We start from the raw sequence: 115343 nt of genomic DNA on the forward strand, positions 1-115343 counted from the left end.
CAGCGTAGCAGCGTAGTGGCCCAGCGGGGTGGTTTGGCGTGTGGCTTCATCAGCGGCGAGGGTATCAGGCGATTTGAAATTGGGGGGGCAGGGCGTCCCAAAGCTGGGTACGTACCTGCTTCACGTCGATCAGAGCTTTGCGGCCAGCGGCCGTGACGGTAAAAAACCGCTTTCGCCGCCCGCCCCGTTCGGCAGTAGCCCCGCCCATCTGGGAGCTGAGAAACCCTTTCTCTTCCAGCCGTTGCAGCGTAGTGTGCACGGTGCTGAAGCCGACGTTCCGGCCGGTTTGCGCCTCAATTTCCTGCGTGATGGTTACGCCGTAGGCAGCTTCACCTAGAATGGCAACCATTAGCAGCACGACCTCTTCAAACTCGCCCAAGAATGCTCGTTTCATAGCCTGTCTATTTATTCCGATTATGTCGATCAAATCAGATGCCAGTTAATGCAAAAGGCCCAGACATTGCTGTCCGGGCCTTTTTGATGGGAATTAGCGTACTACGCATTGTCCAGAAACGGACAGCGGTTGGGACAAGCCGGACAGCGGTCGCGCCTACTCGCTGCGGAGCGATTTGACCGGGTTGACCAGCGCGGCCCGGATGCTTTGAAACGAGACGGTCAGCAACGTAATGGCTACTGTACCCAGCACAGCCCCCGCGAAAATCCACCACGACAGGTCAGTGCGGTACTTGTAATCAGTCAGCCATTCACGGAGGTAATAGTACGCGATGGGTACGGCAATTAGGCTGGCGGCACAAACCAGCAGAATAAAATCTTTTGAGAGAAGCACCCACAGATCAATTAAACTGGCCCCCAGCACCTTACGCACGCCAATTTCCTTCGTGCGTTGCTCAGCCGTGAATGAGGACAACCCAAGTAACCCCAGGCAGGAGATAAAAATGGCCAGCACCGCGAACCCACCTGCCAGCGTTCCGATTCGCTCTTCCGACGCAAACTTTTTGCCGAATTCCTGATCAGCAAACTGATAGACAAACGGAGCCGATGGGACGTATCGTTTGAACGTAGCTTCGATAATAGCCATCGACTCGCGAGCGCTCCGGTTAGGACTCAGTTTGAGCACGATCCAGTTGGCGTTCTCGTAATCCATGAAGTACATCGCCTGCTTCACCGGCTCGTAAGGTGATTCGGCCAGCACATCTTTGATAACCCCCACAACAGTGAAGTCCTTCACCTGTGGATCGAATCGACCTCCCCGCCGGATAACCGTGCCGATCGGATGTTTTAGCCCCATGAACTTAACGGCGGCTTCGTTGATGATGACAGCCGACGAATCGGTGGTGAACGTGCGCGAGAAATCGCGGCCTTCCCTGAACTGCCATCCGACCGTTTTGCCGAAATCATGCGTCACGAAGATATTCGAGAAATCAGGGTCAATGGATGGGTCTTTGCCGGGCCACCTAAAGTCACTGCTGTTTGACCACACCCCCGTAAGCGGGCTGGACGATTCAGCCATGTTCTGAATGACGCCCGCGTTGGTCAGCTCGGTTTTTAGCAGGTCGTATTTGCCGTAGAAGGCAGGCGACAGCATTTCCATCATAACCAGGCCGTTGCTGTCATAGCCAAGGGGCCGGTTCTTGGTGTGCTGAATCTGCCGGTACACGATGACAGTACCGATAATCAGCGTCAGGGAGACCGTAAACTGGAGTACAACCAGTACTTTGCGGGGAACCGCCACCAGCCCGCCCACGCGAAACTGTAGCCCCTGTCCCTTCAGCACTTTGATGGGCTGGAACGACGAGAGATAGAAAGCGGGATAACTACCCGCCAGCAACCCAGTGATGCCGATGAAGCCCAGACTAATCAGCCAGAACAAGGCTTCGGTCCAGGGAAACATAAGGCGTTTGTCTGCTACCGTATTGAACCAGGGCAGCAGGGCCAGAATCAGCAAAACGGCCCCGATGAATGCCAGCACGACGACCAGAAACGACTCGCTAAAAAATTGACTGACCAGTTGGCCTCGTACCGACCCGACGGCTTTGCGAATACCCACTTCTTTGGCGCGTTTTTCAGACCGAGCCGTACTGAGGTTCATGAAATTGATACAGGCCAGCAGCAGCACGAAAATACCTACCAGCCCGAACAATCGGACGTACTGAACGTAACCGCCGACCTGTACGCCTTCTGTCCAGTTCGAGTACAGCCGCCAGTCGGTCATCGGGTGTAGAAACAGCGTCGGGTTATATTTTCGGTCTTCAGCGGGTATTCTGTTCAGCTTGGCGTTTTTGATGCGTGCACTCACCGTCTGCATATCGGCGTTGTCGGCGATCTGAACAAAAAGCTGAAACGAGTTATTGCCCCATTCCTGGCTGTCCAGCGTCCGTTTCACCCACGGGCTAATGGACACGAACAGGCTCCACGGGGCAATGAACGTGAGGTTCCGAAACTCCGTACTGAACGGCAGGTCCTCGTATACGCCCGTCACCTTCACATTGGCCCGCCCCTCGATGTTAATGAGTTTACCCATCGGGTTGGCGTCGCCAAAAAGTGCCCGCGCTGTCGACGCCGAGAGCAAAATGGAATTCATTTCGGCTAGTCCCTGCCGACTCCCTTTCAGCATATGTAACGACAGGATTTCGGGCATAGCGGCACCCATATAGTTGCCCGACCGCAGGAGTTTTTTATCACCAACCGACAACACCCGGTCACCCTCCCAGGTAGCCATAGCTATGTGTTTGAAATTGCTGCCGTAGTTGGTCTGCAACTCCGCATCGAGCGGGGTTGGGATAGACGCCTGCGTACCGATGTGGCCGTTAAATAATTGGTGCTGCATGACCCGGGCAATGCGGTCATAGTTGGCAAACGATCGGTTGAACGATAGTTCGTCCCAGACCCACAGACCAATCAGCATGGCGACGGCCATACCTACGGCCAGCCCGCCGATGTTGATGGCCGAGTATCCTTTGTTACGGATCAGATTCCGCCAGGCAATTTTGAGGTAATTTGAGAGCATGATGTCGCTATTTTGTTCTTTCCCGTTCGTTGAGCGGGCGGTTTAACCGCTCGGGAAATAACAGTTTACTCGCTGCGGAGCGATTTGACCGGATTCATCAGGGCGGCTTTGATACTCTGAAAGCTCACCGTCAGCAAAGCGATGCCAATCGCCAGCAGACCCGCCAGCGCAAATACCCACCACGACACGTCGATGCGGTAGGCGAAGTCGGCCAGCCACTGATTCATAGCCCACCAGGCGAGCGGCGTAGCGATGACAATGCCAATGACAACCAGTTTCAGAAAGTCTTTACTCAGCAGGGCTACGATATTAGGCACACTGGCTCCCAACACTTTACGGACGCCGATTTCCTTGGTCCGAGCCTGAATGCTGATGAGCGCAATGGCAAACAGGCCCACGCACGAAAGCAGAATAGCCAGCCAGGCTGCCGTCACAAACACGGTGGCCAGCCGCTGCTCCCGTTTGTATTGGTTGTTGACATTCTCATTCAGAAACGACCCCTGAAACTGTGAGTTGGGGGCCATCGTTCGGTAGGTACGTTCGAGCAGGGCCATCGTGGACGCGGGATTGGTCGCGGCGACCCGCACGAAGATGTACGACAGTCCGAATGGCTTGTTGAAGAAGAGGGTTATTGGTTCAATCTGATCGTGGAGCGACGCGAAATGGTAATCGTTGACCACCCCGACGACCGTTTTACCGCCCTCGATCGGGATGATCATGCCGATGGGATCCTTCACGCCCATATGCCGGACCATCGACTCGTTGATCAGACACGATTTGGCCGAATCGCTCGGAAACTGCCGCGACAGCGTCCGACCGGCCACTAGTTTCAGTCCCAGCGTTTCCACGTAGTCATAGTCGATGTTCAGCGCGTTGGTCTGGTATTTCTTCTCGTCGAGGGTGAAGCTGTATTTCGATTTAGAGCTTGCCCCATCCTTACCTCGGCCCAGGTTTATATCGCTCCCTGTGATGTCCAGAATCTGCGGCTGATCGGCCAGTTGGTTGCGCAGGTACGTCAGCAGCCGGTAGCCGTTGGTTTCGTAGCCTACGGGGATGCTGATAACCTGGGTCTGATCGTAGCCCAGCGGTTTGTCGCGGAGGTAGTTCATCTGCCGCCAGACCACCAACGTGCAGCCGATGAGCAGTACAGACACAGCAAACTGCAAGACAATCAGCGTGTTACGTACCCCGCCCACGCGCCCGCCCCGGCCCACTTTGCCTTTGAGCACTTCCACGGCGTTGAACCGCGATGCCAGCCAGGCCGGGTATACGCCCGTTAGCAGACTGATGAGCGTAAAACTCACCAATAACCCCAGCCATATACCAGGCTGCTGGAGTTGGGCAAAAGACAAATGCCCATTGAAGATCGCGTTGTACCGAGGGAGCAGGACTACCACCAGCAGCAGCCCGGTGATCAGCGCGATGGAACAGATCAGCAACGCCTCACCGCTAAACTGACCGATGATCTGTTGCCGCAGGGCGCCGAGTGCCTTCCGCATTCCCACTTCCTTGGCCCGGTTGAGCGAACGGGCAATCGACAGGTTCACGAAGTTGATGCCCGCAATCAGCATGATCAGTAAGCTCACGCCGAGCAACACACGTGGGTACGTCCGGTCGACGGCCCGGTGATCGTTGACCCGATCAAAATGAACGTCGGACAGATTGGTTAGGCGCAGGCTGACGAATTCGCCCCGTTCGTCGGGCTGAGCACCCTGGCGACGGGCTTGAGCAATATCTTCCGCATACTGTTTTTTGACGAACGGGACCATCTGTTTTTCAAACGTTTCAGCTCGCACGCCGTTGGCCAATTGCACGTACACGTCGTGGGTACGCCAGTTCCACTGGTCACGACTGCTCTGATATTCCGGAAAGTTCTCAAACCGGATCAGCACCTCGTTTTCCAGCGTCGAGCTGGCCGGTGCATTCCTCATTACGCCCCGCACCACGAAGGCTTTCTTCACCCCGTTGAGGTTCAGCGACAGCAACTGTCCTACCGGTTCATTTTCTCCAAAAACCGCCTGGGCAACCTGCTCATTCAGGACCAGATCGTTCAGGTTGTTCAGCGCTGTGCGGGCGTCTCCTTTCGCCATTGGAAACGAGAACATCCGCAGGAAATCGGCGTCTACGTAATCGACATCGCCGTTCCAGATGCGCCCGTTTCGCACAATCTGCCCGTCGCTTTCCTCAAAGCGGGTGGCGTACTGAATCTGGCCCGGGTAATTGGCCCGCAACATCGGCATCATCGGTATGGGCATGTTCGTGCCGTACTCTACCCGATCGGTATGTACTTCCTTCAGCGATAGCCGGTGAATCCGTTCCCGGTTCTGGTGAAACTGATCGTAAGACAACTCGAACTGAGCCGCCAGAAACAGCAGAATAGCACTGGCAAAGGCCACCGACAATCCAATTACGTTGATGGATGAGTGTGCCTTTTGCTTCCAGATCGTCCGCAGGGCAATTTTAAGGTAGTTCGTGAACATCAGACGGGAATTTATGCGCTTTCAGAGGCGATGTAAACCGCCTACTGAAAGAAAGACGTTTACTCGGAACGTAACGATTGGATCGGGTTCATCAGGGCGGCTTTGATGCTTTGGAAGCTCACCGTCAGCAGGGCGATGAAGACGACCAACGCGCCGGCCCCGGCAAACACCCACCATTCGATATCGATGCGATAGGCAAAATCGGCCAGCCAGCTTGATATGGCCCACCACGCCAGCGGTATCGCCAGCACGATGGCAATCAGTACCAGTTTGAGGAAATCTTTGCTCAGCAGGGCGACGATGCTGCCCACGCTGGCCCCGAGCACTTTGCGCACACCAATCTCCTTCGTGCGTTGCTCAGCAGTGAAGGTCGCCAGCCCGAACAGGCCCAGACAGGCGATCAGAATGGCCAACCCGGCGAAGATCAACACCACCTGCGCCATGCGCTGCTCGCTGCGGTAGAGCGTGTTCAGGTACGTGTCGAGGAAGGTGAATTCAAAGGCGGAGTTTGGCAGGTTTTTGCGGTAGGTAGCTTCCAGTTGCCGCATGGTTTCGGGCAGGTTCTGGGTACGTACCTTCGCCAGCATATACGAGCGCCGCTCGGTGTTGGCATTGTGAAACGCGTACGCGCCGATGGGCTTGTGCAGCGATTCGAAGTGAAAATCGTCGACCACACCCACAATCTCGGCGCGATTTTCAAACAAACCCGGCGCAATCTTGCCAATGGCCTGCTCGGGCGTGTAGCCCAGAAAATCGACGGCCGTTTTGTTCAGCACCACCTGTATGGTTGTGTCGGTTTCGTTGTCGGTATCGGGCTGGTCTGACTTGGCGGCTGGCAGCGTTTTGCCCGCCAGCAGTTTCAGCCCCAACACCTTGATAAACGTCGAGTTGGCCCGGTTGGAAGTGATTTGCAGTTGGCTGCCATCATCGAGTGGTTTCGACAGGCTGCGGCCGCTGCCACCACCACCCGGATACACCTGCACCCGACTGATGTCGTCGACGCTGCTCAGCGCCCGGAGGTCATTGCTCAACGCCTGCACCTGATCGGGGTTCTGGGCGGCGGCCGTCGTGATCGCCACCACCTGCGTAGGATTATAGCCTAGTTTTCGATGCTGGATAAACTGCAACTGCCGGTAGAACAGCAGCGTACTGATGATCAGCACCAGCGACGCCACAAACTGCGTCACCACCAGTGACCGGCGCAGGAAGCCGCCGCCCGACCCCGCCCGGAACGACGATTGCAACAGCCCACGAACCGAAAAGCCCGAGAGCACAAACGCCGGGTACAAGCCCGCCAACAGCGAGATGCCAACGCCCAGCCCCAGCAGGCTCAGCAGCATGCGGGGCGTTAGTAACGTCCAGACGGACAAGGATTTGTCGGCGATATTGTTAAACAGCGGCAGGCAGGCAATCACCACGCCGATACCCAGCAGCAGCGACACCAGCACGACCAGCACCGTTTCGGCGTAGAACCGTCCGATCAGTTGGGAGCGTGTGGCCCCTACCACTTTGTTGATACCTACCTCTTTGGCCCGAACCTGCGCCTGTGCCGTGGTCAGGTTCATGTAATTGATGCAGGCAATCAACAGCACCACCACGGCCAGCAATAGCAATATCGTTACCTGTCGGGCGTCGCCGATGCGGGTACTGCTCACGTTGTTAAGGTTGGCTGAGTGGAGATGAATGTCGGCCAGGGGTTGCAGGTACAGGCTATAGAACCGGTTGTCTTTGGGCACGTTCTTCGCCACGATCGCTTCCATCTGCCGCTCCAGTTGGGCCACGTTTGCGTTGGGGCGAAGCAGCAGGTACGTCTCAAAACTGGCATTGCTCCAGCTCTGGCTGCTGGGCTCACTCGCCCATTTGACACTCGCAAACGAGCCAATCAGGTCGGCATCGAGCGACGAGGTAGCGGGCAGATCGGGATACACGCCGGTTATTTCAAGCGGATGCTTATGGTCGACGTCGAGGATTTTGCCCAGCGGATTCTGCGTACCGAAATAGCGGTGGGCGGTGTTTTGGCTCACCACCACCCGGTTGGGGCCAGCCAGCGCCGTAGCGGGGTTTCCCAACAACAACGGTACATCGAACACGCTGAACAGCGTGCTATCGGCCCAGTACAGTTTGGTTTCGGCAAACTCCCGATTTGCCGAATTGACGAACGCCGTCTGGCCGAAGTTATGCCGCAGCAACCGCACCTGATTCTCAACCCCCGGCAGTTGCGCCTTCATCGTCGGGCCAACCATATTGGGCGCGTTGCCCCATTGCTGGGTTTGTCCGTCGAACGATACGTTGAGGTTCACGCGCGCGATCCGGTCGGCGTTACGGTGGTGTTTGTCGAACGCCAGCTCATCGGTCGCGTAGAGCAGCAGCATGAGCGCCACGGCCAGACCGATGGCCAAACCGAGACTATTGAGCAGCGTAAACAGGCGGTTTTTGAGCAAACTCCGCCAGGCGATTTTCAGATAGTTGCTGAACATAGAGAAACCGATAAGATCTCGTTTGGGACCTTACCGGTTTCGATCGCCCAAGAGCCGTGCCAGCCTGGCTAACTCCTTAATTAGTAGGGCAAAACGCAGTTTATCAAGTAGTACCCTGTCCACTTTCGGACAGTCGCTCGTCCGAATCAGTACGAGCCTTATAGGGCTACCACTTGGTTACTTTGACGAAAACGAGTGGGTTCGCTTCCTGTCTCTTTTTGTAGACTTCGAAGCCGGCTCGCGTATAGAGAAAAACCGCCGTTTTCTCGTTCGCCCCCTCCCCATATGGTGAAAGCTGGTAGAAGGCAATATCATCAGCGGTCAATTTGTTGGCAGCAAAGTCTTTAACTTCCTGTCCATCCACATGGATGGGATCATATTTGGCTTTGTTTTTATAGTCGTTGAGGTAAACGGGCGAGATGGCTTTGGGCCGCTCGGGCAGCGGACAGACAACGTACCGTTTCTCGTTTTGCGTGAGATCGGCGTATTTCCGGCGAACCCACTTGTCGGGCGCGGATGAATCAGGAACAGCCACCATAACCTGACTAAACCAGCGCTCTACTTCCGCAATCTGCCGGTTGGTAGCGGGTGGAAATTGCGGCAACCGGCTGAGGTCCAGCCCTTCGTCGGTCGTTTTAGCGGGCAAATCGCCCCGTTGACCCACAGGGTCCGTAGACGAGGCTGGCGTAGATGCCGTTGTGGTTACCAGCAGCGTGGCAATTCCGAAAACAAGGGCGATGGTCCCCCCGGCAAACCAGGTGCGGGCGGGCGATGCGTGTTTGGTCATCATGAGCAGGCGTTGTTTTGTGGTTTGAAAAGTCAGCGTACTCACCAGCGCAGGCAGGGTGGTGGCGCGGGTTAGTTTGGTAAGCAGCAGATGCTGGTAGCCAGGTACGTTACCGAAAGCGGCATTGACGGCTTCGTCGGCCAGAAATTCGTGGTTGCGCTGCATGGCCCGCTTCAGCCAGATCAGTAGCGGGTTGAACCAGCCGAAACACAGGACCAGCTCAATCAGCAGGACGTCGAGCGAGTGGCGCTGCCGGATGTGCGCCAGTTCGTGGGTGAGCAGTTCGGGTTCAAGCGTACCTTGTTCCAGCGCTGCTTTCGAGACAAACAGGTAGCGCAGAAACGTATGGGGGAGCACGTCAGTGGGTAACGGCACCAGCCAAACACCTCGAAACGGTTGAGGAGCATACCGACGTACCTGCGCGGCGATCTGGTACAGGTTCCGGGCAAACCGAACGAGCATCAGTAATGTACCGGCTGCATAGAGCCAGAGCCAGTAGGTCACGGGTGCAGCGGTAACTTCGGTAACAACGGTAGTTTGGCCGGGTACGTTTTCAGCAGGCAGAAACAGCGCCACGGCTGATGGCGGCGTGATTGGTTGAGGCACGGGAACCTCGATCGTCAGCAGGGGCGCCACAAACGCAACCCCCAACGTACCCAGCAGATAGACCCGCTTGAGCCGGTGTATTGGCTGATTTTCCAGAAACAACTGGTAGAAGCCCAGCAGCAGCAACAAACTCAGAGCCGATTCGAGCAGGTAGGTCGTCATGGCTTTTTCCGGTCGATTTGTTCGTCAATCAGGCGGCGCAGTTCGGTTAGCTCGTCGGCAGAGAGATTGGTCTCTTTGGTGAAGAACGAAGCAAACTGAGCCGCCGAATTATTGAAGAAATTCTTGATCAGGCCGTTGACATGGTTGGCGAAATACGCCTCGCGACTGATGAGCGCGTAATACTCGCGGGTGCTGCCCCGTTCGCGGTACGCCACCGCTCCCTTGTCGATCAGGCGCTTCAGCAGGGTGGCAACCGTCGTGGTGGCGGGTTTGGGATCATCGTAGGCGTCGAGCAGGTCTTTCATGTACGCCGTTTCCAGCGTCCAGAGGTGTTGCATCAACGTTTCTTCAGTGGCGGCCAGCTTCATATTCTATCTTCGTAGTATTTACTCTACAAATGTAGAAACAAAAACCATGATGTCAAGCGGTCCACCCACTTTACTTAAAAAAATCAGGATTGAAGCACTTCCAGCCGGTAACCGACGCCATGGATCGTGCCAATGCGCAGGGTGGCATCGGTGCTGAGCAGCTTCCGAAGGCGCGAGATAAACACGTCGACGCTCCGGCCCACGATAATGCCTTCGTCTTCCCAGACCAGTTTGAGTATCTGGTTTCGTTCCAGCACCTGATTGGGGTGGCTGGCCAGCAGGCGCAGCAGTTTGGTTTCCCGGTACGTGAGGGTGTGGGTCGTCTCGCCAGCCAGTAGCGTCTGCCCGTTGATGTCAAGCACAGAGCGGCCAAAATGAAGTTTCGGGGTGGCAGTCTCGGCTTCGGCCGGGGCCGCTACGAGTGTGGCTGCGGGGCGTCGCCAGGTCACCACCATCAGCCCTGCCAGCAGGCTGATCACGGCCAGAACGGGCCAGTAGCTGACCTGCGACGTGATTGGCGCGGCAAACGTAAGCTGTAGCACATAACATCCGGCGGCCATCGACCGACCGCTACAGGCCACGGTGTTTGAATCGATCAGGTCGCTGACCGAATACCCCAGTTGCAGCTGTTGGGTGCCGCAGTCCAGCACGGCCACGTCGTAGGGTGTGGCAATGTGGTGCTGTTGCAGGGATTGTTGCAGCAGGGCAGGTAGCGTATCGTAGTTGAACGCGTGATTGAGTTGAAGGCGGTAGGTATTGGCGTTGAGTTGCTGCACCGCCGGAATGCGCGATGTCGAGTCGCCTGAGGCCCGCAGCAGGTGGTGGGCCGTGCGGCGGAGGGCCAGATTGATCTTGTCGGCCTGCCGCCGGGGCTCTTCGCCGGCGGCAGGCGTCACCGACCGCACGAAGAGCCCCCCCAACGCCAGCAACAGACTAATGACCGTGCCCAACACCACCCATGATTGTGAACGTACTTGCATAACACGCTATTAATTAACAGCCATCGCCTGACCGCAGCAAAGGTAACCAATTGATGGTCTGTACCTTGATCAAGCGAATCAGTTGCTTGTTGGCCTGCCCCACCGGTTCAATCAGCAGTTGGTCGCCCGGTTGGGCAACGGGCCAAACGTCGTCGAGTTGCATCGAATAGTTCGTTTGCTCGCTGGTTTCAGGCCAGCGCTGAATAACCATTGCCTGCCGTTTCAGCAACAACCGAAACGGCACGGCCTTGCGGTTCGCCGAACGCGGATCGCCCTCCACAACGGCCAGCCTGCCCCGGCTGTTGATCATCACGGCGTCGCCAACCACAGCGTAGCCATTTACGGTAACGGCGCTGCCAGGCGCTTCGGCCGTGGTGCTTACCCAGTTGGTCGACCGGAATGACATGGCCAGACAGCCAATCAGCAACAGGCCCAAGGTGTAGTGTATCGTTTTCATTAGTGTATTGATTAATGGGGTTTATGAATCAACGGACCTGAATTTCATTGTGCGGTAAAGCATGCTGCCGGTCGAGGGTCAGCAGTACGATCCGGTCGCCTTTTTTGCAGGTGGCCAGCACGCGTTCGACGGGTAGCTGCCGGTAGGTTTCCTCCGAAAACAGGTGTACCGTGCCCGTTGCGCCATCCCGAACGGCGACTTTAAACGCCAGCTGATCGACGCCCTCAGCACCCGTCGGCGACAGATTCACCGTCTTCACCGTCAGTTGGCCTTTGGCATCGTTGGCAAGCTGGCATTTCCCGGCAGGCGAATAGTGATCGACTAGCATTTTATCGCCGACAAAAGCGGCCGAGCAGGTCGCAAACGAGGTCTGCGCGACCGCAGACGTACCCAGTCCGACAAACAGGCACAGGCCTGTGACAATGGCGTATTTCATAACTAGTCCTGATTAGTACGAACCAAAACTAACCGGCTGCTCAACAACGCTCGTAAATCGGCTGCAAAAGAATGTAAAGGAAATGTAAAAGTAGCTTTCGAGCTACTAATCAACCAATTAACCCGATAAGCAGCGACAAGAAACAGGCTCCTTTTCCTGGCTGCGTTGTCCGCTTTTCGCGCGCCGGGATGGCACTCGACCTTACCGTTCACGTAAAATAACCGAACCGTAACACGGGAATCCGAGCCACTATATGATGAATGATGATTTTTGCATAAGTTGATAACCGTTCATCTAATCAATTCTCCAATGCTTAAAACTGCCTCGTTTAAAACGCTTTGCCTAACGGGCCTGACCGCCGCCTCGCTGTTCATTGCCTGCCAGCCCGACGCGCTCGCTCCCACCACGACTACGGCTGCTACGCTTCGCGCTGCCCGGGCCGCTGTCACGCTCTCAGAAGGGTTCGAAGTGGGCTCTACCAGCCCCAAAACGGCCTATGATGTGTCGCCAACGGGCTCGGCAAGCGGCGATAACGTTACGCTGCAAGCCAAATCATGGAATCTCTACGACGCGCTGATCGGCAACACGAGCAGTGATCGCAAAGCCGGTACCTGGTCGGCGCGGGTTCGGAATACGGGCAAGATCACGATGCTGTTCGACCTGACGACGGGCATCAGCACCGTGACCGTCAAACACGCCACCTACGGCACCGATGGGGCCAGTCAGTGGGGGCTGTGGTATTCGACCAACGGCGGCAGCACCTGGACTCAGACCGGCAGCGCCGTAACGACGACCACGACGCTTCAGACGCAGACCTTCACGCTGAACGTGACGGGCACCGTCCGGCTCGAAGTCCGCAAGACATCGGGCGGCACCAACCGCATCAACATCGACGACATTGCCGTAACCGACAACGACGGCGGCGGCACCACGCCTACCCCAACCGGCAAGAAGTTTTTGTTCGACGCCAGCCACTACGAAAACGCGGGTAGCGCCGACTGGCAAATCGACGCCGACGGCACCGAAAGCGTACCGACCTACACGGGTGGCACTACGGTAGAAACCAAAGCGCAACGTACCCCGACGCCTTCGTACACCGGCATCACGTCCACTACCCCCGAAACCTATTGGAAGGGCGGCATGTCGGCCTGGGCGGTCGAGTTGGTCAAGCGCGGCAACTTCGTCGAAACGCTGCCCGTGGGTACGGCCATCACCTATGGCAACAGCGCAAACGTGCAGGATTTGAGCAACTACAATGTCTTTGTCGTGGTTGAGCCGAACCGACTGTTTACGGCGGCGGAAAAAACCGCGATCATGAATTTCGTAGCCAACGGCGGTGGCCTGATGATGATTGCCGACCACACGGCTCCTTCCCTGACCGGCACCGACCCGAACGGCTACCTACCTTCGGACCGGGACGGCGATGGTGCCGATTCGCCCCGCGTGTGGAATGACCTGATGACCAACAACGGCATTAACAACAGCAACCCATTCGGTTTCCGGGTCGATTATATCGACATCGACGAGCAACCCACGACGAATGTCTACACCGGCACCAACACCAACGCCCAGAAAGTGCTGAACGGCGTGGCTGGTACGGCCTCAAAGCTGGCATTTTACGCAGGTGCCACGGCAACGCTCTACCCCGCCAATAACGCCAACGTGCAGGGGCTTTTCTGGCGCATGAGCAGCCCCTTGAACGGCACAACGGGCGTCATGGCCCTGCTGTCGACCTACGGCACAGGCCGCATCGTGTTCATCGGCGACAGCTCCCCCTCAGACGATGGTACGGGCGATACCAACGACAACCTGTTCAACGGCTGGTCGGGCGATGCCCCCACGGGCTACACCTCGCACCCTGCCCTGCACCTCAACGCTTCGCTCTGGCTGGCGAAGTTGCAGTAAGGGAAAGTCATCTGCTGCGCGTCATTCGTTGTCATTGATGGTCATTGGTCGTAAAAACAATTAATGACCATCAATTACCATCAATGACCACCAATGACAGCGAAGCCAAATGACGCCGAAGGCAGATGACAGCGCAGCCAAATGACCCTCTTCATCGACACATTCGGGTTGTTTGTCGGGGAATAGAGGGGTATGGTCGCTGCGGGCGGATGAGGGGTTAAACGGCGAGGTGGGTTTCGTCTCTAACTGACAAACCAACAGAAAAACACAGACCATCATGAAGAAGTCAATGTTTGCCCTCGCTGCCATCGTGGCTTTACTCACTACCGGAACGACAATGGCTCAACGTGGTCCCGGTTATGGCAACGCCTACCCGACCCCTAACCAACAACGCTACGACGATATTCAGGACGAGATCCGCGTCGACAGGCTCGATGCCATCGTCAATCTGTCGCGGAAGCAGGAACGGCAGTTGCGCCGGATTGAAGAGCAGTACGACCGGCAGGGCCTGACGGCCGGTAGCCGCCTGTCGCCCCGCGATTTTCAACGCCTCAGCTACCAGAAAAATCAGGAGTTTCTGAGCGTGCTGACGCCCGTTCAGCGGGATCGGCTGTATGCTTTCCAGACCAACAACCGCCGGGGTGGTTACAACCGCGGAAGCTATGGCAGCTACGGTCGCCGCGGCTGAAAACGGCTAGTTTGTGACAAGACGGGTGATGGGTATGAGGCGGTTAAGCGTCAGCCCATCACCCGTCTTGGTTTATGCCGCAGACTGGGCGCGGCAAACATTTGGTTTCCATGCCTCGTTAGACGGATCAGTTCACTATCAAATCACTCAACGAATGAATATCAAACGTGTGTTCGGCATTATCCTGACCCTGCTGGGTCTTGTGGGACTGCTGATGGGCGGCAAAGACATGCTGTCGGGCGGCATTGCGCAGGCCTCATGGGTTTACCTCCTTTTCGGCGCGATCTTTTTCTTCACGGGCATCAGCCTCATCCGCACCGTTAGCGATACATCTCGGTAGTCATTTAGCTTCGCTGTCATTGATGGTCATTGGTCGTAAAAACAATTAATGACCATCAATGACAGCGAAGCTAAATGACGCCGAAGGCAGATGACAGCGAAGCTCCCTACACCAACACGTTGTCAACCGTGATGGGTATGGCGCGGTGGCGCTTGCCGGTAGCGTGGTAAATCGCATTGGCAATGGCTGATACCGTGCCGACGATTCCGATTTCGCCGATGCCCTTCACCCCTGCCGGGTTCACGACGTCGTCATCTTCCTCAATAAAATACCCTTCGATCGACCGGATATCGGCGTTGACCGGTACGTGGTACTCGGCCAGATTGGGGTTCATGATGCGGTTGGTGCGCGGGTCGAATTTGGCTTCCTCGTGCAGCGCCATACTGAGCCCCCACACCATTCCGCCCAGCACTTGACTGGTGGCCGTTTTTAGGTTGATGATTTTACCCGCCGCATACGTACCCAGCAGGCGCGTGACCTGAATTTCGCCCAGCGCTTCGTCGACACGTACTTCGGCAAAGACAGAACCGAACGCGAAAAACGAATACTTCTCCTTCTCGTCGCCCTGCTTCGATTGCACCTTGGCTTCGATTGGTTTCGAGCCGTTCCGTTTCAGCAGGCTCGCGAATGTCTCGCCTTTTTTAGGGTCGGTGCGTAGTTGGAGCCGACCATTCTCAGCCACAATCTCAGCCTCGGCTACGTTGTACAAGGGTGATTTTTTATCCTTGAACGCCATTTCGCGCGCCTTATTCAGCACCTCTTTGGCAGCCTGCGTTACGGCGGAGCCCGTGCTCGACGTGCTGCGCGATCCACCCGACCCAACGGCCTCGGGGTAACGGCTGTCGCCCGCGCTGAGGGTCACTTTATCGGGTGTGAGGCCCAGCACCTCTGCGGCGATCTGGTTGACGATGGTGAACGTACCGGTACCGATGTCCTGCGTGCCGGTTTCGACCTGCACACGCCCATCGGGCATCAATCGGACCAGCGCGTTCGACTCGCCCCGGTTCATGGGGTACGTGGTGGTGCCCATCCCCATTCCGACGAGGTAGTTCCCGTCGCGCATGCTGCGGGGTTGGGGCGAGCGTTTCGACCAGCCGAAGCGTTCGGCTCCCTGTTGGTAGCAAGCGCGCAGGCTTTTACTCGAAAACGGCAGGTTTTTGTTAGGGTCGACCTCGGCGTAGTTTTTCAGGCGGAATTCGAGTGGGTCCATCTTCACCTGCTCGGCCATTTCGTCGATGGCGCATTCCAGGGCAAACACACCGGGCGCTTCGCCGGGGGCCCGCATGGGCGAAGGCGTCCCGATGTTGGCGCGGATAAACCGGTGCGTCGTTTCCTGATTGGGGCAGGCGTAGAGCATGCGCGTGATGGTGCCCGACGGCTCGGCAAACTCATCGAAATCCGACGTCTGCGTAATCGAGAAATGCCCCGATGCCGTCAGCTTGCCTTCTTTGTCGGCGCCGAATGTCAGTTGCTGTACCGTCGCCGACCGCGACCCGACCATCCCGAACATCTGCTCACGTTTCAGCACTAGTTTGACCGGACGGCTCACGAGTTTGGCGGCCATCGGTGCCAGCATCACGTGTGACCAGGTGGTGCCTTTGCTACCAAACCCGCCCCCGAGGTACTGCGTCACCACGCGCACGTCGGCTTTGGGCATGCCGAACAGCTCGGCGATACGTTTCTGGCAACCCGAGATGCCCTGTGTGGCATTATAGAGCGTCAGTTTGCCGTCGGGCTCCCAGACCGCCACGAGCGCATGGGGTTCAAGGGCGTTGTGTACCTGCGTGGGCGTCAGGTACGTTTGCTCGAAGCGCGTAGCGGCCGCAGCCATGCCCGCTTTGTAATCACCCCGTTTGGTATCGACCTGGTCATCCACGCGGGGCAGGCGTTCGGGGCGCTCGGCCTTGTTCTGGTTAGCTGGTAGTAAGGGTTTTACAGCATCGGTATTGTAGGTTACCTGCACGCGCTCGGCCCCTTCCGTAGCGGCTTCCAGCGTTTCGGCCAGCACCATCGCAATCGGCTGATTATTGTAATGCACCAGGTTATCCTGAAAGAGATGCATGACCCGGTCGGTCGCCGTTTCGGAGGGTTTGTTTTTATCCAGCCCACCCGGTTTCGGCGCGTTTTCGTGCGACATCACCGCCACCACGCCAGGTACGTTCATCGTCGCGCTGATGTCGATTTTCTGAATGCGGCCGTTCGCTACGGTGCTCATGACCAGCACACCATGCACCAGTCGGGGTGGTTTGATATCGGCGGAATACCGGGCCGATCCGGTTATTTTCTGCTTCCCGTCAATCCGATCGATCGGGTCGCCAATGAGTTTCTTAGCCATAGGGTAGGAAGATTGATGGTCATTGATGGCCATTAGTTGTCATTCATTGCTCTTTCTATCAATGACGGCGAAGCCAAATGACCACTAGCTACTAACCATCGTTAAAGCCCGAACGATGCTGTTTTCGGCCAGCCTGATTTTGAACGCGTTGTGCTCGTGCGGTTTGGCGCCGGCCAGCAGTTGCTGGGCAGCCGCGCGGAACGTGGCTTCGTCAGCCCGTTTGCCGATCAGCTGTTGCTCTACTTCGGGCATGCGCCAGGGTTTGTGGGCCACGCCCCCCAGGGCAATGCGCACGTCGCGGATGATGCCGTTTTCCACCGCCATGCGCGTCGCGACCGACACCAGCGCGAAGGCATACGACGCCCGGTCGCGGACTTTCAGGTAATGCGATTTCCCGGTCAGTTTGGGCGTAGGCAGGTCGATGGCCGTAATCAGTTCATTGGGTTCGAGCACGGTGTCGCGCTGAGGGGCGTCGCCGGGCAGCCGGTGAAAGTCAATCAGCGGCACCGAGCGCGTTCCGGCTGGCCCCGATAGCTGCACCACGGCCCCCAGCGCGCTCAAGGCCACGTTCATGTCGCTGGGGTTAGTGGCGATGCACTGCTTGTCGCGCCCCGCCCCTTCGTTAGCGCCCAGAATGGCGTGGATGCGGTTTTGACCGCCAATGGCTCCACATCCCGAGCCGGGTGCCCGCTTGTTGCAGGGCTGGCTGGGGTCGTAGAAATAGTAGCAGCGGGTACGTTGCAACAGGTTGCCGCCCATAGTCGCCTGGTTGCGCAGTTGCGGCGAGGCCCCCGCCAGCAGCGCCTCTGACAGCAGCGGAAACTGCTTTTGCACCAGCGCATTGGCGGCGACGTCGCTGTTTCGGGCCAGCGCGCCGATGCGCAAACCTGTTTGGTTGGCCTGAATCTGCGCCAGCGGCAGACGGCTAATGTCGACCAGCGTATCCGGGCTTTCGATCCCGTATTTCATCAGGTCGACCAGGTTGGTGCCGCCCGCAATGAAACGGGTAGCGGGCGCGGCGCTGATGAGCCGGAGCGCGTCGGCAGGCTGATTGGCCTGTACGTAGTCGAAGGCCTTCATGCTGTTTTCCCGTTTTTCTGAACCGACTCAATCGCTTCGACAATACCCCGATAGGCGCCACAGCGACAAATGTTGCCACTCATCCACTCCCGAATTTCGGCGGGTGAATCGGCGTGCCCTTCGCGGATGATGGCTACCCCCGACATCAGCTGGCCGGGCGTGCAGAAACCGCATTGGAAACCGTCATGTTTCACAAAGGCCTCCTGCAACGGATGAAGCTGGTCTTTGCCCGGCGCCAGCCCTTCGATGGTCGTGATCTCGCGGCCCTGCTGCATGATGGCCAGCAACAGGCAGGCGTTGGCCGTGCGGCCGTCGATATGCACGGTGCAGGCACCACATTGCCCATGATCGCAGCCTTTTTTGGAGCCGGTCAGGTCGAGGCGTTCGCGCAGTACGTCGAGCAGCGTTTCGCGGGGCTCGATGTCGAGTTTATAATTCTTTTTGTTGACCCGCAGCGTGACAGACCGTTTGCTACCCGCCGGAGGGGCCTGGGCAAGCGGCGCGTTAGGCGCAGCGGCGGCCTGTCCTACCAGCGGCGGCATCAGCGCCAGCCCAGCCAGTGCCGACGACTGCTTGAGAAACCAACGCCGGTTGGCCCCGTCGATCAGGTACGTGTGATTGTCTGCCATAACGAAAAAGTCGATATATGCAGACAACCCAGTCGATCGGACTGCTGTTTTAAAAAGATAAGGCAGCGGCCTACGCTTTGGCGCGCATCCACTGCCAGCCCAGTTGGTCGATTAATACGTCAGCCCTTCGTCGTACTTGAAGAGGGCATAGCCAGCGCCTTCCATGTACCCAGGTACGTCTTCCATCTGCGCCTTGACGGCCTCGGCTGAGCGTGGGGTGGTAAACGGCATTTTCCCGGTTGGCTTGACCTTCCCGGTTACGATATCCAGCAGGGCGTCGATGGTGGTGCCGAAGGTGGCCACAACGCCCTTTATCGTGGCAGCCGAGCCCTCTTTATAAATCTCGTCGATCACCCAGGGGTTGGTGTAGTTGATGGCCAGGATCGTCGGTTTTTTCGCGGTAAGCGTATTCACGTAGTTCACATCGACCGCGTTCTTCGACAGCGACAGTTCAAGCGGCGAGCCATCGGAAGCAAAAAGTGACCGTGAACCGGGCCAGATCCAGAGCAGAATCACGTCAGCCTCCTCGGGTGTTTTCACGAACTGAACGGGGTAATTGCCCGCGGGCGTCAGCACGTCGCCGGGGCCGGGCGTTGGACGGCCGAATTGCTTCTGATATGATTCGACGTACACTTTCGTACCAGACCGAAGCGGCAACGTTTTCGCTTCGTTTCGCAACAGCACAATGGATTTCCGTAGCGCTACGTCGGCCCGTTTCCGAAACTCGGCGTTACCCACGATCCGCTCGGCGGCGTCTTCATCGACATACGGATTCTCAAACAGGCCCAGCTCAAATTTTTCGGTCAGTAGCCGTAGCACCGAGTCGTCGACCAGCTTCATGTCGACCATACCACTTTTCACCGTTTCGAGCAGGTTGGCTGGGTCGGCGGTGCCCGAGTAGAGATTCACCCCGGCTTCCAGCGTGCGCTTGTATCGCTCCTTGATGCTCAGGTTTTCGGCACCCCAGGGCATCATCTCGATGGGGCCGGTGTCGGAGTTAATGATCCCCTGAAAGCCGAGTTTGGTGCGGAGCAGATCGTGAATGACGCCCCGGTTGTAGGCGTAGGCGATGGGTTCATATTGTGTACCGACGGGCAGCGAGTAATAGGGCATGATGGCCGACGTACCGGCTTTGATGGCGGCTTTGAACGGAATGAGGTTGTTCTCGAACATCCCGCCCGGAAAAACTTCGGTCTTACCCCAGTCGAAGTGCGGGTCCTGCCCTTCCTTACCAGCGCCACCACCCGGAAAATGCTTGGTGGTCATGGCGACCGACGCGGGGCCGAGTTTCGTCTGCTGGAAGCCCAGCACCACCTCGGTGATCATCTTGGCGGCCCATTGCGCGTTTTCGCCAAAGGTGCCATCGACCCGTTGCCAGCGCGGCTCGGTTGCCAGATCGGCCATGTACATGTAGCCTTTGCGCAGGCCTACCGCCGCCCACTCCTGCCGGGCAATGTCGGCAAATTCACGAGTCAGTTTGAGGTCACGCATCGCCGCGAGGCCCAACTCGCCCGGCCAGGCCGAGAAGGCGGTGCGGCCAACGCTGGTGCCGATGGCGGCGCTGCTGGTGATGTGGTTACGCGGGTTGGAGGCCACGATCGCCGGGATACCCAGCGGCTGGCTTTCGCACAGCGCCTGCAATTTATTGGCCCATTCGGCCGTGATGCGGGCGCTGACGTTGGCCCGCAGAATGAAGTGCCGCAGTTGAAACTGAGTCACCGCTTTGGTGGTTCCGGCGGCGTTCATCAGGGGCGTGGGCAGCGGCTTCCGCGTGAACATGTTGGTGCTGGCGGTCAGGTCTTCCTCGTTGAAGTCGCTGCTGATGGGCTCCTTGTTTTTGGGTCCTTCAAACGACCAGTCGTTTTTGAGCCGCGTGGTGCTGATGAGCATGAAGCCCACTTTCTGCTCCACCGACATCTGGCTCAGCAGATCGCGGCTCCGCTGGGCGGCGGGCAGGCGCCAGTCTTCGTAGGGGTCGAGCCGCCCGTTGCGGTTCAGGTCTTTAAACTGCGCGTTGCCGACGGTCAGCAGCGGAGCCGATCGCACGCCCAGAACGGGCTGTTTTTGAACCTGGGCAACACTGCTGATCGCGGTGGTCAGGAGTATGGTCGTTAAGCCAGCCAGCACCGTGCGGCGCTGGCAATTAGCGCGTAAAGAATAAGGCATGATCGGTGAGTTTAGTAGTTGGTTAAAGCGAAGCAACCCAGCTACTTACCCACCTATCAGCCGTTTAGTCTTATACGTTCATCAACATAGTCAGCAGTTTACGGTCGAGTTTGTAGCCATGCCAGTCTTCGTAGGCCACGTCGTCGCGGCGGGAGTTGATGATACCGAAGTCACCAATGAACTCCCAGAGCGCAAAGCCGATGTCGTGTTCGGACAGCAGCCCCAGCACGTCCGAAAACCAGGCCAGGAAGACATTGTGTGGGGTTTTGTTCCAGGCACCGCATTCGCCACAATGTACACCCACACCCTGCGCCACTAGGTCGAACCAGGGTTTGTAGAACGTTTCGAGCAGCTCGCGGCCCAGGTATTGACTCCCCACCTGCCCCGGCCATTTGGGTTTGGGCAGGTTGTTGACGTCTTTCATGGCCCAAGGCGCCTTGTAGTGCGAAATGATGCCTGGATGGTAGCCCCGACAGCTTTGCCCTACGTCGAGATCGGCGATTTCGGGAATGACCGACTGCCCCGTGTTGTTGCCGTCAGCGATGATCAGGTGTTTGCGGTTTTCGCGCCGGATGGCTTCCTGAGCCGCCACCACCAGCTTCCGGTAGCGGTCGCCGGGGACGGCACTGCGGGCGCTGTGCTGATCGTTCATGTCGGCCCGCAGGCTGGGTTCGTTGAGCAGATCGAAGCTGATGCGCTTGTCGGAGGTCTGTTTGTAGCGGTTAGCCCAGAAATTCCAGTGGTACAGAAACGCCTCCTGCGCGGCGGGGTCGGTCCAGAGGTTATACGGCTCCTGAAAACCGGCGTTGACGCAGTAGCCCGGCGCGCGGTGTAGGTTCAGGCTCACGTGCATTTTGTGCTTGTGGGCGAGCGACACCAGCTGATCGATCTCGTCGACAGCTTTTTGGTTGATCTGGTACACCTCGTCGGGCCGGATGGGGCGGCTCCGGTCGAAGGAGAGGTAATAGGGGTAGGCCATCGGTAACCGCACGAAGTCGAAGCCCCAGTCGTGCAGCCAGGTCAGGTGTTCTTCAGTGGTTTTGGTGCGCCCTTTCGCCGTGGGGTCGGGCGAGAAAAAGTCGAGCAGGTTTACGCCTTTCCAGCGCGGGAGTTTGTTGCGCGGCCGGGTGGCTGTGGCGAGCGCTTCCGAGCCCGCGAGGCCAACGCCGGCGGCGACTACGCTCGTTGTTCGGACGAAGGTACGTCTGTGCATACGTTGAGTTTAGTTGGCGCAGTTGGGTACGTTGCGCGTTACCCGTAAAAGCATGGGCGTGGGTTGATTACTCGTGTGAAGTGGCTGTCTCGGCCCCTTACCGGCCCGTTCGTTTGGGCGCCCAGATGGTTAGCTGGGTACGTTGTCTGCCTTTACGTTGCAGTCTTATCAACGTTTTCACTATGCGCTTCATGCTGCTTCTGCTGCTCGGCAGTGTACTGAGCCTGCCTTCACAGGCTCAGAAAAAAAATACGCCCATCCGGGTTGCCACCTACAACGTTCGCTACAATACGCCCAACGATGGCGTGAATGCCTGGCCCAACCGGAAAGAACGGGTGAAGGCGCTGGTTCGCTATCACCGGTTCGATCTGTTTGGGGTGCAGGAAGCCCTGCGCGGCCAACTGACGGATCTGGCCGAGATGACGGAATTTGCCTTTGTGGGGCACGGCCGCGACGATGGGAAGGAAGCCGGTGAACACTCGGCAATTTTCTACCGGAAAGACCGGTTCAAACTGCTTAAAACCGGCGATTTCTGGCTCAGCGAAACGCCCGACAAGCCCGTAAAAGGCTGGGACGCCACCTGTTGCAACCGCATCTGTTCCTGGGCGCAGTTGCAGGATCAGACCACGAAACAGACGTTCTACTTCTTCTGCGTCCATTTCGATCATCAGGGCGTGGTCGCCCGGCGCGAATCGGGAAAATTGATGGTGCAGAAGATGCGCGAGATTGCCGGCAACACGCCCATTATCTGCGTGGGTGACCTCAACTCAACACCGGATACCGAACAGGTCAAAACGATGCAGACGCTGCTCAACGATGCGTATCAGGTGACGGCCATGCCGCCCTACGGCCCCGTAGGTACGTTCAACGGCTTTCAATTCGATGCGCCGCTCAAAGACCGTATCGACTACATTTTCGTCGATAAACAGGCCAACGTTCTCGACTACGCCGTACTCACCGACGCCCAGGACCAGCGCTACCCGTCCGACCATCAGCCCGTCGTTAGCCAGGTAGTGTTGAAGTAACCTCCCGGCAGCGGCCGACCGTCCCCGGCCCGGACGCGGGACCGCCCTCTCCTTAGATGATATAGCCGACCATCTCGTCTCCCCTCTCCTTATTTCAAGGAGAGGGGCTGGGGGTGAGGTCTACACGTTACCTGCCAGTACCGGCTGTGATTCGGCGAGGTCTTCTTGTGGGGGGCGGCGGTGCCACCACGACGCCAGGATAGAGCCGGTGATGTTCATGAGCGGGCCAAATACCGCCGGGGCCAGGCCTACCGTGGCGACTTTGCCCATCTGATTGGCCAGCCCCGAAGCGAGGCCGCCGTTTTGCATGCCCACTTCAATGGCGATGGTGCGGCAGTCGCGCTCACTCATGCGGAACAGGCGACCCGACCAGTAGCCCAGAAAGTAACCCGACAGGTTGTGCAACAGCACCAGCCCGATCAGCGCGGGGCCGATGGTCAGCAGTTTGTCGCGCCCGGCGGCGGTGATGATGGTAATGATGAAGCCAATCCCGAACATGGACACCAGCGGCATGGCCTCGTCGAGCCATTTGGCTTTCCCACTTAGGAATTTGTTGAACAGCAGCCCGGCCCCGATAGGGATGATGACCATTTTAAAGATGTCCCACATCATGTCCAGCACGTTGATATCGACCAGCGCGCCGGCGTAGAGCTTCATCAGCATCGGCGTTACAAACGGCGCCAGCATGGTCGAAATGGCGGTAATGGTAATCGACAGGGCCAGGTTGGCTTTCGCCAGATACGAAATCACGTTCGATGCCATGCCGTTGGGCGAGCAGCCGATCAGGATGATCCCCGCCGCAATCTCGGGCGGAAACCCGCTGATGCTGGCAATCAGGAAGCCAATCAGCGGCATAATAATGAAGTGGCTGACAACGCCAATGAGCACACCTTTGGGCATTTTGACCACCCCCACGAAGTCTTCGACGCCCATCGACGTACCCATCCCGAACATGATGAGCTGAATAAGCGGCGTGATGAGCTTGCTGAACTTGAACCCGTTCACTTCGGTGAAGTAGGTCGGGTAGTAGAGCGCGGTTGTCACGGCCGCGAAAATCATGATGGTGTAGGTAAAGCCTTTAAGGGCTTCGTTGGTGCGAAACGCCAGCGCGATACTCAGGAAAAACAGGATAAACAGCGGCCCGGCCTGCGCCAGATGCCCGGTTGCGGCCATGCCCAGAGCGATGAGCAGGCAGAGGGCAGCCGCGCCCCAGAAAAGTTTAGCAGTCATACAGAATCAGAGGGGGTTTAGGAACGCCGCGGTTTACCACGTACGGTTTTTCATATAAGCATCCAGTTCGGCCCGCTTCATCGGGATCTCGTTCGGATTTTTATCCAGCCACTTCAAAAAGTCTTCCTTGATGGCATCGGTCCACTGGCTGTCGATCTGGCCGGGCGTGTATTTTCCCGCCTTCAGCATCGAGATGCCGAACTTGTCGCGCAGGGCAATGAACTCCGCCGTCTGAATCACTTTTTCGGCCAGGTGCGCCGGAATAAACACCACGCCTTCGCTGCGGCCCAGCACCAGATCGCCCGGCATCACGATGGCTTTCCCGATCCGGATGGGCGTGTTGAGTCCCATCAGCACCGACTCTTTCAGATACGACGGGTCCCAGTCGCGCACGAAAGCGTTGAACCCCTCGATCCGACGCAGGCCTTCGAGGTCACGGGCCGACGCATCGAACACCACGCCCGTGCCGGTTTTGGCGTAAATCGAGTTGCCCAGGTTATCACCAATCAGGGTGCCGTCGGTGATTTTGCCCATGCCGTCGGCTACGTAGACATCACCCTTACCCAACTGATCGATGGGCCACGCGTTGGTGTTGCCGATGCGTCCCTGTTTGGCCCCGCGGTCTTTCACCAGTTTTTCCAGATCGGGCCGACTGGGCAGGTACATGGCCGTCAGCGCCCGGCCCACAAGTGGCTGATCGGGGTGAATGATTTTCCAGCCGCGCTCAAACTGGCAGGTGTAGCCTTCGTTGCGCAGGATCGTCCAGGCTTCTTCGGTGTTCACCTCGCGGGCACGGCGCAGCAGGTCGTCGGAGATTTTGGGGCGGCCGTCGGGGAAGCGTTCGCCTTTCCACTCCGAGGTCAGGTACGTTAGTTCATCTTTCGACAGGGTTTGCGCCCGCGCCGACAACGTACCCAGCGTGATGAGGGCAAAAAAGAGGATGGTTTTGGGTAAACAGATCATGAGTCGCAAGGCTGCGGGTAATTTCGTTGTACGGTATGCATGCAAAGGCAATCCGTTACCGAATCTGCTCATCTGCTGAGCCTTGCAGTAACGGATTGTTTGGGAAATCGGGTGAATACAGAATGGCTGATGCCCGGCCACGCCTCAGGAGCGGGGTTGTTGTGTGACCACGACCGGGTTGGCAATGCCGTTGAGGTCGTAAACGATGCGGCCGTTGCGGATGGTCATTTCGCAGCCCAGTTTCTGCCTGCCTTCGATTTTGTAGCCGGTGTAGTCGAAGAAGCCGAACACGCCCGTATCGCGCACCTCAAACTTGCCTTCGTGCAGGTTCAGGATGGCGACGTCGGCCTCAGATCCAACCGATAGACTTCCCAGTTCGGGTCGACGGATGGCCTGCGCCGGCTGCCAGGTACTGGCTCGGATCACCTGGTTGAGGCTCATGCCCATCGCCATGAATTTCGACATCACGTTGAGCATGTCTTTCATGGCGTTGTTCATACTGCCGGTGTGAATGTCGGTGCTGATGGAGGTGGGCACAAACCCGTTTTTAAGGGCCGGAATGGCCTGTGAGAAGGCGAAGCTGATGCCGCCATAGCCCACATCGAAGCGGATGCCGCGTTTATGCGCTTCCAGAACAAACGGCTTTACCTGCCCGCTGGGTACGTCGACGATGGCCTCGCGGGTTTTCAGTTGCCCAAAGCAGTGCGTGTAGATGTCGCCGGGGCGGAGCTTTTTCAGAAACAGTTCTTCCAGCGGTAAGACGGGTTCGCTCCCGCCGAAGTCGATCATCACAGGTACGTTGGCAAGCTTGCCTGCTTCCACGGCGCGCTCGGTAGGCGTCCAGTTATAGCCGTTGAAATGCGCCAGCTTCACGCCCACCACCTGCGCGGGGTATTTCCGGGCCATGTCGGCTGTTTGTTGGGCGTCCATGTCGGCCACGTTCTGCTCGATGTCGCCGCCCCGCATGCCTTTCCCGACGATGTTGAGCAGGGCCAGCACGCGCGTTTGCGACCGGTCGATGGTTTGTTTTTTGAACGTCTCGAAGTCGCGCCAGCCCGAGCAGCCCGCGTCGACGATCGTGGTGACGCCATTTCGGAACGTGAAGCCATCGGGCGGCAGGGCGTTGGGGCCGTTGCTGTAGGTCTGGTCGAGGTTGGTACCGAAAAAGACGTGCGTGTGGATGTCGATCAGGCCGGGCGTGACGTAGAGGCCTTTCGCGTCAACCACCTGCAAGGCGCCTTTGGTATCGATGCTTTTGGCGACCTGCGCAATCTTGCCGTCGCTGATGGCGACGTCCATGATGGCGTCGATGTTGTTTTTGGGGTCGATCACGTGACCGCCCTTGATCACGATGCTGAACGGCTGAGCCAATAGCGAGCCGTTCAGACCGATGACGGTCAGAAAGAGGAAGAGCTTTTGCATACAGTGAGTGGGTAACGCAGCGTTCCCCGAAGCGGGAACGCTGCACTGATTTTTGGGGGCGACCGGCCGGCGGTTTAGATGTAGGCGATACAATCCATTTCCACCAGCGAGGCGCCCGGCACCCCGCCATAGACGGCCACCGTCGTGCGCACGGGCGGTTTGCTGCCAAACCGGCCTTTGTAGACCTCGTTCATGGCTTTGTAGTCGTTCAGATCGTGCAGGAAAACGCTCACCTTCAGCACCTTCTCCATCGATGACCCAGCCTTGATCAGTTCCCGCTCCAACTCTTTAAGCACCTCGTCGGTATGGACTTTGATATCGCCTTCCTTGTGGTAGCCTTTGCCAGCGACAAACACCAGGTTGCCGAGTTTGGTCGATCCCGAGAACAGGGGTACGTCCTGCTGGTACTCGACGTTGAAGACTTCTTTCTGAACCGCGGCTTCTTCGGCGGCAGGTACGTTGGCGGCTTTGGCGGCGGCACTTAGGCCAACGACACCGGCAGCCGAGGCAAACAGACGTTTGAGAATAGAGCGACGTTGTGGTTTCATAGACAATTGGGGACTTGGTTTATTTTCGTTTTGATCGATTAACCCGGGTGTCGGCGGGTTTATTCAGGCTGAGCAGCGAGGTGCGCACGGTACTCACTTCCGCGGCCGTGACACCATCGCCCGTGTTGCCAAAATTGGTCCGAATATGGGTTAGCACTTCGGCAAGATCGGTATCCGACAGAAAGTTGTGCGCGGGCATCACGTTGTTGTACGATTGGCCTTTGACTTCGATAGGGCCTTCAAGGCCTTTCAGCAGCACGCCGATGAGTTTGGCTTTGTCGCCCAGTACCCACTCCGAGCCAGCCAGGGGCGGGAACCGTTGCGAGTCGCCCATGCCGTTGCGCTGGTGGCAGGCTGAGCAATAGATGCCATAGATTTTGCCGCCCGCAATGGGCTTGCCGCGGTCCAGGTTATCGGCAATTTCGTCGGGATCACGGATGTTCGATTGTTGCTTGCGGGCTTCCATCCGGGCGAGTTGCTCAGCCCCGAACGCCTGCCGATTGCCCTTGTAGGTCACCTTCCAAATTTTGCCTTTCTCGGTTTCAGCGATGTACAGCGAACCATCGGGGCCCATCGTGAGGCCCATCGGGCGGTACACGGCATCACTCACGTTCACGATCGGGTCGATACCCGCGAAGCCATCGGCAAACACTTCCCAGCCACTCGACAGGCCATTGTTCTTGGCCGGTACAAAGCCGATAAAGTAGCCTGCCTGCGGGTAGGGGGCCCGGTTGGTCGACCCGTGGAAGGCAATGAACGCCCCGTTTTTGTAGTGATCCGGAAAACCGTTGGTGGCCGTTACGCCCTGGTAGAACAGCAGGTCGTTGGGGGCCAGGTGCGCCGCAAAGCCGATCAGGGGTTTTTCGTACTGCCCGCAACGACCTACGTTTTTGCCGTTACCGCCATACTCCGGGTTCAGCAGTTTCTTGCCCTGAAGCTGATCGTAGTAGCAATAGGGCCAGCCGCCGTTCATGCCGCTTTTGACCTTGAATAGCTCTTCGGCGGGCAATACGGCGCTCTGCCAGGGCGAAAACCGGTCGGCCCAGAGCATCAGCAGATCGTCGCGGCCGTGTTGCAGGGCGTAGAGGCTGTTGTCGGCGGGGTTCCAGTCGAGGCCAACTACGCTCCGGAGGCCGGTGGCGTAGCGGACGCCATCTTTCTGGGTCAGGCCGGTTTTGTTGGCCGGGAAGCGCCAGATACCACCGTGGTCTTTCAGCATGGGGCAGGGATCGATGCCGCGCATACCCGGAATCCGGTTCACTTCCTGACAGGCGTTGGACGCCGCACCGAAGGGCACATACAGATTACCCTGCTGATCAAAGGTGATGGGCTTGGCGATGTGCTCGTGCATGCCGTGCTTATGATCGTCGGTCAGCACGATCTCCATCGGACTGCTGGGCACAAGTTCACCGGGCGTCAGCTTGTAGCGGTAGACATACAGCTCGGAGCTGAAATACAGATAGCCGTCGTGAATACGCATGGCCGTGCCGTAGGCCCGCTCCCGCGCCAGCCCGCCGAACTGTTTGATAACATCGGCCCGACCATCGCCATTCGTATCCCGCAGCGCAATCACCGATTCATCTTTGTCGCGGGCAAAACGCGCTTTCACGTAGATATCGCCGTTGTCGTTGACGGCCAGGTGACGAGCCCGGCCGGGTAGGCTGTCGACGACCACCGTGGCCTCGAAGCCGTCGGGCAGAAACAGACCGCCGTTTTCGGCCTTTCGGGCTGGTAGAACATGCCCCGATTCGCGCTGCACAAAGCCGACCGTCGCGATCAGCGATAGCAACAATCCTTTTCGGTATAGGTGAGTTCGCATAAACTGGTGCGTGAGTAGTAAACGGTAGATCAGTGGCTGTAATCGGGTGATGAAGCCACTCCTTCACGGGCTGTCTCTAGGGCGTGCTGATGGGTTTGGCCAGACCGTTGAGGTCATAGACGACCTTGCCGCCTTTGACCGTCACTTCGCATTCGAGTTTCTGTTTGCCCGTCAGTTTATAGCCGGTTTTGTCGTAGAAGCCGAAGTTGCCCGGCCGCAGAGCGAGTACCGTTACGTCGGCAATGGCGCCTTCCGAGAGGTGGCCTAAATTTTCGCGTTTGATCACCTGCGCGGGCGTCCAGGTGGCGGCTTTCACCACATCGGGCAGTTTCATACCCATCAGCATGAACTTTGACATGATCGACAGGATGTCTTTCATCGACCCGTTCATGCTGCCCGTATGCAGATCGGTGCTGATGGTGGTGGGGTAAAAGCCACTGCTGACCGCCGGAATGGCCTGCGAAAAGTTGAAGCTCGCCCCGCCGTAACCCACGTCGAACACGATGCCTTTTTTGCGCGCTTCCCACACAAACGGCTTCACCTTTTTGGTGGCTTCGTCGACGATTGTCTCACGCACATTGCCTTCCAGATTGGTGTAGGCGTGGGTGTAGATGTCGCCGGGCCGCAGGTGGTTCAGAAACAGATCGCTCAGCGGGAGCGGGGGTGTACTGCCACCAAAGTCGATCATCACGGGCATATTGGCCAGTTTACCGGCGGCAACGGCCCGGTCGACCGGCGCCCAGCTTGGCCCCTGAAAATGCGCGACTTTGAAACCAACGACGTCGTTTTTATTGTCGAGGGCCACCTTGGCCGCCTGTTTCGGGTCCATGTCGGCGGTGTCCTGTTCGTAGCGGCCACCGCGCATGCCTTCGCCCACAATGTTGAGGAAGGACAGCACCCTCGTTTTCGACGACAGAATGATGTTCTGTTTAAACGTCTCAAACGACTTCCAGCCCGCGCCGCCCGCGTCCACGATGGTGGTTACGCCCACCCGAAACGTGAAGCCATCGGGCGATACGGCCGTCAGCCCGTTGCTGAGGTAGTGGTTGGGCTCAGTGCCGTAGAACACATGCCCGTGCATATCGATCAGGCCCGGCATCACGTACAACCCGTTGGCATCGACTACCTGTTTGGCCTCCTTCGGATCAATGGACTTCGCCACGCGCGCTACTTTCCCGTCGATGATCGCCACGTCCATCGGGGCGTCGATGTTGTTCTTCGGGTCGATGAGCCGCCCGCCTTTAATAAGCAGCGTATAGGTCTGTGCCTGGGCAACGTACCCAGCCAGCAGCAGGAATAGGAAACAGAAACGGTTGAGCATACGGCAGTATGGTATCGGGTCGACGGAGGTAGCTGGTGTAGTTGCTGACGCATAGCCTTTCGACTACGCGTCAGCAACTACACCAGTTACACAGCGGCTTTAGTCAGTTCTTCTTTCAGGCGGGTGGCTACGATTTTGTCTTCGCCAGGTTTGAGCATCCAGGCCGTCATGCCCACGCCCTTGTCGTCGCCTACCGTTTCGATCGACGGCGTACCGGTGCGCAGGGCTTCCCGCAGGGCATTGGGCGTTACCTTTACTTTGGCCGGATCCCACGTAATGCGTAGCGTCGGCGTGTGGTTGCCCAGCGGTGGGGCCGTGATGGCCACGTCGACGCCTTTTACGCTACGAGCGGCGCTGGCGATGGTGTTGGCGCGCTCTTCCAGCATCTTCCAGTCTTTGTCGTGATCGCGGGCGACAAACTTCTCCAGCGCGACGTACATCCCCAGAATCTCCTCCTTGTTGACCTTCATGCCCCGGCCGATGGTCGACCCGCGCGGCGGCATACTGAGCCGGGCCGCGTCGATGTACTTTTTCTTGCCCATCAGCAGACCGGCGCTTTGGGGGCCGCGCATGGCTTTTCCGCCCGATACACACACCAGATCGAAGCCCATATCATGGAATTTCCACAGGTTTTCGACCGGGGGTACGTCGGCGGCGATGTCGATCATCGTGGGGATGTTGTGCTTCTTGCCCAGCGCCACCCACTGTTCGTGGTTGATCTTGCCTTTGTCTGACTGTACGTTCAGGAACCAGAGCATGGCGGTCTTGTCGCTAATAGCCTTCTCGACATCCTCGATGGTTTCGACCTGCACGATTTTGCAGCCCGTGTTGGTGAGGGCGTGCGAGTAGCCGATGTCGTGCCCTTTCTGGGCAATCACTTCCGACTTCATACCCGTGCCGCCCAAATGCGGCAACTGCTCGACCTTTTTCTGATCCATGCCCGTCAGCACGCCCGCTAGTCCCAGCGTCATGGCCGAAAAGCAGCCCGACGTGACCACCGCCGATTCGGCATGCGTGATGGCGGCGATTTTCTCGCCCACTTTCGTCTGCACGTCATCGAGCATCATAAACTCTTTCGACGACGCCAGAATCGTGCTCACCACGTCGTCGTCCATGAGCGAGCCGGTCATGGCGGTGTAGGTACCGGCGGCGTTGATGAACGTGCGGATGCCCAATTCCTTCACCAGGTTACGCGAGGCAATGGCCGGGGCCGCCAGAGCACCGGTGAGCGGAGTAGCCGCGCCAAACAGGCCGCCAACGAGTGGCATGGCCGAGAGCTGTTTGATTAATTTTCGTCTGCTGAGCATGATTGGTTTTGATTTAAATGAGGGGTTAATCAATCAAAGCGAATGGGGCCGTATTTGGCGAATTCATGAAAGCTACCGCTCGTTTTTCGCCACGACCAAGTCTGGTAACCACGGTCGTAATCAATGCGGTAGAGGTTGCCCCGCCAGACCGTACCGGGTTTGGGCGGCGTGGTCACGATCGGGTTCATCAGCTTGTACGGAATGAAGAATTCGGCCGTCCAGCCCTTAATCGGGGCGTTGCTTTTCTTTTTTCCGCCCTGCACCGATGTGGCGTGCTGGGTACGTTGGCTACCGGCATAGTGCCAGGGTTTCCAGCCTAAAAACTTGCCGTTAACATTGGGCACCAGAATCGGCAGTTCGTAATTCAGGGGCGACAGTTCGTACTCAAAATAGATCGGCACCGAGGGGTCGGGCCAGAGAAAAACCTCGACGACATCTTCGTTATACAGCGCGCCAAAATCTTCGAGAATCGTAGCCGTTAACTGCTCGTCGTCGGCCTGAAACAGGAAATAGAGCCCAGCTTCCGAATACAGCAGCTTGACCCTTGTGCCCAGCGCCCGACCGGCCGATTCCTGTACCGTAATAGGCACCCAATCGGTCTTTGTCCAGTTGGCATGATCACCCAGGCCGTTGACGGTAAAATCGGTGGTCTGGCGAATGCGCAGTTCCGTGGTGTCACGTCCCGACAGCTCGGTCTGAGCCATCAGCCCGGCGCCGGTAAGCAACCAACCCAGCAGGACAAGCGCAACGCGGATCATGGTTCTGGTTAACTAGCATGTGGGTGAATGCGTATTCGTGGCCACGTAGCCCTTCGGCCAAGCACTCCCGACAGCCACTTACAAATGGGCAATGCAATCAATCTCCACGAGAGAGTCGTTCGGAATACCGCTGCGCACGGCCACCGTGGTCCTGACAGGCGGGTTGGGCCCGAAACGACCGCGATAGACCTCGTTCATCGCCTGATAGTCGTTGGGGTCGTGTAGCAACACCGACACTTTCAGCACCTTATCCATCGACGAGCCGGCTTTGATCAGTTCTTTTTCCAGCTCGTTCAGCACATGGTCGGTGTGTGATTTGATATCGCCGTCGAAGTGCGCCCCGATGCCGAACAGGAACAGCAGGTTACCGAGCCGGGTCGCGCTGGAATAGAGCGGTACATCATCGTGCGTCACCACACCGGTTGCGGTGGAAGCGGGTGTCACCAGCGGTTGGGGCGGGCTCTCCAATCCGGTAACGTACCCAGCCATGCTGAACAGGCCTTTGAGCAGGGAGCGGCGTTTTTGTTTCATCGTTCGTTTTATGCTTTATCACCTTGCTTTATCAGCAGTTTTTTTGTCATCCCGACAACGGAGGGATCTTGACGTTTCCTAGCTCTCAGTTGAGGACGCTCTAAGATCCCTCCGTTGTCGGGATGACAAAAAACTGTTGTAACAGTGGCCACCTATCGGGCTTATCTACTCAGTATAAGCGAGTTAAATACCCTCAACCGACAAACCGCAAATCATAACCCATTTACTTATCCCACCACACGACACTCGACAGGGTATTGGACCCGCCCTGCCGCGCCCGCGCTTCGAGGAAGTTGGTTCGGTTGTAGGTCTCTTCCGAATCGGGCACCACGAAGCGGGTCGGGATTTTGCCGCCGGTGAGGTTACCCGGGTAGTTGGTCGGCGTCAGTTTGGGGTAACCCGTCCGGCGCCAGTTGGCGAAGATTTCGTACTCGTCTTCCAGGAAGAGCGACACCCATTTCTGCGTACCGATCTGCTCCAGCTGCTCAGCTACCGTGCCGCTCGCCTTGTAGGGGTTGCCCGCCAGATAGCCGTTTATTTTGGCGTCGGCAATTACCCCACCCGTGCCAAACAGCGACCACTGCCGCATGCCAGCCCGTACGGCGTTGGCGTAGGTCGTAGCAGCCGGGCTACCTGCATACCAGCCCCGCACGGCGGCTTCGGCCAGCAGCAGGTTCGTCTCAGCGTTACCCAGCACCACCAGCGGAGCGCTGTATTTCAGCAGCGTGTTGGGGTTAGGTTCCGAAAACGAGTTGAAATTGGCGGGCAGGTTGTTGTAGGCCGCGTTGGGCATCCCGCTTTGCAGCGCCGAAGTAGTATCAGCCGTGAACGTCTTGTTATCGCTCGTTGTCCAGACAATCGACCAGACGTTCAAGCGCGGATCTTTGGTCGTTTTCAGGTAGTCGATCAGCGTTTTGGCCAGTTTGCCGCCTTCTACATTGTCGCCACCGGGCGTGATGTAATCGGTGCTGAGCAGACCGTTGGCGATGAAGTTCCGGCTAGCGAGCTGCGAGCCATCGACGTACCCAATCACGGCGCGGTCGGCATCGTCGAGGATGATACCCCCGGCAATGGCTTTCTGCACCCAGGTTTTGGCCGTGTTGGGGTCCACCTCCGTCAGGCGCATACCCAGCCGCAGCATGAGCGAGTAACCAAATTTTTTCCACTTCGTCACGTCGCCGCTAAATAGCAGATCGGCGTTGCCGAAGGTCGGTTTGGTGGCGTCGAAGGCCGCAACCGATTCGTCCAGCTCTTTCAGCAGATCGGCGTAGATGGCCTGCTGCGTGTCGTATTTGGGGGCATAATTTTTATCTGACAGCGCCTTGCCTGCATCCGAATACGGAATGTCGCCGTAGAGGTCGGTGAGGCGGTGGAACAGGTACGCCTTCCAGATCCGCGCCGCCGACAGCTTGTTGACGTCCGCCGGGCTCGTAGCTACCTTGTCGATCACCTGCCGGATGGAGATGACCGCCCCCTGCCCCGCCAACGTACCTGAGTAGGCATCCCAGCTGGCCGTCGAGTAGGTGTAGTTGAAGTACTTATCGCCCGCGGCCGGCACTTCCTTATAAGTCGAGAAATGCTGCATCGACTGCCCGATGGTCAGATAAGCCGCCCCGGTGAAGTTGGTGCTGACGCCGTCGAGCTGGGCGCGGGTGAAGAGGTATTCGGGGATGACCTCCGCGTATTTGTTGGGGTCGACGTTCATCTGCTCGAAGCCCTTGTCGCAGGACGACACCAACAGCAGGAACGAAGCCGCCACGCCTATTTTTTGAAGAAAATGAGTCATTGTGATGTTGTTAGCGGGTTAGAATTTCACCATCAGGTTCACACCCAGGCTGCGGGTACGGGGCACGCCGAAGGCTTCCAAACCCTGGGCATTCGTGCTTGTGTAGCCCGACTCGGGGTCGAAATACTGGTTTTTCTTATCCTTGTAGAGAATGGCCAGGTTGCGCGCCACGAACGAGATCGACGCAGCCTGTAACTTCACGAACTTCACCTTCGTGACGGGGAGATTGTAGCTCAGAATCACCTGCCGCAGCTTCACGAAATCGTTGTTGAACATAAACATGGCCGTGTAGTTCTTGTCGTTGTCGTAGTACGTATCCACGTCTTCTTTCTTCCAGAACTTGGTGAACGGAGCGCCTTCGGGCGTTACGCCCTCCACGGTGACACCCGTTTCGCGGCCGGGCAAGGTCTCCTGCGGCAGCCCGAAGCGGTAGGCATACTGGTACAGGTTCGAGTAGACAATGCTGCCAAACTTGCCGTCGACCAGGATGTTGAGCGAGAAGTTTTTGTACCGGAAATTGTTGGTGATGCCCATCGTCAGCGGCGGCGTGCCCTGCCCGATTTCTTCCAGATCACCGCGCACCGCGTAGCCGCTGGCCGTGTTGAAAATCACGTTGCCATTGGCGTCGGTTTTCTTGCGATAGCCCCAAACGGTGCCGTAGGGCCGGCCCAGGGCGTTGCGCACCACGCCGCCACCCACACCCGTACCGATGTCGATGCTGGTGAGGCCTTCAGCCAGCCGCTCGATCTTGCTTTTGTTGTAGGCCATGTTGTAGCTCACGTCCCAGGTCAGGCCGCCGCGGTTGATGGGCGTGCCGGTCAGCAGCAGTTCGATACCCTTGTTGCTCAACTCACCCACGTTCAGCAGCGCCGAGCGGTACCCCGACGACACGGCGATGTTGGTCGTCACGATGTCGTTGGTGGTTTTTCGGTTGTAGAGCGTCAGGTCGAGGCCGAGGCGGTTGTTAAAGAACTTGGCTTCGATGCCACCTTCATAGGTCGTTGAGGTGAGCGGCTTCAGGTCGGGATTGGGCACCTGCGACGACGACAGCACCTCTACCGGCCGGCCATTATGCCCACCCTGCTGCATGGTGTAGTACTGGTAAATCTGATAGGCATTGACGGTCGCGCCGCCCACCTGCGCCCACGACGCCCGCAGCTTGGCAAAGCTGATGGCCTTGGGCAGCTGGAAGGCGTCGGACAGAATCAGCGAGCCACCCACCGACGGGTAAAAGATGTTGTTGCTCTTCGGATTCAGTACCGAGAACCAGTCCTGCCGACCCGAGAGCGTCAGGTACGCTACGTTTTTGTAGCCAAAGTCAGCCGAACCGAAGACTGAGTTGATAGCGCTCTTCAGGTACGTTGGCGTGGTGGTCGAGGCGGCCAGGTTGGTGTAGCTGTAGAAGTACGGGATCGTGAATTCGCTTCCGGCAATCGCCGTCTGATCGTAGATCGACTGTTGGGCGTTGGCACCCAACAGCGCCGAGAACGTCAGGTCCTTAACCAGGCTGGTGTTGTTGTAATTCATCGTCACCATGCCGTTGGTTTCCGAGGCCGTCACCTTGCGGGCATCATACGTACCCAGCGGCTGGTAGGCGTTGCCCGTTGGCTGCACGTATTCCGACTGGAAGCTGTAGAAATCCTGGCTCACGCTGCCTTTGATGTACAGGTTGTCGAGGATGTCGTAGCGCAGGCTTCCCTGGCTGATGAACCGGTTCTTAACGTCGTCGTTCTTGAACTTGTTGACCACGAAATACGGGTTCGGAGCGGCCGGCACGGGGTTCCACTCCATCTCTTTGCCCGTGGCGGGGTCATAGCCCGGCGCGAGGCTGCGGATGTCGACGACGTTGGCGATCAGGTACGTTGCCCAGTGCGGGTTCATGTCGGCGTAGCCTACCTTCGGCCGGTTGGTGCCGATTTCGCGGTTATACTGAAACACTGTCTCGACGCTCAGGCGCTTGCCCAGAAACGCATTCAGGTTGAGATTGGCAATCTGCCGCGAAAACGACGAATTCGGCACGATGCTGTTGGCCTGCGTGTTGTTAAGCCCCAACCGGAAGTTGACCGTTTCGCTGCCGCCCGTCAGCGCTACCGAGTTGATGTAATTGCTACCCGTCTGATAAAAGTTTTTCAGATTGTCTTTCTGGGGCGAATAGGGGTGCAACTGCCCATCGACCTGAATCGTCGGCAGGCCATCCATCTTGGCACCGTACGAGAGGCGGCCCGTGCTTTTGGCCTCGGTCAGCGTGGTCGGTTTTTTGCCATCGACGCCCTGTCCGTATTCATACTGCCAGTTCGGAATCACGGCAATGTCTTCGAAGGTGGTGGTGCTATTCACCTCAATGCCCAGCCCTTTCTGGCCGCGCCCTTTCTTCGTCGTGATCAGAATCACGCCGTTGGCCGCACGGGCACCGTAGAGGGCCGCCGCCGGGCCACCTTTCAATACGTTGATACTCTCGATGTCGTCGGGGTTGATACCGCCGATACCGTCGCCCCGGTCCACGTTCATGCCGTTGCCGTCGGCCAGCGTACCACCGCCGGGGGTGCTGTTTTCCATCGGCATCCCGTTGATCACGTATAATGGCTGGTTGTTGCCGTTGAGCGAGCCGTTGCCCCGGATGATGATCCGGCTCGACCCACCGGGGCCGGTGGCCATCCCGGTGGCGTTTACCCCGGCGATTTTACCCGTCAGGGCGTTGGCTACGTTGTTTTCCCGCGCCTGCGTAAACTCGCTGCCTTTCACCTCCGAGACGGCGTAGGCCAGCGCTTTCTTTTCCTTCGAGATACCAAGGGCCGTTACGACCACCTCGTTAAGCGTGCTGGCTTCGGGCACGAGCTTCACCGACAGGTTATCCTGATTGCCGACGGTCACTTCCTGCTTCTGGTAACCGACGAAGCTGAAAATCAGGATCGCGCCTGCATCGGGCGTTTCGAGCGAAAAACGACCGTCGACGCCGGTGGTGGTCCCGCGCATGGTCTCTTTCAACACCACACTCACGCCGGGCAGGCCGTCGCCTTTTTCGTCGAGCACGGTGCCACTCACCCGGCGCTTGGGCGCCTCCGACTGGCTCGTGGGTTTCAGCGGCGCTATGGCCCCCGGTTGTCGCCGCAGAATGATCTGCTGTTGCACCACCTCGTAGGCCACCCGGTGGGGCGTGAGCACCTTATCGAGTACGCTCGATAGCGGCTCATTCTGAAAGCGGTAGTTGAATTTCTGTGTCCCGTCGAAAATTTGCGGGTTATACATGAATTTCACCTTGGTGGCCGCTTCGAGTTTATCCAGCAGCTTCTCGACATCAGCGTTGGAAAGCTGAATGGTTACCTTTTGCTCGAGTACCTGCTGACCGCTCACCGTGTGGGCGCGGGCCAGGGAGAAAAGGGCAACAGACAGAATGGCCTGGTAGAATCCAATGCGCATAAGTTTCTGTATGTTTTTTTGAAAAAGTAGTCCTCTTGGCATAATTTTGAGGGTTGTCAGTTAAAAATTGGCACAATAAAGTCCTGATCCGCTGGGGCGGACGTTGTAGTTAGCGTTACACGAGGGCGATTGAGAAGTCGGAGATGTTGGCGCATCTTCGACTTTGCTTTTTAGGGGCGATACGGTCGTTTGTTCATAGGCATACGGGTGTCAAAAGAGGGGCATTGCTCCGGGCGTCAGTCGCATCCATTGGCGTGGATTACGATGTCGCCATTCACCTGTTCATAGCTGGCATTGACCGTCCGGCAGATCAGGTCCAGCTTCTGAAAGAGGGGTTCATCCGACAGCGAGGCCGTCAGGTAACAGGTACGCATCAGGTCGGCATCGTAGTTGATGTTGATGCCGTATGCCTGCTCAAGGGTCGCGAACACCTCGGCCATGGGTGTGCGCTGGAAACGAAAGGCCTGCTGCTGAACGGCGGGTTTCAGCACCACCGGGTTGGCGACTACACTCTTCACCAGGCGGCTATCCACCGGCGAGAAGACAATCTGCTGATTGGGCGTCAGCACCACGCCCGTCAGCTTCGTTTCGTCTTTGGGGTTGCTGGCTGGTTTCTGGCTGGCGGCGTATACCGATACCCGACCCGTATTGACCACCACCTTTACCTGCCGGTTTGTCTCGTATGTCTGTACCGTAAAGCTCGTCCCTAACACTTTCGTGACGAGGCTATTGGCGTAGACGTAGAATGGTTTCGCCGGGTTTTTCGTGACCGAGAAAAAAGCCTGCCCCTGCAGGTACACTTCGCGTTTGTTGCCCGTAAATGCTTTTGGGTAACTCACCCGGCTTTTCGGATACACCACGATCGTACTCTGGTCGGGCAGGGCTACCGTTAGGGGTTTTGTTTCGTTGTTTTCGACTTCAATCAGTGAGTTAGTTTCCTGCGCAACGGCGATCAGATCGGTATACGTGACCGTCTGCGGATCGGGCGTGGTCGTTGGGCGCAGGCGATACCAGCCAAACAGGCCGAGCAGGAGCAACACGCTCGCCGCTACGCCATACCGAAGGGGTGTAAACCAGCTGTTGCCCTGTCCACTGCCCCGCAACGGTTTTACCCGCGGCTCGTCGAGCGATTGGCGGAGCCGGCCGATTTCATGCCGGACTTCCTCGTCTGAAACGGGCGGATGCTGCCGAGCCAGCTGCGCATATTGTTGGTGAATGGCCGTCAGCAGCAGCGTGGCTTTTTCGATCAATTCGTGCCGGTCCGGGTTGTGGATCAGCCACTCGTTCCAGAACGCACTGGCGTCGGGATCAGCCGTCAGTTTCCAGCGCTGAAACGATGGATCTGCCGCTAATTCGTCTGGTTCGAGGTCTCGGTATGCCTGCATGCGCTGAGTACTATCTATGCCGTTTTGAAGGAAAGATGCAAGATCGTACCGCCAATACTCACTCGGATAAAACTTTATTTTTACGCAATGCCGAATCGCAGATGATTGTAAATTAGTCGAACGGAATGGCCGAATTGGGCGCAGGGCCGCCTGTTTTAGGTCCGCTTAGCCAGAATTTTACTTATTAGTTTACACCAATAGCAGGAACGGGGCACTTGTGGAGCTAAACCAGCGACTTCTCGACGAAAACGAATTTCTTCTGACGCTCTGGCATAAGACACAGGCCGGCGATAAGGATGCGTTTTGTCAGCTGGCCGACGCCCAATACCGGTCGCTGTTCACCTACGCCACCAATTTCACCGACGACCGGGAGTTTATTAAAGATGCCATTCAGGAGGTGTTTATTCGCATCTGGGAGCGCCGCACCACGCTGACGATTCAGGTGGTGGCGATGTACCTGTTCAAATCACTGCGGAATCAGTTGCTGGCCGAACACCGGCGGCCCGTGCGGATGCTGTCGTCGCTGGCGACGCCCGAAGTGACCGAGTTGACCGACTGGCAAACCGCCGAAACCCACATTGAACAGCACGAAGCCGACTCTGAAAGTGAGCAGCGCGTGCGGCAGGCGATTCATAGGCTACCCAAACGGCAGCAGGAAGTGATTTTCCTGAAGTTTTACAAAGGGCTGGAAAACGAACAGATTGCCGACTTGATGGAGATCAACCGGCAATCTGTCGCGAATCTGTTATTTCGGGCGCTTGGTTCGCTTAAGAGCCAGATGGCGATCTGCACCACCTGGCTGGTCCTGTTGCTAATCCATGGCGATGTGTAGTTATTTCAAACTCAACGCCGTGCGTTTGTAGCGCGCAGTACGGGCATCGTTGATGACGCCTTTCCAGTTCAGACCAAAGCCAAAATCGTAGGTATGGCCTTCGCTGTCGACGTAGGGAGTCATGTCGCGGGGTACGTCCTCGGCCTGCGCTTCTACCGTCTTCATGTCGGCGGGCATCTGGAAGGGCAGCAGGGCCGAGGGTTCGGCGGTGCCCGTCAGCAGGTCCATCAGCACCTGATCCTGCACGCCGAAACTCACGAGCAGCGCGTTGGCCTGTTTCTCAAACTCGCTCACCACCGCCGGGTTCGAGGCGTTCATGGCCACGATCACCGGCTTGCCTTTCATCTTGGCGTAGGCCTCCGTGATCATGGTCAGATCGGTCGCGTTGATCGTTTTGGTCGATTTGCCGTTGTAGGTTCGGTTCGTGAATTTTTCCAGTGGGTCGCCCCCGGCGATGCTTGGGTCGCGGGTGCCCTGCGCCGTGTAGGGACCATATTGCAGGCTGATAGGTACGTAGCCCGTGCCGCCCGCTTTGGCCTCGTCGCTGTCGTAGCCGCCTCCTGAGTTCGGGCTACGAACAAACACTAGCGCGTAATCGGCCTCGTCGGGGTTGTCGGTTACGGCAAAGTACCGCTTCACGATGTTGATGTTGACGGGGTAATCCAGCTTTTCGGGGGTGGCCATGCCCAGAAAGTTGCGCCCCGCCGGGGTGAACTGCTTAGGTACGTATACCGTCTTCTGCTTCGTCAGCGGCAGCACATTGCCTTTGTTCTTCAGCATTACCACCGACTGCAACTGCGCCTGATAGCCCGCCTGCATAAACTCGGCCTTCCCAACGACGGCTTTGGTCTGCGCGGGATCGAGGTAGGGATTTTCGAACAGCCCCGTCCGGAAGATGTTCGTCAGCAACCGCACCGCTGATTGCTCGAACCGGGCACGCATGGCTTTTTCGCCCAGTTCCTTCACACCCATCTGGTAGGCTTCGAGCACCGGCGCGGCGTCGTTGTTCCCCCCAAACTGATCGACGCCCGCTTTCAGGATTTTATAGTGCCGTTCGGCCACCGTTAGCTTTTCGACACCCCACGATTTCCCCGTCAGAAACACATCGACGGCGGTTTCGTTGGCGGTGATGTTCCAGTCGGTGCAGACCACGCCATCATACTTGTACTTCCCCCGCAGCAGATCGCCGATGATGTAGCGGTTATAGCTGTTGCCGACGTTCTCGCCGTTCTTCTTGTCCTGATTCGTCGAAATCGTGTAATACGGCATGACCGACGCCACCGTACCAGTCTTGCCTTTCAGTTTGAACGCCCCGTTGATGAACGGCAGAAAGTGCGACTCGAAATTGTTGCCGGGGTAAACGGCGTATTTGCCGTAGCCATAGTGGGCATCGCGCCCGCCCTCGCCCGAGCCGCCGCCCGGCCAGTGTTTTACCATCGCGTTCACGCTGCCGTAACCCCAGCCGCCGTTGATCTCGGCCTTCCCCGTCGAGGTCTGAAAGCCATCAATGTAAGCGCGGGTCAGGTCGGTGACCAGCAGCGGGTCTTCGCCGAAAGTGCCGCTAAATCGGTACCAGCGCGGGTCGGTGCTCAGATCGACCTGCGGCGACAGGGCCGTGGCGATGCCCAACGCCCGGTATTCAGCGGCGGCAATCCGGCCAAACTGCTCCGCCAGATCGGGGTTGAACGAGGCGGCCATGCCCAGCGAGCCGGGCCACATCGAGATGGTGCCGCCCGCCCCGGCGTTGTACTCGGCATCGGCCCGGGTGCCGTGGCGCGGATCGGAGCTGTTGTTGGCCGGAATGCCGAGCCCCAGGCTTTCGCACAGCGCCTGCACGTTGTTGTTCCAGCGGGCGGCAATTTCCGGGCTCTGCACCGAGGTAACCAGCACGTGCCGCACATTGTCTTTCGTCAAGAACTCTTTCTGCTGATCCGACAGGTCGGCGGCATCAGCCCCGCTCTGGGCAAACACCTTCCCGCCATACGTACCGGCAAATGGCCCACCCGGTGCTGCCGGAATAGGCTGGTGACGGCTGTAGAGCATCAGGCCGGCAATCTGCGCGACCGACAGTTGGCTCGCCAGGTTTTTGGCCCGCGTGGCTACGGGCAGTCGCCAGTCTTCGTAGGGATCGAGTCGTCCATTGCGGTTCAGGTCTTTAAAGGCAAAGCCTTTGTTGGTGAGTAATTTCACGCCCGACGTAGTCGAGTATCCCAGCGTCTGGCCGCCTTTATTGACGACCGTTACGCGCGTGTCGGCTTTGGTTTCGGTCCAGTTTTGCGCCAATACGCTTGTGGTGGTGGCAAATCCACACAGCCAAGCGGTTAATAGCTTCTGTTTCATAGACCAAAAAGTGCGGGTAATGATGGGTTTTACTCAAGCAGCGATTTCGTGTCGTATCGATTCGTTTGTTGCCCGTCAATAAAGTATAAATTAGGGCCGTGAGGAGGTAACTGAATGCCGCCCGCGCTGTCTTTCTAGTTTATTACTAACCCATACGCACTATGTACGCTCGCATTGTTCAGGTACCCCTTCAGCCGGGGGCTGCCGAGAAAGCCACTACTTATTTTCGGGATACGGTGGGTCCCGCGCTGAAGCAGCAGACCGGTTTTTTAAACAGTCGGTTTCTGGTCAACACCGACACGAACCGTTGCCTGATGGTGACACTCTGGGAATCGGCGGAAACCCGAACCGCCGCAGAAACCAGTGGTTTCCTGCAAAATGTACTGCAGCACATGAAGCCCTTCTTCGCCGGGCTGCCAACGGTCGACTACTATGACGTAGCCGTGCAGGTCGCCTGATTAGCGCCGGCCCGGCGTTGGTGCGGTGCAACCGATTTCTTCGACGCACGCCCAAACGCCGGGCCTGAACAGTAAAAGCCGGGGCAGGCGGGATTTGCCTATAAACACAAGCATCATGTCCCGTCGGCCAGCCAGTTTTCAATTCCTTCTCTTTTTTGTTCTGATTGCCGCCTCCGTTTCGGCGCAGGTACGTTCGGGTGGTAAAACCTACACGTACCTGATCTACCACAAACTGGCACCGGGTATGACCATCCAGAACGCGATGCCGGTGGAGCGGGAGTGGAAGGCCATCAACCAGGCGGCGGTGGATGAGGGCAAGCTCATCGGCTGGCACATGATGGTGAAGCAGTTCAGTTCGAACCCCAACCCCGCCGAATACGACTACGTCACCTGCATTGTCTCGCCCACGATGGGCATGGGCGGCGCCTCACCAGCCGCCATGGCCAAACTGTACGGCGACAGTGTGCAGGTACGTATGGCCGACCTGAACCGCCGTGACCGGCTCACGGCCCCGGTGGTCCGGATCGACATCTGGGAAAACCTCGACGCCCTCTACGGCCCCGATTTCAGCCCCGGCAAAACCCAGACGGTGGTGGTCGATTTTCTGAAGCTGCGCGACCCGCTAGCCGATTGGCCCGGTACGTTGGCCAGCCTGAAACAAACGGGCAGCACGCTCATTGACCAGAAACAGGCGGGTGGCTGGAGTTTCTCGGCCCTGAAAGTACCGGCAGGCAGCGAGAAAGGCTACGGGTTTGCCCTGACCCGGCCCGTTACCAGTTTAAACGTGCTGGCCGACCCCACCGACCCCAAACTCGCCGCCGCCCAAAAGCAGCTGAATCGCCTGTTTGAGGTGGTGCGGCAGGAAGTGTACCGCTTCGAGTTGTTTACGACCCGGCCCGCCGCCAAATAAGTCGCCCTCTTTTCAACGCCACGCCCCTTACCGAACCGATGACGCACTACGACCAACTCCGCCAGCGGTTCACCGAACTGATTCCCCTCACCGACGCCCAATGGCTCCGGTTTCTGACCATGGTGGAGCCGGTTATCTGCGCCAAAAACGCCTTCCTGACCGAAGCGGGGCAGGTGGAACAGTACATTTATTACCTCGCCGAGGGCATGGCGCGAGTATCGCTCAACAACGACGGGAAGGACGTGTCGGTCGATTTTGTCTTCAGCAACGATTTTACGTCGGCGTATTCGTCGTTTCTGACGGGGCAGCCTAGTCAGTTCAACATTCAGGCGCTGACCGACCTGCACGCGCTACGCTTTAGCCGGGCCAATCTGCTGCGCTTTTACGACGAATCGCACGCGGCCGAGCGCATTGGCCGGTTGATTGCCGAGCAGGCTTTTTTACGGAAAACCAGCCGCGAAGTCGCCTTCCTGACCAGCACGGCCAAGCAGCGGTACAACCAACTGCTGGCGCAAAACCCCCGGCTGGTTCAGCAGATTTCCGTAAAGCATCTGTCGTCATACCTCGGCATCGAGCCCGAAAGCCTGAGCCGTATCCGGCGCACCATCTGATTTGCTAACAAATGTTAGCCGTGCGGCACCCGGCGACGCAGACCTTTGCAGCCTGGCAAAACAGATCAGGTTATGGCTTTTTTTGGTGGATTGGTGGCTATCGCCGCACTGTTGTACGGCATCGGATGGATGCTTTCACTCGATTACCTGCGGCTCGTTCGGCACGATATGCTGCTGGGGGCGGCGGTGATGTTTTCGCTGATTGGGGTCAGCCATTTTCGTAAACCCGACCTGATGCAGTACATGATTCCTAAAGGGCTGCCCGCCCCGCGGCGGCTGGTGTATTTGTCGGGCCTGGCGGAAATAGTGTTGGGGCTGGGGCTGCTGATTCCGGCCACGCGCACGGCGTCGGCCTGGGGGTTGATTGGGCTGCTGATCGCAATTTTTCCGGCCAACATCAACGTGGCGGTCAACAACCTGCCGCCACCGGGAGGCCTGCCCGCTAAACCGTGGTACATCTGGTCGCGGCTGCTGTTTCAACCCCTCTATATCGCCTGGATCTGGTACGCCGCCCTGGCCCCGTAACTGGCCCAGATCCGCCCCTTACGGGTTGCCTGCGTTGCCGAATGCCGTACCTTGTTGGCATGAAGCAGCTTCTTCTCGGCCTCACACTCGCCCTTGGCCAACCGGCCTTTTCCCAACCCGACGCCGAAACGTCTTCTCCGGGCGTCGCTACGCCGGGCGGCGCTTTGCCCCGCATCGCCATTGCGGGGCTGGGCATCGAATCCAGCACGTTTTCGCCCGCCGTCACGCTCGAACCGGCTTTTCATGCCCGCTACAGTGGCGAAGTCTTCAGCGCCTACCCGTTTATGATGGGCGCGGCTCCGCTGCGGAAACAGGCGCGGTGGTTCCCGACGGTGGTGGGCAAGTCGCTGCCGGGGGGTATCGTGGCGCGGGACGCCTACGAGTCGCTGGTCGGGAAGATGCTTGATTCGCTCAAAAAATACGCGCCTTACGACGGCCTGTATTTCGATATTCACGGGGCCATGAGCGTGCAGGGGCTCGACGACCCCGAAGGTGATCTGATCACGCGCATCCGGCAGGTGGTGGGCACCAAAACCCTCATCTCCACCTCGATGGACCTGCACGGCAACGTCTCGGAGCGGCTCGCGCACCATACCGATCTGATGACCTGCTACCGGATGGCCCCGCACGAAGACGCCATGCAGACCAAAGAGCGGGCCGTAACGAACCTGATGAACCGGCTCAAAAGCGGCAAAGGCAAACCCGCCTACAAAGCGCTCATCAACGTACCCATTCTGCTGCCGGGCGAAAAAACGAGTACGCGCATCGAGCCGGGCAAGAGCCTGTATCAGCAGGTGACGCCCCTCGCCGATCAGCAGCCGGGCGTGGTCGACGCGAGCATCTGGATTGGCTACGCCTGGGCCGACGAACCCCGCAACCACGCGGCCGTGATGGTCGTGGGCGACGATCGGGCGAAGGTGACGCAAACCGCCGAGAAACTGGCCCGTGACTTCTGGGCGGTACGCAATCAGTTCGATTTTGTAGCGCCCACCGGTACGTTAGACGACGTGCTGACCAAGGCCATTGCCAGCCCCAAGCACCCGTTTTACATCAGCGACACGGGCGACAACCCCACGGCGGGCGGCGCGGGCGACGTTACCTGGACGATTACGGAGATTCTGAAACGGCCCGAGTTCAAAAAGGCCGATGGCCCCACGCTCCTCTACGCCTCGATCCCCGACCCTGAATTTGTGAAAAAAGCTATCGCGGCGGGCGTTGGCGGGCAGGTGGACGGGACGGCCGGTGCCATTGTCGACCACCGGTTTGCGCCGCCCGTACCCCTGAAAGGCACCGTAACGGCCATTGTCCGCGGCGATAAGGATGCCGAGGTGGAAGTGGTGGTGAACGTGGGCAGCGCCCACGTGATCGTGACACAGAAGCGCAAGCCCTACCACGAAGAAAAAGACTTTGTGCGGCTGGGCCTCAATCCGCGCACCGCCGACATCGTGGTGGTGAAGATCGGCTACCTGCAACCCGAACTCTACGACATGCAGAAAGACTGGATCATGGCCCTCACGCCCGGCGGTGTGGATCAGGATTTGTTCCGGTTACCCTACAAGCGCATCCAACGCCCGATGTTTCCGTTCGACAAAGGGATGAAAACGCCCGATCTGTCGGCGAAGTTGATCCCGCTGGCTGATGCGACGAAATAGCCCTGTCGACCATCAGGTACGTACATAAACCGGGCTGGGTACGTTGCCTGCGCCGCTGATCGCTCACCCGGCCCCGTGCTAACTGACAAAACCCTTTGCAGGTCGAGTCGTTTACAGGATGGAGCGTTACTTAACCCGGCTCCACGTCAACGGCATGAAGGCAGCAATCATCAACCAGTATGGCAGCAGCCAGGAATTACAGATTCAGGACGTACCCAAGCCTGAGGTCGACACCCACGACGTACTCATCCGGGTACAGGCCGCCGCCATCAACCCGGTCGATACCAAGGTGCGCGACGGGTCGATGAAACTGCTGCTCTTTGGCTCGTTTCCGAAAATACTGGGGGCCGACTGCGCCGGTGTGGTGGAAGCCGTCGGGCTGATGGTGACCGACCTGCAACCCGGCGACCGCGTGGTGGCGTCGGTTGGCCCGACGGGTGGGGCCTACGCCGAGTACGTGTCGGCAAACGAGAAGTTTGTGGCCAAACTGCCCGACAGCATCGAGTTTGCGCAGGCGGCGGCCATGCCCGTAGCGGCTGGCACAGCGTTGCAGGGCATGCGTGACAAAGGGCATCTGCGCCCTAATGATCGCGTGCTCATTAACGGAGCGTCGGGCGGGGTAGGTACGTATGCCGTGCAACTGGCTAAAGGGATGGGCGCATATGTCACGGCGGTTTGTAGCGCCGACAACGCCGCGCTGGTCAGGCAACTGGGTGCCGACGTAGTGATCGACTACAAAACGACCGATTTCACCAAATTGCCCGAGCAGTACGAACTCGTATTTGATGCGGTGGGGAAAAGTTCGTTCGATGCCTGCCGCGCCATCCTTACCGACGAAGGTACCTACGTAACCACCATTCCGTCGCCGAAGCAGTTGGTGGAGCAGGTCGTGACGATCTTCACGAAGCAGAAAGCCGAGTCGATCCTGTTTTCGTTTACGCGGGAAGACATGAACTGGTTGCTGAAACAGGCTGCCGAAGGCAAACTCCGGTCCGTGATCGACAAGACCTATCCCCTGTCGCAAGTGGCACAGGCCCACGACTACAGCGAAACCGGCCGGGCTAAAGGCAAGCTGGTGCTACTGATGGATTAGCCAGCAAAACAATCAGGTACGGCCCCGCTTGCCCAAGCGCCATCGCCATACTCACCGCCCCTCGGCCTTTTTTTGTCATCCCGACGACAGGAGGGATCCTAAAGCATCTTTGTTTGTGAGTTGAGGTGCCTCAAGATCCCTCCTATCGTCGGGATGACAGAAATGCATACTAACCGAGCTTAACCAAGCAGTACCGACAGCCAACGTCTACCTGATTCACCAATCTTATCCAAAACATTGATTTTTGCACAAAAAACTTTTCGATTAATCTATTGGTTGATATAGCAACCATCTTTACATTTGCCGCATGATTGACTCGACTACGCTTCAGGCAAAGTTTACAGAACGCATGGGTTCTCAATCGATATTCATGATCAGCCATGTTGGGCACCTTATGGCGAAAAAGGCCAATCGGGAACTGACACGGCTGGGCTTTACCATTCAGATCGAGCAGTTTCCGGTGTTGTTTGTCACTTACTTTGCTGGCGACGAACTGCTCTCGCAGCAGGACATTGCCAACATGTTACAGAAAGACAAATCGGGCATACAACGCTCCATTCGCACACTGGAACGCGATGGCTACCTACGAGTCGTTTCCGACAGCATCGACCGGCGCAAGAACCTGATCCGGCTGACGCCCGCGGGTAAGATGATTATCGAGCAGGCGATCCAGACGACCGAGATGCTGGATCAGCAGATTATGAGCCAGTTGTCGGAGGCCGAACGGGACGCGTTTCTGGCTACTACCCGCAAGATTATAGCCCTGATTGATAGCTAACTTTTTTTACCTCATTAGTTGATATATCTACTGTAGACACATCAACGTTTGGATTTATGAAACGATTAATTGCACTTAGTTTAGGTCTGGCGCTGTGGCTTCCGGTTGATGGGCAAGCGCAGACCACGCAGCCCGCTTCGCCGCAGTCAGTGCCCACAGGTGGCTTCCGGCTGAAGGACTGCATCGATTACGGATTGAAGAATTTTGGTCGGGTGCGCATTGCGCAGTATCAGGTCGAGACGGCCGATCAGCAGGCGCGGCAGGCGCTGGGGCAGTATCTGCCACAAGTCAGCGCGACCGGGTCGACGATCGACAACCTGAAGCTCCAGCAGAGCGTGGTGCCGGCGGGTGTATTCGGGCCTGAGCCGCGGGTGTTCATCATTGGCCAGAAATACCAGACCAACCTCACTGCCCAGCTGTCGCAGACCATCTTCGACCGCTCGCTGCTGATCGGCATCAAAGCCAACAAGCCCAATCAGGAGTTGGCCGCGCTGAACACGCGTCAGACGCAGGAAGACGTGATTTACAACATCGCCAGCAATTACTACCAGGTGTTTGTGGCCCAGCAGCAGATTGCCCTCCTGCGCGACAACCTGCAACGTACCCAGCAGGTGCTGAACATCCTGAAACTCCAGCGCGACAACGGTGTGATTCAGCCAGTCGACTACACGCGGACGGAGGTCAGCTACAACAGCACGCAGTCGCAACTGACACTGGCCGAAAACGACCTAAACCTGGCCCTGAACCGGCTCAAATACCAGATGGGCATGTCGCAGGAGCAGAACCTGACGCTATCCGATTCGACGCTGCTCACGCAACTGCCCTCGATCGAGCAGGAACCCTTCGACCCCAAACGGCTGGTTTCTTTTCAGCAGGCCGAAACCAATCTCACCCTGCAACAGCTTCAGTACCAACGCATCAAGGCGGGCTACTTGCCCACGCTGAGCTTCACGGGCAACTACGGTACGCTGAACCTCGGCGCGCAGACCATCGACAAGCTGTTCACCAATTTCGTTGGGTTCGGCAGCATCGGCCTGCGCCTGAACATCCCCATTTTCGACGGGTTTCAGCGCGACTCGCAGCTGAAGCAGCAGCGCCTAACCGTGTTGACACAGCAGGAACAGCAAAAACTGAACACAGCCGGTTATCAGCTTCAGTTCAGCAGCGCGCAGTCGCAGATTCAGCGCGCGCAGACCAGCCTGCAAAACGACGAACGCAACGTGAAACTGGCGCAGGAGGTCTACAACATCACGACGCTGCAATACAAGCAGGGCACCAAACTGCTCACCGACCTGATCAACGCCGATAACTCGTATCGGGAGGCCCGCACCAACTACATCAATTCACTCATCAATCTCTATCAGGCCCGCCTTGACCTCGAGCAATCGAAGGGCAGTCTGCTGGGTTTTTATAATCAACTTTAAAAAGGGTCATTCCTGGTCGTTTATGGTCATTGGTTGTCGTTCATTGTTTCCTACAAATGACAACCAATGACCAGGAATGACGGCGAAGCCAAATGACTAGTTACTATGAAAAAGACCACAATAACGATTCTGGTTGCTACGCTGGCTATCATCTCCCTGATTGGTTTTCGGCTGGCTTCCAACAAAAAGAAGATCGACGAGCAGAAGAAGCCCGTCGTGGCGACTAACGTGGCGATCCCCGTCACGGTGGCACCAGCCGTGGAAGGCACCGTCAGTCAGCAGCTGGTGAAAACGGGTAACCTCATCCCGTTCAAGGAAGCCGATCTGATCGCGACAACGGCAGGTAAGGTGGCGAAGGTCAATTTCAACCTCGGTTCGAGCGTCCGGGCGGGGGCCACGCTGGTGCAGCTCGACAACCGGCTGAAAGAACTGTCGCTGGAAGCCACGCAGCTCTCCATCGACCGGCTGAAGAAAGACGTGACGCGCTACAATACGCTGCTGGCCGGTAACGCCACCACAGAATTGCAGGTGAACGATACGAAGTACAATTACGAGAACGCGCTGAACCAGGCCGAGCAGATCAAAAAGCAGATTGCCGACGCCAACGTGAAAGCGCCCATCAGCGGGCAGATCGTGCAGAAAGACATCGAACCCGGCGAATACATCACCGTGGGGAAAGTGCTGGGCCGGGTGCTCGACGTGAACCGCCTGAAAGTGCAGGTGCCCGTCAACGAAAGCGACGTGTATCGGCTCCGGAACGGGCAGCCGGTGAAAGTAACCACTGACGTGTTCGCCGGACGGACTTTCAGCGGCCGGATTTCGTACATCGCGCCGCAGGGCTCCGACGAGCACAACTACCCGGTTGAGATCACCATCGACAACGCCAATGGCCTGAAAGCAGGTACGTTCGTCAACGTCGATTTCTCGCAGAAATCCAACCAGAAGGCGCTTCAGATTCCGCGCGCGGCCCTAGTCGAAAGCATCAAGAACCCCTACGTGTATGTCGTTACGGGCAACACCGTGGCGCGCCGCACCATCACGGTCGGCCGCGACTTCGGCGATACCATCGAGGTATTGAGCGGTTTGAACACAGGCGATCAGGTGGTCACGACCGGCCAGTTGAACCTCAGCGACGGCAAACCCGTGCAGATCACGAAATAAAAAAACGTCATTTGCTTCGCGTCATTAAGTGGTCATTCATAGTCATTTGTTGTAAAAAACGACCAATGACGCCGTAGGCAAATGACTACGACTGACAGCGAAGCGTAATGACCATTTCCTTCTTCTCCCCATGTCTATATCCGAAATAGCCGTCAAACGGCCGCTGCTGGTGACGACCATCTTCACCGTGCTGATTCTGTTCGGTGTGCTGAGTTACCAGCAGTTGTCCTACAACCTGCTGCCCAAGTTCGAGGCCAACGTCATCAGCGTGGCGACCGTGTACCGGGGTGCCTCGGCCGACGAAGTAGAGACCAACGTGACCAAGCGGATCGAAGATGCGCTATCGGCACTGGAAGGCCTCGACCGCATGACCTCGACCTCGCAGGAAGGCGTATCGAGCGTGATTATCCAGCTGAAAAACGGCGTGAACACCACGCTGGCGCAGCAGGATGCCCAACGCAAGATTGAGCAGATTCTGAACCTGCTCCCCGACGGTGCCGACCGGCCCATCCTGAACAAATTCTCGACCGACGAAATCCCGGTGTTGCGGATGGGCGTTACGGCCAACGTGTCGCCCACGGCCCTGTATGACCTGATCAACAACAACATCAAGCCGCAACTCTCCAACGTATCGGGGGTGGGGCAGGTAAACATCATCGGCGGCAACGAGCGGCAGATTCAGGTAAACGTCAACACTGAGAAACTGCGCGGCTACGGCGTGTCGATCGGGCAGGTGTCGCAGGCCATCAACGCGGCCAACGCCAGCTACCCCGCCGGACAACTGGAAACGCGGCAGTCGCAGTACTCGATCCGGTTCGATGCGTCGGTGCAGACCGTCAACCGCCTGCGCGATCTGATTATCGCTAACCGGACCGACGGCTCACAGGTATTGCTGAAAGACGTGGCCGAAGTGGTCGACGCCAGCACGAAGCCGACGGCCATCAACCACATCAACGCCCGCCCGTCGATCGGTTTGCAGATCCAGAAACAGTCCGATGCCAACGCCGTGGCGGTGAGTCAGCAGGCGCAGGTGAAGATTACGCAGCTGGAAAAACAATACAGCAACATCGGCCTGAAGTTCAACATCGCTTCCGACCAGTCGATCTACACGCTGGCGTCGGCCGATGCGGTGGTGTTCGATATGGGCCTCGCCATCCTGATCGTATCGGTGGTAATGCTGCTCTTCCTGCACAGCTTCCGGTCGGCCATGTTCGTGCTTGTGGCGCTGCCGTCGTCGATGATCCCGACGTTTGCTCTGATGTACCTGATGGGTTTCTCGCTGAACCTGATGACGCTCATGGCCCTGTCGCTGGTCGTAGGTATTCTGGTCGATGACTCGATTGTGGTGTTGGAAAACATCAACCGCCACCTCGAAATGGGGAAAGACAAGCGCACGGCGGCCCTCGACGGTCGGAGTGAGATCGGCTTCACGGCCCTCGCGATTACGCTGGTCGACGTAGTGGTGTTTGTGCCGCTGGCCATGACGGGCGGTTTGATCGGGAATATCCTGCGCGAGTTTGCCCTCGTGGTTGTGTTCTCGACACTGATGAGCTTACTCGTGTCGTTCACGCTGACGCCCCTGCTGGCGTCGCGCTTTGGCAAGGTCGAAGTGCTGAATCCCAACACGCTCTGGGGCAAGCTGAACCTCGGTTTCGAGAATATGCTGAACCGCCTGACCGAGGCTTATGGCCGAATTCTGGTCTGGGTGCTGGGGCACAAGCGGTACATCTTCCTGGCCGTGCTGGCCCTGCTCATCGGGTCGATTTACCTGGTGCCGGCGGGCTTCATTGGTGCGGCCTTCATGCCGCAGAGCGATCAGGGCGAAATGAACGTGCAGATTGAACTCTCGCCAACGGCCTCGATCTACCAGACCAATGCCGTAGCGCAACGGGCGGAGGGGATCATCATGAAACACCCCGAAGTGACCAACGTCTTCAGCAATATTGGCTACAGCAGCACCGGGCTGGGTACGTCGGCAAACAGTAACCTGGCCGACATCAACGTGAAGCTGGTCGATAAGAAACAGCGGAAACTGTCGACGGAAGCCTTTGGCCAGATGCTGAAAAACGAAGTGAGCCAGATTCCGGGCGTCCGGGTGACGGTGGCACCGGTGGGTATCGTGGGGGCGTCGCAGGCACCGATCATGATTGCCGTGAAAGGAACCAACCTCGCCGACATTCGGAAGGCGGCCGCGCTGGTGAAACAGGTAACGGCGTCGGTGCCCGGCACGCAGGACGTGAAGTATTCGGTGAAAGACCCGAAACCGGAAGTAACGGTTAACCTCGACCGCGATAAGATGGCCCAATTGGGCATCAGTGCAGCGGAGGTCGGGCAGGCGCTGCAAAACGCCTTCCGGGGTAACGATCTGTCGAAGTTCAAGCAGAACGGCAACGAATACGACATTCTGGTGAGCCTCGATCAGTTCGACCGCACGCAGGCCTCCGACGTGTCGCGCCTGACGTTTGTGAACAATCAGGGCAAAACGTTCGAGCTGTCGCAATTTGCTACCGTGCAGGAGCAGGTGGGCGAAAGTGTCCTCGAGCGCATCGACCGGCTGTCGTCGATCACGATCAACGCGCAGGTAGTCGGTCGCCCGGTGGGTACGGTCGGGGCCGATATTCAGGCCAAAATGGCGAAAGAAAATCTGCCCGAAGGCGTGTCGATCCAATACCTGGGTCAGTTGCAACAACAGTCTGATGCCTTTGGTAGCCTTGGGCTGGCGCTGGGCATCGCCATTCTGCTGGTGTATTTCATCATGGTGGCGCTCTACGAAAGCGTGGTCTATCCGTTCGTCGTGCTCTTCTCCATCCCGGTGGCGCTGATCGGAGCCCTGCTGGCACTGGCCCTGACGATGGAAAGCCTGACGGTGTTCGCCATCGTGGGGATGATCATGCTGCTGGGTCTGGTGGCGAAAAACGCCATCCTGATTGTCGACTTTGCCAACCAGTTAAAGGCCGAAGGGCACGAGGTAGTCGACGCGCTTATCGAGGCGGGGAAGGAACGCCTGCGCCCCATCCTGATGACCACGCTGGCCATGATTCTGGGGATGTTGCCCATCGCCCTGGCCAGCGGGGCCAGCGCCGAAACTAAGAACGGCATGGCGTGGGTCATCATTGGCGGCCTGAGTTCGTCGTTGTTGCTGACGCTGCTGGTGGTTCCGTCGATGTACCTGGTTGTCGACCGACTGATTGCCCGCTTCACGAAGAAAAAAGTGATTCCGCAAAAGCCGCAGGATCTGGAAGTCGCCAAGGCGATCAGCTAGGTACGTTGGTTACGCGTGTTCTGTAGGGCGGTTGCGGTTGCCTGGCGTTGGCCGGGTAACCGCAACCGCCCTCTTTTTTATAAAGGCTTATTGGGCACAAGCGCGCCCTAAATGGGGTTCTTTGCGTATGACTTATTTTGATGAGCAGCTCGCCCTACTGAAGCGCGAACGGCAGGAAGACCAGGATCAGTACCAGCAACTGACCCAGACGACCTCCGTAGCCGAGCGGCGGGCCAATGGCCTCACCTGGTACCCCATCGCTATCCGGGGCTCTGAGCTGGGCCGCGGCGACTACCTGACCGTCGAGGTCGAACGCCCTTCCCACCAGGATATTCCGCATCGGTTTCGGTTTGGTATGCCCGCCGTGCTGTTCAGTAATTACAACCCCAAAACCGACCGCGTCGAAGGCACCGTGTCGCACCAGAGCGGCAACCGGCTCAAGCTCACCCTGCGGGTCGATGAGCTACCCGACTGGTCGCGCGATGGCAAGCTGGGCGTCGAAGTCCTGTTCGATGACAACAGCTACGACGAGATGGAAGCCGCCCTTAAAACGGCGAATACGCTGAGCCAAAAGCCCGGTCATCCTCTCATCCCGATTCTGACGGGCGAGCAGGTGCCCACGTTCAACGCACAGACGCCCGCGCCGGTGTTGCCCCAACTGAACCCCAGTCAGGTAGCGGCGGTGCACAAAATTTTGTCGGCCAACGAGCTGGCGATCGTCCACGGCCCGCCGGGTACGGGCAAGACCACCACGCTGATTCAGGCCATCAAGGCGCTGATCAAACAGGACAGGCAGAAACTGCTGGTGGTAGCACCCAGCAACACGGCGGTTGACCTCCTGAGTGAAAAGCTACACGACGAAGGGCTGAACGTGCTCCGGATCGGCAATCCGGCGCGCGTGTCGGAACGGCTGATGGCGCTCACGCTGGACCACAAGGTGAGTACGCACCCGCACATGAACGCGGCCAAAAAGCTGAAGAAGCAGGCCAACGAATTCCGGACGATGGCGCACAAGTACAAGCGCAATTTTGGTAAAGCTGAACGCGAGCAGCGCAAAGCCCTGTTCGACGAGGCCCACCGGCTGCTGAAAGACGTGGGGCAGGCCGAACAATACGTAATCGACGACCTGATTGCCAACGCGCAGGTAGTCACGGCCACGCTCGTTGGGGCCAACAACTACACCGTTCGCGACCTGACCTACCACACCGTCGTGATCGACGAAGCCGGGCAGGCGCTCGAACCCGCCTGCTGGATTCCCATCCTGAAAGCGCAGAAAGTGGTGCTGGCCGGTGACCACTGCCAGTTGCCGCCTACCATCAAATCGGCCGAAGCAGCCCGCAATGGCCTCGGCACGACCTTGCTGGAGAAATGCGTGGCCCTCCACCCCGAGGCGGTGACGCTCCTCAACGAGCAGTACCGCATGCATGAGCACATCATGGGGTATTCGTCGCAGGTCTTCTACGACAACCAGGTGAAGGCTCACCCGTCGGTAGCCCGCCACGCGCTGTTCGCCGACGATACGGCGCTGGCGTTTGTCGATACGGCGGGTTGTGGTTTCGACGAAAAACTGGACGGCACCAGCTCGACCAATCCCGACGAAGCCGCCCTGCTTATCCGTCACCTGACCCAGTTGGTCGGCGACCTGAGCCAACGCTATAGCCTGGGTACGTTCCCGACGATCGCCGTGATCTCGCCCTACAAGCAGCAGATCAATGTACTGACCGAACAGCTCAAAAACAGCCCGGAACTACAGCCATACAGCGGCCACATTTCGGTAAACACGATCGACAGTTTTCAGGGGCAGGAGCGCGACATCGTGTATATATCGCTGGTCCGCAGCAACACCGAAGGCGACATCGGCTTTTTGTCGGATATCCGGCGCATGAACGTGGCCATGACCCGCGCCCGCAAAAAACTGGTGATCTTCGGCGACAGCGCCACGCTGGCGAGCCTGCCGTTCTACTCCGATTTCATCACCTACGCCGAAGCGCTGGGTACGTATCAGAGCGCTTGGGAATGGATGTAAAAATCTACCCCACCCCCAACCCCTCCCCTTAAACAAGGGGAGGGGCTTATGCTGTCGCTGATATCAGCAACTAATACAAACTCGACAGGAGTAAGCGCCTCTTCTAAAAAAGTAGGGGCTTTGGCTATAACCAAGACTGACGCTAATACAAACCTGATGCAAGCAAAAGCCCCTCCCCTTGTTTAAGGGGAGGGGTTGGGGTGGGGTGCCGGGGGTACATAGCCTTCATACACACGCAATCCCTCCTGGGTAAGCAGGCCGCGGATGAACAGGTGTTTAATCACCTGCTCGTCGCCCTTGCTGGGTACGTCGCACTGGCTTTGTTCGGCCCAGAGCCAGGCCAATACGGTCAGGTTCAGGTCTGGGCGGTACAGGCCCTGCTCGATGCCAGCCTGCAGATTCGCCACCAGAATGGTATTGATGTACGCCCGTTTGCCTTCCTGAAAGAGCGCCCAGGCCGCCGGGTAATGGCGTTCGATGTCGAGAAACAGGCTGGGGTTTACCGTCTGCTTGTAGTGAATCAGCCGGTCCCAGATTTGCAGCGCCCCGACAATGGCGTTGGCCGCCTGCTGCTGAATCGCACTGGCTTCGTGCAGACTTTCGCCCAGTTGGGCGTCCAGCATCTGCCGCACCAGTTCTTCTTTGTTTTCGAAGTACTGATACAGCGTCTTTTTGGAAATACCCAATTGGTGGGTGACGTCTTCCAGCCGGACGGTCTTCACGCCGTAATGGTTGAACAACTGCCGGGCTCCTGCGATAATCTGCTCTTTCATTAGGGGGTAAACCGCCAGAACGACCAGATGGCTACGCAACTTTGCGAACGTACCTGGGGCAACGGCTGTCATTGGGAAAATCCAGCCGTTGCCCCAGCCCACTTTACAGGTTCATGCCGCCCGATACCTCGATGCGCTGGGCGTTGATCCAGCGGGCATCGTCGGTGCAGAGGAACGCCACCACGCCGCCAATGTCGTCGGGCAGGCCCACGCGGCCCAACGCCGTAATACTCGCGATGTGGCGGTTGACGTCGGGGTTGTCGCGCACTACGCCACCACTAAAGTCGGTTTCGATGGCCCCCGGCGCTACTACGTTCACCGTAATGCCACGCGGCCCCAGCTCCTTCGCCATGTATAACGTGAGGGTTTCGACAGCGCCCTTCAGCGACCCGTATACCGCCCGGCCGGGTGAGGTAAACCGGGCCAGCCCCGACGAAATGTTGATGATGCGCCCGCCGTCGTTGAGCAGCGGCAGTAGTTGCTCGGTCAGAAACAGCACGCCCTTGAAATGAATGTTCACCAGTTGGTCGAACTCCGCTTCGTTGGTCTGGCCGATGGGCGAGTTGCCGCCAATGCCGGCGTTATTGACCAGGAAATCGAACCGGTCGGCGGCAAACGTGTTGCCCAGAACGGCCGTCAGTTGCTGGCTGAAGGGCTCAAAGCTGCTCACAGCACCCGTATCCAGTTGCAGGGCCGCGGCTTTCTGGCCGAGCTGCTCAATCTGCGCAACCACCGCTTCGGCTTCACCTTGCTGGCTGTGGTAGGTCAGCACCACGTCGAATCCTTTTTTGGCGATGGCAAGCGCCATGTTTTTGCCCAAACCCCGGCTTCCGCCCGTTATCAGGGCAATCTTCTTTTTCGCGTCCATGTCTGTGTTGATTAGGTCAGTGTGACAAACTAAAACTGACCCCACAAAGGTCGGGCGACCGATCAACGGGGACGTTGCGAAGAACAATCGATTCGTTGCAAAAATCAAATCAGTTGCGAAACGCGACGGGCGACAGCGCCGTTTGCTTGCGGAAGAAATTGGAAAAATGGGCCACTTCTTCAAACCCCAGGCTGTAGCTGATTTCGGAGATGGTCCAGTCGGTTTGGCGCAGCAGGATTTTGGCCTCCTGCACGAGCCGCCCGCTGATGAGGTCGGTGGTCGTTTTGCCCGTGTGCTCCTTCAGGACTTTGTTGAGGTGGTTGACGTGCACGGCGAGTTGCCGGGCGTAGTCGTTGGCCGTACGCAAGCGAATGCGCTGCCCCGGCGATTCGATCGGGAATTGCCGCTCGAGCAGTTCGATAAAGAGCGACGAAATCCGGGCCGAGGCCGTATGCGTGGGGTAGAGCGAGGTGGCCGGTTGCAACTTCTGCCCGAAGTGAATGAGTTCAAGCACGTAATTCCGCAGCAGATCGTATTTATAGGCATAGTCCGACGCCAACTCTTTGTGCATCTTGTTGAAAATGTAGCGCAGGTCGTCGGCTTCGTCGTCGGTTAGCTGGAAAATCGGCACGGTCCCGGGCTGGAACAGCGGCAGGTCGTCGAGCACGACGCCGCTTTTGGTCGACACCAGAAAGTCGTCGGTAAAGACGCAGAATGACCCGGCCTGCTGTTCGTCGAGCGGGACGTAGTGATACGGGATTTTGGGCGTGGCAAAGAGCAGCGCGTTTCGCTCAATCTCGATCACCTTGTCGGCGTATTCGGCCTTGTTGCGCCCGCTGATCAGGCTGATTTTGTAGTAGGCCCGCCGGTCGTAGGGCATCACGCCTTTCTTGGACCGGATCGCCATCAGATCGGCAATGCGGAACACGTTGAAATGCCCGATTTCTCGGTTGATCTCCACTGGCACAACTGCCGATATGTCCTGATAAAAGTCGGCCAATGATTTACCCGTCATCGCTTTTCGTTGTAAAATTCAAAGATACGACCGAACTGATCGGATTGGGCAACGCGCTCACCGATTGACACCTACCGTTTACTCACCTCACGGCCATACACAGAAGATTAGTAGTCAGCGTATCCGGTTTTTACTATCGTTACGTCTGCTTAACCATACTGATCGTCTTACCGCCAGCTTTCCATCTTGTTTAACCCGATATACGCCATGAAAACCCTGAAATGCAGCGATGTGGGCTTCGATTGTCCCGCCCAGATTCATGCTGAAACCGACGAAGAGGTGCTCACTCAGGCTGCCGAGCACGCCAGTTCCGTACACGGTGTCACCGTGACGCCCGAGATGGCCGAAGGCATCAAAACCCTGATTCGGGAAGAGCCCGCCTAACGCTGGGTACGTTCCCACGCAAAAGGCCCGCTGTGACGCGGGCCTTTTGCATTCGTGGCTGATGCCAGGTACGTTACCGCTTCTGCGCCGCCGTCGGTTTGCGGGTGGGGCGTTGGGCCTGGTAGCTAATCTTGAAGATGGTGCCGTTCAGGTCGTCGGTCACGTAGAGCGAACCGTCGGGGCCTTGCGCGAGGCCACAGGGCCGGTGTTGCACGGGGCCGGTGGGCTTGACCAGGTCCGTACCGGCGAAATTGTCGGCAAAGATTTCCCAGGGGCCCGAGGGCTTCCCGTTTTTAAACGGCACAAACCCGACCAGATACCCTTTGTGCATCGCCTGCGACTGCCCGTGGAAGGCAATAAATGCGCCGTTGCGGTACCGCTCTGGGAAGGCCGTCCCGGTGTAAAACAACAGACCGTTGGGCCCCATGTGCGCCGGAAACGCCGCCACCGGGTCGATGATTTTCCCCGTAGCCGCCTTCTTGCCGTCACCACCGTATTCCGGGGCCATTATTTTCTTCTTCTGGATATGGTCGTAATAGCTGTAGGGCCAGCCGGCATCATCGCCCTGGTGCAATTCGTACATAGTTTCGGCGGGGAGTTCGGCGCTTTGCTGCGGCGTGTAGTACTGCGGGTAGAAATCGTCGAAGGCGCCCCGGCCGTGTTGCATCACAAACAGGCTGTTGGTTTTGGGGTTCCAGTCGAGGCCGACCACGTTTTTGAGGCCGGTCGCAAACCGCACGCCACTGGCAAACGTCTGATTGGGCACGTTGGCGTTGAAGCGCCAGATGCCCGCCGCTGAGTCGAGCAGGGCGCAGGGCATCTGCCCCTTGCCGCTGTTGGGTTCCCGGCAGCGGTCGTTGTCCGACGCGATGTTGACGTAGATATTGCCCGCATTGTCGAGCGCGATGGACTTCGACTTGTCGCGCTCTTTCTCGCGCAGGCCCGACACCAGTTTCTCCGGGCTGTCGGGGTTCGTCACCTCGTCGCGCTCGTTTAGTTTGTACCGGAAAATGCTGTTGTTCGAAGACGTGTAGAGGTAGCCGTCTTTCAGGAAAATGCCCGTACCGGGGTAATCGCCGAAGCCCGTTTTCTCGTCGGTAACACCATCGTTGTTGGTGTCGCGCAGGCGGTAGATGCCTTTGCCCTCCTGTAGTTTACCCAGCTTCACGTAGATGTCGCCGGTTTTGCTCACGACCAGATGGCGCGGGGCGCTCAGCCCGTCGGCCACGATCGACGCCGCAAAGCCCGTTGGCATTTTGAGGTCGGTGGGCAAAATGGCCCGTTTGATCACGCGGGGTGGTTTGGCGGGCGGAGTGGCCAGCGCAACCGGTGCGGTGCAGTAGCTCGCCAGCGCAAAGAGCGATAGGGTGAGGCTAGAGGAGCGTAGGGTTTTGTTCATGAGGAGGCGGCGAGCGGTGAAAACAACGGCTCAATCCCCCAGACAAAGGCAGCACCGGGCACCGACTTACCCACAAACGGCGTAAGTCGCTGCGGGAAGGGTAAGCCAGTTGCCACACAAGCAACATACGCATGCGCCAGCCTCGGGCTATTTCCTCTTCACAGCGGGCCACCCAAACAGATTTTGACGTCAGGTTCGCGCCAATTGGTTGTATCGGCAGACTAACCATACATGCTATGTCTCCGCTCAACGTACCTGGCGACGGGCAGCCACAACCGACTGGCCCCCAAGCGCCTTTGATGAACCGAAAAGGATTTTTGCAGGTAGCCAGTGGTGCCGTGGCCGTGGGGGCTGTGGGTAGCCTGATGGCGTCCTGCCAGACGCAGGGGCAAACGCCCTCTTACCCCGTTCCGACCTCCGGCACTTACAAAACCCCGACGGGGCAACAGGTGCCTACCTCGCCGCCCTATTCGCCACCGGCCACAGTACCGGGCGAAGCCGACAAACCCATCGAGCTGGAAGCCTGGAAATCGGACGCCGACCGGAAATCGGCCCCGGTGCCCACGCCCCTCCCGGCCGACCAACGGGTGGGCTACGCCCTGGTGGGGCTGGGCCACCTGACGCTGGAAGAGATTCTGCCCGCCTTTGGGCAATGCAAGAAGTCGAAGCCGGTTGCGCTGGTGAGCGGTAGCCCCGAGAAGCTACAGAAAGTGGCGAAGCAGTACGGCATCAAACCGACCAGTTGCTACAGCTACGCCGACTACGACAAGCTGAAAGACAACTCCGAGGTGCAGGTGATCTACATTGTGCTGCCCAACTCCATGCATGCTGAGTTTACGATCCGGGGCGCGCAGGCGGGCAAGCACATCCTCTGCGAAAAGCCGATGGCCAATTCGTCGGCCGAGTGCCAGGCGATGATCGACGCCTGCAAAAAAGCCAACCGCAAACTGATGGTGGCCTACCGCATACACTACGAGCCCTACAACCGCTACGTGCGCGAGCAGCTTCAGAAAAACGAGTATGGCAAGCCTAAGTTCGTGGATGCGTTCAACTGCCAGTCGTCGGCCAATCCGCAGCACTGGCGGCACATCAAGGCGCTGGCGGGCGGTGGTGCCTTGCCCGACATTGGCTTGTATTGCCTCAATACGACCCGCTTTATTCTGGGCGAGGAGCCGACCGAAGTGTTTGCCTACACGCAGAGCGACCCCAACAATCCGCTGTTTAAGGAGGTAGAAGAGGTGTGCTCGTGGCAGATGAAATTTCCGAGTGGCGTCATCGCCAACTGCGCCACCCACTACAACGTGCACGACTCACGCCAGTACCGGGTCATGACCGAGCGCGGCTGGTATGAGCTGACCAACGCCTACGCCTACGAAGGTCAGAAACTGACGACGTCGCGGGCCGACGGCGCCATTGTGCGGCAGGAAAACGTCAGCATTACGCCCAAAAACCAGTTTGCCACCGAGATCGACTACTTCTCGGAATGCGTCAGCGACGATAAAGCGCCGTACTCGACGGGTGAAGAGGGCTTGCAGGATCAGCGCATCATGGAAGCCATCTACCAGTCGGCGCGGGAAGGGCGGCCGGTTAAGCTGCCAGCCATTGACAAAAAAGATGCGTTTCGGGGGCCGGAACCCAACTTACAGTGACAACTTGCGGTGAGTGTTCATCATGGATAGGTGGGTTGCCGGTTGAACCCACCTATCCATGATGAACACTCACCGCAACCGATCGTATGAACCCTTTTCAGATTAGTATTCCGCAGGCGGTGCTCGACGACCTGCAAATGCGGCTGGCCCAAACGCGCTGGTCGAGCGAAGTGGCCGGTATGGACTGGCAGCTGGGCACGCCGCGCTCGTACCTGCAACCGCTGATTCAGTACTGGCAGTACGACTTCGACTGGCGCAAGCAGGAGGCTTTCCTCAACCAGTTTGCCCAGTTCAAAACCGAGCTGAACGGCTATGGACTCCATTACATCCATGAACGCGGCAAGGGCGATAATCCCATGCCGCTGCTGCTCAGCCACGGCTGGCCCGATTCGTTTTATCGGTTCCACAAACTGATTCCGCTGCTGACCGACCCTGCGGCCCACGGTGGCCGGGCCGAAGATGCTTTCGACGTGATTATTCCCAGCCTGCCGGGCTTTGGCTTTTCGGATAGACTGACGCAGCAAACCGGGGGTTACAACGCGTGGACGGCCAACCAACTGCACACGCTCATGACCAACACGCTGGGTTACACGCGCTACGGTGCCCACGGCGGCGATGTGGGTAGCGGCCTGACGGAGGCGCTGGCGATGCAGCACGCCGATTCGCTGACCGGCATTCACCTCTGTGACGTGCCCTACTGGCGGCTGTTTGCAACCAGCCCCAATGGGCTATCGGAAGCCGAGCAACAGTACCTTCAGGAAGGGCAGCAGTGGCAGCTGACGGAAGGGGCTTATGCTGTAATGCAGGGCACCAAACCGCAAACGCTTGCCTATGGCCTAAACGACTCCCCGGTGGGCCTGGCGGCCTGGATCACGGAGAAATTCTATGCCTGGAGCGACTGCAATGGCGCGCTGAAAAGCCGGTTCACAACCGACGAGCTGCTGACGAACATCACGATGTACTGGGCGACCCAAACGATTCGGTCGTCGTTTGCCCCGTTCTGGGATGAACCCGATCAGCCCTGGGGCGATGACGTCCCTCGTATCGACGTACCCACGGGCATCGCCCTTTTTCCGAAAGACATTCTACCGGCGCCGCGCGCACTGGCCGAGCGGTTCTATACCCTGCACCGCTGGACCGAGCTACCCAGGGGCGGTCATTTTGCGGCGCTCGAAGAACCCGACCTGCTCGCTCAGGAGCTGCGCGACTTCTTCCGGCCGCTCCGCTAAGTAGGCCGTTGGCTTACTTGATCACCACCACGTTGGGCTCGTCGGGTTTGACGGTGAAGGTGGACTGAACCTGAAGAACGCGGTTCTGCCTGTAGACCAGCCGGTAGGTGCCGGGCTGAAGCGTCAGCGCCATCGGGAACGTAGCTGCGCGTTCCTTGCGGCTGTCGGCTTCATGCAACAGCGTGTAGCCGGTGCCGTAAATCTCCAGCCGCATCTGCTCGTTACAGCGTTCGCAACGGATCGTCACCGATTCGCCCTCGGGGCGCGGCGGTGTAGCGGCCCCACGAACGCCCAGCGAATCGAGGACGCGGTCTTTCAGGGCTTCGCGCTGCCGCTCATTAAGCCCCGCTACCCCAAACCGCTGATTATAGCTGATCAGGCGCCCGTCCTGCGTGCCTTCCACGTCGATCGACATGTACTTCGTATCATCGTCGATCTGGATGCTCAGGTTATTTTTTTGGGCCTGCGCCAGCGTACACAGGCTGAGTAGCAGGCAGGTCAGTATCGTTTTCATAGACGGGATCAGCCGGTTCATGAAGGCAGTTTTGCCTACCCACCCAAACAGCATGCTACGCGAACAACTCACTGACTGTCAACTATATTCTCAGAGATAATTGTCCGAATCTGGACAGCGTTTGAACGGAGCCGGACAGGTACGTACCTATGAATAACCCCCACAAACGTCGCCGCTGTGGGGGTTATTCATAGGTACGTCAGGCGATCAGTTACCGACGGCCGCCCCGGCCACCGCCGAAGCCACCACCGCCATACGAGCGCCCGCCACCGAAGCTGCCGCCATTGCTAAAACCGCCACCGAATGAACGACCGGCGCCGAAATTACCGCGACCGCTGCTGTAGTTGCCGCCGCCGTAATTTGGTGTACGGCTTGGGGGGGCGTAGGTACGTCCGCCGGGAGCACTCACGCCGGGTACGTTGCCCGGTGAATACGACCGGCCGTAGGTACGTCCCGCATAGCCATAGCCGTTGGCATAGCGGCCACCAGCCACGCCGCCCACCGGCCCGAATGTGCGCCGGGCCGCGCCGAGGAAGCTCGGATTATAGGGCGACCAGATGCGATTGGGCCGGTACACGCGGGCGTAGAAGCCATTGAAGCGGTTGTAGAGATGCGGGTAATAGCCGCGGTAGCCGTAGTTGAAGAACCAGTTGGAGAAGCCAAATGAGGGCAGTCCAAACACGACCATACCGCCGCCGGGACCATAGTAGAAGCCCGTATTGAGCCACCAGGCCGACGGATACCACATGGCCGCCCCGTACCAGCGTGGATAGCCGAACCAGTAGGGATAAGGGTTCTGGTAATAGTACGGTGAGTTGACGGGCCAGGCCGGGTTCGGGTTGATCTGCCCGTTGTAGCCATTGGCCTGGGCGTAGGCCTGTCCGGCCTGTTGCAGCTCCTGCCGGGCCTGCGGGTCCTGGTTCAACTCCTGCTGATACGAGGCCAGATCCTGATCGCTCTGCGCCGTGAGGCTGTCGTGCAGGGTAGCCAGCCGCTGCGTCATCCCCGCCGGGTCGGCCTGATAATCATGGCCCAGTTGAGCGGTTTGGTCGGGCTGCTGGGTCAGGGTCGTCAGCACGTCGGGCAGGGCAATCAGCTTACGGAAGGCAGCCTGCGTGGGGCTATCGAGCGGGTCAATGAGGTTGTCGAACGCCTGGTCGGCTTGCTGGTTGAGGTAATCGACCTGCACCAGATCGTCGTGGTGATGGCGATACAAGCGCCAAGCCGTCTCCTGCAAATCGGTCGGCAGCGCTTTCGTCAGCCCATCGACCGTTGGACGGTCAGTGCCTCGGGGCAGCATCGCCAGGCTGTGGAGCACGTCGGGGAAGCGGGCTATGTCGTAAAACCAACCCTGTTTCGTCTGTCCGTAGGAGCTGATGAGGTCAGTAAAAGCCCGCTCACTGTTGGCCTGTTGTTGGGCCAGTTGGTCCAGCACCTGTGGCTGCTGGCTCGCCAGCAACACCGCCTGCCGCACGTCGTCGCGGTAGCCCGCCACCGCCGAGAGCAGCGGCTTGTCGGCAGTAGCCGTAGCGGCCGGGCGGTTGTCGTCAACGATTTGGGCGAACGTTGGTTGCCAGTGCGCTACCAGGAGCCCCAGTCCCAGCCACAACGCGTTGGCCGGGAGGAAATGTTTAAGCGCGTTCATGATGAATAGCCTGATTTAACGTGATCGTGGGTTGGCCCGATTTAGCTCGGCACGGCACCCTGATCGGGCGTTTGTACCGGTGGGACGGGCGACCAATTAGATAACAAAAACAGGCGTCCTCTTCGTATATAAACCGGTTAATCGTCCGTTAAAAATGCGGCGTTTATGGGGCATACTTAATCCCGTAAGTCACTTAGGCTAAGCACGTAAGTCATCCTACAACAAGTTGAGGCGTCAGCGTACGCAGCGGTTGATGCGCAGGCCGCTGTTGTTGACGGCGGTGATCAGGTACGTTGCCTGCCCGCGGCCCTTGAGCAACGCCGACGATCGGGCATCACCGCGAATGACCAGCCCGCTCGCCAGCGGATTAACGGGGGTAAACCGGCCTCGCCCATCGCCCAGCAGCACCAGCCCGACCGAGGCATCTTCGCGACCCATATTCACTTCGTTCGGGTAAAAATTACCCGTCAGCACGGCATCCAGCTTGCCGTCGTGGTTGACATCGTGGGCGACAATGCCGAACACGGGCGACAGTTGCGCGGGGCGGGGCAGCGCATGCACCACAAACTGACCGTTGCCCCGATTTTCGACGTAAGCGCTTTGCAGGTACGTTGCCTGCGCTTCGTAGGCGTCCTTGCGCTCATCAGCGGTCAGCAGATCATCGAAGGTAACGGCGGCGTAATCGGCAAACCGCTGGTACTTGCGCCGAAACTGAATCACCTGCTGATTGAGCGCCTCGCGCGGCGGGGCCGGGTAACACGTTCCGTTGATGAAATAGCCCATCAGCGGGTCGACGGTGCCGTCGTTGTTTATGTCTTTAGCCACGATTTTGACGGGTTCGGTCGGGGTGGCCTGGTAAAGAGTGTTTAGGCCTTCGTTGCCCGCGATGTAATCCAGATCGCCATCGTTGTCGAAATCACCCTGCGCCAGGCTATTCCACCAGCCCGACGAGTTGGCCAACCGCTGCGGGGGCGATCGGAACGCGCCTTTGTCATTTCGGATAAATGTCAGCGGCATCCATTCGCCCGCCAACATCAGATCGGGCCAGCCGTCGCGGTCGTAGTCAGACCAGAGCGCGGCGCAAACCATGCCCGCCGACATGAGTGCCGGTGCCAGTTGTGGCGTCACGTCGGTAAAGCGACCGGCGTCGTTTCGAAGCAGGTAACTCCGGGCGGGTAACGGGTATTGGCCGGGTACCTGCCGCCCACCCACCAGCAGATCCAGATCGCCGTCGCGGTCAAAGTCAGCCGCGACTACGCACCCGCCACTCCCCGACACGTCGGGTAATGTACCGGCCGGAGCCGCGCTGAATGTGCCCTTGCCGTTGTTCAGGAACAGATCATCCTGGTAAAACGCCTTGTCGGTGGCCGGACGTTCGCTCCCGCCATGTACGACGTACAAATCCTGGTCGCCATCGGCATCGGCATCGAAGAAGAGCGCGCCCGTGGCTTCGCCGTTGGGTTGGTCTGGAAACGGTTGTTTCAGCAGCGCGCCGTTGGGTTGTTGCACCAGCAATTGGGCCGGGCTGCCCCGGTAGGCGTTCCCCACGAAACAATCGGATAGCCCATCGCCGTTGACGTCGCCCACGGCCAGTGCAAAGCCCGACCGCGACAGCATTTTATGCATGGCGGCGGTTTGTTTGAAATCGACAAAGTCGGATTCCTGATGCCGGAAGGCCGGGCCCTGCGCCGTGGTTATGTCGGCGAATAAGAGACCTGGGCTGGGTACGTTGGTGGCCTGCGCTGACGGGTTAGCCTGCGCATAGTTTAGCGTCAGTACCTGATCACCAGGTACTTTCCGGCGCGTTTCAGTGCGGCCGCCCGGCCACTCAATGCGCAACGAATCGACACGCTGCTGCTTACCCAGCCCCACATGCAGCGTGGGTTCAACCGACGACAGATAGCCCCGCACGGTCGTCAGTTCGCTGTATTGCAGCTGCCCACCCGCCCAGAGCGTGAGCTTCGCGCCGATACCCTGCCGGTTGGTGGAATCGCCCCGGAGCCGGACGGTCAGGTAGTGGGTATCGGGCGCTTGTTCGCGGGTTCGGTTCCGGTAGATGAGCGCTTCGGCATCGACGTTGTTGACGACCAGATCCAGATCGCCGTCGTTATCGAAATCGGCGTAGGCCGCGCCGTTGGCAAACGATTCGGTGTTGAGCCCCCACGCCTTCGACACATCGGCAAACGACCCGCCGCCGGTGTTGCGGAAGGCGTAGTGCGCCAGCGGAATTTCGGGGACTTTTTCCAGGAGCGCGAGCCGTTTCTGGGTGTTGTATTCGGTGGTACCGAAGCCCGAAAAGTCCTCGCTGAAATTGATAAAATCGCGGTCGGTGACGTTTTTGCGGTAGCCGTTGGTGATGTACATATCCCGCCAGCCGTCGTTGTCGAAGTCGGCCAGCAGCGTGGCCCAGCTCCAGTCGGTCTGGGCGACACCGGCCATCAGCCCCACTTCACTAAACAGCGGTACGTTGCCCTGGTTGCCCAGATTCAGTTGCAGCGAGTTGCGCATGTACTGCATCTGATGCCCGTATTGAGCCGACACGCTCATTTCCTTGCGGTCGTAATCCTGCCCGGCGAGCATCATCTTAAGGCGGGCGTTCTCTTTCGGCAGCATGTCGAGCTGCATCAGATCAGGCCGGGCGTCGTTGTTCAGATCGGCAGCATCCACGCCCATGCCGTAGAGGCTGGTGTGCGCCGTGGCCTCCTTGATGACGTTAATAAACTGGCCGTTGCCCTTGTTGAGGTACAGGATATCGCTGCTGGTGAAGTCGTTGGAGCAATAGATGTCCGGGTAGCCATCTTTGTTCAGGTCACTCACAATGACCCCCAGGCCCAGCCCGTCGTAGGTAATGTCCGCCTCGCGGGATACGTCGACGAACACGGGGTGCCCGGCGGGACCGGGGCCATTGTTGCGGTAGAGTTTGCCCGTGCTGGGGTGCGAGCCGTTGGGCACAACCGGGCGAAGGTACGCCGGATTTTGCCCGTCGGGGGCGGTGTTGAGCAGAAAGGCGTCGAGGTCGCCGTCGAGATCGTAGTCGAAAAAAGTGGATTGGGTCGTAAAAGCCGGATCGGCGAGGCCGTAGTCGCGGGCCATTTCGCGGAAAAACGGGGTACCATTGCGGAGGCCCTGATTCACAAACAGCAGGTTCTCGCTCTGTTTTAGCGCCCCATGCGCCGCCACCGATACGTAGATATCGAGCCAGCCATCCTGGTTGATGTCGGTTAGAGTGACGCCCGAACACCAACGGTTGGTGGTCAGGCCCGCCGACTCGGTGATGTCGTCGAACGAGAAGCCGTCGTCGGTCTTACCCTTATTCAGGTACAGCCGGCAGCTGACCTGGTTGCCGGTGAAGAAGACATCGGTGAAGCCGTCGTTGTCCAGATCACCGACGCCCACACCGCCGCCATTGTAAAAATTGGTGAACGTAAAGCCGTTGAGCTGCTCGCTGGGCGTCAGGCGGTTGGCGAAGGTTACGTGCGTTTGGGCACTCGTCAGCTGCTCAAACCGGGTAGGCGCGGTTCGCTGGCAGGTCATTAGCAGCAGACTCAGTAAGCCAATCCAGCCTGTTTGTACCCGGTTCATGTACTCAATTGGTTACTGCTGCGCGTCATTAGGCTGCGCCGTCATTGGTTGTCTTCTCTACAGCAAATAACGCCGAAAGCGAATGACAACCAATGACGACGCAGCCTAATGACGCGCAGCAAATGACCACCCTATTAATACCCCGGATTCTGCCCTTTCGAACCTACGTTGGGGTTGTTGTCGATCTCCTGCTGCGGAATCGGGAGCAGCTCCGTTTTGCCTTTCTGGAAGTACGACAGCGGCTCAGTGGTGAGCTTGCCCAGTTTCCGCCAGCGCAGGATGTCGCGGTTCCGAATTTCTTCGCCGCTCAGCTCGACCCGGCGCTCGTGCACGATGGCTTTGAAGACCTGATCTTTGTTCGAGACGGGGTAATTGGCCGTGGGGTAAGCCGGCATGGCTACCGACGGACGGGCGCGCACCTGGTTCAGGTACGTTACCGCGCTGGCCAGGTTACCCAGTTCGTTTTCACACTCAGCCATGGCCAGCAACGTTTCGGCGTACCGCATCATCCGCTGGTTGATACCGCCCGTCAGGAACGAGTTGTTGGTTTTGTACATGAGGCTGAACTTGCGCCAGCTCACTTTCTGCGTCACGCCATCAACGACCGAGCTGTTGCCGTTCTGGGCGGCGTCGGTCAGCACGTCTTTGTCGCCGTTGAATTTATCGCCCGTGGTGTAGAACGACTTGGCATAGCGGGGATCGATTTTCGCGTCGCCTTTGCTGGGGCGCTCAAACTCGTTAAGCAGGCTGTTCGACGGAATGATGTTGCGCCAGCCAACGGCCGAGTACTCCTGCGTCCGTACGGTTTCTTCGCCAGCCGTGGCGCCATCAGCGTCGCCATTCCAGTTGAACGACCCACCCGATGGCAGGAAGTTCACCTCCCAGATCGACTCTTTGTTGAACTCCGTTTCTTCAATGAAATTATCGGAGTACTCGCTCACCAGGCTGTACTGACCCGAGCTGATCACTTTCTGCAACTCGGTTTTCGCGTTGGTGTAATCGCCCTGTTGCATGTACACGCGGGCTAGCAGCATCTGCGCAGCACCTTTAGTCACCCGGCCCAGGTTGGCCGCATCGTAGGTGGCGGGCAGGGCATCCTGCGCCGCTTTCAGATCGGCAATGATAAAGGCATACACGTCGGCCTCAGAGGCGCGCGGCTGTGAACCGGCGATCGTGGTCACGTAGTTTTTGTAGAGCGGCACGCCACCCCACATGCTCACCAGGTCGAAATACGCCCACGACCGCAGGAATTGCGCTTCCCCGACGGCCTGTTTAGACACCGCTGGCGTAAGGGTAGTCGCCACCGCCGCTTTGTCGATGACCACGTTGGCCCGGTGAATGACGCGGTAATCCCCCGTCCATACAGAACTCATCACCGAGTTGCCGGTATCGTAGGCACCCGTCAGCAGCTGGTTGCGGGGCGTTTCAAGCTGCCCCCCCCCGGCGGCTACATCGTCGGAGCGCAGGTCGTGTATAAAAAACCACTCGCGGGCCACCAGGTTGGTCGATTGCAGCGCGGCGTAGATGCCATTTACAGCGCTCCGAATCTGCCCGTCTGTTTTGAAATAGCTATCGGTCGTTACGGCATTCGGGTTCAGCTGATCCAGCGATTTCTCGTTGCAGCCAACGGCGAGGCTCAGCAGCAACGCGCCGGTAAGAATAGGATATCGTTTCATGAGATGTTCGGTTTGGACGTGATCCGTTAGAAAGTGATCTGAAGACCCGCCAGGATGGTACGTGCCTGCGGGTAGTTCGAGTAATCGATGCCGTTGCGCAGCAGCGTGCCGTTACGCGACGCGATTTCGGGGTCGTAACCCGTGTATTTGGTGATGGTCAGCAGGTTCTGGCTCGACACATACACCCGCACCCGGTTCACGACGTTGTTGGTGAGCCCGCCGAGGGTCTTACCCGGAATCGAGTAGCCGATCGTCAGGTTTTTCACCCGCATGTAGGAGCCGTCTTCGATGAAGCGGTCCGACGTCCGGCTGTTGTTATTGGGGTCACCACTGATGGCGCGGGGTACGTCGGTGTTGGTGTTCGTGGGGGTCCAGGCGTTCAGCACGGCCGGGCCGGCGTTGAACAGCCGCAACATCCCCTGCGTCACGACCTTCGTGCCGTTGTAGATTTTGTTACCCTGAACACCCTGCAGATACAGCGTGAAATCGAAGTTCTTGAACGTACCTGAGAAATTGGCGCCGTAGTTGAAATTGGGCAGGTAGCTCCCCAGGTACGTCCGGTCGGCGTCGGTGATTTTACCATCGCCGTTGAGGTCTTTAAACCGGATGTCGCCCGGAGCGGCTTTGTCCTGATACAGCGTTTTGTCGTCGCCATCCTTGGCATTAGCGGCGTTGATTTCGGCCTGGCTCTGGAAGATGCCGTCGACCTGCCAGCCGTAGAACGACTGAACGGGCTGACCTACTTCGGTTTTGGTGATCTCGAAGCCACCGTAGTCGGCATTAAGCCCGGCAAAGATCGACGCCGTTGGCGTAGCGAGGCTCAGCACCCGGTTACGCGTAATACCGATGTTGGCCGAGGCGTTCAACCGGAAATCACCCCGGGCGTAGTTGTAACCCGCCTGGAACTCGTACCCCCAGTTTTTCATGCTGCCGATGTTGGCCACGGGGGGGTTGCTGTAGCCGATCGAGTTCGGGATGGGGACGCCCAGAATGAGGCCGTCGGTAAACCGGTTATAGACTTCGCCCGAGAAGGTGATCTTGTTGTTGAACAAGCCCACATCTACCCCTACGTTGACCATGTCGGTAGTTTCCCACTGCAATTCGGTGTTACCCAGCGCGTTGAAATACGAACCCAGGCTGTTAGCAGCACCAAACGGATAGGCCGTGGCGTCGGCCTGCACCAGCGACTGCCAGGCGTAGTTGCCAATGCCGTTGAAGCCGGTTTTACCGTAGCTGGCGCGTAGTTTCAGTTCCGAGAACTGCGGCATGGCTTTCATGAACGCCTCCTGGTTGATGCGCCAGCCCACCGACGCCGAGGGGAAGTTACCCCACTTCTTACCCGGCGCAAACAGCGAAGAACCATCGCGGCGAATCGACGCGCTGACCAGGTACTTGCCATCAAACTCGTAGTTAACCCGACCAACGTACGAAATCAGGTTGGTTTCGCTCCGGTTGCTGGTTACCGACGGGTTGCTCACGCCCTGAATCACGTCCAGGTCATTGTTTGGCCGGATACCCGAGCCGTTCAGGCCGCTGAACTTGATGTTCTGCTGTTCAGCAACGGCCAGCACGTTGATGGCGTGTTTACCGAAGGTTTTGTCGAAGGTCAGCTGGTTGGTCAGCACCTGCGAGATGTTCGTCGTGCGGTTATCCTGCACGGTGGCCGAGGTACGTCCGCCGTAGCCATCATTATAGATAGGCAGGAACGTGCTGTTTACGCCGTAGCCCAGGTCAGCCCCGTAGTTGAAGCGGTAGCGGAGGTAGTTCGTAAACCGAACGTCGGCATAGAACGTCGCAAACAGTTTCAGGAAGCGGTTGCGGGTAATGTCGAGGGCGGGGTAGCGCAGCGGGTTCTCGGGGTCAGAGCCATCCAGGGCCGTCGGGGCGCTATAGCCACCCACTTTGGTCGGGTCCATGGTAGGCCAGTAGGGCATCATCCGCAGGGCATGCATCATCTGCGAGCGGTCGCCGCCCTGCTCGGGGCGCTGGCTGCTGTAGGCGCCCGTCAGCGTCTGGCCTATGCTCAGGAACTTGGCGATCTGGTGGTCTGAGTTCAGGCGCAGCGAACCCCGCTCGTAGCTCGTTCCCTGCATGATCCCCTGCTGGTTGAAGTAGTTACCCGACGCAAAGAAGCGCGATACCGCGTTGCCACCCGACAGCGAAATCTGCTGCTGCTGAATGGGGGCGTTGCGGAATAGCTCATCCTGCCAGTTGGTTTCCGTCTGGGCGAAGGTCTGCGTAGCGCCGGCGTAGATCGGCGTGTTCAGGTTGCTCAGGCGACCGGGCAGCGGGATACCGGCGTTCGAGGTCAGCGCCGTCGCGTAGCGGACGTACTCGTCGCGGTTCAGGACGGGGATTTTACGCCAGGCGCTCTGCGTGCCCACGTACGAGTCGATCGAGATACGGACCCGGTTGTCGCGGTTGCCTTTTTTAGTCGTAATCAGCACGACCCCGTTGGCGGCCCGTGACCCATAAATGGCCGCTGAGCTGGCATCTTTCAGGACCTCCAGCGATTCAATGTCGTTGTTGTTGAAGCTCGTCAGGTCGCCCGTTGGTACGCCATCGATTACGTAGAGCGGCCCCGACGCGTAGTTGATCGAGCCAATACCCCGAATCTGCACGGTAGGTGCCGAACCGGGGCCGCCGTTGTTGACGACCGATACGCCCGGTACCCGTCCCTGGAGAGCCTGCGCCACGCTGGGCACGGGCAGCGCCGTCAGCTCTTTGGGGGTTACCGTTGATACGGCTCCCGTCAGCGACGAGCGTTTCTGGGTGCCGTAGCCCACCACGACGACTTCATCAAGCGCGCTGGCATCGGCTTCCAGCGACAGGTTGATGACGGCCCGGGGTCCTACGGTAACTTCCTGCCGCTTGTAACCAATATAACTGAAAATCAGCACCGAATTGGCGTTGGGCACCTCGATCCGATACGCACCGTTGGCATCGCTGGTTGTGCCCCGCGCCGTGCCTTTAATCTGAATGTTCACACCGACCAGAGGGCTCCCCTTTTCATCGAGGACAGTACCTGATACCGGTTGGTCTTTGGGGGCCTTGGCCCATGCCGACGTGACCAACACGCTGAGCAACAGAGAACAGTAAAGTCCCAATCGCAGCCATTTCGCGACCGAACCATGAGTTGGTAATTGATTTAACATAGTATTCTGGATTTATTGGTTAAAGGGAGTACTGATAGGCAAACGACTTGTATAGGTATTGATTAGGCAAGGGCGGAATAGCCGGGTACTGCACTGACTTGAGCTATAGGATAGGTTGGTTTCTTTGTCAATTCACGTCTATGCAAGGGGGCTGGTTAAGCCCTACTCAGCCTGGTCCGGAAAGTACGGTAGCCGCCTGAGCAGTTCTACGAATCAGGCTTACAAACCCGCCCAACTACCCCTCTACTTAGGATACAAACTTTACTTTACTGAGTGCAAAACTACAGGTTGTTTACAAAATTGCAATCGGTTGCACAATTTATATTAAAAGACAGATTATTTTAGCTTAAATAAAGAGTTTTTTTACCAGATGGCAGGGGGATTGGCCGCGGTCGTCCGTGGCCATATTGGCAAATCTGTCGGCGCTATTCCGCCAGCACGTTGATATTGTGTCCTTTATAGCGTCCTGTACGGCCTCCCACCCACGGCTTGGTAAATCGGTTACACAAGCCGCCGACCAACCCGCCTTTAGCCATTACCCCTAAATTACCGGTCTGGCGGCCTTCCCAGCATCGCTGAACAGCCTGTTAGGGAAAACGTATAAGTAGGTTTTCTCGTCCATTCGGCGGGTCAACGGATTACCACGAACGCAAAAAGAGCCATTACCAGCCCACCGAAGCGGTTTTGGTAATGGCTCTTTTCGTCGAAGACGGGCAGCGGCTGTTGCCGTCGACCTACTCGATCAAGCGGCACCGGTCGCGGTCAGGATTGATCTCTACTGTTTACCCGTCAGGGATTTGATCAGGTTGACCTCGTCGTCGCTGAACGGCTTGCCGTCTTTGCGGAAGATATCGTGAAACCAGAGTTCGGGCTCCCGGCCATTGGCGATGGGGGTATCCCAGGCAAAAATGGTGTTGGTCTTGCCCGACACGAAGCCCCAGTTGATGGCACCAATGTTTTCGGCCTTCAGCGTCGGCATCACCGTCTGAAACAGGCTACCGTTGCGGCGGGCCATGTATTCGGTGCAGATCAGAGGCCGGTTCTGCTTCCGAAGCTCCTTGATGCGGTCCCGGTGGTAGTTGATGTATTGGTACTGGTGGTAGGTCACCACGTCGGAGTTGTCGAGTTGAAACTTGTTCAGCTCATCGAATTGGGGACCCCAGTTCCAAAGCCCCGCGCTGACCGGCTGCGAGGGGTTTACCTGCCGCGCCCAACTGAACACGGCTTTCAGCAGGGGCAGGCTTTTGTTGGTATAGCCGCTGTTGCCCGGCTCATTGTAGAGATCCCATAGCAGAATGCGGTCGTCGTTTTTGAACGTCGTCATTACGTCTTTCACGTAGCGCTCCAGGACGGGCAGGCTATCGGGCCGGTTCAGGATCATGGTGCCGGGGTCACGTACCCAGCCGCTGTTGTGCACGCCGGGTTTGGGATCGGGCTGCTTGCCGGGGTGGTACTCGTCGTTCCAGCAGTCGTCGAAAAACACCAGGATCGTTTTAATGCCGTGTTTATTGGCGATCTGGAGGTACTGGTCGAGCCGTTTTTTGAACCCGTCGCGGTCCGACGTCCACAGAATGTGGTGCAGGTAGACGCGCATGGCGTTCATGCCCAGCCCTTCGGCCCAACCCAATTCGCGGTCGATGGTTTGCGGGTCGAACGTGGCCGCCTGAAACATCTCCAACTGATTGATGGCCGTGCTGGGCTGGAAGTTGCTGCCCCGCAGCCAGCCCTGTTTCTGATACCAGGCGTTGGCCTTATCGGCCGTCCAGATGGTGTTTTGCGCCTGTACGCCCGATACAGCGAGCAGCAGGAAAAGTGATACGCTAAGCAGTTTTTTCATGGAAAACGGAGTTGTGGTCGTTGGCGTCGCCTTCATGGGCAGCGGCATTGGCCCGCCTGTACCGGAAACAGGCGACAACCGGCAAAGCCAACTGCCTATGCGTGACTACCCATGCTAAAGGGCCTCGGGCAAGTGAATATCCCCGGCGGCCGACCGGATATTAATTACCCGGATAGGGCGGGCAACGCTGCTTCATCGGTCGCTTTTTCCGGTTGGCGGGAGACAGACCGGGGCGGCCGCCCGCCGGGGCGCACCTTTAGGCTAGCTAATTAATCGCTCCCATGCGCTCATCGCTCTATTGCCTGCTGCTAACCGGCCTCATGGCCTGTACCACCTCCGCCCCCAACGCTATCACCCCGGGTTCGGGCGTAGATGTCGACCCACTCCCGCCCGCTTCGTCGGCTCCCGGCTTCGGCAATTCCAAAGCGCGGCCGCTCGGCACGCCGTTTGCCTTTCCGGCCGGCATCACCCTCGTCCAGAAGCCCCGCAACGACAGCGATTGCTGGTATGAGGCCCGGCAGGCGAAACGGATCAAAGGGGCGGGGAATGCCGTTGCGTTCTGTGTCTCCTTCAGCAACAGCACCAATGCGCCCATCCGGGTCGAGTTGCCGCCGGGGCTGATCTGGGTGGCCGAAACGAGTGCGCTCTTTCAGGATATTTCGCAGAACGGTATCCTCGTCAAGACCGTGACGATACTGGTGCCCGCGCATGCTGTCGAGACCGCCTGGCTGGTGGCTTATTGCATCAACTACGATCGGGACGGCACCCGGCCCGGCGACACCTTCGAGGCTCAGCCGATTCTGAGCAACCACCCCGGTATCAGCGCACTGGCGAAACAACTGGCGACCAAGAAGATCAACGAGGAAGAGTACGCCAGCGAACCAACCGCGGCCGAACGGCAGCAGTTAGCGTTCATCGGGGTCGCGGTTGTCGATGTGCAGACCTACGGCACCGTGCAGCCCAGCACGCAGGCTTACCTCAACCAGTTACCCAACGCCAGGTAACGTACCCAGCCGCGCTTACTCGCTGCGCAAACTCGCCACGGGATTCATGCGGGCGGCCCGGATGGTCTGGTAACTGATCGTGAGCAGCGCAACGCTCACCGCCAACGTACCGGCCGCCGCCACGACCCACCAGTGGAGGTCGGTGCGGTAGGCAAAGCCGGCCAGCCACTGCTGCATGGCCCACCACGCCAGCGGCGACGCCAGCGCGATGGCCACCAGCACCAGCCGCAGCACCTCCGTCGACAGCAGCGCAACGAGGCTCGGCACCGACGCACCCAGCACCTTCCTGACACCGATTTCTTTGGTGCGTCGCGTTACCGACAACGCCACCAGCCCGTAGAGCCCCAGGCCGCAGATCACCATGATCAGCCCGGCAAACAGGTTGACGAGCCGCGCCAGCGTGGTTTCGGTTTCGTAGAAACGCGCCAGCTGATCGTCGAGGAAGCTGTACGTAAATACGTCCGTTGGGTAAAGGCGCTGGAATACGGCCCGGATATGAGCGAGCGTTTGCTCCGACGAGGCCCCCGCCATGCGGATGCCCGCCTGCCGGTACATGGCCGGAAACGACGCGATGAAACAGGGCTCGATGGGTTCGTGCAATGATTTCAGGTGGAAGTCTTTGACCACACCCACGATGGGCAGCGGCACCGCCGACAGGTAGTATTGCATGCGTTGCCCCAGAATGGCCTCGGGTTTCTGGTAGCCGAGCTTGCGCATCAGCGTTTCGTTGATGACGTACTCGCGGATGGAATCGCTAGCGACTAGGTTGCGGCCCGCCACCAGCTGCATGGCATAGGTGTTCAGGTAATCGGCGTCGGCGAGGCGTTCCCGCACGGGAAAACTCGTCCAGTCGGGATCCGAGCCGAATTTGAAGGAGCCGCCGTTCATCTCGCTCGCCGAGGGCGGTCGGTATTGCAGCGTCACCGACCGGATGGCGGGGTATTGGCTCAGTTCGTTTTTGAGCGTCGTCCACGCGTTTTTCCCGTCGGTGGGCAGATTCACGATCAGCACATTATTCTGCCGGAAGCCCAGATCGGTCTGTTGGGTGAACCGCACCTGCTTTACCACCACCAGCGCGCCCACCAGCAGCGCCTGGCAGATCACAAACTGGAGCACGATTAGCCCCTGCCGCAGCGAGTAGCCCCCCACCGCCGACGCCGGTACGTTGCCGCGCAGGCTCGCCTGTGGGCTGAACCGCGCCAGCACAACCGCCGGATACCCGCCCGCCAGCAGCACGACGCCCAGCGGCAGCAGCCCGATGAAGAGCAGCGTGGGTACGTTGGGCCGCAGGGCCAGCGGCGCGTGCACCCAATTGCGGAAGAGCGGCAGGGTAACCGTTGTGAGCAGTAGCGCCAGCAGCAGAGCGATGCCAACGATCAAACTTGTTTCGAGCAGAAACTGACCCGCCAACTGCCCCCGCGAACTACCCATCGTTTTGCGGACGCCCACTTCTTTGCTGCGCCGAAACGCCTGCGCCGTCGCCAGGTTGATAAAGTTGATGCAGGCCGTCAGCACCAGAAACAGGCCGATCAACCCCACCGCCCCCAGCAGCGACCGCCGAATGACGCCCCCCGATCGACGAACGTCGAAATGCATGTCGGCCAGGGGTTGGGTGTGAAACTGGTAGACGTGCGCCAGCTCGCCGTAGTGCGTTTTCGACAGGGCAGGCAGTGAAGCCTCAAGTTGCCCGATGGCGGTAGGCGGCGCATTGGGTTTGAGCGTGAAATAGAGCCGGTTGGTGCTGTTGAGTTGGCCCCACTCGGTGACGTCATACGTCGGGTCGAGCTGCCGGATCGTGGGCATCGAGATAAACAGGCCGATGCGGGTATCAGTGGGGTTGGTGGGGTCAGCTACGACGCCCGTGACGGTGGCCTTGACGCGGTGATCCAGCTCGATGACCTGCCCCAGCGGGTTGGCCGGTCCAAAATAGCGCTGCGCCCACGACTCGGTGAGCACGACGCTACCGGGCGCGCGCAGGGCTGTTTTGGGGTTACCGCTCAGCCAGTGGTAATCCAATATATCGAACAGCTCGCCTTCGACCAGCGCCGTGTTGTCCTGCTCGAGAAACCGCGCCGACGCACCCCCGTTCGGCGCGGTCAGGTTGACCGTGAGCGAGCGGTTCATGCGCACAAACGCGGCCTGCTCCACCTGTGGGTAGGCCGTGCGCAGCACCTGCGCCATCGGCAGCGGCGCTTCGGGGTAATACTCGACAACGCCATTGTCGAGGTGCAGGTCGGTGGTGATCCGGTAAATCCGGTCGAAGCGGGCGTGGTGGCGGTCGGTGCTGAGGTGGTGTTGCAGGAACAGGAAAATCAGCAGGCCGCCCGCCATGCCGATGGTGAGCCCGACGATGTTAAGCGCGGTATAGCCGCGTTGCGCCCGTAGCTGCCGCCCGGCGATGTGAAGGTAATGCTGTAGCATGTTGGCAACGTACCTGATGGAGCGACCAAGGTACGTACCCACCTGCTAAGCAGCCTGTTAAGAGTTGTTAAGGTACGTTGGCGGATGGCTGACGCTTGTTGCTGACGCCTACCCCTTCGACTAGGCGCCAGCAATGCACAAGTACCAGCAATACCCTAACTCAAACAAAATCAGGAGGCTTTAGTCGGCTGTTTAGACAAGTCGGCCAGTAGTTGTTCCAGGTTATCGATCGACATCTTGAAGCCGATTTCGAAGCCCATCTCAATCATTTGCTCCATGCGGGTCAGTGATTCGTTTTTGATAACGATCCGCACGGTGGTGATGCCGTTTTGCTCGCTGAACGTCGTATCCCATTCCGAACCGGGCAGTTCGGGATTTTCGTGTTCGTCGGCAAACGTATTGTACATCTTGTAATTGGTCTTCGGACTGATCGACGTGTATTCCTGAATCGACCAGCGCGCCTGTCCTTCGGGGCTCACCATCGCGTAGAACCGGCGGCCACCGACCTTAAAATCCATGTACTTGGTCCTGGATGACCAGGGCCTGGGCGCAACCCACTGATCCAGTAGTTCGGGTTTGGTAAACGCATCCCAAACCAGCGGCAGTTCGGCCGCAAATTCCCGGTTGATGACTACCGTTTTCTGTGATTTGTCGACGGTAAAGTCGAAGCGCAAGTTGTTGTTCATTGGTTCTGTTGTTTAATCATGGATAATACCTCGTCAAGTTGATTGAACCGGGTTTCCCAAATGGTTCGGTATTGGGCCAGCCAGTTGTCTACTTCTTTCAGTTTGTCGATCTCCAGCGAGTAATAAATCTCCCGGCCCTGCGGGGCTTGCTTGACCAGTTCGCATTCCGTGAGAATGCGCAGGTGTTTCGACACGGCCTGCCGGGTTGTGTTGAAGTGGTCGGCAATGGCGTTCGGGGTCATGGCCTGTAAGGCGATCAGGGCGATAATGGCCCGCCTCGTCGGGTCGGCGATGGCCTGAAAAATGTCTCTTCGCATCGATGGGGTGCGCGATTAATGAAACCGTTCGGTTGCAAATGTACGCGCAACCATTCGGTTTCACAAGTGATTCTTCGTTTTTCTCAGGAAAAAAATCAGCCCTAGGGTAACTGTGGCGCCTGGCCCTGGTAACCCGATTGCCATTCACCGTCCCTAATCGCCTTTGAGCCCTTTATCGGTTGGACGAAGCGATGGGGTGGCGCTATTTGTCCCCCTCAACCAGGGCACTATGGCTACCTACTCCCGACGTTCATTCATCAACAACCTCGGCCTGGGCATTGGCGCCTCGACGCTCGCCCCCACCCTCGTGGCTGCTACCTTCGACAAACCCGAACCCGCCCGGAAACTGAACATCGCGATCTGCGGCCTGGGCCGGTACGCCAACGTGCTGAAAAGCGGACTGGCCGACTCGCGCTATTGTCGGCTCAACGGCGTGATCACGGGTACACCGGCCAAAGCGGCGCAGTGGAAAGCCGAGTTTGGCCTGCCCGACAAGAACATTTATTCGTATGACCAGTTGGACCAGCTGGCCAACAACCCGGACATCGATCTGGTCTACATCACCCTGCCCAACGGCCTGCACAAGGACTACACGCTGCGGGTGGCGAAGGCGGGCAAACATGTGATTGTCGAGAAGCCGATGGCCCTTACCGAACGCGACTGCCGGGAAATGATCGACGCCTGCCAGCGGGCGGGTGTGCAACTGGCGGTTGGCTACCGGCTGCACTACGAGCCGCACCACATCGAACTCAAGCGGCTGGGGCAGGAAAAGGTCTTCGGTCAGGTACGTTGGATCGAAGCGTCGTTGGGCTACCGGCTCGCGGGCATCGCCGCCGCCGATTGGCATCTGAGCAAAGTGCTGGCAGGTGGCGGCCCGCTGATGAACCTGGGCGTCTATTGCGTGCAGGCTGGCCGGTACGTGCTGGGCGAGGAACCTATTGCGGTAACGGCGCAGTATGGCCCGGTGACGATGCCCGACCGGTTCAAGGAAGTGGAGGAGAACATCATGTGGCAACTGTACTTCCCGAGTGGGGCCATCTGCACCTCGGCCACCACCGCCAACAGCAACATCGACCGCTTCTTCGCCTCGGCCGACGAGGGTACGTTTGAGCTGAGCCCGGCCCTGAGTTACGGCCCCTTTGCGGGAAAAACGAGCCGGGGCGTGTTCAATTTCCCGGTCATCAACCAGCAAGCCGCCCAACTCGACGACATCGCCAGCCATATCCTGAGCAACAAACCGCTGCCATCGCACATTTCGGGCGACGAAGGCCGCAAAGACATGCGCGTCATCGAAGGCATTTATCGAGCCGCCAACACCGGCAAGAAAGTGCTCCTCGGCTAGTTTGGTACGTCCTGCTGGCGGTAGTTGGGAACCTTATTCGTTAGCGAATCACGACTTATTCAGCAATGCAGGTACGTATTGTATTGAATGATTGGAGGTATCACTGCTTCTCCTTTTACTTGGTAGTATCCTGTCTGTCTATTGAGATTGTGAATTCTGGTGTGTAACTAACACAACGACCTAGAGGATTGATTATCCCGCGAGATCGCTGAAAGGGCAAACGGCTTGTCTGCATTTACACCCCCCGCCTATTGGGTTACGAAGCATGATGTTGCGCTCTGCATCCTGTCATCCGTAAGCCGACTTGCGCGGAGCGTTGACAACACACTAATCGCTAAGACCGAGCGCGAAGCTAGACCCTCTTTTTTGGCTAATCCTGTCAACATCGACAGTTATTCATCTTCAGTAGTTACGGGCTCAAGTTTTGTGACAGAATCCGGGTTTAAAACTATTTTCCAAACCGAAATTATCAATCCTAGTATATCAACAAACAATGCTGCTCCTGCTGAAGTTACTACCGATATTGGAAATTTATCATTATTCATAAGAATATACGTAGATACGATTAAAACCGTCGCAAGAAGTATTACGGAGAAAAAACCCATAACCAGCTTAAGCACGAACCACTGGTTATCTTGTTTTTTTCTTTGATCAAAAGTTTCCTTCTCCTGCCGAATTCTTTCGGAAGCCCTCTCTATTTCGATTGGTGTCAAGATCTTCGCCATCTTATTTCTTCCTAAATTGAATAAGAATTAAGCTAATAATGACTCCAATGAAAGCTCCTAACACTAAAGCAATAATAGTAGTGCTACTAATACTGAGTTCGGGACCAAATTTTATTACGTTTCTCCCTGAAATAAAAAATGAAAAAACAGATATAAGAAACGCTAATATTGTAGTTAAAAAAGTGGTTATAACTAAACCTTGTTTATGGTTGCGTTGTTTTTCATATTCGTATTTTTCATATTCAAGTAATTCATCTCTAGAAAGGACAATCTCGGATTCTAAGTATAATTTTCTATCACTAATCTCGGAAATTTTTCTTATCTGTAATGTTTTTAGCAGCTTCTCCAAACGTATGTCTATATCTTTTTCATCGGATAAATCAAGAAACTGGTATTGATTGATAAACGGGGGTATTACCGAACCCTTATCTTTTATAATTGGAATAATTTTCTTATGGTTATCTCTTCTGATTTCACTGATTATTAACCCCACTTCTGTAGAAAACCACTGTCTCTCACCGCTATTTTTCGAGAGTATTATCAATATTAAATCGGCTTTTTCAATAGCACCTGCAATTGCAACTACAATATTATCACCCGGCAAGATCTCATTCTCTATATCCAAAATCTCTAAGTCGGATTGATTTAAAAAATATTTTATTTTATCGACAAATTCTTTGTCTTCATAACTATATGTTATCCAAATTTTCATAATATCCTATTTGTAAGTAGTGCGCAAGTATATTAGGCTGTTGCGAAGATCAGCAAAAATTCAGAATATTGGTCATTCTGAATCCTAACAATTTTACGTAACCAAAAAGCTTGTAATGTTAGCGAGAAGTCTCATAATTCACTCAAGCTTATCTATAAAGTTTTCTGCCTTATAGTACATAGCCCGCTCATCGAAAATTTGGTAACCTGTCTCAGGCGCTTATACTATTAATCGACAACCTGCCCGCCGAAAAGACCACGTATCGAACCATGAGGCCTGCCGACAAGATGATGGTACTCACTTTATTTCTGTTCTATATACGTAGCGATTCTAAGTGTTGATGGCACTACGAGCCACTTGAGACAACGCACGAATCTGCTACCTTTACACACTCAGCAGATTGGATTGCAATCTCTCCTTCGGGGACGAGCATCCTGTCAACGGGAAGTTACCCCACGCAAAGCAAATCTGTTCTAGGTGGATCTTTACTGTATTATTAGAAAGTTTTAGTGCATTTGGGGCAGTAACCACATTGAACGCCATTCATACAGCTTATTGCTTTCAATTTACTCCTCTTGATACTTTCTCTTATACTCTTGCCAGATACCTTAATGAGAGGTAACAAAATTTCGAAATCGGGTTCAACCCGATGCATTATCTGTGTCACCGCATCATAGTCAATACCTATGTCGTCAGCATTGAAACACATTACAATGCCTTTCATGCCATAGCTCACAGCGATAATGCTTGCTTGAAGTGCCATCTCCGTGTCATATAGCGCATGAATTTGGTTTGTCTCTCCATCCCTACCGCTACCTGGTCCATCTGGGGTAGCGATAACTGAAATGTATCGATTTAGAATGTTTGCGTTTGTCAAAGCAACGTCATACTGCTCTTTATTTCGACTCTTAAAGTGAATCAGGTGTTTTGCAGTTGGTTCACTTTCAACAAAATAAGTTGAATCAATGCCGCCAGAGTATAACACTAAGTGTCTGCTGTAGTCCATGGAAAAGGTTATCTTTAGAGAATTTAAATTAGAAGATTTGTTAGGTTTTGGCAAAATCAACCTAACAACAGTGTTTAACTTACTGACTACCACTTAAAATCGGAAGCCTAAAAAATTTACCCAGCTAGGGCGTTTCTTGTGTCGGCCGCAACCTGCCCAACGAGCCAAACTACTTATCATGTCGAGCCAGCCTTGCGATCTGTCGCCAAGGCGCTGGTATACGAACACTTTATAAACTCGCACCCAACAGGTATATATACCCATAATTTAGAAGTTACAAACTGCTATATATCAGTTGCTTGTAGCTCGGCATTATGTTCATTATTTTACGATTACACTAGTACTTCTACAAGTATCGCTTTTTAAACAAAGACAACAAAAACCACCCAACTGAATTGACTAAACGGCTACTCAATAAGTAACACATTGTCACAACTGTCAGCTTCATGGCAGCAAAGCAGGGAGAATGTATTGCTCCATCATTTGATCAACTTGGGGGTGGGCATAGGCGGTGCCATAGGCCGTGGCGGTTACGACGATGACCCACAGCTGGTCCTTGAACACGAAGATTTTGTTGCCGCCGTTGCCCGTGGCGTAGTAGGTCTCGTAGGCCTTGCCGTTCACCCGGTACGTCTTGTTCCAGAACAGGTAGCCGTAGTACTCATTCGGTCGGCCCGGAATGGCTTTATGGCGGGTGAAGGTCTCACGTACCCAGCTAGCCGGTAGGAGTTGTCGGCCCTGCCAGCGGCCGTCATTTTTATAGAGCTGCCCGTATTTGGCCAAATCCAGCGCGTTCATACGCACGCCCCCCGCCATACTCACCGTCTGTTGGGGCGTATACGGCCACCGGTACCGCCGGATACCCAGCGGGCCAAGCAGTTGCCCGTCGGCGTAGCGTTCCAGTCCGCCCGGCACGACCTTGTGCAGCACGTCGCCCAGCAGCACCACGCCCGCCGTGAAGTAATGCCACGTACCCTTGTATTTCGCCGTGTCGAGCGGGAGGTTCAGCGTGAAGTCGACCCAGTTGGGCGTGGGGTACATGTTCTCTTCGTTGCCGGGCGAGTCGCTGTCGTCGTCGTTGCCGTCGAAGGCCGAGCTCATCGTCAGCAGGTCGCGCAGGGTGGTTCGGGCTTTCGCGGGTACGTTGTTCGCCACCGTGCGCAGGTCGTAGAAGTCGGACAGCGGCTGGGCTTCGCTCGTCAGGTGCCCGTCCCGGATGGCCATACCCGTCAGCGTCGAGGCGAATGATTTGCCCACCGAACGCACGTCGTGCAGCGAATCGCGGGTGGCGCCATTGCCGTATTCCTCGATCAGCAGCTTGCCGTTTTTCAACACCACCACGCTCGTAATGTGCTTAAACACCGCCGCGTCGATCATCCCGTTCAGCGCCTTGATCTTGTCCCGGTCAAATTGCTCGGTCGATACCGGTAGCCCCGGATAGGGGCTGGGTACGTTGAGCCGGATGGTGCTCAGGTCGATCACCGGCCTGCGATTGACAAGCAGCTTTAGTTCGCCGCTTGCCAGCAGCACGCCCACCGTTGGGTTGGTCAGGCCGAGGTACGGGCGGATGTCGAGCCGGAACCGGTGCGGCCCCTCGGTCAGGGCGCTATCGCCGCCGTTGTTCATGAACCGGTTCCAGGCCGATTGGCTCCACCACGCGCCCTCTTTCTGGTTGTCGATCAGCGGTTTATGGATGATCGTCTCCGTGTTTTTGATCTGCGGATAGGGCGCGCCGGGATGCAGGTCGCTCTGGTACACCAGCCGGTCGTCGACAAAGAACGTAAACTGATAGCCGCCCGTTTTCGTGAGCATGTCGGCGGGCAACTCGGGCGCGAGCTGATGCAGGTAGTTCGTGAGCGAATTGCCCATGAACGCCGTCATGAACAGGTTGCTGCGGTTGGTGAGCGTATACGTACCCAGAAACGCCGTATCGGTCAGCTCGGCCGCGGGGATGGCCCGGTCCGTAAAGCGGATGCGCCCCACATTGGCCCCGTGCAGCGCCGAGGTGATGCCCTGCGTCGGCACCAGATCGGGCGTTTGAGCAAGCAGGGTGGTGGTAACGAAAAGAAGGATAGACAGGAGTGAGCCGGGTACGTTCATGGGATAGCCATTCAGGTGAGCCGAAAGCTACGCGTACCCGCCCAGCGCCGGACCGAAATGGGACCAACTGCCCTAGTTATGGGCTGAATGGGTGTTTCTTTGTCATCCCGACGTAGGAGGGATCTTAATGTCTCCTGACTTGTGCGTCAGGGCATCTTAAGATCCCTCCTACGTCGGGATGACAAAAAGCTACTCGGCCCGTAGGCTGGTGACGGGGTTCATCAGGGCGGCTTTGATGGTCTGGAAGGAGACGGTCAGCAGGGCGATGAGCAGCACCAGCACGAACGGCAGGATAAACAGCCAGCCGTTGAGGTCGGCGCGAAAGGCGTAGCTCTGTCGCCAGTTGTAGATCGCCAGCCACGCCAACGGGGTTGCAATCACGAACGAAATACCCACCAGCACGGCAAATTCGCGGTAAAGCAGTTGCAGGATTTCGCTCACCGACGCCCCCAGCGCCTTCCGAATACCGATCTCTTTGGTCCGTTGCGCGGTGGTGAACGACGCCAGCCCGAACAGGCCCAGGCAGGCTACCAGAATCGCCAGGCCCGTGAAAAAGCCGAATACCTGCCCAAACCGCTGATCGGCGCGGTACTGCTCGGCGAAGTGCTCATCCAGAAAGAAGTACTCGAACGGGTTGCCGGGGAAAAACTGATTCCAGGCCGCCTGCAACGTACCCAGCGTTTTGGCGGCTTCGCCCGGTGCCATTTTCACCGAAAAGAAGCCCCGTACGTCGGGAATCAGGCGCAGGATGAGCGGCTCGAACGCTTCCCGCAGCGATTGCTGATGGAAATCGTCGACCACGCCCACGAGGGTGTAGGTGTCGCCCCAAAATTCGACCTGCTTGCCGATGGCCTCGGTGGGGTTGGCGAAACCGAGTTGCTTCACGGCCGTTTTGTTGAAAACCAGGGCTCTGGGATCGGTGCCGAAGGCCTTGGCGAAGTTGCGGCCGGCCAGCAGTTTCATGCCGTAGGCGCTCAGGTAATCGTAGTCGACGCCGATGACGCGGTACTGCTTGCCTTTGCTTTCGTCGGTGCCTTTCAGCCGGATACCGCCCGCGTTCCAGCCCACGGCCTCGCCCGGAATCGACGTGGAGGCCGTGATGCTGCGGATGGCCGCCTGCCGCAGCAGTTCGTCTTTAAACGACTTCATCTGACTCATGTAAGTCGAGTCGTTATGGACGATGGGCGGGCGGATCACCAAGGTCTGATCGATGTTGAGGCCCAGCGTCTGTTCGCGCATAAACTGAATTTGCCGCGACACCGCCAACGTACCCACCAGCAGAAAGAGCGACGCGCCAAACTGAAATACGACCAGCCCTTTGCGCAGGAGAATGCCCTGCCGCGTGTTGACCATCCGGCCTTTCAGCACCACCACCGGCCGGAACCCCGACAGCACAAAGGCGGGGTACAGCCCCGAGAAGAACGTACCCACAGTAAACAGCCCCAGCAGCGCCAGCCAGAACCGCGCGCTACCCAGCAACGACAGCGTAAGCGCCTGCCCCGACAGGTTGTTGAACACGGGAATGGTCACCAGCACCAGGATAAACGCCAGCACCACGGCCAGCCCGTTGAGCAGCACCGATTCGACCATGAACTGCTTGATGAGCTGACTCCGCTGCGAGCCGATGGCTTTGCGCACGCCCACTTCCCGCGCCCGGTTGATGGCCCGCGCCGTCGCCAGATTCACGTAGTTGACCCAGGCGATGACGACGATAAAAAAGGCGATGCCCAGCAGCAGGTACACCGTTTTGCCGTCGCCGTTGGGTTCGGTTTCGCCGATGTAGTGCGAATACAGGTGGATGTCGCGCAGGGGTTGCAGCGTGTAGACCGCCGCCGAATTGTACTTCTTCAGTTCGGCTCCGATCAGTTTATTGATCAACGCCGGGAATTTGGCTTCGAGCGCCTGCGGATCGGCGTTGGGGCGCAGCAGCAGGTACGTGAGGCAGCCGTCCCACATCCAGGCCTGATCGGGGTTGTTATCCGGCCCCATCTCTTTGACAAACGTGGCGTAGGCGCGCAGGATGTCGGGCTTCATGTGGGCGTTGGCCGGAAAGTCGCGGTACACGCCCGTTACTTTTTCCACCTTCGTCCGGTTGAGCTGCACGGTGCGCCCCAGCGGATTGGCCGCGCCAAACAGCCGTTTCGCCACGGTTTCCGACAACACCACCGTGTTGGGTTCGGTGAGGGCTGTGCGGGCGTCGCCGGTCAGCAGCGGGTACGAAAACGTGGTAAAAAAGGCCGGACCAGCGAAGTATACTTTCTCGATTTTCAGTTGCTCGCGCCCAGGTACGTCGGCCACCACCGAGCCCGAGCCCACCACTTTCACGTAGGCTTCGATCTCGTTGAAGGCGTCTTTGAACGAATTACCCACGGCATAGGCTCCCGACACCCACTCGGTGCTGAGCTTTCCGGCGTCGTAGCGGTCCTGCCGCACGCGGTAGATGCGTTCGCCCTTGTCGTGGAAGTTATCGAAGCTCAGCTCGAAGGCCACGTATTGCAGGATGAGCAGGCAGGCCGCCATGCCGATAGCCAGCCCAACGATGTTGATGGCCGAGAATGCCTTGTGCCGGAGCAGGTTCCGCCAGGCGATTTTGAGGTAGTTCGATAGCATAGGAATTGGGGGTTTGGGGCGGGGGTAGCAGAGGGGGGGGGCAGGAAAATGCGCCTGGGCAACTTGTTCGTGAGCAACGTACCCAGCCGACCCTGCTATCCCTGCCCCCTGTTATTCAGCGCGTAAACTCTTTACGGGGTCCATCAGGGCGGCGCGGATGCTCTGGTACGACACCGTCAGCAGGGCGATACCAATGGCCATCAGGCCGGCCAGGGCAAACACCCACCACTCAATGTCGATGCGGTATTTGAAATCCAGGAGCCACTGACTCATGGCGTACCAGGCAATGGGCGAGGCAATCAGGATCGACAGCAGCACCAGCCGCAGAAAATCTTTCGACAGCAGCGTGATGAGGCTCGGTACCGACGCACCCAGCACCTTACGCACCCCAATCTCTTTGGTGCGCTGCTCGGCGGTAAACATCGCCAGCCCGAACAGGCCCAGACAGGCAATGAAAATGGCCAGCACGGCGAAGTAGTTAGCCAGCTTCCCGATCAGCGTTTCGCTTTTGTACTGCTCCTCGAAACTGTCGTCGGCAAATTTGTAGTCGAACGGGTAGGCCGGGTTGTACTTCTTCGCCAGCCGCCGCATGCTCGCCACCGCCTTTTCGGTTTGGCCGGGCAGCGTGCGGACGATCATCGTGCTGTTGTAGGTGGTGTCGAAGCGCAGGATGAGCGGCTCAATGGCCACGCGCAGCGAGTTGAGGTGGAAGTTCTTCACCAGGCCGATGATCTTGCCCGACTTGTTCCAGAACTTCAGGTTCTGCCCCACAGGTGACTTCATACCCATGCGCCGGGCGGCCTCCTCGTTGATGACGTAGTTGGTGCTGTCGGTGATGGTGTTGCGGTCGAAATCGCGGCCGTCGAGCAGCTTGATTTTCATGGTCTCCAGAAAATCGTAGCTCACCGGCATCTGCGTAAACAGGGTTTTGTCGGCTGGGTCTTTGCCGGTCCACTCCACCCCGATCGTCGAGTTGCCAATGTCCATCGGGTCGGAGCCCGACGAGCTGACGGCCTGAATGCCCGGCGCCTGAAGCAGTTCGTTTTTAAACAGATCGAAGCGTTTCGACAAATCGCCTTCGATGGTGCCGTACACCACATTCTCACGGTCGAGGCCGAGGTTTTTGGTGCGGATAAACTCGACCTGCCGACCGGCGATGAGCGTGCCGATGATGAGCAGCAGCGACAGCGCAAACTGAAACACCACCAGCCCCTGCCGGAACAGCACCGCGCCCGCCTTGAACCGCAGCGTCCCTTTCAGAATACGTACCGGCTGCAACGACGACAGGAACAGGGCCGGGTAGCTGCCCGACACGATGCCCGTGAGCAGGGCCAGCCCCAGCAGCGTCAGCCAGTAGAGCGGGTTGGCGTAGTCGATCGCGATCTGTTTCTCGGTCAGGCGGTTGAAGGCGGGTAGCAACAGCAGCACCAGCCCTACGGCCAATAGCAGCGCCATGCCCGCCGTGAGTACGGCCTCGCCGATAAACTGCCCGATGAGGTAGATGCGCTCGGCCCCCACCACTTTCCGGATGCCCACTTCCTTGGCGCGTTTGGCCGAGCGGGCCGTGGCCAGGTTCATGAAGTTGATGCAGGCGATGACCAGAATAAACAGGGCCACGATCGTAAACAGCCGGACGTACTCGATGCGGCCACCGTCGGGTTGGCCGTTGGTGAATTTGGAGTACAGGTAGGCGTCTTCAAACGGGAAGAGGAAGGTCTTGATGGTGGTCACCTTCTTGTCGTGCGCGTGGACCATGTTCAGGATCTTCGCGTTCACCCGGTCGAGGCTGGCACCGGGCTGCAACAGCGCAAACGTGCGGATGCCGTTGTTTTCCCACTTGGTCAGCCACTCGTTCTTGGTGATAAACGGGGCCAAGGGTAGCACAAAATCAAACTTGAGCGACGACGTGGTCGGGATGTCGCGCATCACGCCCGTCACCTGCCGACTCTCGGTATTGTCGACCCGGACCATCCGGCCCAGCACGTCGGTGCGGCCGAAAAGTTTCTGCGCTACTTTTTCCGAAATCACGATGCTGCCAGGTCCCACGATGGCCGTTTTGGGATTGCCGTGGCTCAGCGGAAACGAAAACAGCTGGAAGAGATCGGGGCTGGCATACCGGCCCTTCTCCTTGTACGCTTTCTCGCCGACAGTCAGCAGCAATTCATTTTCCCACGTAACGCTCACGGCCTTCGCCACTTCGGGCACCTCGGCCGTCAGGGCGGCGGCCATCGGGCCGGGCGTAGCCGAGGTCGTGCTGATTTCGTTGCCCGTCCACTGCTGGTTTTCCAGCGCCTGATACAGGCGCGGCCCGTTGGCGTGAAAGCGGTTGATGCTGCGCTCGTCCTGCACCCACAACAGAATCAGCAGGCTACAGGTCATGCCCAGGGCCAGCCCCAGCACATTGATGAACGAAAAGGTCTTACTCTTGACAATGTTGCGCCAGGCAATCTTGAGGTAATTGCGAAACATAACGTGATCGGTTAAAAGGGGTAGGCTGAGTTGCCGAAGCGAAGACGATTGAACAGCGCAGATACGACAAGGATGCCGAAAAAAAGCCGGACGTTGCGTGGGGGCGTGGAGTTAGGGGCAAGGGCTAGGGGCTTAGGGCGTGAGCTTATCGAAGAGTCTACAGCGCGAAGCACCCATGCCCCCTGCCCCGCGCCTATTTCGCTTTGCGGACGTAGATGTTGCCGTTCATGTTTTTCATCATCACCTCGGGGCCACCGCTGTTGATTTTGCCGTAGACCCAATCGTCGATGGCTACCCGATACATGCCGCTCTGGCTCGAACGCGTCACTTTTGACCCACCTTTTTCCACGTCGATATCGAAGTCGGTAAAGATCTCGCCCCGGTCCGATTTCAGTTTGATGGTCGCCTTCACCGAGGCCGGGAAGGTCACGTCGACGTTGCCGTTGAGCGTCGAGAAGGCCATTGGTGTGTTGCTCTCCACCTGCCGGAAGGTCGCTTTCATGTCGCCGTTGATCGTGTTGGCGACGGCCGACCCGGCGATGTTGGTGAGCGTAATGGCGCCGTTGACATTGTTGATTTCCAGTTCGCCCGTTACGTTATCGACCATAATATCGCCGTTATTGACCGTATGCACTTTGAGCGAAAAACGCTGGGGTACCTTGATGGTCAGGTTGATAACCGAATTGACGCTGCCCGACCCAACTTTAACCCGGTTGTTTTTCTCTTCCGCCGACAGGTCGAACGGATTGCCGGACGAAATGCGCCGCATCCCCGCCGACTGCCGACTGTCGTCGCGGCGCGAACCGTTCATGTTCAGATTGAGGTTCAGGTTTTCGTTCAACCGATCATTGTCGTCTGACCGGCTTCTGCCCGCCCGCTGTTTCGAGCCCGACGTGGCGTCGATCACGACTTCTTTACCCCCGTACCCCACCACGTGAATGGAGCCGTTGACCAGGCCCACGTCCAGAAAGCCCGGTTTGCTGGGGTCGGTCAGGGGGACGGTCAGCTGTTCTTTTACGTCGTTTTGCGCAACGACGGGCACCGCCGCCGAGAGCAACCACAAGAAAATGATTGTCAATAGATTCGTCATAGTAATCAGGATTGTTTTTTGATGTACACGTTACCGTTGAATGTCTCGAACCGGAGGTTGTTGCCGCCGCCCCCAATGCGGATGGCCGTTGTTTTGTCGAGTTTGTAGACCGTTTTATCGCCCTTGGTTTCCTGGGTTTTGGTCACCCGAGCGGGCAGGATTTCCACCTCGGGAAAATCGGTATTGAAGTTCCCCTGAAACGTCTTGAATTGCAGGTCGGCCGCCAGATTAGCCGGGTAGCTCACCTTGATGTCGCCGTTGAGCGTGTAGTACGATGACCCTTCGGGTGGGCTCGCGAGGTAGTCGGCAACCAGGTTGCCATTGATCGTGTGTGCGTTGGTGGCGCCGCGCACGTTGGTGAGCGTAATGCCCCCATTCACGTTGGTAACTTTGAGCCGACCGGCCACGTCGCGCACGCTCACATCGCCCTTGTTGACTGTCGATACCTGCACGTTCATGGTTGTTGGCACCGACACCGTGAAATCGAGGTTAAAGCCATACTCGATACGGCGATCGTTGCGGTTATGCCAGTTATTCCGATTAGGACGCGAATCGAATGGCTCGGCGATGTAGGCCATGATGGTGTCGCCCCGCTGTTCAAACTGGAGCTTAAATTCCTGCTTGCCCGCTTCCAGCACCTTCGGGTCTTTAGCCGTCAGCTTCTTATCAACCTCGAAGCCAACCGTGTTGCCCGACGTACCCGTGACGTGTACAAAGCCCTGTATGTTGTAGATGACCAGCACGCTGGCCGAGGCGCTGCCCGTCGGCGTAAACTGACGGCTGATGTGTTCGTTGTGCTCGGTCGTTTGCGCCGACGCCTGGGTACAAGCGAGTACCGCCCCCGCCAGAACGGGGAGAATAAAGTGTTTCATGAGGAGTAATTGGTTTGGGTTGTAGCCCTCACCCGCAGCGGCGGTCCGTCCAGGTCCGGACGCAGGTGAGGTTTTACGACAATTCTTTAATCGTCTGTTCCAGCTTGCTTTTGACCAGGTCGTTGGTGTTGGGTTGCTGAAGCAGCTGGCGCATCGGCTTGAGCGAGCGCTTCTCCTGCAACTTCACCATCACGTCGGCCAGGGCCACCTGCACCAGCGGCGAGTCCTGCCGGGACAGTGACTGCACCAGCCCTTCCCGCACACGCGGGTCACGGGCCAGATCGGCCAACGCTTCGAGCGTCACCAGCCGCACGTTCACGTTGGGGTCGTTGTTCAGCGTCATCAGCAGGGCATCGATCACATGCCCGTCGACTTCGTTGATGTCCTTCGTATAACTCACCGCCCGCAGCCGCTCGGTCGCCGAGGGGTTTTCGAGCAGGGAGAGCATCATCATCTGGCGCATCGCCTGCACCTGTGTCGACAGCGTGTCGATTTGCTGCCGGTAAGCCAGATCCGGGCTTTGCTGCCGTTGCAACCAGTAGCCCGCCAGGACACCCACGCTCACCAGCAGCAGGCTGTAGGCGAGCCGCGGCAGCCAGACCGCCGCCGTTTGGTGCTGCAACCAGTTTGTCAGTCTGGCCCACGTGCCGGTGGGCACCGTCGGCTGCTCGGCCACAAACTGATCGAGCATGGCGTAGAACTGGGTACGTACCTGCGGGCCGGGTTCGGGCACCGCATTGGCGGACCGGTCGCCCAGCCGTTGCCAGAGCTGTTGCAAAGCCGCCACCTCCTGCTGGCAATCGGGGCAGGCGGCCACGTGCGCGTCGAACGCGACCCGGTCGGGGGCTGGCAGCTCGCCGCTCAGCCAGTCGGGTAACTGGTGTTGCGTGGTTTGGCAGGTTATATGGTTATCGCTGTTGTTCACTGTTCAGATACATGGTTTTTAACGCATTCATCGCCCGGTGGACCCGCACCTTCACGGCGCCTTCCGTGGTATCCAGAATCCGGGCAATCTCCGTATAGGTCAACTCCTGGTAGCGGCTCAGTACCAGCACTTCGCGATGGTCGGGACTCAGCCGCGCCAGCGCTTCCTGCAACAACGCCACCTCCTGCTCCCGTTGCAGCGACTCGTCGGCCAGCGGCCCGCCGCCAATGCGGTCGGCGTAGGCGGCCAAGTCGTGGTGCTGCGCCGACCGTTTTTGCTGCTGCGTCGTATCGATCAGCACGTTGCGGGCCAGGTGATACATCCAGCTGCGAAACGAGCCGTCGCCCGTAAACGTATGGCGATACTTCAGCATCCGGTAAAACACCGTCTGAACCATGTCGTCGCTGGCGTCGGGGTTATGGCTCATGTGGTAGAGGAAACCGAACAGCTCGCGATGGTACCGCTCGAAAAGCAGCCCCATTCTGGCCAGATCGCCCGCCTTTACCTTGAGCATGAGTGCGTTGTCCGTCAGCGAATCCAAGTGTGTAGCAAGCCGTGTTTAGGAAGTTGACGTGGAAACCGGCGACCCGGCACGAGGTTACAGAAACCGTGAAAACTTTTTGATTTATTTTTTTGAGGAGGTGAGCGGGTAGGGCTTTGTGGGTAACCCATTGCTGACGCAGAGCCCTTCGACCAGGCGGCAGCAATGCATAGGATGCCCCCCGCTTTCCACCCTCATGCCGACAAAACAACCCGTGTGTCAAGTATAAATGGTCCCTTTTAAAATTTCCCTAGTGCGCCGCTTAATTGGGTGGCCTGCCCCCTGCATGAAATCGTTATCACTGTATCTGATTGCCCTGCTGACCCTGCTCAGCGCGCCCATCACCGCCCAATCAAAAAAGGGCTGGACGTACCTGTTCGATGGGAAATCAACGGAGGCGCTGCGGGGGTACAAAATGACCACCTTCCCCAGCAGCGCCTGGCGCGTCGAGGACGGCGCCCTCATGGCAATTCCCAACGTACCCAACATTGATCTGGTGACGAAACAGCCCTACAAAAACTTTGAGCTGACGTTCGACTGGAAAGTCTCGAAAGCTGGCAACAGCGGCATTTTCTACTACGTCGTGGAAGACGCCGTAAGCGAATCGGGCAACGGCAACAGCCCCAACTGGCTCGACAATTTCGAGATGCAGCTGCTCGACGACATCGACTTCAACGACAAAGCGCCCATCCGCTCGGCGGGTTCGCTCTACGACCTGATCATCCCGACCAATAAGCAACTGAAGCCCGTTGGCCAATACAATCAGGCGCGGCTGCTGGTGAACAACAACCACGTGGAGCACTGGCTCAACGGCCGCAAGGTCGTGTCGTACGACATCAACTCCGACGACCTGAACCGGCGGATCGCGCAGAGCAAATACAAAGAGAACCCCAAGTTCGGCCAATCGACCAACGGGCTGATCATGATTCAGCACCACGGGCAACAAGTCTGGTTCAAAAACATCCGGGTACGTTCGCTATAAGCGGCGGCCTGCCTGCTCATCATCAAACAACAACCTGATGCACAAACTAGTCATCGCCATCACCTTCCTGTTCGCCGGTACGTCGCTACTCGCCCAAAACCGCCCGGCCTGGAACGGCAAACAATGCGCCGTATCGCTCACCTACGACGACGCTATTCAGGAGCACCTCGACAAAGCCATGCCGGCGCTCGACGCGCTGAACCTGCGGGCGACCTTCTACCTGTCGGGCATCTTTCCGGGCTTTACCAACAACCTCGACCGCTGGCGGGCCGTGGCTAAAACCGGCCACGAACTGGGCAACCACACGATGTTTCACCCCTGCGATGGCAGCGGGCCGGGCCGCTCGTGGGTCAACCCCAACTACGACCTGAGTAAATACACGCTCAAGCGCATAACGGACGAGATCCTGCTGACCAACGCGCTGCTATACACCCTCGACGGGCAGACCAAGCGCACCTTTGCATATCCCTGCGGTGATACTAAAGTCGAGGGCGTCGATTACTATGATTCAGTCAAAGATGCATTTGTCGGCGCGCGTGGCGTGGCGGGTGAGCACATCAGCGTGGGTACGTTGAAGCGGGCCAACGTCGGCTCGTACGTCATCAGCGGGCAGTCGGCCGAGCAAATGATCGAGCTGGTGAAGAAGGCGCAGGCGACCGGTACGTGGGTCGTGTTTCTGTTTCATGGCGTGGGCGGGGGGCATTCACTCAACGTCGACCTGGCCGAACACAACAAGCTGCTGGCCTACCTGAAGCAGAACGAAGCGACCGTCTGGACGGCACCGTTCCTCAACGTGCTGCAATACGCGAATCAGGCGGGTGCTACGGCGCAAACAACCAAAAAATGAAGGGCCAATTGACGCTACTGCTCGGCCTGTGGCTGGTGACCGGGGCCGGGTTGGCGCAACGGCTCGCCCAACGGGTGGCCCTTCGGCTGGATGCCCCCTCGGCTCAAAGCCGTTACGCTGCCAACCGCCTCACCGACGCGCTGGCAGGGCGCGGGTACGTGGTGGGTACGTCGAAGCAGCCCGAGCAGACCATCCGGCTGGCAGCCTACGATCGCCAACTTGGCCCTGAAGCCTACACCCTTACGCGGCAGGGTAACCAACTAACTATCACGGGTGGCGACGCGCGCGGCCTCATCTACGGCAGCCTGGCCGTGGCCGAAGCCGTGCAACAGGGTACGTCCCTTGGGCAACTGACGGCCCGCCGCGAACGGCCACACCTCCCTTTCCGGGCCATCAAATTCGATCTGCCCTGGGATACGTACCGGCACAGCACCGCCCTCGACCTGCACTACGCCACCTGCCGCGACACGCTCTACTGGCGGGCCTTTCTGGACATGATGGCGACCAACCGCTTCAATGTACTCAGTCTCTGGAACCTGCACCCCTACTCGTTCATGATCCGGCCGACCAATTTCCCGAAGGCCACGCCGTTTGCCGACGCCGAGCTGCGCGACTGGCAGGCGCTGTTCCGGTCCATTTTCCGGATGGCGGCCGAACGGGGCATTGAAACGTACCTGATCCCGTTCAACATCTTCACCAGCCCCGAATTTTCAACCGCCTACAACGTCAACCCCCGGCTGAACAACCTTGACCACAAACATTTTGTCGACGGCGACACGTCGGCGATCGTCAAACGCTACACGCGCGAATGCGTGACGCAGGTGTTGCAGGAATACCCCGAACTCACCGGCTTCGGTCTCACGCTGGGCGAAGGTATGGGCGGCATGACCCCACAACAGCGCGAAGACTGGATGACGGCCACCATCCTCGAAGGGATGCGGCTTTCGGGCCGCAAAACCAAACTGATTCACCGCATTCCGTTTTCGAGCACGACCGGCTCACTGGGCATCACGAGCGTGGAGACGGAAAAGCTGACCCGGCGCTCGCTGGAACGCGAAGGCCAACTCGACTTCATCGACGGGCCGGTCTGGGCCGATCTCAAATACAACTGGTCGCACGCCCACTCGACACCCACGCTGGTGAAGGTGCACGGCGGCAAGCTCTACGACACCTATTTCCAGCCCACGCCCTCGGCCTACAAAATCACCTGGACGGCCCGTAACGAGGATTTTTTCTGCCTGCGCTGGGGCGTTCCTGCCTTCGTGCGGGCGCACATCGCCACCAACAGCCAGGCGTACATGGGCGGGTATATGCTGGGGTCGGAAACCTACATTCCCGCCAAGGATTACTTCACCAAACCCGGCGCGCCCGTCGACTGGACTTACGCCTTCGAGCGGCAATGGCTGTTTTACCAGCTCTGGGGACGGCTGCTTTACAACTCCAACACGCCCGACACGGTATTCCGCAATGAGTTTGTGCGGCGGTATGGCAAACCCGCCGAACCCCTGCTGACGGCCTATGCGCTGGCTTCATCGACCCCGCTCCGGCTGGCTTCGGCGTTTGACTTCACCTGGGATTTTTCGCTCTACAGCGAAGGCATGATGGCCCACGATTCGGCCAAAAACGTGTCGTATATCTCCGTCAACCAGCACATTACCCAACCGACCCTCGATCCGAATTACATATCGGTGCGCGATTACGTGGCCGCAACAGCAGCCGGCAAATCGTTTACCCCGACGCAGCTAACGCCGCTGCAACTGGCCGATCAGCTGGATACCGATTGCCGCAAAGCGCTGGCGCTGGTCGGGCCAATTCGAGTAACGGGCAACCGGTCGCTTGCCTACGAGGTAGCCGACGTACGTACCTGGGCGAACCTGGGCCTGCATCTGGCGGCCAAGCTGCGTGGGGCCGTGGCGCTGCACACCTACCGAACCGGCGGTAACGAGGCGCAGAAAACGGCGGCGGTGCGGCACCTGGAACAGGCACTGCGGTATTGGGACGAGGTCGTGGCGATCACGCGTCCGCTCTACAACGACATGCCGCTGGTACACCTGAGCGAGCAGAAAGGCGGCACCCCGGCGCAGAACGATCAGCTTCGGTTTCACTGGGCGCTTCTCCGTCCCGCCGTAGCCGCCGACGTCGAGCTGGCGAAGCAGGCACGGCCAGTTTCGCTAAAGTGAGCGCGAGGCAATGTCTATCGCGGTGTTCCGAGCGTATGTAGGTAGCTATTTAGGTGTCCTGCCTCTTGATAAGTGGAATGTGTTTTTTGTCATTCCGACGAAGGAGGAATCTTGAACGTAGGCCAGCTAACAGGTAATGAAACGTCAATATTCCTCCTTCGTCGGAATGACAAAAAAGAACCAGACAACCTAACCTTAACGTATGATTCACTCCCCTTCTTCTACGCTGTTGTCTGCCGTCAGGCTAATAGGTTTTTTAGTAATTCTGGCGTTACTGGCGAGCCCCTCGTTTGCACAAACGGTAGCGAATGGCGAAACGCTGTTTGAAGCCAAGTGTGCCAGTTGCCATAATTTCAAGCAAGACGGCATTGGTCCGCAACTTGGCGGGCTAAAGGGCGTCGTCGATGCGCAGTATCTGGACCAATTCATCAAAAGCCCGAAAGCGATGATCGACAGTCGCGTGGCCCGAGCCTACGACAAGTTCAGGAAGTTTCGCACGGTAATGCCTAATTTTAATTACCTGGAACAGCGGGAAATCGATCAGCTGGTCGCCTACATTCTCAAACAACCCGCCCCGGCCAGTAGCGATCTGGCGTTGAAAAATACCGTCGAAAATCCGGTTGGTCCGGCCATTGCCCAATCGGGACTTGTGCTAAAGCTGGAAAAGGTGATTCAGTTTCCGGCGACCCGTAAGACGGACCCGCTTACCCGGGTCAATAAAGTGGGGGTTCACCCGATTACCAAAGAGACGCTGGTGGCCGATTTACAAGGCCAACTATACATCCTGAATAGCCAACATCAGGCGGATGTGTATGTCGACGCCACCGTACAGTTCCCCAACTTCGTTAATGAACCGGGGCTGGCTACGGGACTGGGCAGCTTCGCGTTTCACCCGGACTTTGCGAAAAACGGACTTTTCTACACCACCCATACCGAACCCAAGAACGCCGCCAAAGCCGATTTTGCCTTCGCCGACAGCATCCCCGTTAAGCTGCAATGGGTGGTCGATGAATGGACTGTCGACAAGCCCGCCGCCCGGGTCATGACGGGCAAACGGCGCGAAGTACTCCGGGTAAACGTGGTGGGTCAGATTCACGGGATGCAGGAGATTGCGTTCAACCCCTACGCCAAACCGGGCACTGAAGACTACGGCCTGCTGTACATCGGCATCGGCGACGGTGGGGCCGTCGAACAGGGCTATCCGTTTATTCCCCGCGAAAAAAACCACGTCTGGGGCAAAGTGCTGCGCATCAACCCGGCAGGCCGCACGAGCCGCAACGGGCAATATGGCATTCCGCCGACGAACCCGTACGTCGGTAAAGATGGCCTCGACGAAGTATACGCGAGTGGTTTCCGGAACCCGAATCGGATTTCGTGGACGAAGGATGGGAAAATGCTCGTTTCCAACATCGGTCAGCGTCAGCTCGAATCGCTGTATTGGGTAAAACGGGGCAAAAACTACGGCTGGCCCGACCGGGAAGGCACCTTCGCCATTGAGTCGATGACCAACATCAACGTTGTATCGCGCTTGCCAAAAGACGATGCGGCATATGGCTATTCGTATCCGATCGCGCAGTTTGATCATGACGAAGGCAACGCCATCATGGGCGGTTTCGAGTATACCGGCAAGCAAGTGCCGGCCCTGAAAGGCAAATACGTCTTTGGCGAAGTGGTCAGAGGGCGCGTTTTTTATATAAATCTCAGCGAAGTTAAAGAAGGTAAACAGGCCACGATTCACGAGTTGGCCCTTGCCCTCGACGGCAAACCAACCACCCTGAAAGCGCTCACCAAGGCGGATAAAGTCGATTTTCGGATCGGGCAGGACGCGAGCGGCGAGCTGTATGTGCTGACCAAATCCGACGGGATGATGTATAAAGTGGTTCCGTGAATGGGGCAATTTTGCGACCCGGTTGGCTGACAAAGGCGGTCGACAAACCGTTATCCCTGAAACGGCACCCACTCCGCTCACGACATGGCCTTTACGTTTCTGACCGCCGAATGGCGAAACCTCATTTTTGCCAACTACGCCATCGACCGGCAGGTGCTGGAACCCCTCGTTCCCTACGGCACCGAACTCGACGAATTCAACGGCGTTTGCTACGGCAGCCTGGTGGGTTTCTACTTCCAGAACGTGAAGATGCTCGGTAAAGTCGCCGTGCCATTTCACCGCGAGTTCGAGGAATTCAACCTGCGGTTTTACGTGCGTCGCCGAACCGACACCGGCTGGAAACGGGGTGTGGTATTCGTGAAAGAGATCGTGCCCAAACTGGCCATTACGCTGGTGGCCAACACCCTCTACGGTGAGCCCTACGCCACGCACCCCATGCGCCACAGCTGGCAAACCGACGGCGCCCAACAGACGATCGGCTACGAATGGAAGGTTGGGGCGAATTGGAATCACATCCGCGTGCAGGCCGACCGGGCCGGGCATCCGCTCGTGCCGGGGAGCGAAGAAGAGTTCATCACCGAACATTATTGGGGCTACACCAAACGGGCGTCGCTGGCGGGTTCAGGGGGGCGCACGTCGGAATACGAGGTGGTGCACCCGAGCTGGCTCATCTACCCCGTGCACGATTTTTCGGTGCATTGCGATGTCACTACGCTCTACGGACCGCAATTCGCTCCCTTTTTCGATCGGCCGCCCCAATCCGTTTTCCTGGCCGATGGCTCTGCCGTGGCCATTCAGTCGGGCGCCACCATCCGGCAAGGCTCAACCGGTTAGGCAACGTACCTGAACGATGATACCGCGTGTGGTTCTATTGCGTATCGACAGTATGCAATCAACGTAGAGCGAACAAATCGACTACGCTAACGCTCAGGAACAGCTTTTTTGTCATCCCGACGCCATGATAACAAAAAGTACAATAAATCACTTGTATTCAACGCATTACAAACATCAGCTTCTAATCAACTAAGCAACCTGACCTTACGAACATGGACCAATCGTCAGCAGAACCCAGCATTTTGGCCCTCTTCCGGCTACAGGGCCAAACGGCCTTCATAACAGGCGGCAACCGGGGGCTGGGCCTCGCGATGGCGCAGGCACTGGCCGAGGCCGGGGCCAACATCGTCATCGCCGCCCGCGACGAAGCCACCAGCCAGCAGGCCGAGGAAACGCTCCGATCGCGCTACAGCGTCGAGTGCCTGAGTGTGGTTTGCGATGTAACAGACGAGCAAAGCGTCAACGACGCCGTGAGTCGGGCTGTCGATCGGTTTGGCAAGATCGACATTCTGGTCAACTCGGCGGGGATCAACATCCGGGGGCCCATCGAAACGCTCTCGCTCGATGACTTTACCAGCGTCCAGCAGGTGAATGTCACGGGCACCTGGCTGGCCTGCCGCGCCGTATTACCCGTGATGAAAGAACACGGCTACGGCCGGATCGTCAACATGGCCTCGATGCTGGCGCTGACGGCCATGCCCGACCGAACCCCCTACGCCACCAGCAAAGGGGCGATCCTGCAACTGACCCGCGCGTTGGCCCTGGAAGTCGCCCAAACCGGCATCACGGTCAACGCCATCTTGCCCGGTCCGTTCGCAACCGACATCAACCTTCCGCTCTTGAACGACCCCGAGAAGTATCAGGCTTTCGTCGCCAAAATTCCACTGGGCCGCTGGGGCGAACTGCACGAGATTGGCGGCATCGCGTTGTTCCTGGCGAGCCGGGCGTCCAGCTACGTAACCGGGGCCTGCTTCTCGGTTGATGGCGGCTGGGTAGCCCAGTAGGGACCCCACCCCAACCCTCCCCTTGAAATAAGGGGAGGGGGTCTTGAGTGCCAATGTTATTAGCCCGGTTCACGTTGGAGGTATGCGTATGCCCAATGAGTTCGGCTTGCCAATCTCCCTCCCCTTATTTCAAGGGGCGGGGCGGGGTGGGGTCCCTACTGCACAACCCCCACACCTTGAACCCTTTAACCGTTCACATACTTCCGCCAGTTGTGTTGCTCGTTGAAGCCCAGCACGTCGCGGATTTTTTTGTTCGAAAATAAGGCCTCGTGTTCGCCTAGTTCACGGGTAATGGGCACGCCGGGGAAGAAACGCTCGGCCAGTTCCTTTGTTGGAATAATAGCTCCGTTGTGGTCATTGCCCGCGTTGAACACCTGAAAGCCCAGCCCGTCTTTTTGCAGGCACAAATCCACAATCTGACCTAGGTCACGCGCATCGATGTAGCAGAAGGCGTTCCGGCGGCGCACTTCGGGGTGCTCAAAATAATAGGGAAACAGCTCGGCGTATTCGTGCGGCTCGATCACATTGCCGATCCGGAGGGCGTAGATGTCGAAGCCCGACCGGCGCTGGAAGGCGCGGGCCGTTTTTTCGTTCACCACCTTCGATAAGCCGTAGCTATCCATCGGGTCGACGTCGTAGTCTTCTTCCAGCGGCAGTGAGTGGGGGTCCGTTTGGCCGTCTGAAAAACAGATGCCGTAGGTGGTTTCCGAAGACGCGATAATGATCTTCCGAATGCCCAGCTTCACCGCCGCTTCGATCACGTTATACGTACCCACGGCGTTGACCCGAAATGTTTCGTTGTCGGGTTTCAACAGGATACGGGGTATGGCCGCAAAGTGGACGACCGCGTCGAATTTAGGAACGCCGTTGCCCGGCTCCAGTTCGTCCAACCCGGCATACGATGTCATAGCGTCGAAGACTTGCCCCGAATCCGTAATGTCGACGGTCAGGTTATCCACTCCCGGATGGTTCAGCGGCGTCAGGTCTACGTTCAAGACCCGATGCCCTTGCTCGAGGAGATAGGGAATCACGTGTTTACCCGCTTTGCCCGATCCGCCTGTAAAAAGTAGTCGCATGTTCGTTATGTGCTTGTGTGTACTGATTGATGGGTCACCCCCGGCCGTTTCGTCTCAGCTTAAGGCGGCCAGAAGGGGCAACCTCGTATACTCAATAACCTCAATTCCGTAGCAGTGTTGTGTGCTGGACTTGGCGGATGAAAGATAGGGGTCAACCGTGAGTTGGCCATTCAGGCTGGTTAGTCTTACGGCCGGACAGCCGCTGTCCACTTTCGGACAGGCAACGTACCTGAATAGCCCTTAAAACGGCCCGAAACGGCTGTTTTTGTCTTTGGCACCCGGTTTGTTTTACAGAATTACAACTAATTAACTCTGTTCTTGATCCGGTATGCGACGTGCCTTTTTGGGAGAATTTGAAGAAGTCGTTCTGCTGGTGGTGGCAGCCTGCCCCACCGATGCCTACGGCGTCAACGTGTGGGAAGATGTGCAGCAGCAAACCGGCCGTGCCATCACCATGAGTGCCGTACACACCACCCTCTACCGGCTCGAGGAAAAAGGCTACCTGTCGTCGGTGCTGGGCGGGGCTACAGCTGAGCGCGGCGGTCGGCGCAAACGCTTTTTTGCCCTTACCCCCCTGGGCGTACGGGCCCTACAGGACATTCAGGCCGTGCGCGACCGGCTCTGGCAGGCCATTGCGCCCGGTAAGCTCCAATTGATTCTCGGTTAACGATCGCTCCCTATGAATCAACTCCCGACCGATCCGCAACCGCCGCGCCTGCCCGACCGCCTGCTCGAATGGTTTTGTGCGCCGCATCTGCTCGAAGACGTACAGGGCGACCTGCACGAAGTGTTTCACCGCCGCCAGGCGCAGGTGGGATTGAGCAAAGCCCGCCGCGAGTTTACCATTTCTGTACTACGCCACCTGACGCCCTTTTTCCTGCGGCGCCAACCTGTCGACGTTGAGTACCCATCCCCCTCTTTACTGTCTGTCAGTATGTTACGCAACTACCTAACCATCGCCCTGCGCACGCTGGCCCACAACAAGGCCTACTCCGTCATCAACGTGGTTGGCCTGAGCATCGGGCTGGCCGCTGCCATGCTGATCATCCTCTACACCAAAGACGAGGTGAGCTACGACCGCTTCCACGCCAACGTACCCAACATCTACCGCATCATCGGGCGCGAGACATCCCCCGACGGCAAGGACGACCGCCAGAATTCAAACTCGGGCTATTTTCAGGGGCCCAAATTCAGCGCGGGGACGCCCGAGATCCAGTCGTTTACGCGGTTGCAGACCAACCACCGCGACATGAAGCAGGGCAACGAGGTGGTGAGTCAGGAGGTGTTTGCCGCCGATTCCACCTTCTTCAGCATCTTTAGTTTTCCGCTGCTCAGTGGCGACCCGCACACGGCGCTGGCACAGCCCAAATCGGTGGTGCTTTCGGCGAAAATGGCCGAGAAGCTGTTTGGCACGACCGACGCCCTTGGCCAAACGCTGGCGTTTAAAAATACCGACGGAGGAAAGGCGGTTTTCGAGCCCTACACGGTAACGGGCGTCGCACAGAACTGCCCCCAGAATTCGTCGATCAAGTTCGACGTGCTGCTGCCGTTTGTAACCCCCGCCGACCAGCTGACCAACAACGAAAACTGGTTTACGTTCTTCCTGAACACCTTTGTCGTGCTTAGGCCGGGTGCCAACCTCCGGGCGGTAGAAGCCAAGATGAACCAGATCTACCGGACCGACGCGCTGCCATCGATTAAGATGATGGCCGAAAAATATGGGTTCAAAAACAAGGTCGAGTATGGCCTGCAGCCCTACACGGCCATGCACCTGAGCACCGAACTCCCCGCCCAAAACGGGCTGGTGGATCAGAGCAATCCAAGCTTCTCGTACATCCTGACGGGCATTGCGCTCTTTATCCTGCTCATCGCCTGCATCAACTTCGTGAACCTGACCGTCGCGCGGTCGGTCAAGCGGGCCAAGGAAATCGGCGTCCGGAAAGTGGTCGGCGGGGGACGTACCCAGCTGATCGTGCAGTTTATGGGCGAGTCATTTCTGCTGTGCGTGGTGGCGTTCGGGCTGGCGTTGCTGCTGGTGCTGCTGGTATTGCCCACCTTCAACCAGCTGGCCAACAAAGCGCTGTCGCTCACGTACCTGTTGGACACCGGCCTGGTGCTGGGGTACGTTGGTCTGTTGCTGGCGACGGGCTTCCTGGCGGGTCTGTACCCGGCGCTGGTGCTGTCAAATTTCAGCCCTGTGCAGACGCTCTACAACCGCTTCCGGCTGGCGGGCCGCAACTACCTGCAACGGGGGTTGGTGGTGCTCCAATTTTCACTGGCCTCGTTCCTGATCGTGGCCACGCTCATCAGCCACTCGCAGTTCAACTACATGATGACCAAGGATCTGGGCTACGACGATACGGGCATTGTGCGGGTCGAGAAATCGAACCTGAGCCGCCGCGAAGCCACCCTCTTCAAACAGGAGTTGCTGAAAAACCCGAACATCGTCGACGTGGCACCTAAGAACATTGGCAACTGGATGACGATCGCCAAGGCCAACGGCACCACCGAGGTCAATTTTGCCTACGAAACCGTCGATCCGGCGTACCTGCCGCTGTTGCACGTGCCGGTGCTCAAAGGCCGGAATTTCTCGCCTGCTTTCCCCGCCGACTCCACGCAGTCGGTGCTGGTCAACGAAACGTTCGTGAAGCAGGCGGGCTGGAAAAACCCGATTGGGCAGCTGGTCGATTTCTGGTATAGCCCCGGCGAACGCTACACCGTGGTTGGCGTGGTGCGGGATCACCATTTCAACGGACTGAACCAGAAAATTCCGCCGCAGCTCTTCACGATGAAACCGGGCAACGACTACGGGATGGCGCTGATCAAGATCCGGCCCGGTACTACCACCGCCAGCCTGCAACACATCGAACAGACGTTCAAGCGACTGTTTCCGATCAATCCCTACACGTATAAGTTCATGGACGAAGAGAACCGGAAACGCTATGAATCGGAGGCCAAATGGAAGGAGATCATGCTGTTTGGCGCCATCCTGACGATCTTCATTTCGTGCATCGGCCTGTTTGGACTGGCCACGCTCTCGGCCGAACGGCGCACCAAAGAAATTGGCATCCGTAAAGTGCTGGGCGCGTCGGTAACGAGTATCGTCCAACTGCTGTCGTCCGACTTCCTGAAACTGGTGGTGCTGTCGTTCGTCTTTGCGTTTCCGGCGGCCTGGTATGCCATCAGTCAGTGGCTGGAGAACTACCCGTACCGCGTCGACATCAGCCCCTGGATCTTCGCGGCGGCTGGCTTGCTGGCTATCGTGATCGCCTTTGTCACGGTCAGTTTTCAGAGCATCCGCACGGCGCTGATGAACCCGATCACCAACCTGCGCCGCGACTAACAGGGCGTATCAACGTCTGGGAAAAGGGCTTGGTCCGTATGGCTAATACAGACCATGCCCTTTGTCCATTGCGGGACAGCCCGTGTCCATTTGCGGACAAGCCGAATAAGTAATACGGCCGTAAAACAGGTCATACGGGGCCGTTCTGGCCCTTTTGCACCTTTGGCCGTCTATTTGTACGATAAAATGCAGACTAATCCGAAACGCGTATGCGCCGAACGTACCTGGGCGAATTTGAAGAAGTGGTGTTGCTGATGGTGGCCATTCTGGATGGCGACGGCTACGGGGTTACGGTCAGCCAGGCGCTGGAAGAGCATACGGGGCGGGTCGTCACGTTCGGGGCGGTGCATAACACGCTCATCCGGCTGGAAGAGAAGGGGTTCGTCATCTCTGAACTCGGCGGGGCCACGGCCGCGCGGGGCGGGCGACGCAAGCGGCTGTTTCGGGTAACGGCACTGGGCAGCCGGGCCTTGCAGGAGATCCAGCAACTGCGGCAGGAATTGTGGCAACTGGTTCCACCTCACACCCTCCGACTGAGCGGCCTATGAAAACGCCCAAACCCAATTACCGCGCCTCCCAGTCAACCCCACCCCGCTGGGTACGTTGGCTGCTGAGGCGGCTGCACCCCACAGACACCCTGGAAGAAGTGGAGGGCGACCTCGACGAGCTCTACGCCGACTGGCAGGCGCGGGCGGGGCGTACCCAGGCCACACTCCGCTACGTGCTCAACGTGGCGTCGGTGCTGCCGCCTTTCGTGCGCCGGCGACAACGTACCCGGCCGGAATACCCCAACCCAACCCCGACAACCATGTTACGCAACTACCTGACAGTCGCCCTCCGCACCCTGGTCAAGCACAAGGCCTACTCGGCCATCAACATTGGCGGGCTGGCCGTGGGTATGGCCGTAGCCATGCTCATCGGCCTGTGGGTATATGACGAACTGTCGGTTAACCGATCCTTCCAGCACCACGACCGTATTGCGCAGGTCGTGCGCAACCGAACGGTGAACGGAGACACCGATACCAAAATGGGGCTGCCCATTCCCTTGGCCCAAAGTCTGAAAACCACCTACGGCAACTCATTTAAACACGTTGAACTGGCCTGGTGGACGAGTTGGCACACCATTACGCTACAAAACCAGGTGTTTTCGAAGAGCGGGAAGTTTATAACGCCCGGCGCACCCGAGATGCTGTCACTGACGATGCTACGGGGCAGCCGGGCTGGCCTGACCGAACCAGCCTCTATTCTACTGTCAGCGTCGCTAGCCAGGGCCTTGTTTGGCGATACCGACCCGCTGCACAAGACGCTGACCCTCGATAATACCATGACGGTCAACGTCACGGGTGTGTATGAAGACATTCCCGCTGGCAACGCCTTCGACGATGTGCAGTTCATGGCGCCCTGGAGCCTGTATGCCGCGTCGACACCCTGGGTAAACGAGGCTAAAGACGACTGGACCAACACGTCGTTTGAGGTATTTGTCGAGCTGGCGCCGCGGGCCACCTTCGCCGACGTATCGGCCAGGATCAGGCACTTGCTCGCCCAGCATACCCAGACTAGTGCGACTCAGAAACCCGAAGTCCTGCTGTACCCGATGGCGCGCTGGCATTTGTATTCCGACTGGAAAAACGGCGTCAACGAAGGCGGCCGGATACAGTTCGTCTGGCTGTTCGGGATCATTGGTGTGTTTGTGTTGCTGCTGGCCTGCATCAACTTCATGAACCTGAGCACGGCCCGTTCGGTCAATCGGGCCAAAGAAGTGGGCATTCGGAAAGCCATCGGCTCCGGGCGCACCGAGTTGATCGTTCAGTTTCTGGGCGAGTCGCTGCTGGTCGTCACGCTCGCCTATGGGGTGGCCCTGCTGCTGGTAAATCTGGCCGTTCCCTTCTTCAATCAGATAGCTGACAAACACATGGCCATTCCGCTGCGCAGCCCGATGTTCTGGTTGTTGGGCATCGGTTTTACGCTGCTTACGGGACTGATCTCGGGCAGCTACCCCGCGCTTTATCTGTCGTCGTTCCGGCCTATTGCCGTGTTGAAAGGGGCCGCCACGACGAGACATCTCCGGGGCATCAATCGCATTGCCACGCCCCGCCGGGTGCTGGTGGTGGTGCAGTTTACGGTATCGATCACGCTGATTATCGGCACGTTGGTCGTTTATCGGCAAATTCAGTTCGCCAAAAACCGCCCCATTGGCTACAGCCGCAACGGGCTGATTTCGCTGCTGCTGAACGTACCCAACTACGAGCAGCACCGGGAAACGGTGCGGAACGAATTGATCCGATCGGGAGCGGTGCTCGACGTGGGCGAGTCGGCCAGCCCGCTGACGGAGGTCCGCTCAACCAACGGCGGTTTCGAGTGGGCCGGGAAAGACCCAACCCTCCAAGTCAATTTCGCAACGATCAGTGTATCGCATGAATTTGGCAAGACGGTCGGCTGGCAATTTGCCCAGGGGCGCGATTTCTCCCGGCAACTGGCTTCTGACTCGCTGGGTATCGTGCTAAACGAATCGGCCGTGGCGTTTATAGGCCTGAAAAACGTGCTCGGCAAAACCATCACCTGGGATGGAAACGGGTTCAACGTCAGCTTCCACGTCATCGGCGTCATTCGGGATATGGTGATGGATTCGCCCTACGAACCCGCCAAACCGTCGGTCTTTTTCATTGGTCCGCAACCCGGCAAATTCCTGACCATGCGGCTCAACCCAGCCCGCAGCCCACAGGCCGCCCTGACGACCATCGGCGATGTGCTGAAAGAACACCTGCCCGAGGCGCCGTTCAATTACACCTTTGTGGATGACGAGTACGACCAGAAGTTTCGGAGTGAAGAACGAATCGGCACGTTGGCCAGCGTCTTTGCCGGACTGGCCATCTTCATCTCCTGCCTGGGGTTGTTTGGGCTGGCTTCGTTCGTGGCGGAGCAGCGCACCAAGGAAATCGGCATCCGCAAAGTGCTGGGCGCGTCGGTCGTTACGGTCTGGGCGTTGCTCTCGAAAGATTTTGTCGTGCTGGTCAGTATCGCTCTGGGTATCGCGACGGTCATCGCGCACTACCTGCTTCAGCGCTGGCTTCAACACTACGAGTATCGCACGGAACTGTCGTGGTGGATATTCGCGCTGGCAGGCGTGGGGGCCGTCGTCATTACGCTGCTGACAGTGAGCTTTCAGGCTATTAAAGCGGCACTGCTGGACCCCGTAAAAAGCCTGCGGAGCGAATAGCACGGGAAATAAGGCCGGGTTGCTTTCAGCGCATGGGTTGCAGGGATGGCGGCGGGGCGCACCCGCTATTCTTGTCGTCTTTTCGTCAACGGAAAAAGGTTACGTCCTACGGGTCGTATGCTTGCGACAATCAACCTCCAAACGGCTCAAGCCCTATGCAATCGACCAGCCAGCCCGTAGACGACTACATCGACGCCCTGCCCGACGACCGGAAGGCAGCCATCAACCAGCTTCGCGACGTACTCCGGCAGCAATTACCCAACGGCTTTTCGGAAGAGATGAGCTACGGGATGATCGGCTACGTGGTGCCGCACGCGCTCTACCCGGCCGGGTACCCTAGTAATCCGGCCCTGCCGCTGCCCTTCATCAATGTGGGGTCGCAGAAAAACGCCATCGTGTTTCATCACGTCGGACTGTACTGCGATGCGGACCTGCTGAACTGGTTTGTCGGCGAATACCCCAAACACAGCACTACCAAACTGGACATGGGCAAAGGCTGTGTCCGTTTCAAGAAACCGGACCAGATCCCGTACGCGCTGTTGGGCGAACTGGCCGCCAGGCTGACACCCGACGCCTGGATCGCCATCTACGACCAGCACCGAAAGGCCATGAAGTCGGGGCGCTAGCTGTCATGAGCGGTTTAGCCGGCCTCAGGACCGCACCAGGTTGGCTACCACTACGCACCGTACCGGCGGCGGGTCCGTAACTTCACGAACGCTTAATGGGAACGGGCCGCCACCGCTGACGCGAATCCGGTACTTTTGCGCGCAACACGAACCGGCCTTTTCCATGCCTATTATTCTATTGCTGTTGGCTTGCCTGGCTTGCTGGCCCGCGCTGGCCCAGAAACGTACCCCGAAAGCCGTTTTTGTGATTGTCGATGGCATTCCGGCCGATGTGCTCGAAAAAGCCAACACGCCGCATCTCGACAGCCTGAGCCGGGCGGGGTTCTACAAGCGGGCCTACGTGGGCGGTCAGAAAGGGACGTATTCCCAAACGCCAACCATCTCGGCGGTGGGCTACAACAGCCTGCTCACGGGTACGTGGGTCAACAAGCACAATGTCTGGGGCAACGACATCAAAGCCCCCAATTACCACTACCCGACGCTTTTCCGGCTGTTCAAGAACCAGTACCCGACCCGCAAAACGGCGGTGTTCTCCAGCTGGCTCGACAACCGGACCAAACTCGTGGGTGATGGTCTGCCGCAGACCAATAACCTGACCATCGACTACCATGCCGATGGGTACGAGCTCGACACGGCGACCTTCCCGCACGACCGCGAAAAAGCGTACATGAGCCGGATCGACAACCGCGTAATCGACGAAGCCATCGCCTGCCTGCGCACCCAGGCGCCCGACCTCTCGTGGGTCTACCTCGAATACACCGATGATATGGGCCACCGCTACGGCGATAGCCCGCAGCTGACAGCCGCCGTTGAGAAGATGGACGCGCAACTGGGCCGACTGAGCCGTGCCCTACGCACCCGGCAATTACAGGGCGGCGAAGACTGGCTGCTGATCATCACGACCGACCACGGCCGCGACGCCAAAACGGGACACAACCACGGCGGGCAGTCGGACCGGGAGCGCCAGACCTGGGTAATCGCCAACCAGCCCGGCCTGAACGCCTACGGCAAACAGGCCACACCGGGCATCGTCGATCTGATGCCGACCATCGCCCGGCACTTGAAGGTACGTATCCCGACCAGCGTTGCGCGCGAAATCGACGGGGTACCCCTCGCCGGCCCCATCTCGCTGGCCGGCCCACAGGTACAACTTCAGGGCGACAGCCTGCACATCGGTTGGAAAGCCTTCACGACAACGGGCCGCGTGAAGGTGTGGCTCTCAACCACCAACGCCTTCGAGACCGGCGGCGCTGACCGCTACACGCTGCTTGGCAACGTACCCATCACCCGGCAGCAGGCCGTTTTCTCGGTGAAAACGTACCCGTCGTCGTTTTACAAGATCTGGCTCGAAGGCCCCGCCAACTCCGTCAACCGCTGGGTTGTGTTGAAGTGAGCTGGGGCTAGGGGCGGGGCGCCGGGATAGCCGCTGATGTAGCTGGCGGAAGCTCGTACAACAGACAAAGGTTACGTTCATCTGGTCGTATGCTTGTGCCGACAAACGCTACTAAACGCAATCATGACCAGCCCAAAAGCTACCCTCAAAAACGCCTGGCCTTACCAGCAGGACCGCATGAACCTGCCCGTCGCCGACCTCGACGCGGCGCTGCCTTTCTACGAGACCACCCTGGGTTTCCAACTGGTTTCCCGGCACGATACGCTCCCTAAATCGGCCACGATTGCCCGTGATGGCCTTACGCTGGGGCTGGCCGAAAACGGCGGCGACCCCGAGCAGGATGGCTGCTTTTTCGAGGTCGACAACGTCGTTAATGCCTTTGCCGAGCTGCAGGCCAACGGCCTGCCGCTGGAGCAACCCGGTTTCAGCATGCAGCAGCACGGCGACGTGCGGTGGAAAGTCTTTTTCGTCGTAGCACCCGACGGCCTTTGCTACTGCTACGGCGAACGGCAGGCCTAACCGTCAGCGGCTAGCCGGGTAGTTGGGAATGTTGCGACCGAGGTAAATGGGGCGCTCGGCTTTGTACATGTTGCCCACGTCTTTGAGCGTCAGGATGCCGCTGCCGCCTCGGTTTTCCAGCTTCTGCCGGTTGGCAGGGGTGAGCAGCGGGTCGTCGGCAAACACAAACTCGTCGATGTAGTATTCGGGCAGGCCCGGCTCTTTCACGGTGATGTGGATGTGGGCCGGGTCGGTGTGGCCGGGGTACGGCGCCGGGCGTAACGTCACGACCTTGTATTCGCCTTTTTCGTTGGTCCGCAGCCAGCCGCGCAACGAGCCATGCCGCCGCTCCCAGCCTTTAGCGTCTTTGTTGGCAACGTAACGCCCGGTTTGGTCGGTATGGTAAAGGTAGAGCACCACACCCGGCGCCGGGGTTTTGCCGTCGGCTTTGTACACGATACCGTTAATCCCCAGCGGCTTTTTACCAGCCCAGGTGGCGTCGGGCAGTTTCAGGAAACTGTCCAGCTTCTCGAACGGGACGGAGCTTTCGTGAATGGCTTCGCAGCCTTCGCAAGGGCCGCCCACCTGCCTGGACTGGCCGTACCCCGTCAGGCTCAGCAGCATCGCCAGCCCCAGGCCGAGTTGCGTTTTCATGGCTTGTATTGTTTTTGGCATAAAGCAACCAGGTCCGGCACCCTATCCAAGCCGGGTAACCTGATGCCTGGTAAAGTCGACGGGTGCTGCCAAGGACGTACCGAGGTGATGTTCGGGAAACAGGCCATTAAGCAACTGTCGGCGGGACTGGGTAGCTCTTACTCGGCTTTCAGCGGTGGCCCAACGACCTGCATCTCGTTGGCGGCAAACACCTTGGCAACTTCTTCTTTTGAGGGTTCGTGGTCTAGGCCGGCCATCGTAACGAAAAACGTTTCCAGCTTGCCAGCGGGTTGCAGCATGACCAGCATTTTGCCGGTTTGGGCGAGTTGCGTCCAGGCGTGGGGGACGTTGCGGGGCAGAAAAATGCTGTCGCCGACCGCCAGCTTGTATTTCTCGTCGCCCACCTGAAACAGATAGGCGCCTTCCAGCACGTAAAACACTTCATCCTGCGACGGGTGGATATGCAGCGGTGTACCCCGCCCCGGCGAGAGCGACGTCTGCTCGAACAACGCAAAATCGCCGTTGGTATCCGTGCCCGAAATTTTCACGTCCAAGACGTTCGAATTGACGCCCTTGAGCTTGAGATGCCCATGGATACGCCCTTCCCCCGCGCTGATTTTGAAGCCCTTTCCCCGCGCATCCGCCTTTTTGGTCCGGGCAAAAGCGGGCATCGTTAGTCCGGCGAATCCGGCCGTGATAAATCGTTTCCTGTTCATGGCGTTTGGCTGCGTGTGAGGCGTTCGTTATAGCCCTAAAAGTCACGGAAATGCGCATCAACCTTGTTCACCTATTTAGTAAGTGGTTAACAAACAGGTAGTTCTACGTTCTCCGCTACAACACCCGCGCCCGAATGCCCGCCACGGCGTCTTCGTAGGAGGCACCGATGGGCACAACGTACCCAGCCACGGTGATCTCCTGCCGCGCCAGTTTGGTGATCTTGTCCACCGCCACGCAGTAGGACCGATGCACGCGCACGAAGCGGTCGGGCGGGAGCTGCTGCATCAGGTCGGTGAGGGTCTGGCGGGTGAGCAGCTTGCGGGTAGGCAGCACCAGCGTGAGGTAATTGCCGTCGGCCTCCACGTACAGCAGGTCGTCGAGCAGCACCTTCTCGTCTTCGAAACCCGTTTTCACGAAAATAAACGCCCGCCCGGCTGGCCCCGCCCGCAGCGTGTGGATGTCGAGGGCTTTGGTGCAGGCCTTCAGAAAACGGGCGGGCGAAAAGGGCTTCAGCAGGTAATCGACGGCGTCGAGTTCAAAGCCCTGCACGGCAAAGTCGGAATAGGCCGTGGTGAAGATCACCAGCTGCGGGCGCGGCAGACAATTGACCACTTCCACCCCCGAAATGTCGGGCATCTTGATGTCGAGAAAGAGCAGATCGACCCGGTTGGTCTGGAGCCAGGCGATGGCTTCGTAGGCGTCGGTAAACTGTGCCTTCAGGTCCAAGAACGGCACTTTCGCCGCGTGCAGCCGAATTACGTCCAGCGCCTGTGGTTCATCGTCAATCGCAATCGCAGTGAGGGACATAGTTGAGTTGAAAAAGGGGATAAACGAAGTGATAAACCGGTACGCGGCCACCTGTCGGCGACGAGTTGCC

General features: G+C 58.0%; 89 protein-coding genes (1 of these 89 only partly in view). 34 read left to right on the forward strand and 55 right to left on the reverse strand.

Annotated features, from left to right (window positions below):
* The 10 genes from FAES_RS00465 to FAES_RS00510 all read right to left on the reverse strand — a co-directional run.
* Positions 1-50 carry the start of an ABC transporter permease gene (locus tag FAES_RS00465; RefSeq protein WP_015329206.1) on the reverse strand. Its footprint begins 2566 nt before the window's first position, so 50 of the gene's 2616 nt are visible here — the first part of the coding sequence; the start codon lies at positions 48-50; its stop codon lies off the left edge, out of view.
* Positions 51-64: 14 nt separating this feature from the next.
* Complete coding sequence (locus FAES_RS00470) at positions 65-394, reverse strand: PadR family transcriptional regulator (RefSeq protein WP_015329207.1); 330 nt, start codon at positions 392-394, stop codon at positions 65-67.
* 156 nt (positions 395-550) lie between these two features.
* On the reverse strand, positions 551-2968 hold the full coding sequence (locus tag FAES_RS00475) for an ABC transporter permease (protein ID WP_015329208.1): 2418 nt from the start codon (positions 2966-2968) through the stop codon (positions 551-553).
* 65 nt (positions 2969-3033) lie between these two features.
* Entirely contained in the window at positions 3034-5448 is a 2415-nt protein-coding gene (locus FAES_RS00480) for an ABC transporter permease (RefSeq protein ID WP_015329209.1), read from the reverse strand.
* 59 nt (positions 5449-5507) lie between these two features.
* Positions 5508-7925, reverse strand: coding sequence for an ABC transporter permease (locus FAES_RS00485; protein WP_015329210.1), 2418 nt, complete (start codon positions 7923-7925; stop codon positions 5508-5510).
* 166 nt (positions 7926-8091) lie between these two features.
* Positions 8092-9480 (reverse strand): M56 family metallopeptidase, encoded by a 1389-nt coding sequence (locus tag FAES_RS28800; protein WP_015329211.1) that lies wholly within the window; start codon positions 9478-9480, stop codon positions 8092-8094.
* A complete protein-coding gene (locus FAES_RS00495) occupies positions 9477-9848 on the reverse strand; it encodes a BlaI/MecI/CopY family transcriptional regulator (RefSeq protein ID WP_015329212.1) in 372 nt (123 codons plus the stop codon). The genes FAES_RS28800 and FAES_RS00495 overlap by 4 nt, the downstream gene beginning before the upstream one ends.
* A gap of 83 nt (positions 9849-9931) precedes the next feature.
* Positions 9932-10828 (reverse strand): winged helix-turn-helix domain-containing protein, encoded by an 897-nt coding sequence (locus tag FAES_RS00500; protein WP_015329213.1) that lies wholly within the window; start codon positions 10826-10828, stop codon positions 9932-9934.
* A 13-nt stretch (positions 10829-10841) separates the two neighbouring features.
* A complete protein-coding gene (locus FAES_RS00505) occupies positions 10842-11285 on the reverse strand; it encodes a hypothetical protein (protein ID WP_015329214.1) in 444 nt (147 codons plus the stop codon).
* A 28-nt stretch (positions 11286-11313) separates the two neighbouring features.
* On the reverse strand, positions 11314-11721 hold the full coding sequence (locus FAES_RS00510; RefSeq protein ID WP_015329215.1) for a hypothetical protein: 408 nt from the start codon (positions 11719-11721) through the stop codon (positions 11314-11316).
* 309 nt (positions 11722-12030) lie between these two features.
* Here FAES_RS00510 and FAES_RS00515 point away from each other — a divergent pair, with 309 nt between their 5' ends.
* From FAES_RS00515 to FAES_RS00525, 3 genes are all read left to right on the forward strand, one after another.
* On the forward strand, positions 12031-13626 hold the full coding sequence (locus FAES_RS00515) for a hypothetical protein (RefSeq protein ID WP_015329216.1): 1596 nt from the start codon (positions 12031-12033) through the stop codon (positions 13624-13626).
* A gap of 277 nt (positions 13627-13903) precedes the next feature.
* Complete coding sequence (locus FAES_RS00520; RefSeq protein ID WP_015329217.1) at positions 13904-14314, forward strand: hypothetical protein; 411 nt, start codon at positions 13904-13906, stop codon at positions 14312-14314.
* Positions 14315-14468: 154 nt separating this feature from the next.
* Positions 14469-14654 (forward strand): hypothetical protein, encoded by a 186-nt coding sequence (locus FAES_RS00525; protein WP_041257307.1) that lies wholly within the window; start codon positions 14469-14471, stop codon positions 14652-14654.
* A 106-nt stretch (positions 14655-14760) separates the two neighbouring features.
* Here the strand turns inward: FAES_RS00525 and FAES_RS00530 are convergent, their stop codons facing one another.
* The 5 genes from FAES_RS00530 to FAES_RS00550 all read right to left on the reverse strand — a co-directional run bounded on the left by FAES_RS00530 (position 14761) and on the right by FAES_RS00550 (position 22077).
* The gene (locus tag FAES_RS00530) at positions 14761-16989 is read right to left on the reverse strand and encodes a xanthine dehydrogenase family protein molybdopterin-binding subunit (protein ID WP_041257308.1); all 2229 of its coding nucleotides are present in this window, start codon (positions 16987-16989) and stop codon (positions 14761-14763) included.
* An 84-nt stretch (positions 16990-17073) separates the two neighbouring features.
* Positions 17074-18069: an FAD binding domain-containing protein gene (locus FAES_RS00535; RefSeq protein WP_015329220.1), complete on the reverse strand. Its 996-nt coding sequence runs from the start codon at positions 18067-18069 to the stop codon at positions 17074-17076.
* Entirely contained in the window at positions 18066-18698 is a 633-nt protein-coding gene (locus tag FAES_RS00540) for a (2Fe-2S)-binding protein (protein WP_015329221.1), read from the reverse strand. The genes FAES_RS00535 and FAES_RS00540 overlap by 4 nt, the downstream gene beginning before the upstream one ends.
* A 111-nt stretch (positions 18699-18809) precedes the next feature.
* Positions 18810-20864 carry a glycoside hydrolase family 3 protein gene (locus FAES_RS00545; RefSeq protein ID WP_015329222.1) on the reverse strand — a complete coding sequence of 685 codons (2055 nt, stop codon included), beginning with the start codon at positions 20862-20864 and terminating at the stop codon, positions 18810-18812.
* A gap of 70 nt (positions 20865-20934) precedes the next feature.
* Complete coding sequence (locus tag FAES_RS00550; RefSeq protein WP_015329223.1) at positions 20935-22077, reverse strand: glycoside hydrolase family 5 protein; 1143 nt, start codon at positions 22075-22077, stop codon at positions 20935-20937.
* A gap of 182 nt (positions 22078-22259) precedes the next feature.
* Here FAES_RS00550 and FAES_RS00555 point away from each other — a divergent pair, with 182 nt between their 5' ends.
* Positions 22260-23102, forward strand: coding sequence for an endonuclease/exonuclease/phosphatase family protein (locus FAES_RS00555; RefSeq protein ID WP_041257309.1), 843 nt, complete (start codon positions 22260-22262; stop codon positions 23100-23102).
* A gap of 120 nt (positions 23103-23222) precedes the next feature.
* Here FAES_RS00555 and FAES_RS00560 read toward each other — a convergent pair whose 3' ends face one another.
* From FAES_RS00560 to FAES_RS00615, 12 genes are all read right to left on the reverse strand, one after another.
* Positions 23223-24332 carry a bile acid:sodium symporter family protein gene (locus FAES_RS00560; RefSeq protein WP_015329225.1) on the reverse strand — a complete coding sequence of 370 codons (1110 nt, stop codon included), beginning with the start codon at positions 24330-24332 and terminating at the stop codon, positions 23223-23225.
* A 33-nt stretch (positions 24333-24365) separates the two neighbouring features.
* Positions 24366-25295: an RraA family protein gene (locus FAES_RS00565; RefSeq protein WP_148289268.1), complete on the reverse strand. Its 930-nt coding sequence runs from the start codon at positions 25293-25295 to the stop codon at positions 24366-24368.
* 144 nt (positions 25296-25439) lie between these two features.
* Positions 25440-26717 (reverse strand): amidohydrolase/deacetylase family metallohydrolase, encoded by a 1278-nt coding sequence (locus FAES_RS00570; protein ID WP_015329227.1) that lies wholly within the window; start codon positions 26715-26717, stop codon positions 25440-25442.
* Positions 26718-26791: 74 nt separating this feature from the next.
* Positions 26792-27265: a RidA family protein gene (locus FAES_RS00575; RefSeq protein ID WP_015329228.1), complete on the reverse strand. Its 474-nt coding sequence runs from the start codon at positions 27263-27265 to the stop codon at positions 26792-26794.
* A gap of 19 nt (positions 27266-27284) precedes the next feature.
* Positions 27285-29084: a PQQ-dependent sugar dehydrogenase gene (locus FAES_RS00580; protein ID WP_015329229.1), complete on the reverse strand. Its 1800-nt coding sequence runs from the start codon at positions 29082-29084 to the stop codon at positions 27285-27287.
* A gap of 76 nt (positions 29085-29160) precedes the next feature.
* Positions 29161-30405 (reverse strand): amidohydrolase/deacetylase family metallohydrolase, encoded by a 1245-nt coding sequence (locus tag FAES_RS00585; RefSeq protein ID WP_015329230.1) that lies wholly within the window; start codon positions 30403-30405, stop codon positions 29161-29163.
* Positions 30406-30491: 86 nt separating this feature from the next.
* Complete coding sequence (locus FAES_RS00590) at positions 30492-31712, reverse strand: aminotransferase class V-fold PLP-dependent enzyme (RefSeq protein ID WP_015329231.1); 1221 nt, start codon at positions 31710-31712, stop codon at positions 30492-30494.
* 29 nt (positions 31713-31741) lie between these two features.
* A complete protein-coding gene (locus FAES_RS00595) occupies positions 31742-32470 on the reverse strand; it encodes a carbohydrate-binding family 9-like protein (protein WP_015329232.1) in 729 nt (242 codons plus the stop codon).
* A gap of 78 nt (positions 32471-32548) precedes the next feature.
* The gene (locus FAES_RS00600; RefSeq protein ID WP_015329233.1) at positions 32549-33001 is read right to left on the reverse strand and encodes a RidA family protein; all 453 of its coding nucleotides are present in this window, start codon (positions 32999-33001) and stop codon (positions 32549-32551) included.
* 223 nt (positions 33002-33224) lie between these two features.
* Complete coding sequence (locus FAES_RS00605; RefSeq protein ID WP_015329234.1) at positions 33225-34787, reverse strand: SusD/RagB family nutrient-binding outer membrane lipoprotein; 1563 nt, start codon at positions 34785-34787, stop codon at positions 33225-33227.
* Between the two features lie 18 nt (positions 34788-34805).
* Positions 34806-38204 (reverse strand): SusC/RagA family TonB-linked outer membrane protein, encoded by a 3399-nt coding sequence (locus FAES_RS00610; RefSeq protein WP_015329235.1) that lies wholly within the window; start codon positions 38202-38204, stop codon positions 34806-34808.
* Positions 38205-38440: 236 nt separating this feature from the next.
* Entirely contained in the window at positions 38441-39589 is a 1149-nt protein-coding gene (locus FAES_RS00615; RefSeq protein WP_015329236.1) for a FecR family protein, read from the reverse strand.
* Positions 39590-39806: 217 nt separating this feature from the next.
* Between FAES_RS00615 and FAES_RS00620 the strand changes: the two genes are divergently transcribed.
* The gene (locus tag FAES_RS00620; RefSeq protein ID WP_015329237.1) at positions 39807-40421 is read left to right on the forward strand and encodes an RNA polymerase sigma factor; all 615 of its coding nucleotides are present in this window, start codon (positions 39807-39809) and stop codon (positions 40419-40421) included.
* Here FAES_RS00620 and FAES_RS00625 read toward each other — a convergent pair whose 3' ends face one another.
* On the reverse strand, positions 40422-42761 hold the full coding sequence (locus FAES_RS00625) for a glycoside hydrolase family 3 protein (RefSeq protein ID WP_015329238.1): 2340 nt from the start codon (positions 42759-42761) through the stop codon (positions 40422-40424).
* A 161-nt stretch (positions 42762-42922) separates the two neighbouring features.
* On the opposite strand from FAES_RS00625, the gene FAES_RS00630 reads away from it, so the two are divergent.
* From FAES_RS00630 to FAES_RS00680, 11 genes are all read left to right on the forward strand, one after another.
* Positions 42923-43219, forward strand: coding sequence for an antibiotic biosynthesis monooxygenase family protein (locus tag FAES_RS00630; RefSeq protein WP_015329239.1), 297 nt, complete (start codon positions 42923-42925; stop codon positions 43217-43219).
* A gap of 115 nt (positions 43220-43334) precedes the next feature.
* On the forward strand, positions 43335-44129 hold the full coding sequence (locus tag FAES_RS00635; protein WP_015329240.1) for a hypothetical protein: 795 nt from the start codon (positions 43335-43337) through the stop codon (positions 44127-44129).
* A gap of 38 nt (positions 44130-44167) precedes the next feature.
* On the forward strand, positions 44168-44740 hold the full coding sequence (locus tag FAES_RS00640; RefSeq protein WP_015329241.1) for a Crp/Fnr family transcriptional regulator: 573 nt from the start codon (positions 44168-44170) through the stop codon (positions 44738-44740).
* Between the two features lie 72 nt (positions 44741-44812).
* Entirely contained in the window at positions 44813-45265 is a 453-nt protein-coding gene (locus tag FAES_RS00645; RefSeq protein ID WP_015329242.1) for a DoxX family protein, read from the forward strand.
* A gap of 59 nt (positions 45266-45324) precedes the next feature.
* Positions 45325-46917 (forward strand): M81 family metallopeptidase, encoded by a 1593-nt coding sequence (locus tag FAES_RS00650; RefSeq protein ID WP_041257312.1) that lies wholly within the window; start codon positions 45325-45327, stop codon positions 46915-46917.
* Between the two features lie 118 nt (positions 46918-47035).
* Complete coding sequence (locus tag FAES_RS00655) at positions 47036-48010, forward strand: NAD(P)-dependent alcohol dehydrogenase (RefSeq protein ID WP_015329244.1); 975 nt, start codon at positions 47036-47038, stop codon at positions 48008-48010.
* 307 nt (positions 48011-48317) lie between these two features.
* A complete protein-coding gene (locus FAES_RS00660; protein WP_015329245.1) occupies positions 48318-48788 on the forward strand; it encodes a MarR family winged helix-turn-helix transcriptional regulator in 471 nt (156 codons plus the stop codon).
* Between the two features lie 56 nt (positions 48789-48844).
* A complete protein-coding gene (locus FAES_RS00665; protein WP_015329246.1) occupies positions 48845-50212 on the forward strand; it encodes a TolC family protein in 1368 nt (455 codons plus the stop codon).
* A 105-nt stretch (positions 50213-50317) separates the two neighbouring features.
* Positions 50318-51373: an efflux RND transporter periplasmic adaptor subunit gene (locus tag FAES_RS00670; protein ID WP_015329247.1), complete on the forward strand. Its 1056-nt coding sequence runs from the start codon at positions 50318-50320 to the stop codon at positions 51371-51373.
* Positions 51374-51503: 130 nt separating this feature from the next.
* Positions 51504-54635 carry an efflux RND transporter permease subunit gene (locus FAES_RS00675; protein ID WP_015329248.1) on the forward strand — a complete coding sequence of 1044 codons (3132 nt, stop codon included), beginning with the start codon at positions 51504-51506 and terminating at the stop codon, positions 54633-54635.
* 127 nt (positions 54636-54762) lie between these two features.
* Positions 54763-56661, forward strand: coding sequence for an AAA domain-containing protein (locus FAES_RS00680; protein ID WP_015329249.1), 1899 nt, complete (start codon positions 54763-54765; stop codon positions 56659-56661).
* A 182-nt stretch (positions 56662-56843) separates the two neighbouring features.
* On the opposite strand, the gene FAES_RS00685 is transcribed toward FAES_RS00680, so the two are convergent.
* The 3 genes from FAES_RS00685 to FAES_RS00695 all read right to left on the reverse strand — a co-directional run bounded on the left by FAES_RS00685 (position 56844) and on the right by FAES_RS00695 (position 59317).
* A complete protein-coding gene (locus tag FAES_RS00685; RefSeq protein WP_015329250.1) occupies positions 56844-57506 on the reverse strand; it encodes a TetR/AcrR family transcriptional regulator in 663 nt (220 codons plus the stop codon).
* A gap of 31 nt (positions 57507-57537) precedes the next feature.
* Positions 57538-58302 carry an SDR family NAD(P)-dependent oxidoreductase gene (locus FAES_RS00690; protein ID WP_015329251.1) on the reverse strand — a complete coding sequence of 255 codons (765 nt, stop codon included), beginning with the start codon at positions 58300-58302 and terminating at the stop codon, positions 57538-57540.
* Positions 58303-58411: 109 nt separating this feature from the next.
* Complete coding sequence (locus FAES_RS00695) at positions 58412-59317, reverse strand: helix-turn-helix domain-containing protein (protein ID WP_015329252.1); 906 nt, start codon at positions 59315-59317, stop codon at positions 58412-58414.
* A 207-nt stretch (positions 59318-59524) separates the two neighbouring features.
* Between FAES_RS00695 and FAES_RS29405 the strand changes: the two genes are divergently transcribed.
* On the forward strand, positions 59525-59701 hold the full coding sequence (locus FAES_RS29405; RefSeq protein ID WP_015329253.1) for a DUF1059 domain-containing protein: 177 nt from the start codon (positions 59525-59527) through the stop codon (positions 59699-59701).
* Positions 59702-59774: 73 nt separating this feature from the next.
* Here FAES_RS29405 and FAES_RS00700 read toward each other — a convergent pair whose 3' ends face one another.
* Positions 59775-61100 carry a PQQ-dependent sugar dehydrogenase gene (locus FAES_RS00700; RefSeq protein ID WP_015329254.1) on the reverse strand — a complete coding sequence of 442 codons (1326 nt, stop codon included), beginning with the start codon at positions 61098-61100 and terminating at the stop codon, positions 59775-59777.
* A 236-nt stretch (positions 61101-61336) separates the two neighbouring features.
* Between FAES_RS00700 and FAES_RS00705 the strand changes: the two genes are divergently transcribed.
* Together FAES_RS00705 and FAES_RS00710 are read left to right on the forward strand one after the other, a co-directional pair.
* Positions 61337-62749, forward strand: a complete 1413-nt coding sequence (locus tag FAES_RS00705; protein WP_041257314.1) for a Gfo/Idh/MocA family protein — start codon at positions 61337-61339, stop codon at positions 62747-62749.
* Between the two features lie 86 nt (positions 62750-62835).
* Positions 62836-63978, forward strand: coding sequence for an epoxide hydrolase family protein (locus tag FAES_RS00710; RefSeq protein ID WP_015329257.1), 1143 nt, complete (start codon positions 62836-62838; stop codon positions 63976-63978).
* A 13-nt stretch (positions 63979-63991) separates the two neighbouring features.
* Here the strand turns inward: FAES_RS00710 and FAES_RS00715 are convergent, their stop codons facing one another.
* The 6 genes from FAES_RS00715 to FAES_RS00740 all read right to left on the reverse strand — a co-directional run bounded on the left by FAES_RS00715 (position 63992) and on the right by FAES_RS00740 (position 76387).
* Entirely contained in the window at positions 63992-64492 is a 501-nt protein-coding gene (locus tag FAES_RS00715) for a hypothetical protein (RefSeq protein WP_041258478.1), read from the reverse strand.
* Positions 64493-64703: 211 nt separating this feature from the next.
* Positions 64704-66137, reverse strand: a complete 1434-nt coding sequence (locus FAES_RS00720; RefSeq protein WP_015329259.1) for a DUF3300 domain-containing protein — start codon at positions 66135-66137, stop codon at positions 64704-64706.
* A gap of 234 nt (positions 66138-66371) precedes the next feature.
* The gene (locus FAES_RS00725; RefSeq protein WP_015329260.1) at positions 66372-69719 is read right to left on the reverse strand and encodes a VCBS repeat-containing protein; all 3348 of its coding nucleotides are present in this window, start codon (positions 69717-69719) and stop codon (positions 66372-66374) included.
* 134 nt (positions 69720-69853) lie between these two features.
* A complete protein-coding gene (locus FAES_RS00730) occupies positions 69854-71395 on the reverse strand; it encodes a RagB/SusD family nutrient uptake outer membrane protein (RefSeq protein WP_015329261.1) in 1542 nt (513 codons plus the stop codon).
* A gap of 26 nt (positions 71396-71421) precedes the next feature.
* Positions 71422-74382, reverse strand: coding sequence for a SusC/RagA family TonB-linked outer membrane protein (locus tag FAES_RS00735; protein ID WP_229364401.1), 2961 nt, complete (start codon positions 74380-74382; stop codon positions 71422-71424).
* A 943-nt stretch (positions 74383-75325) separates the two neighbouring features.
* The gene (locus FAES_RS00740) at positions 75326-76387 is read right to left on the reverse strand and encodes a cellulase family glycosylhydrolase (protein ID WP_041257316.1); all 1062 of its coding nucleotides are present in this window, start codon (positions 76385-76387) and stop codon (positions 75326-75328) included.
* 281 nt (positions 76388-76668) lie between these two features.
* Between FAES_RS00740 and FAES_RS00745 the strand changes: the two genes are divergently transcribed.
* The gene (locus FAES_RS00745; RefSeq protein ID WP_015329265.1) at positions 76669-77391 is read left to right on the forward strand and encodes a hypothetical protein; all 723 of its coding nucleotides are present in this window, start codon (positions 76669-76671) and stop codon (positions 77389-77391) included.
* A 15-nt stretch (positions 77392-77406) separates the two neighbouring features.
* On the opposite strand, the gene FAES_RS00750 is transcribed toward FAES_RS00745, so the two are convergent.
* From FAES_RS00750 to FAES_RS00760, 3 genes are all read right to left on the reverse strand, one after another.
* Positions 77407-79812: an ABC transporter permease gene (locus tag FAES_RS00750; protein WP_015329266.1), complete on the reverse strand. Its 2406-nt coding sequence runs from the start codon at positions 79810-79812 to the stop codon at positions 77407-77409.
* A gap of 170 nt (positions 79813-79982) precedes the next feature.
* A complete protein-coding gene (locus FAES_RS00755) occupies positions 79983-80498 on the reverse strand; it encodes an SRPBCC family protein (RefSeq protein WP_015329267.1) in 516 nt (171 codons plus the stop codon).
* Positions 80495-80815, reverse strand: coding sequence for an ArsR/SmtB family transcription factor (locus tag FAES_RS00760; RefSeq protein ID WP_015329268.1), 321 nt, complete (start codon positions 80813-80815; stop codon positions 80495-80497). Before FAES_RS00760 ends, FAES_RS00755 begins: the two co-directional genes overlap by 4 nt.
* Before the next feature lie 229 nt (positions 80816-81044).
* Between FAES_RS00760 and FAES_RS00765 the strand changes: the two genes are divergently transcribed.
* On the forward strand, positions 81045-82157 hold the full coding sequence (locus FAES_RS00765; protein WP_015329269.1) for a Gfo/Idh/MocA family protein: 1113 nt from the start codon (positions 81045-81047) through the stop codon (positions 82155-82157).
* 392 nt (positions 82158-82549) lie between these two features.
* Here FAES_RS00765 and FAES_RS00770 read toward each other — a convergent pair whose 3' ends face one another.
* The 10 genes from FAES_RS00770 to FAES_RS00815 all read right to left on the reverse strand — a co-directional run bounded on the left by FAES_RS00770 (position 82550) and on the right by FAES_RS00815 (position 95180).
* Positions 82550-82882, reverse strand: coding sequence for a hypothetical protein (locus tag FAES_RS00770; protein WP_041257318.1), 333 nt, complete (start codon positions 82880-82882; stop codon positions 82550-82552).
* Position 82883: 1 nt separating this feature from the next.
* Positions 82884-83594: a toll/interleukin-1 receptor domain-containing protein gene (locus FAES_RS00775; protein WP_041257320.1), complete on the reverse strand. Its 711-nt coding sequence runs from the start codon at positions 83592-83594 to the stop codon at positions 82884-82886.
* A gap of 496 nt (positions 83595-84090) precedes the next feature.
* Positions 84091-84600 carry a hypothetical protein gene (locus FAES_RS00780; protein ID WP_041257321.1) on the reverse strand — a complete coding sequence of 170 codons (510 nt, stop codon included), beginning with the start codon at positions 84598-84600 and terminating at the stop codon, positions 84091-84093.
* 444 nt (positions 84601-85044) lie between these two features.
* A complete protein-coding gene (locus FAES_RS00785) occupies positions 85045-86700 on the reverse strand; it encodes a serine hydrolase domain-containing protein (protein WP_015329270.1) in 1656 nt (551 codons plus the stop codon).
* Between the two features lie 189 nt (positions 86701-86889).
* Positions 86890-89310 carry an ABC transporter permease gene (locus tag FAES_RS00790; RefSeq protein WP_015329271.1) on the reverse strand — a complete coding sequence of 807 codons (2421 nt, stop codon included), beginning with the start codon at positions 89308-89310 and terminating at the stop codon, positions 86890-86892.
* 111 nt (positions 89311-89421) lie between these two features.
* Positions 89422-91779, reverse strand: a complete 2358-nt coding sequence (locus FAES_RS00795) for an ABC transporter permease (protein WP_015329272.1) — start codon at positions 91777-91779, stop codon at positions 89422-89424.
* A 193-nt stretch (positions 91780-91972) separates the two neighbouring features.
* Complete coding sequence (locus tag FAES_RS00800) at positions 91973-92869, reverse strand: DUF4097 family beta strand repeat-containing protein (protein WP_015329273.1); 897 nt, start codon at positions 92867-92869, stop codon at positions 91973-91975.
* A gap of 5 nt (positions 92870-92874) precedes the next feature.
* Entirely contained in the window at positions 92875-93741 is an 867-nt protein-coding gene (locus tag FAES_RS00805; protein ID WP_015329274.1) for a DUF4097 family beta strand repeat-containing protein, read from the reverse strand.
* A gap of 73 nt (positions 93742-93814) precedes the next feature.
* A complete protein-coding gene (locus FAES_RS00810) occupies positions 93815-94666 on the reverse strand; it encodes a zf-HC2 domain-containing protein (protein WP_015329275.1) in 852 nt (283 codons plus the stop codon).
* A complete protein-coding gene (locus tag FAES_RS00815; RefSeq protein ID WP_015329276.1) occupies positions 94650-95180 on the reverse strand; it encodes an RNA polymerase sigma factor in 531 nt (176 codons plus the stop codon). The genes FAES_RS00810 and FAES_RS00815 overlap by 17 nt, the downstream gene beginning before the upstream one ends.
* Before the next feature lie 313 nt (positions 95181-95493).
* On the opposite strand from FAES_RS00815, the gene FAES_RS00820 reads away from it, so the two are divergent.
* From FAES_RS00820 to FAES_RS00845, 6 genes are all read left to right on the forward strand, one after another.
* Positions 95494-96189 carry a 3-keto-disaccharide hydrolase gene (locus tag FAES_RS00820; RefSeq protein WP_041257323.1) on the forward strand — a complete coding sequence of 232 codons (696 nt, stop codon included), beginning with the start codon at positions 95494-95496 and terminating at the stop codon, positions 96187-96189.
* A gap of 37 nt (positions 96190-96226) precedes the next feature.
* On the forward strand, positions 96227-97036 hold the full coding sequence (locus FAES_RS00825) for a polysaccharide deacetylase family protein (RefSeq protein ID WP_015329278.1): 810 nt from the start codon (positions 96227-96229) through the stop codon (positions 97034-97036).
* Complete coding sequence (locus FAES_RS00830; RefSeq protein WP_015329279.1) at positions 97033-99216, forward strand: glycoside hydrolase family 20 zincin-like fold domain-containing protein; 2184 nt, start codon at positions 97033-97035, stop codon at positions 99214-99216. The genes FAES_RS00825 and FAES_RS00830 overlap by 4 nt, the downstream gene beginning before the upstream one ends.
* Positions 99217-99418: 202 nt before the next feature.
* Positions 99419-101104: a PQQ-dependent sugar dehydrogenase gene (locus FAES_RS00835; protein WP_015329280.1), complete on the forward strand. Its 1686-nt coding sequence runs from the start codon at positions 99419-99421 to the stop codon at positions 101102-101104.
* Positions 101105-101188: 84 nt separating this feature from the next.
* A complete protein-coding gene (locus FAES_RS00840) occupies positions 101189-101938 on the forward strand; it encodes a YqjF family protein (RefSeq protein ID WP_015329281.1) in 750 nt (249 codons plus the stop codon).
* A gap of 212 nt (positions 101939-102150) precedes the next feature.
* Positions 102151-102942, forward strand: a complete 792-nt coding sequence (locus tag FAES_RS00845) for an SDR family NAD(P)-dependent oxidoreductase (protein WP_015329282.1) — start codon at positions 102151-102153, stop codon at positions 102940-102942.
* Between the two features lie 185 nt (positions 102943-103127).
* Here the strand turns inward: FAES_RS00845 and FAES_RS00850 are convergent, their stop codons facing one another.
* Positions 103128-104018 carry an NAD-dependent epimerase/dehydratase family protein gene (locus FAES_RS00850; protein ID WP_015329283.1) on the reverse strand — a complete coding sequence of 297 codons (891 nt, stop codon included), beginning with the start codon at positions 104016-104018 and terminating at the stop codon, positions 103128-103130.
* A 328-nt stretch (positions 104019-104346) separates the two neighbouring features.
* On the opposite strand from FAES_RS00850, the gene FAES_RS00855 reads away from it, so the two are divergent.
* The 7 genes from FAES_RS00855 (at position 104347) to FAES_RS00885 (ending at position 113116) form a co-directional block, all read left to right on the forward strand.
* A complete protein-coding gene (locus FAES_RS00855; RefSeq protein ID WP_015329285.1) occupies positions 104347-104685 on the forward strand; it encodes a PadR family transcriptional regulator in 339 nt (112 codons plus the stop codon).
* A 12-nt stretch (positions 104686-104697) separates the two neighbouring features.
* Positions 104698-107361, forward strand: coding sequence for an ABC transporter permease (locus FAES_RS00860; protein ID WP_015329286.1), 2664 nt, complete (start codon positions 104698-104700; stop codon positions 107359-107361).
* 209 nt (positions 107362-107570) lie between these two features.
* Positions 107571-107909, forward strand: a complete 339-nt coding sequence (locus tag FAES_RS00865) for a PadR family transcriptional regulator (RefSeq protein ID WP_015329287.1) — start codon at positions 107571-107573, stop codon at positions 107907-107909.
* Positions 107906-110578 (forward strand): ABC transporter permease, encoded by a 2673-nt coding sequence (locus tag FAES_RS00870; RefSeq protein ID WP_015329288.1) that lies wholly within the window; start codon positions 107906-107908, stop codon positions 110576-110578. Before FAES_RS00865 ends, FAES_RS00870 begins: the two co-directional genes overlap by 4 nt.
* A gap of 155 nt (positions 110579-110733) precedes the next feature.
* Positions 110734-111204 carry a DUF1801 domain-containing protein gene (locus tag FAES_RS00875; RefSeq protein WP_041257327.1) on the forward strand — a complete coding sequence of 157 codons (471 nt, stop codon included), beginning with the start codon at positions 110734-110736 and terminating at the stop codon, positions 111202-111204.
* A gap of 163 nt (positions 111205-111367) precedes the next feature.
* A complete protein-coding gene (locus tag FAES_RS00880; protein ID WP_015329290.1) occupies positions 111368-112597 on the forward strand; it encodes an alkaline phosphatase family protein in 1230 nt (409 codons plus the stop codon).
* Positions 112598-112720: 123 nt separating this feature from the next.
* Positions 112721-113116 (forward strand): VOC family protein, encoded by a 396-nt coding sequence (locus tag FAES_RS00885; protein ID WP_015329291.1) that lies wholly within the window; start codon positions 112721-112723, stop codon positions 113114-113116.
* 3 nt (positions 113117-113119) lie between these two features.
* Here FAES_RS00885 and FAES_RS00890 read toward each other — a convergent pair whose 3' ends face one another.
* The 3 genes from FAES_RS00890 to FAES_RS00900 form a co-directional block, all read right to left on the reverse strand.
* A complete protein-coding gene (locus FAES_RS00890; RefSeq protein WP_148289269.1) occupies positions 113120-113749 on the reverse strand; it encodes a dioxygenase family protein in 630 nt (209 codons plus the stop codon).
* 158 nt (positions 113750-113907) lie between these two features.
* Entirely contained in the window at positions 113908-114465 is a 558-nt protein-coding gene (locus tag FAES_RS00895) for a cupin domain-containing protein (RefSeq protein WP_015329293.1), read from the reverse strand.
* 115 nt (positions 114466-114580) lie between these two features.
* Positions 114581-115273 carry a LytR/AlgR family response regulator transcription factor gene (locus tag FAES_RS00900; RefSeq protein ID WP_015329294.1) on the reverse strand — a complete coding sequence of 231 codons (693 nt, stop codon included), beginning with the start codon at positions 115271-115273 and terminating at the stop codon, positions 114581-114583.
* Positions 115274-115343 lie beyond the last annotated feature (70 nt).

It is taken from the genome of Fibrella aestuarina BUZ 2, assembly GCF_000331105.1.
GTDB lineage: Bacteria > Bacteroidota > Bacteroidia > Cytophagales > Spirosomataceae > Fibrella > Fibrella aestuarina.

Excerpts from the sequence above, each read along its gene's own strand:
- FAES_RS00595 (WP_015329232.1), bottom strand. The coding sequence starts at position 32,470 with ATGATCCGCGTTGCGCTTGTCCTGCTGGGTTGGTTGCTTACCGGCGCC.
- FAES_RS00760 (WP_015329268.1), bottom strand. The coding sequence starts at position 80,815 with ATGCGAAGAGACATTTTTCAGGCCATCGCCGACCCGACGAGGCGGGCC.
- FAES_RS00660 (WP_015329245.1), top strand. The coding sequence starts at position 48,318 with ATGATTGACTCGACTACGCTTCAGGCAAAGTTTACAGAACGCATGGGT.
- FAES_RS00475 (WP_015329208.1), bottom strand. The coding sequence starts at position 2,968 with ATGCTCTCAAATTACCTCAAAATTGCCTGGCGGAATCTGATCCGTAAC.
- FAES_RS00615 (WP_015329236.1), bottom strand. The coding sequence starts at position 39,589 with ATGCAGGCATACCGAGACCTCGAACCAGACGAATTAGCGGCAGATCCA.
- FAES_RS00855 (WP_015329285.1), top strand. The coding sequence starts at position 104,347 with ATGCGACGTGCCTTTTTGGGAGAATTTGAAGAAGTCGTTCTGCTGGTG.
- FAES_RS00780 (WP_041257321.1), bottom strand. The coding sequence starts at position 84,600 with ATGGACTACAGCAGACACTTAGTGTTATACTCTGGCGGCATTGATTCA.
- FAES_RS00590 (WP_015329231.1), bottom strand. The coding sequence starts at position 31,712 with ATGCTCAGCAGACGAAAATTAATCAAACAGCTCTCGGCCATGCCACTC.
- FAES_RS00565 (WP_148289268.1), bottom strand. The coding sequence starts at position 25,295 with ATGATCTGTTTACCCAAAACCATCCTCTTTTTTGCCCTCATCACGCTG.
- FAES_RS00510 (WP_015329215.1), bottom strand. The coding sequence starts at position 11,721 with ATGAAATACGCCATTGTCACAGGCCTGTGCCTGTTTGTCGGACTGGGT.
- FAES_RS00520 (WP_015329217.1), top strand. The coding sequence starts at position 13,904 with ATGAAGAAGTCAATGTTTGCCCTCGCTGCCATCGTGGCTTTACTCACT.
- FAES_RS00690 (WP_015329251.1), bottom strand. The coding sequence starts at position 58,302 with ATGGACGCGAAAAAGAAGATTGCCCTGATAACGGGCGGAAGCCGGGGT.
- FAES_RS00680 (WP_015329249.1), top strand. The coding sequence starts at position 54,763 with ATGACTTATTTTGATGAGCAGCTCGCCCTACTGAAGCGCGAACGGCAG.
- FAES_RS00870 (WP_015329288.1), top strand. The coding sequence starts at position 107,906 with ATGAAAACGCCCAAACCCAATTACCGCGCCTCCCAGTCAACCCCACCC.
- FAES_RS00840 (WP_015329281.1), top strand. The coding sequence starts at position 101,189 with ATGGCCTTTACGTTTCTGACCGCCGAATGGCGAAACCTCATTTTTGCC.
- FAES_RS00885 (WP_015329291.1), top strand. The coding sequence starts at position 112,721 with ATGACCAGCCCAAAAGCTACCCTCAAAAACGCCTGGCCTTACCAGCAG.
- FAES_RS00835 (WP_015329280.1), top strand. The coding sequence starts at position 99,419 with ATGATTCACTCCCCTTCTTCTACGCTGTTGTCTGCCGTCAGGCTAATA.
- FAES_RS00580 (WP_015329229.1), bottom strand. The coding sequence starts at position 29,084 with ATGCGAACTCACCTATACCGAAAAGGATTGTTGCTATCGCTGATCGCG.
- FAES_RS00770 (WP_041257318.1), bottom strand. The coding sequence starts at position 82,882 with ATGGCGAAGATCTTGACACCAATCGAAATAGAGAGGGCTTCCGAAAGA.
- FAES_RS00530 (WP_041257308.1), bottom strand. The coding sequence starts at position 16,989 with ATGGCTAAGAAACTCATTGGCGACCCGATCGATCGGATTGACGGGAAG.
- FAES_RS00865 (WP_015329287.1), top strand. The coding sequence starts at position 107,571 with ATGCGCCGAACGTACCTGGGCGAATTTGAAGAAGTGGTGTTGCTGATG.
- FAES_RS00670 (WP_015329247.1), top strand. The coding sequence starts at position 50,318 with ATGAAAAAGACCACAATAACGATTCTGGTTGCTACGCTGGCTATCATC.
- FAES_RS00745 (WP_015329265.1), top strand. The coding sequence starts at position 76,669 with ATGCGCTCATCGCTCTATTGCCTGCTGCTAACCGGCCTCATGGCCTGT.
- FAES_RS00500 (WP_015329213.1), bottom strand. The coding sequence starts at position 10,828 with ATGCAAGTACGTTCACAATCATGGGTGGTGTTGGGCACGGTCATTAGT.
- FAES_RS00555 (WP_041257309.1), top strand. The coding sequence starts at position 22,260 with ATGCGCTTCATGCTGCTTCTGCTGCTCGGCAGTGTACTGAGCCTGCCT.
- FAES_RS00645 (WP_015329242.1), top strand. The coding sequence starts at position 44,813 with ATGGCTTTTTTTGGTGGATTGGTGGCTATCGCCGCACTGTTGTACGGC.
- FAES_RS00515 (WP_015329216.1), top strand. The coding sequence starts at position 12,031 with ATGCTTAAAACTGCCTCGTTTAAAACGCTTTGCCTAACGGGCCTGACC.
- FAES_RS00505 (WP_015329214.1), bottom strand. The coding sequence starts at position 11,285 with ATGAAAACGATACACTACACCTTGGGCCTGTTGCTGATTGGCTGTCTG.
- FAES_RS00710 (WP_015329257.1), top strand. The coding sequence starts at position 62,836 with ATGAACCCTTTTCAGATTAGTATTCCGCAGGCGGTGCTCGACGACCTG.
- FAES_RS00575 (WP_015329228.1), bottom strand. The coding sequence starts at position 27,265 with ATGAAACCACAACGTCGCTCTATTCTCAAACGTCTGTTTGCCTCGGCT.
- FAES_RS00625 (WP_015329238.1), bottom strand. The coding sequence starts at position 42,761 with ATGAAACAGAAGCTATTAACCGCTTGGCTGTGTGGATTTGCCACCACC.
- FAES_RS00890 (WP_148289269.1), bottom strand. The coding sequence starts at position 113,749 with ATGAAAACGCAACTCGGCCTGGGGCTGGCGATGCTGCTGAGCCTGACG.
- FAES_RS00675 (WP_015329248.1), top strand. The coding sequence starts at position 51,504 with ATGTCTATATCCGAAATAGCCGTCAAACGGCCGCTGCTGGTGACGACC.
- FAES_RS00785 (WP_015329270.1), bottom strand. The coding sequence starts at position 86,700 with ATGAACGTACCCGGCTCACTCCTGTCTATCCTTCTTTTCGTTACCACC.
- FAES_RS00900 (WP_015329294.1), bottom strand. The coding sequence starts at position 115,273 with ATGTCCCTCACTGCGATTGCGATTGACGATGAACCACAGGCGCTGGAC.
- FAES_RS00485 (WP_015329210.1), bottom strand. The coding sequence starts at position 7,925 with ATGTTCAGCAACTATCTGAAAATCGCCTGGCGGAGTTTGCTCAAAAAC.
- FAES_RS00600 (WP_015329233.1), bottom strand. The coding sequence starts at position 33,001 with ATGAAACAAAAACGCCGCTCCCTGCTCAAAGGCCTGTTCAGCATGGCT.
- FAES_RS00560 (WP_015329225.1), bottom strand. The coding sequence starts at position 24,332 with ATGACTGCTAAACTTTTCTGGGGCGCGGCTGCCCTCTGCCTGCTCATC.
- FAES_RS00765 (WP_015329269.1), top strand. The coding sequence starts at position 81,045 with ATGGCTACCTACTCCCGACGTTCATTCATCAACAACCTCGGCCTGGGC.
- FAES_RS00730 (WP_015329261.1), bottom strand. The coding sequence starts at position 71,395 with ATGAAACGATATCCTATTCTTACCGGCGCGTTGCTGCTGAGCCTCGCC.
- FAES_RS29405 (WP_015329253.1), top strand. The coding sequence starts at position 59,525 with ATGAAAACCCTGAAATGCAGCGATGTGGGCTTCGATTGTCCCGCCCAG.
- FAES_RS00750 (WP_015329266.1), bottom strand. The coding sequence starts at position 79,812 with ATGCTACAGCATTACCTTCACATCGCCGGGCGGCAGCTACGGGCGCAA.
- FAES_RS00685 (WP_015329250.1), bottom strand. The coding sequence starts at position 57,506 with ATGACAGCCGTTGCCCCAGGTACGTTCGCAAAGTTGCGTAGCCATCTG.
- FAES_RS00880 (WP_015329290.1), top strand. The coding sequence starts at position 111,368 with ATGCCTATTATTCTATTGCTGTTGGCTTGCCTGGCTTGCTGGCCCGCG.
- FAES_RS00720 (WP_015329259.1), bottom strand. The coding sequence starts at position 66,137 with ATGAACGCGCTTAAACATTTCCTCCCGGCCAACGCGTTGTGGCTGGGA.
- FAES_RS00700 (WP_015329254.1), bottom strand. The coding sequence starts at position 61,100 with ATGAACAAAACCCTACGCTCCTCTAGCCTCACCCTATCGCTCTTTGCG.
- FAES_RS00755 (WP_015329267.1), bottom strand. The coding sequence starts at position 80,498 with ATGAACAACAACTTGCGCTTCGACTTTACCGTCGACAAATCACAGAAA.
- FAES_RS00725 (WP_015329260.1), bottom strand. The coding sequence starts at position 69,719 with ATGAACCGGGTACAAACAGGCTGGATTGGCTTACTGAGTCTGCTGCTA.
- FAES_RS00610 (WP_015329235.1), bottom strand. The coding sequence starts at position 38,204 with ATGCGCATTGGATTCTACCAGGCCATTCTGTCTGTTGCCCTTTTCTCC.
- FAES_RS00630 (WP_015329239.1), top strand. The coding sequence starts at position 42,923 with ATGTACGCTCGCATTGTTCAGGTACCCCTTCAGCCGGGGGCTGCCGAG.
- FAES_RS00805 (WP_015329274.1), bottom strand. The coding sequence starts at position 93,741 with ATGAAACACTTTATTCTCCCCGTTCTGGCGGGGGCGGTACTCGCTTGT.
- FAES_RS00540 (WP_015329221.1), bottom strand. The coding sequence starts at position 18,698 with ATGGCAGACAATCACACGTACCTGATCGACGGGGCCAACCGGCGTTGG.
- FAES_RS00655 (WP_015329244.1), top strand. The coding sequence starts at position 47,036 with ATGGAGCGTTACTTAACCCGGCTCCACGTCAACGGCATGAAGGCAGCA.
- FAES_RS00815 (WP_015329276.1), bottom strand. The coding sequence starts at position 95,180 with ATGCTCAAGGTAAAGGCGGGCGATCTGGCCAGAATGGGGCTGCTTTTC.
- FAES_RS00795 (WP_015329272.1), bottom strand. The coding sequence starts at position 91,779 with ATGTTTCGCAATTACCTCAAGATTGCCTGGCGCAACATTGTCAAGAGT.
- FAES_RS00640 (WP_015329241.1), top strand. The coding sequence starts at position 44,168 with ATGACGCACTACGACCAACTCCGCCAGCGGTTCACCGAACTGATTCCC.
- FAES_RS00715 (WP_041258478.1), bottom strand. The coding sequence starts at position 64,492 with ATGAAAACGATACTGACCTGCCTGCTACTCAGCCTGTGTACGCTGGCG.
- FAES_RS28800 (WP_015329211.1), bottom strand. The coding sequence starts at position 9,480 with ATGACGACCTACCTGCTCGAATCGGCTCTGAGTTTGTTGCTGCTGCTG.
- FAES_RS00570 (WP_015329227.1), bottom strand. The coding sequence starts at position 26,717 with ATGCAAAAGCTCTTCCTCTTTCTGACCGTCATCGGTCTGAACGGCTCG.
- FAES_RS00605 (WP_015329234.1), bottom strand. The coding sequence starts at position 34,787 with ATGACTCATTTTCTTCAAAAAATAGGCGTGGCGGCTTCGTTCCTGCTG.
- FAES_RS00790 (WP_015329271.1), bottom strand. The coding sequence starts at position 89,310 with ATGCTATCGAACTACCTCAAAATCGCCTGGCGGAACCTGCTCCGGCAC.
- FAES_RS00825 (WP_015329278.1), top strand. The coding sequence starts at position 96,227 with ATGCACAAACTAGTCATCGCCATCACCTTCCTGTTCGCCGGTACGTCG.
- FAES_RS00740 (WP_041257316.1), bottom strand. The coding sequence starts at position 76,387 with ATGAAAAAACTGCTTAGCGTATCACTTTTCCTGCTGCTCGCTGTATCG.
- FAES_RS00535 (WP_015329220.1), bottom strand. The coding sequence starts at position 18,069 with ATGAAGGCCTTCGACTACGTACAGGCCAATCAGCCTGCCGACGCGCTC.
- FAES_RS00550 (WP_015329223.1), bottom strand. The coding sequence starts at position 22,077 with ATGCACAGACGTACCTTCGTCCGAACAACGAGCGTAGTCGCCGCCGGC.
- FAES_RS00545 (WP_015329222.1), bottom strand. The coding sequence starts at position 20,864 with ATGCCTTATTCTTTACGCGCTAATTGCCAGCGCCGCACGGTGCTGGCT.
- FAES_RS00850 (WP_015329283.1), bottom strand. The coding sequence starts at position 104,018 with ATGCGACTACTTTTTACAGGCGGATCGGGCAAAGCGGGTAAACACGTG.
- FAES_RS00800 (WP_015329273.1), bottom strand. The coding sequence starts at position 92,869 with ATGACGAATCTATTGACAATCATTTTCTTGTGGTTGCTCTCGGCGGCG.
- FAES_RS00830 (WP_015329279.1), top strand. The coding sequence starts at position 97,033 with ATGAAGGGCCAATTGACGCTACTGCTCGGCCTGTGGCTGGTGACCGGG.
- FAES_RS00820 (WP_041257323.1), top strand. The coding sequence starts at position 95,494 with ATGAAATCGTTATCACTGTATCTGATTGCCCTGCTGACCCTGCTCAGC.
- FAES_RS00665 (WP_015329246.1), top strand. The coding sequence starts at position 48,845 with ATGAAACGATTAATTGCACTTAGTTTAGGTCTGGCGCTGTGGCTTCCG.
- FAES_RS00495 (WP_015329212.1), bottom strand. The coding sequence starts at position 9,848 with ATGAAGCTGGCCGCCACTGAAGAAACGTTGATGCAACACCTCTGGACG.
- FAES_RS00845 (WP_015329282.1), top strand. The coding sequence starts at position 102,151 with ATGGACCAATCGTCAGCAGAACCCAGCATTTTGGCCCTCTTCCGGCTA.
- FAES_RS00775 (WP_041257320.1), bottom strand. The coding sequence starts at position 83,594 with ATGAAAATTTGGATAACATATAGTTATGAAGACAAAGAATTTGTCGAT.
- FAES_RS00525 (WP_041257307.1), top strand. The coding sequence starts at position 14,469 with ATGAATATCAAACGTGTGTTCGGCATTATCCTGACCCTGCTGGGTCTT.
- FAES_RS00705 (WP_041257314.1), top strand. The coding sequence starts at position 61,337 with ATGTCTCCGCTCAACGTACCTGGCGACGGGCAGCCACAACCGACTGGC.
- FAES_RS00480 (WP_015329209.1), bottom strand. The coding sequence starts at position 5,448 with ATGTTCACGAACTACCTTAAAATTGCCCTGCGGACGATCTGGAAGCAA.
- FAES_RS00875 (WP_041257327.1), top strand. The coding sequence starts at position 110,734 with ATGCAATCGACCAGCCAGCCCGTAGACGACTACATCGACGCCCTGCCC.
- FAES_RS00470 (WP_015329207.1), bottom strand. The coding sequence starts at position 394 with ATGAAACGAGCATTCTTGGGCGAGTTTGAAGAGGTCGTGCTGCTAATG.
- FAES_RS00895 (WP_015329293.1), bottom strand. The coding sequence starts at position 114,465 with ATGAACAGGAAACGATTTATCACGGCCGGATTCGCCGGACTAACGATG.
- FAES_RS00650 (WP_041257312.1), top strand. The coding sequence starts at position 45,325 with ATGAAGCAGCTTCTTCTCGGCCTCACACTCGCCCTTGGCCAACCGGCC.
- FAES_RS00585 (WP_015329230.1), bottom strand. The coding sequence starts at position 30,405 with ATGCTCAACCGTTTCTGTTTCCTATTCCTGCTGCTGGCTGGGTACGTT.
- FAES_RS00635 (WP_015329240.1), top strand. The coding sequence starts at position 43,335 with ATGTCCCGTCGGCCAGCCAGTTTTCAATTCCTTCTCTTTTTTGTTCTG.
- FAES_RS00860 (WP_015329286.1), top strand. The coding sequence starts at position 104,698 with ATGAATCAACTCCCGACCGATCCGCAACCGCCGCGCCTGCCCGACCGC.
- FAES_RS00695 (WP_015329252.1), bottom strand. The coding sequence starts at position 59,317 with ATGACGGGTAAATCATTGGCCGACTTTTATCAGGACATATCGGCAGTT.